The organism is Blastococcus capsensis (genome assembly GCF_030165005.1).
Lineage (GTDB): Bacteria > Actinomycetota > Actinomycetes > Mycobacteriales > Geodermatophilaceae > Blastococcus > Blastococcus capsensis.
Map to the genome: position 1 here is coordinate 1 of NZ_JASNNW010000016.1, position 107,029 is coordinate 107,029.

Sequence of the window (107,029 nt, forward strand, 5' to 3'; positions counted from 1 at the left end):
CCAGTCCGGTGCCTGGTGCTTGCCGCGGTGGTCGCCGGTGCAGAAGCCGGTCAGGTTCTCCGCGGCGGTCGGCCCGTCGGGGTAGGGCGTGTTGTGGTCCAGTTCACCGCTCCCGGGCACGCGGCGGCGGCAGCCGGGGAAGCGGCAGCGGTGGTCACGGGCGCGCAGGTACCGGTCGAGGTCGGCGGCGGGCCGGTAGCCGTCGGTGGGTGGCGGCGGGCCGAGGCCCGGGCGGTCGCTGAGGTCGTGGTCGCAGCGGGCCGGTCTCCGGCGGCAGGCCGGGCGGCCGCAGGTCGCGCGGCGGCGTAGTTCGCGGCTGTCGGTGAGCGCCAGCAGGGCGCCGGTGAGCTCGTCGACGACCGCGATGCGCGGCCGGTCGACCAGCGTGCCACCACCGGACAGGTCGAGCAGCGCGGCGAGCTCGGCGCGCTGGGCGACGGTCGCCGCGGCCAGCGCTGCCAGGTCCGATCGGGCCGCGTCGACCCGGCCGTCCGGGGTGTGTCGCCAGCTCTGCTCGTCCTTGCGGTCGGCCAGTCGCGCCCGGTCGACCGCCCCGGAGGCGCGGTCGATCGCCCGGTCCAGCTCCAGCTGGGCGAGGTTCGCTTCATCCACTGCCGCATGCGCGGCCGGCCACAGTTCGACCGGGGTCGGCGACCTGGAGGGATCGGACTCCGTGGCCGCCCACCTCTGGTCCTTCCGCGTGAGGACGTCTGTGTGCGCTGCTCCGGACTCGCGATCGTCGGCCGGCGGCTGGGCGGCCCACCGGGCTTCTTCCGCCCAGATCCGTTGCTGCACCTCCGGTGGCGGATCCTCTTCACCGGCCCATACGCCGGCCAGGGCGCGGGCCTCCAGCTCGGCCCACCACCGCTGGTCGGCTTCGCGCAGCCAGTCCGGCCACATCTGCTGTGCCGGGTCCTCGGGATCCCACCGGGTGAGCGGTCGCTCGGGGCTCCGGTCCCCGCCGACGGGGTCGGGAGGCGCCGGGCCGGCTGCGGGGGTCGGCAGCAGGCCCAGGGCGCGGGCGACGGCGCGGACCATCTCCGCCGGCACCGGCTCGCCGCCGATCTCCCCGGCCTGGCTGCCGCCGAGCACGGTGCGGACGCCGGCGACGACGGTCAGCTGCGCCTGCACCGGCGGCAGCCGGCTCTCGCCCGGGCGCAGCACCAGGTCCAGCAGCACGTCGGCCATCCGCTGACCCCGGGTGCGGCGGTCGGCGGGGTCGTCGAGGGCGTCGGCGTAGCGGCCCAGGACGTCGACCACCGCCTGGGCCTCGGGCTGGGTGAGCAGCGAGGTCAGCGCCGCCATGCCGGGGCGGCGGTCCGGCCGTGCCCACACCCCACGCTCCTTGAGCGCCGCCAGCAGCTCGTTCGCTTCCTCCCGAGGGTCGCGGCCCAGACCCATCCGGCGCAGCTTCGCACCGAGCTGTGCGGGGGTGGTGAGCTGCCGCTTGCCGGCCCGCGTAGCCACCCAGGCCAGCACGTCCCGCTCCAGCTCGGCCCGCTTCCGGTCATCGGGAACCGGCGCGACCCGCTCCAGCAGCGCCCACAGGTGCCCGGCGTGCAACAGCCCGGACTCCAGCGCGTCCAGCGTTCCCGGCAGCCGGTGCACCAGGGTGAGGGAGCGCTCCAGCAGCTGCCCGGCGGCCTCCTTGCTCGACCCCAGGGCGATCGACAGCTCCTGGGCCGCCCACTCCGACACATCGGCCAGCACCGCCGGCCGGGCCGCCCGCCGCGCCGCGCTCATCGCACCGCGTTCACCGGGCTGCCGGTCGGCCGACGCCGGCCGGACGCCGGCCGGGACGCCGCGAACTCCGCCACCGCCCGCGCCCGCGCCGCCGTCTGCCGGGCGATCTCCCGATCGGCGACCTGCACCGCACCCAACGGCCCCGACGCCCAGCCGGCCACCGGCGCGCCGGCGGTGACAACCGCGAGGCCGGGCTCCTGCTCCATGCGATCGACCATAGGTTCGACCACCGACAGAAACGGCCCGGACTGCCAGACGACGACGTCGCCGTGCTGCTCAGCGACGGCACGGGCGCCCCTCGCGACCCCGGCCACGGCGGCGCCTGAGCGCCCGGGGAGAGACAGGTGTCGCGATCTCTACGCTCCACCTGTGCTGGTGCATCCCTGGGACGCCGCCGTCGACGACCACGAGTGGCGCACATGGCTCGCTGACGGTCGAGATTTCGGTCAGCTGATCGTCGCGGGACCGGATGGCTGGCCGGTGGTCGTGCCAACCCACTTCCTCCTCGACGGAGACCACATCTGGCTGCACCTCGCCCGGCCCAACCCGGTCTGGCGAGCCGTCGAGGCCGAACCCCGGGTCACCTTGACGGTGCTGGACGATTACGCCTACGTCCCCACCACCTGGCGAGCCCCGGTGGGGGTTCCGCCCGCGGACGGGGTTCCGACCAGCTATTACGCGACGGTGCAGCTCCGCTGCACCGCCACGGTCATCGATGACGCCGCGGAGAAGGCGGAGGTCCTGCACCGGCAGCTCGCGGCGCTGCAGCCCGCTGGGGACCACGGGCCGGTCCGGATCGACGAGGGGCCCTACCACCGGATGTTGAGCGGGATCCGTGCTCTGCGGCTGGACGTCGGAAGCGTGACCGCGAAGTACAAGTACGACGACCACAAGCCGATCGAGCACCGGCAGAGGGTCGCTGCCCACTTGGAACAGCGCGGGCAGGCGCGTGACGCGGGCGCCCGGAGCCAGCTGCTCCGGCGGCTCGGCGGGGCAGCCGGGACCTGATCTCTCCTCCGGCGGGCGCCTCAGGCCGGCGGCAGGGCGTTCACCGTCGCCGCGATGCCGGTCAGGTGCGCCAGCCGCAGCAGCTCCGAGCGCCGGAAGGCGGGACCGCCCGACCGGCCGATCACCACGGCACGGGCGCTGCCGCCGTAGGGGGCGGCCATCATCTCGATGGCCATCTCCTGCCAGCGCTCGGGCAGCCACCCCTCCTCGCTGGGCAGCAGCCGCGGGGCGGTCAGCGGCAGCCACGGCAGGGCCAGCCCCTGGAACCCGGGCGCCGCATCGGACGCCGCGGCGACCTGCCACGTGGCCGCGGCCTCGTCGCACTCCAGCACCACGGCCCAGCCGCTGTGCAGGACCCGGGGCAGCTCCGTGGCCAGCAGCCTGGCCGCGCCGCCCGCCTCGTGGGCCAGTGCGTCGAGCAGCTCGAGCTCCCGGTGGGTGTCCAGCGGACCGGCGAAGGGGCGCAGCGACTCGACCTGGACGCCGGGCACGGCCTGGACCACCGTGATCAGGCTGTCGGGCAGCCGATCGCCGGAGAGGTCGACGACCACGTCGTCGACGGCGATGCCGTCGCCCCGCTCCAGCACGTCGACGGAGACGATGTCGATCCCGGCCGCGCCGAGCGCGGTGGCCACCGCGCCGAGGATGCCGGGACGGTCGGGCAGCACGAGCCGCAGGAGATAGGACACGGTTCCTCCGGGGAGTCCTCGCCGGTTCGGGCCGATCCCCGTCGATCGCGTTCGGGAAGAGCCTCTCACGCTGACCAGCGGCCGGAGGGCCCCACGTACAGTGTCCCGGTCACGTCCCGGGCCGAGAGCGGGCCGACGGGCACTGCCGAAGTGGAGTTCCACCGCAGCATGAGCACCCCCTCCCCGAAGGGCCACCTGACCCGCGACGAGGTGGCGCACCTGGCCCACCTGTCCCGGCTGGCGGTGAGCGAGGAGGAGCTTGACCTCTTCGCGGGCCAGCTCGCCGCCGTGCTCGACGCCGTCGCGGAGGTGGGCAAGGCCGACGTCGCGGACGTCGCCCCCACCACGCACGCGGTGCCGATGACCAACGTCATGCGGCCGGACGTCGCGCGCCCGAGCCTGCCCCGCGACGTCGTCCTCGCCGGCGCCCCCTTCGCGGAGGACGACCGCTTCCGCGTGCCGCGCATCCTCGGGGAGGAGGCGTGAGCGACATCACCACCACCAGCGCCGCCGACCTCAGCGCTGCGCTCCACGCCGGCGACCTCACCTCCGTGGAGGTCACCGGCGCCTACCTCGACCGCATCGCGGCCGAGGACGGCGAGCTCGGGGCCTACCTGCACGTCGACGCCGAGGCCGCGCTGACCGCCGCCGAGGCCGTCGACGCCGCCCGCGCCGCCGGCCGTGAGCTCGGCCCGCTGGCCGGCGTCCCGATGGCGCTCAAGGACGTCGTCGTCACCGAGGGCGTGCCCACCACGAGCGGATCGAAGATCCTGGAGGGCTGGCGTCCGCCGTACGACGCGACCCTGGCGGCGAAGCTCAAGGCCGCGGGCACCGTCCTGCTGGGCAAGACGAACATGGACGAGTTCGCGATGGGTTCGTCGACGGAGAACTCCGCCTACCGGATCACCCGCAACCCCTGGGACCACAGCCGGATCCCCGGCGGGTCCTCGGGTGGGTCGTCGGCCGCCGTCGCCGGGGGGCTCGCGCCGTGGTCGATCGGCACCGACACCGGTGGCTCCATCCGCCAGCCGGCCGCCGTCACCGGGCTGGTCGGGCACAAGCCCACCTACGGCTCGGTGTCCCGCTACGGCCTGATCGCGTTCTCCTCGAGCCTCGACCAGGCCGGGCCGATGACCCGCACGGTCCTCGACGCAGCGCTGCTGCACGAGGCGATCGCCGGGCACGACCCCTACGACTCCACCAGCATCGACAGCCCCGTCCCCGTGCTCGCCGAGGCCGCCCGCCGCGGTGCCCGGGGCGACCTGGCCGGCCTCAAGGTCGGCGTCGTCCGCGAACTCGGCGGGGAGGGGCACGCCGAGGGGTACGAACCCGGCGTGCTGGCCCGCTTCCAGGAAGCGGTGGCGCTGCTGGAGGGCATGGGCGCGGAGGTCCGGGAGGTCTCCTGCCCGGCCTTCGACCTGGCGCTGCCCGCCTACTACCTGATCGCGCCGAGCGAGGCCTCGTCCAACCTGGCCCGGTTCGACGGCGTGCGCTACGGCCTCCGGGTGGGCGACGACGGCAGCCGGGACCTCGACGAGGTCATGGCGCTCACCCGCGAGCAGGGCTTCGGCCCGGAGGTGAAGCGGCGGATCATCCTCGGCGCCTACGCGCTCTCCGCGGGCTACTACGACGCCTACTACGGCCAGGCGCAGAAGGTCCGGACGCTGATCACGCGGAACTTCGCCGCGGCCTACGCGGACGTCGACGTGCTGGTCAGCCCCACCATGCCCACGGTGGCGTTCCCGCTGGGGTCCCGGGTCGACGACCCGATCGCCATGTACGCCGCCGACCTGTGCACCCTGCCGGCGAGCCTGGCCGGGGTGCCGGCCATCTCGGTGCCCTGCGGGCTGTCGGAGGGGCTGCCGGTCGGTTTCCAGGCGATGGCGCCGGCGTTGGGCGACGACCGCTGCTACCGGGTGGCCGCCGCGCTGGAGGCCGCGCAGGACGCCGCCCGCGGCCACCGGTTGCTCGACGAGCTCGGCGGCCGTCCCCGCCCGAAGGAGAACACCCGCTCATGAGCACCGACACCCTGGTCGACCTCGACGAGGTCCTGACCCGCTACGAGCCGGTCATCGGGCTGGAGACCCACGTCGAGCTGGGCACCGAGTCCAAGATGTTCTGCGGCTGCTCGACCACGTTCGGCGCCGAGCCCAACACCCAGACCTGCCCGGTGTGCCTCGGCCTGCCGGGGTCGCTGCCGGCGGCGAACGCCGCGGCGATCGAGTCGACCATCCGGATCGGGTTGGCGCTGGGCTGCCGGATCGCCACGTGGTCGCGCTTCGCCCGCAAGAACTACTTCTACCCGGACATCCCCAAGGGCTTCCAGACCAGCCAGTACGACGAGCCCCTGTGCACCGCGGGGCACCTCGACGTCGAGGTCGACGGCGAGACCTACCGCGTGGAGATCGAGCGGGTGCACCTGGAGGAGGACACCGGCAAGAACCTGCACGTCGGTGGCTCCACCGGGCGCATCCACGGGGCCGACCACTCGCTCGTCGACTACAACCGGGCCGGCATCCCGCTGGTCGAGATCGTCACCTGCCCCATCCCCGGCACCGGCGCCAAGGCGCCCGAGGTCGCCCGCGCCTACGTCACGGAGCTGCGGGAGATCCTGCTCGCCCTCGGTGTCTCCGAGGTCCGCATGGAGCAGGGCAACCTGCGCTGCGACGTGAACACCTCGCTGGCGCCGGTCGGGAGCCTGGACTGGGGCACCCGCACCGAGACCAAGAACGTGAACTCGCTGCGCTCGGTGGAGCGGGCGGTGCGCTTCGAGATGCGTCGCCAGGCCGCCGTCCTGGACGCGGGCGAGCGCGTCGTGCAGGAGACCCGCCACTTCCACGAGGACACCGGCAGCACCTCGGCCGGGCGGAGCAAGGAGGAGGCCACCGACTACCGGTACTTCCCCGAGCCCGACCTGGTGCCGATCGCCCCGGACGAGGAGGGGGTGGAGAAGCTGCGGGCCGGCCTCCCCGAGCTGCCCGCCGCCCGCCGGGGCCGCCTCTCCCAGGAGTGGGGGATCTCGGCGACCGAGATGGCCTGGCTGGTCAACGCCGGCGCCGTCGAGCTGGTCAGCGACACGGTGGCCGCCGGGGCCTCCCCGACCGACGCGCGGAAGTGGTGGCTGGGCGAGCTGGCCCGCCGGGCCAACGACGCCGGGACCGACCTGGGGGAGCTGGCCGTCACCCCGGCGCAGGTCGCCGAGCTGATCGGCCTCGTCTCCGCGGGCACCATCAACGACCAGCTGGCCCGGCAGGCGCTCGACGGCGTCCTCGCCGGCGAGGGCGACCCCGCGGCCGTCGTGGAGTCCCGTGGCCTGGCGGTCATGGGCGAGTCCGACGAGCTGGTGGCCGCCGTCGAGGCCGCCATCGAGGGCAACCCCGACGTGGCCGAGAAGGTGCGTGGCGGCAAGGTGCAGGCCATCGGTGCGCTCGTCGGCGCGGTCATGAAGACCACCCGCGGCAAGGCCGACGCCGCCACCGTCAAGCGGATGCTGGAGGAGCGCCTGATCGACTCCTAGCCTGGGCGGCGTGGACCTGCCCGCGGTCGAGCTGCGGCCGCTCCGGCGTGCGGACTTCCCGCTGCTCTCGCGCTGGCTCGCCGAACCACTGGTGGTCCGCTGGTGGCATGACGACCCCGGCCCGGCGGCCGTGGAGGCGCAGTACGGCCCGTGCGTCGACGGCACCGACCCCACCGCCGTGTACCTCGGGGTGCACGAGGGGGAGGAGCCGTTCGGGCTGGTGCAGGTCTACCGGTTCGACGACGAGCCCGAGTCGCTCGCCGAGCTGAGTGCGGTGGGCCCGGTCCCCCCGGGCGCGCTGAGCATCGACTACCTGATCGGCGCCGCGGAAGCCCGTGGCCGCGGCCTGGGCGCCGCGCTCGTCTCGGCCGCCGTCGAGCGCGGCTTCACCCGACCACCCCGACGCGCTGGACGTCCTGGCGCCCGTGGCGCTGGGCAACGAGGCCTCCTGGCGGGCGCTGCGCCGGGCGGGCGCCACCTGGTACGCCGAGGGCGAGCTCACCCCGGACAACGAGGTGGACCCGCGGGACCACGTCGTCCACCGCTTCCGGCGGTGACACCGGGCCGGCTCAGAGCGGGGACTGCGGCTGACCGCCGGGGGGCCGGATGCGCAACACCTTGTCGTCGTCCTCGGCGGGGGTGCCGATGCCGTCCCTGTTCGACGTCGTCACCCAGAGCGCGCCCTGGGCGTCGAGGGCGACGCTGCGCAGCCGGCCGTAGCTGCCGCCCAGCACCTCGTCGGAGACGTCCTCCAGCGGCGCCCCGCTCTCGTCGAGGGTGAACACGTGCACCCGCCGGCCGTCGAGCGCGCCGAGGAACACGGTGCCGTTGGCGACGGCGCAGCCGCCCAGCCCGCCCTCCTCCGCGGGGACGTCGAGCAGCGGCGCGCCGTCGCCGCCCTCGGTGACCACGTCGAACTCGTCGGGGCCCTGGCCGGCCTCGTCGGTGGCGTAGATCCGTTCCTCGTCCTGGCACAGGGCGGTGACGTCGCGGTGGCCGCGGCTGAACACCGGGCTCCCCCCGACGGGCCGGCCGAAGACGTCGATCCGCAGCACCTTGCCCGCCAAGGACGCCGGATCGGCGGCCAGCGCGGGGTTCCCGGCGTGCCCGGTGCCCACGTAGAGATGACCGTCGGCCCCGGTGAGCAGACCCCCGCCGTTGCCCACCTCACCCCGCGGGATCCCGGTGAACACCGGGTTCGGCGTCCCGCCGATCGGGAAGCGCACCACCCGGTTGTCGGTGGCGGTGGAGATGTAGGCGAACAGCAGCCCGTCCTCGGCGAAGGTGGGGGAGAGGGTCAGCCCGAGCAGTCCGCCGTCGCCGGAGGTGTCGATGCCCGGCACCGTCATGAGCTCCGTGGCCGGGGACCGGTCGGGGAAGACCTGGAGCAGGCGGCCGGTGTCCCGCTCGCCGACGATCGCCGAGCCGTCGGGGAGCACCACGAGACCGGTGGGCACGCTGAGCCCCGAGGCGACGACGTTCGGATCGCCCTCCTGCTCGCCCGACCCCGGCTGGGCCGGGTCGACCGGCGCCGGGACGGTCGCCGGCGGCGGCCCGACCTCGGGCGGGGCGCCCTCCGGCAGCGGGCGGAAGGGGCCGGCCGGCTCGTACCCGGTGTCCGCGCAGGCGGTCAGCAGCAGCCCGGCGAGCAGGGCGGCGACCACCCGCGGCGCGCGCAGCGCCCTCGTCGGCCTCACCGGCCCAGCGTACGTGCGCCGGGCTAGTGCGCCCCTGCCTCGTTGTCGGCCTCGGCCTTCTTCCGGTGCACCGTCAGGTTCATGACCACCACGACGAGTGCGCCGACGGCCAGCCCGAGGATCGCGCTGGCCAGCGTGTTGACCAGCCAGCCGATGACGCCGCCGAACGCTCCGGTGGCGTCGTGCGCCGCTTCCTCCAGGTGGTGCACGAACTCGTAGATCGGATGGAAACCCAGCTCCTCGGCGCCGACCAGGATGATGTGGCCACCGACCCACAGCATCGCCGCGGTACCGACCACGGTGAGCACGGTGAGCAGCTTGGGCATCCCCTTCACCAGCCCGCGGCCGAACGCGGCCAGGCCCTTCCCGGAGCGCTGGGACAGGCTCAGCCCGACGTCGTCCATCTTCACGATGACGCCGACGACGCCGTACACCAGCACCGTGATGCCGATCGCGACGACGAGCAGGATGATCGCCCGCGACCAGAACCCCTCGCGCGCCACCTCGTTGAGGCTGATGACCATGATCTCGGCCGACAGGATGAAGTCGGTGCGCACGGCTCCCGAGACGATGGTCTTCTCGTCCGGGAGCGCGTCCTCCACCGACGCATGGGACTCGTGGTGCCCGCTGACCTTGTGCCAGATCTTCTCCGCGCCCTCGTAGCAGAGGTAGGCGCCGCCGAGCATGAGGATCGGGGTCAGCAGCCACGGCAGGAACTGGCTGAGGAGCAGGATCGCGGGCAGGATGATCAGCAGCTTGTTGCGCAGCGAGCCCAGGGCGATCTTCCGGATGATCGGCAGCTCGCGGTCGGCGTTCAGGCCGTGCACGTACTGCGGCGTGACGGCGGTGTCGTCGACGACGACGCCGGCAGCCTTCATGCTGGCCCGCCCGGCAGCGGCCCCGATGTCGTCGATCGAGGCGGCCGCCGCGCGCGCCAGCACCGCCACGTCGTCCAACAGGGCTACGAGTCCACCCGCCACGGGAAGTCCTTCCGGTCGGCCGGCACGGGTGTGCCGTTCCTGGAATCGTCGCCTGCCCGGCCGCGCTGCGCGCGGTCGGCCCGGGAACGGGGTCCTCCGGCCGCGGTCGGGTCACTCGCTAGCGTGGAACCGTGACCACCCTGGATCTTGCAGCGGACGAGACGCTGCACGTGCTGGTGTCCTCCCGCCGTCTGGTGGAGGCGGTCGAGGCGCTGTCGCCGCGGGTGCGGGCGCACCGCTGGAAGCCGGAGGACGGGCTCCCCCACGGGGAGGCCGCGCAGGCCCAGGTCTGGGTGCCCTCGACACGGACCGCGCCGGAGGGTCTGCTCGAGGCGCTGCCCCGGCTGCGGCTGGTCCAGTCGACCAACGCCGGCGTCGAGGGGTTGGCGGGGCGGCTCCCCGAGGGGGTCGTCCTCTGCAACGCCCGCGGCGCGCACACCCCCTCGACCGCCGAGTGGGTGCTGGCCGCCACGCTGGCCGCCCAGCGGGGGCTGCCCTTCTTCGTGCGTGAGCAGGACGCCGAGCGCTGGTCGTTCAGCACGCACCGGTCGCTGGTGGGTGCGCGAGTGCTGGTGGTCGGGGCCGGGGACATCGGCCGCGCCATCGGCCGGATGCTGGCCGGCTTCGACGTCGAACTGACCCACGTCGCCCGCACCGCCCGCGACGACGTGCGCGGTACCGACGAGCTGCCGGAGCTGCTCCCGCAGGCCGACGTGGTGATCCTGATCGTGCCGCTGACGCCGGAGACCGCGGGCATGGTCGACGCCCGGTTCCTCGCCGCCATGCCCGACGGGGCCCTCCTGGTCAACGCCGCCCGCGGGCCGGTGGTGGACACCGGAGCCCTGCTGGCCGAGCTGACCGCCGGGCGGCTGCGGGCGGCGCTGGACGTGACCGACCCCGAGCCGCTGCCCGAGGGGCACCCGCTGTGGCAGGCGCCCGGCCTGCTGCTCACCCCGCACGTCGCCGGAGCCGTGCCGCGGACGGAGGAGCGGGCGGCCGCGGCCGTCACCGCGCAGATCGGCCGGATCCTGGCCGGGGAGCCGCTGGCGGACGTCGTCCGCGACTACTGAGTTCCCGACGGCGTGCGCCGCGCCGGGATCTCCAGCCGGCCGCCCGAGGCCGCGGCCAGAGCGGGGAGATCCCGTGCCCGGATCACCGGCAGCCGCACCTCCGTCGCTGCGGTGGTCACGAGCCAGAGCTCCCCGCGCTCGCCGATCCGGATGCCGGCGAGCTCGGTCCAGCGCACCGTCCGGGAGCCGAGCACGGCCCGGACGGTGATGCCCTCGTCGCCGACGTCGGCCCCCCGGCGCAGCACCCAGACGGCCACGAGCACGGGCACCAGGAGCAGGAGCAGGAGCAGCGTCCACCAGGTCACCGCCGCGGTCGGCAGGATGCACAGGGCCAGGACGAGGACCGGGACGAGCGCGCTGCGGGGCATCCGGAACCGGACGGGAGAGCTCACGGCCGGCGATCCTCCCACCCGGCCTCGACAGCGGGCGCCGCCGCAGGCCTACCATCCCCGACCGTGACGATCGGCGAGGACCTCATCCCCGGCAACGAGCCCGCGAGCGGGACGCACAGCCCGCTCAAGCCCCGCAGCTACGAGGTGACCGACGGGCTGGCCAAGGCGCCGGCGCGGGCGATGCTCCGTGCGGTGGGCATGGGCGACGACGACTTCGCCAAGCCGCAGATCGGTGTCGCGTCGTCGTGGAACGAGATCACCCCGTGCAACCTGTCGCTGGACCGGCTGGCCAAGCGGGCCAAGGAGGGCGTGCACGCAGCAGGCGGCTTCCCGCTGGAGTTCGGCACGATCTCGGTCTCCGACGGCATCTCGATGGGCCACGAGGGGATGCGCGCCTCGCTGGTGTCCCGGGAGGTCATCGCCGACTCGGTGGAGACGGTGATGTTCGCCGAGCGGCTGGACGGCTCGGTGCTGCTGGCCGGGTGCGACAAGTCGCTGCCGGGCATGCTGATGGCCGCCGCCCGGCTCGACCTCGCCAGCGTGTTCCTGTACTCGGGGTCGACGATGCCGGGCAAGCTGGGCGACCGCGACCTCACGATCATCGACGTCTTCGAGGGCGTCGGTGCCTGCGCCCGGGGGCTGATCACCCAGGACGAGCTGGACGCGATCGAGCGCGCGGCCTGTCCCGGTCAGGGCTCCTGCGGTGGCATGTACACCGCCAACACGATGGCCAGCGTCGCCGAGGCCCTCGGCATGGCGCTGCCCGGCAGCGCCGCCCCACCGGCCCCCGACAGCCGGCGCGACGCGTACGCGGTCGCCTCCGGCGAAGCGGTGGTCAACCTGCTCCGCAAGGGCATCACCGCGCGCCAGATCATGACCCGGGAGGCGTTCGAGAACGCGATCACCGTGGTCATGGCGCTCGGCGGCTCGACCAACGCCGTGCTGCACCTGCTCGCCATCGCGCACGAGGCGCAGGTCGATCTCACGCTCGACGACTTCAACCGCATCGGCGACCGCACGCCGCACCTTGCCGATGTGAAGCCCTTCGGCCGGTTCGTCATGACCGACGTCGACCGGGTCGGTGGCGTGCCGGTCGTCCTGCGCGCGCTGCTCGACGCTGGGCTGCTGCACGGGGACACGCTCACCGTGACCGGGAAGACGATGGCCGAGAATCTGGCCGAGATCGCCCCGCCGGACCTCGACGGCACGATCGTGCACGCGATGAGCGACCCGATCCACGCGACCGGTGGGCTCAGCATCCTGCGCGGTTCGCTGGCTCCGGAGGGGGCGGTGGTGAAGTCCGCCGGCTTCGACGCCGACGTCTTCGAGGGCACCGCGCGGGTGTTCGACGGCGAGCAGGGCGCCATGGACGCCGTCACCGACGGCACGTTGCAGCCCGGTGACGTCGTCGTCATCCGTTACGAGGGCCCCCGGGGCGGGCCGGGCATGCGCGAGATGCTCGCGGTCACCGGGGCCATCAAGGGCGCCGGCCTGGGCAAGGACGTCCTGCTGCTGACCGACGGCCGCTTCTCCGGCGGGACCACCGGGCTGTGCATCGGCCACGTCGCCCCCGAGGCCACCGACGGCGGGCCGATCGCCTTCGTCCGCGACGGCGACCGGATCCGGCTGGACCTGACCACCCGCACCCTGGACCTGCTGGTCGACGCTGACGAGCTGGCCCGCCGGGCGGACGGCTGGGCCCCGCTGCCGCCGCGGTACACGACCGGGGTGCTCGGCAAGTACGCGAAGCTGGTCGGCTCGGCCGCGCAGGGCGCCATCTGCGGGTGACCCCACGGGGTGACGCCGGGCGCGCACAGCTGCGTCGCACCCGCCCGGCTGCCGACCAGACGGATGTGGACCTGGGCGGACGGCGGTGGGACGCCGGTGCACCGTTGAGGTTCCTCGACCTGCCGTTCGCGCCCCCACCCCGCTCGGTCGTCCCCGCCGCGCCGGTGAGCGCCGCCCCGGCGTCCGCACTGCGGGAGTCGCGGCTGTTCCTCGTCCTGCTCGCCGCGCTGTCCCTCTGCGGAGGCTCCGTCCGCGTGGTGCTCGGCACGCGGGTGGAGCTCGTGCTGCCCCTCCTGCTGGGATTCGCTGCCGCCGCCACCGCGGTCGTCGTCCACCGGCACTCCGCGTGGCTGGACCGGCGCTCGCGCCGGCCGTGGCGGCTGCTCGCCGTGGCCTGCGGGCTGCTGGCCACCGGTCAGCTGGTCAGCGTCCTCGACCCCGCCATCGGGCAGGCGCAGAGCGTGGCTGCGCACGTCCCGCAGGTGCTCGCCGTGCCGCTGGCCCTGGCGGCCTGCCTGCTGCTGTCGTCCCACGACGGCCGGCGCGCGGGTCCGCGGGAGCTGTTGGACGGCGCGATCGTCGTGGTCGCACTGGCCTTGCTGGCCGGTCTGGTGCTGTGCCAGGTGGTGGTCGGCAGCCGTGGTGCGGCCGGGTTCCTGCTCACCATGGGCTATCCCCTTGCGGGAGCGCTGTCGTGCGGCGTCGCCCTCGTGGTCGTCTCCCGGACGGCGGGGAGCCGCCGACGTCCGGCGGTGTGGGTGCTGGTGGCGATGGTCGGGGCGTCGGTCGCCGCGGTCGCCGGCGCGCTCGCCCCGGCGCTGGGGAACACGTCGTCCGACCTGCTGATCGGCGTCGCCTGGGCGGGAATGCTGGCGGCGGCGGTCCGCGCCGTGGACACCGATCCCGGGCACCTCCCCCCGCAGCCGGAGGCCGACACCGGGCTGCCGCTGTTCGGCCTCGTCGTCAGCCACGCCACGGCCTACGGCGTGGCGGGCATCGTGGTGGCGGTGCTGGGCGCCGGGCACACCTTCTGCACCTTCGAGCGGATCGCCATCGGGCTGCTCGTGCTCTGCACCTCGCTGCGCAGCCTGCTGTGGGTCCTCGACGGCGGCCGGCTGACCCGCCGGCTGCTGGAGACCGAGGCCTACTTCCGCGCGCTGGCCGCCAGCGCCGAGGACGTCACCGTCGTCCTCGACCGTGACGGGACGGTCCGCTGGGTCTCCGGCGCGACCCTGAGCCAGCTGGGCTGGACCGGCCAGGAGCTGACCGGCCGGCGGCTGGCCGACCTGGTCGACCCCGCCGATCGCCCGATCCTGGCGCGCGTGGTCGCCGACGTGGGCCGCGCCGCCGCGACGACCCGGCCCATCGTCCGGCTGCGCACCTCCGAGGGCGGCCAGCGGGACGTGAAGCTCTCCGGTGCCGCCCGGGCCGGTGTTCCGGGCACGGCCCTGCGGGACGGCCTCGTGCTGCACCTGCGCGACGTGACCGAACGGCGCACCGCCCAGCGCGAGCTGGAGCGGATGGCCTTCACCGACTACCTGACCGGGCTGCCCAACCGGGCCCGGTTCATGGCCGCTCTCGAGGAGGCCCGGGCGCGCGCCGCCGCCGGGCACCCGAGCTGCGTGCTGCTCCTCGACCTCGACGGTTTCAAGGCGGTCAACGACGGGGCCGGCCACGACGCCGGTGACCAGCTGCTCGTCCAGGTGGCCGACCAACTGCGCGCGGGAGCGCGCGAGCAGGACCTGGTGGCCCGCCTGGGCGGTGACGAGTTCGCCCTCCTGGTGCCCGGCGGGCCCGACGAGGCGACCGGTCTGGCCGAGCGGCTGGTCGTCGCGCTGGACCGCTCCTTCCGGGCGTCCACCCCGGGGCAGGACGGCACCGGGCCCATGTTCGTCGTCTCGGGCAGCATCGGGCTGGCCGAGCTCGACGGCTCCGGCGACGTTCCGGCCATCGTCCGCCAGGCGGACCTGGCGCTGCGGGCCGCGAAGGCCGCCGGAAAGCGCTGCGTGCGCTCCTCCGGAGAGGCGATCGACGACGCTGCCGGCCGGCGCACCCGGCTGGCGCGTGACCTGCCGGCGGCGATCGAGGAGGGGCAGCTGCGCGTGCTCTACCAGCCGGTCGTCGGTGTGCACGACCGGCGGGTGCTGGGTCTGGAGGCGCTCGTGCGCTGGGAGCACCCGCTGCTCGGCACGGTTCCGCCCGACGAGTTCATCCATCTCGCGGAGGAGGACGGCCTCATCGTCCCGCTGCAGCGCTGGGTGCTCGAGGTGGCCACCCGCCAGGCTGCGGTGCTGATGGCCGACGGCTGGGACGTGCAGATGGGCGTCAACGTGTCCGTGCGGCACCTGCTGGCCGGCTGCCTGGTGCCCGACGTCGCCGCGGCGCTGGCCGCCGCCCAGCTGCCGTCGGGGAAGCTGATCCTGGAGCTGACCGAGTCGGTGCTGCTGGACGCGGCCCAGGACCGGCTGGTCGCCGACCTGGAGACCCTGCGGGGGATGGGTGTCGTGCTCTCGCTCGACGACTTCGGCCGCGGCTGGTCCTCCCTGGCCTACCTGGCCCGGCTGCCCGTCCAGATCCTGAAGATGGACCGGGAGTTCGTGGCCGGGATCGAGACGGACCCTCGCGGGCGTGCCCTGGTGGCCGGCGTCGTGGAACTCGGCCGGACGCTCGGCATGGACGTCGTCGCCGAGGGTGTGGAGAACGAGGAGCAGGTCGCCGAACTGCGGGGCATGAACTGCCGCTACCTCCAGGGCTACCTCTTCGGGCGCCCGATGCCGTTCGCGGACCTGCGCGCGCTGCTGGACACGTTCGACGCGGCTGTCCTGGACGTGGAGGTGTCGGAAATGGACGCCGGTGTCCATCTGGTGGGACGCGACGGTTGACGGCGGCGGGTCGGGAGGCGCAGAGTATCCACGTGCCTCGCACCAGCATGCTCGCCGACGCCGGCACCCGCGGCGTCCTCGTAATCGCGTAGCGCGTCCGGTCACCGACCGACGCGCTGACCCTTCGTGCCCGTGGCACGAGGGGTTTTTTGTTGGCCGTGATCTGCCGCACAGCGAGCACGCCGCCCGTCGCACCAGCCCGTACCACGCCGCAAGGCACAGGAGATCCGCGCGATGACCAGCACCCAGCACGAGGCCCCGGGCTCCGAGGCCGCCACCCGCGAGGCTGCCGCGGCGCTGACCGGCGTCGAGACCACGGCCCGCTCCCTGGCCGACGCCGCCGCCGAGCCGGCCACCGGCATCACCGGCGCGCAGAGCCTCGTCCGCTCCCTCGAGGCAGCCGGCGTCGACGTGGTCTTCGGCATCCCGGGCGGCGCGATCCTGCCCGCGTACGACCCGCTGTTCGACTCCGCCGTGCGCCACGTGCTCGTCCGCCACGAGCAGGGCGCCGGCCACGCGGCCACCGGGTACGCCCAGGCCACCGGCCGGGTCGGCGTCTGCATCGCGACCTCCGGCCCGGGGGCCACGAACCTGGTGACCCCGCTGGCCGACGCCTACATGGACTCGGTGCCGATCGTCGCCATCACCGGCCAGGTCCCCAGCGCGGCCATCGGCACCGACGCCTTCCAGGAGGCGGACATCCGTGGCATCACGATGCCGGTCACCAAGCACAACTTCCTCGTGACCAGCGCGGCGGAGATCCCGCAGCGGATCGCCGAGGCGTTCCACCTGGCCTCCACCGGCCGCCCCGGGCCGGTCCTGGTCGACATCCCCAAGGACGTCCTGCAGGCCACCACCGACTTCGCCTGGCCGCCGCGCCTGGACCTGCCCGGGTACAAGCCGACCACGCGCCCGCACGGCAAGCAGGTGCGTGAGGCGGCCACCCTGATCGCCGGCGCCCGCCGGCCGGTGCTCTACGTCGGTGGAGGTGTGCTGAAGGCGCGCGCCACCGAGGAGCTGGCCGAGCTCGCCCGGCTGACCGGCGCCCCGGTCGTCACCACCCTCATGGCCCGCGGCGCGTTCCCCGACAGCGACCGCCAGCACCTCGGCATGCCGGGCATGCACGGCACCGTCGCGGCCGTGACCGCCCTGCAGAAGTCCGACGTCATCGTGGCCCTGGGGGCGCGCTTCGACGACCGCGTGACGGGGGAGCTGTCCAGCTTCGCGCCGGAGGCCCAGGTCGTGCACGCCGACATCGACCCGGCCGAGATCGGCAAGAACCGCAAGGCCGACGTGCCGATCGTGGGTGACGCCAAGGAGACGATCGCCCAGCTCACCGAGGCGTTGCGCGCCGAGCACGCGGCCGGCCGCGCGCCGGACCTCGCGGCCTGGTGGACGCAGCTGGACGACTGGCGGGAGCGCTACCCGCTCGGCTACGACTGGCCGGAGGACGGCGCGCTGTCGCCGCAGTACGTGATCGAGCGGCTGGGCGCGATCGCCGGCCCCGACGCGATCTACGCCTCCGGCGTCGGCCAGCACCAGATGTGGGCCGCCCAGTTCATCCGGTACGAGAAGCCGGGCACCTGGCTCAACAGCGGCGGCCTGGGCACCATGGGCTACGCCGTCCCGGCCGCCATGGGCGCCAAGTACGGCTGCCCCGACACGACGGTCTGGGCCATCGACGGCGACGGCTGCTTCCAGATGACCAACCAGGAGCTGGCCACCTGCGCCATCGAGGGGATCCCGGTCAAGGTCGCCGTCATCAACAACGGCAACCTCGGCATGGTCCGGCAGTGGCAGACCCTCTTCTACGAGGGGCGCTACTCCAACACCAAGCTGCAGGAGCGGGGGACCGGCGGCGGCGCGCGGCAGAAGCCGGTGCGCATCCCCGACTTCGTCACGCTGGCCGAGGCGCTCGGCTGCATCGGGCTCCGCTGCGAGAGCAGGGACGACGTCGACGCCGTCATCGAGAAGGCCATGGCGATCAACTACGCCCCGGTCGTGATCGACTTCGTCGTCGGCTCCGACGCCCAGGTGTGGCCGATGGTGGCCGCGGGCGCCAGCAACGACGCGATCCTGGCCGCGCGCGACGTGCGCCCGGTCTTCGGCGACGGACAGGTATAGCAGAAGGACCCCGTCCTCCTCACCCCTCGCAGGCTCGGGGTGAGCCTCGGGACGGGGCCACCCCCCACCCCTCGCTCCGCTCGGGGCGGGCCCCTGAAGGGGGGCCGTCACGGTGCCGGTCGATCTGAAAGGTCACCTTCCGCAATGTCACGCCACACGTTGTCGGTGCTGGTCGAGAACAAGTCCGGTGTGCTGGCCCGGGTCTCTGCGCTGTTCAGCCGGCGCGGGTTCAACATCGAGTCGCTGGCCGTCGGGCCGACCGAGAACCCCGACCTGTCCCGCATGACGATCGTCGTCGACGCGGAGAGCCAGCCGCTGGAGCAGATCACCAAGCAGCTGAACAAGCTCATCGAGATCATCAAGATCGTCGAGCTGGACGGCGACGCCGCCGTGCAGCGCGAGCTCCTGCTGGTCAAGGTGCGCGCCGCCGTGACCGAGCGAACCCAGGTGCTGCAGACCGCGGAGCTGTTCCGTGCCCGGGTCATCGACGTCAACACCGACACGGTGACGCTCGAGGCCACCGGGACGCCGGACAAGCTCCAGGCGCTGCTGGCGGTGCTCGCGCCGCTCGGCATCAAGGAGATGGCCCAGTCGGGCACCGTGGCCCTGGGCCGCGGCCCGCGGGCGATGTCGGGCGCCGGTACGTTGCGCCCGGTCGAGCGCACCGCCTGAACCTGGCCACCGGCCAAAATGGCCATTTTGGCCGCCAATCAACCTGAAGGAGTGCACCACCGCATGGCCGCCGAGATCTTCTACGACGACGACGCCGACCTCTCGATCATCCAGGGGCGCACCGTCGCCGTCCTGGGCTACGGCAGCCAGGGCCACGCCCACGCGCTGTCGCTGCGCGACTCGGGCGTCGACGTGCGCGTCGGCCTCCCCGAGGGCTCCAAGAGCCGCGCCAAGGCCGAGGCCCAGGGCCTCCGCGTCGTGACGCCGGCCGAGGCGTCCGCCGAGGCCGACCTGATCATGATCCTCGCACCGGACCACGTGCAGCGGACGCTCTACGCCGAGTCGGTGGAGCCGAACCTGCAGGACGGCGACGCGCTGTTCTTCGGCCACGGCTTCAACATCCGGTTCGGGTACATCAAGCCCCCGGCCGGCGTGGACGTGGCGATGGTCGCCCCCAAGGGCCCGGGTCACCTGGTGCGCCGGGAGTTCGAGAACGGCAAGGGCGTGCCCTGCCTCGTCGCCGTCGAGCAGGACGCCGGCGGCTCGGCGCTCCAGCTGGCGCTGTCCTACGCCGCGGCCATCGGCGGCACCCGAGCCGGGGTCATCAAGACCACGTTCGCCGAGGAGACCGAGACCGATCTGTTCGGTGAGCAGGCCGTGCTCTGCGGTGGCGCCAGCGCGCTGATCACCGCCGGGTTCGAGACGCTCACCGAGGCCGGCTACCAGCCCGAGGTGGCCTACTTCGAGTGCCTCCACGAGCTGAAGCTGATCGTCGACCTCATGTACGAGGGTGGCATCGCCAAGCAGCGCTGGTCGGTGTCGGACACCGCCGAGTACGGCGACTACACCTCCGGCCCGAAGGTCATCGACGCCCGCGTCAAGGAGTCGATGCAGGACGTGCTGGCGGCGATCAAGGACGGCTCCTGGGCCGCGGCGTTCATCGCCGATCAGGACGCCGGGGCGCCGGACTTCAAGGCCAAGCGGGCCGCCGCCGAGGCGCACCCGATCGAGGACACCGGGCGCAAGCTGCGCGGGCTGATGAGCTGGGTGTCGGCGTCGGACGACTACACCGGGACCGCTGCCCGGAATTGAGGCAGGACGCGAGACGACCCCCGCTGCGCGAGCAGCGGGGGTCGTCGTGCGTGTGGCCGTCGGTCAGACCGTCCGACCCCGCGAGGCGAAGTACTGGCGGGACTGGCCCGACCGCAGCAGCACCACGATGAGGACCGGCAGGACGAAGCCGAGCAGGCCGGTGAAGACGAAGCCCTGCTCTCGGATCAGCCCCCACACCAGGTAGAGCAGCTGGGTGACGATCGAGGCGTAGCTGCCCATGATCAGCAGCTTCGGGTCCTGTCCGCGCAGCACCTGGATGCCGCCGATCAGCAGCACGACGGCCGCCGCGAACGACAGCAGCGCCAGGATGCCCAGCAGCGCGTCGACCTCGAGCAGCGTGCCGAGGGCGAAGAGGCTGAGCAGGCCGCCGAGGGTGCCCAGCCCACCGATGACGACGCCGATGACCGCGGCGGCGGTCACCTGGGCCGGGCGCCGGCCGCTGGGAGCCTGGCCGTGGCCGGCGGGGGCGTTCGGATAGCCGCCGGGCGGGCTCCAGCCCTGAGCGGGCTGGCCGTAGCCCTGGCCGGGCTGGCCGTAGCCCTGGCCGGGCGGGGGACCCCAGCCGGGCTGGCCCTGCGGTTCACCGCCCTGCGGCTCGTCGGGACCGGAAACGGGACCGTGCGTGGGGCTGGACATGGCGGCGTCCTCCTGCGGCTGCGGCGGCCGCGCTGGCCACCTGATGGCGGGTCGTGGCTGATCGTCACACAGCGGCACGGCATCCGGGCAGCGCAGCGAGCGACCGTCGCTTGCCGGACCACCCGGATCAGTGACCGGTGCGGCGGTACCGGTGCGCGGTGAAGAACTGCGTGGCGGACTTCGTGCTGAGCAGCACGACGATCGCCGCGGAGGCCAGCAGGAACAGCAGGTTCCCCACGATGTCGGCGGCGCCGCTGCCGGCGAGGCTGCCGAGCATGCCGAGCACGGCGACCACGAGCGCCACGGAGCCGCCGACGAGCAGCAGCACCCGGCTGCGCCCGGTCAGCGCCCACACCGAGCCCCAGATCATCACGACCGTCCAGACCATGGCGAGCAGGCCGACGACCAGCAGGGCGCCGCCGACCGCGCCGGCCATCGAGCCGAACCCCGGGATCTCCTACTCGAGGTCGTCCCCGGCGGTGGTGGCGGCCGCGCCCACGATGATGAGGAAGAAGCTGATCAGGACGCCGAAGGCCCCGAAGACGAAGCCGAGCACCGCCGCGGTGATCACCCCGCCGGGCTTGGCGGGGGCCGCGGACGCGCCGTAGGGCTGCTCGAAGCCCGCCGGCCGGCCGTACTGCCGGCCGTACTGGTAGGGCTGCTGGCCGTAGGAGGCCGGCGTCGTGAACTGCTGCGGGTAGCCAGGATCGCCGTACTGCGGCTGACCGTGCTCCGGCTGGCCGTACCGGGCCTGGTCGTGCTGGGCCCGGTCGTGCTGGGGTTCGCTGCCGGGACCGGAGGGCTGGGACTCGGAACGACCGTGGTCGTCGGGCTGGCTCACTGTTCTCCTCCGTCGGCGCCGGACCATTCCGGCTCGCCGACGTCAGGATGTCGAGGCGCCCCCACGGGAGCAAGGACTCTGGCGTTCGGCCCGCGGCTCCGCCGCCTCCCTAGGCTGTCCACCCGTGACCGCGCCCGCGCCCGTCGTCCTGATCGCCGAAGAACTCGCGCCCAGCGTCCTGGAGGTGCTCGGGACCGACGTCGAGATCCGCCACGTCGACGGCGCCGACCGGTCGGCACTGCTGCCCGCGCTCGCCGAGGCAGCTGCCGTGATGATCCGCAGCGCGACGCAGATCGACGCCGAGGCGCTCGCGGCAGCCCCGGCCCTGGAGGTGGTCGCCCGCGCGGGGATCGGCTTGGACAACGTCGACGTGGCCGTCGCCACCGGGCGCGGCGTCATGGTGGTGAACGCACCCACCTCCAACATCGTCAGCGCCGCCGAGCACGCCGTGGCCCTGCTGCTGGCCGCCGCCCGGCGCATCCCGGCCGCCGACGCGTCGCTGCGCGAGGGGCAGTGGAAGCGGTCGGCGTTCACCGGCGTCGAGGTGACCGAGAAGACCGTCGGCGTGGTGGGCCTCGGGCGCATCGGCCAGCTGGTCGCCCAGCGGCTGGCGGCGTTCGGCGTCGAGCTGATCGCCTACGACCCGTACATCCAGCCGGGGCGGGCCGCCCAGCTGGGCGTGCGCATGGTGTCGCTCGAGGAGCTGCTCCGGGAGTCGGACTTCCTCACCGTCCACCTGCCCAGGACGCCGGAGACCCTCGGGCTCATCGGCGCCGCCGAGCTGGCCACCACCAAGCGGGGCGTGATCATCGTCAACGCCGCCCGGGGTGGGCTGGTCGACGAGGCGGCACTGGCCGACGCGCTGCGGTCGGGCCAGGTGGGCGCGGCCGGCATCGACGTCTACGCCACCGAGCCGTGCACCGACAGCCCGCTGTTCGGCCTGCCGAACACCGTCGTCACCCCGCACCTGGGCGCCTCGACGACGGAGGCCCAGGACAAGGCGGGCGCCGCGGTCGCGCGGTCGGTCCGGCTGGCTCTGCAGGGCGAGTTCGTGCCGGATGCGGTGAACGTGCAGGCCGGCGGCGTGGTCGCCGAGGACGTGCGCCCGGGGCTCCCGCTGGCCGAGAAGCTGGGCCGGGTGTTCACCTCCGTCGCCGGCGGCCTGGCGCAGTCGGTGACCGTGGACGTCCGCGGCAAGCTCGCCGAGTTCGACGTCTCGGTGCTGTCCCTGGCCGTGCTGAAGGGCGTCTTCTCCGACGTCGTCGAGGAGCAGGTCACCTACGTCAACGCCCCGCTGCTCGCCGAGAAACGCGGCCTGGAGATCGCCCTGACCAGCGACCCGGAGAGCCCGACCTACCGCAACTACGTCCGGATCTGCGGCGCCATGGCCGATGGCACCCAGGTGACCGTCTCCGGCACGCTGTTCGGCAAGAACCAGGCGCCGCGGCTGACCGAGGTCGCCGGGTTCGAGATCGACCTGGCCGCGTCGGGCCACCTGCTGTTCTTCGTCTACGCCGACCGGCCGGGGATCGTCGGTGCGGTCGGGGCGGCGCTGGGGGAGGCCGGGATCAACATCGCCGGCGCCCAGGTCAGCCGGGCCGACGAGGGGGGTGAGGCGCTCATGGCCGTCACCGTGGACAGCCCCGTCGGGGCCGAGCTGCTCGAGGAGATCGCCGGGCGCATCGGGGCGAAGGACGCCCGGGCCGCCGACCTCACCACCCTCTGACCTAGGGTCGCTTCCCATGCGCCTGGCAGTGATCCCTGGAGACGGCATCGGCCCGGAGGTCGTGGCGGAGGGACTGAAGGTCCTCCGCGCGGTCGCCCCCGACCTGGAGACGACCCAGTACGACCTCGGGGCGGCCCGGTGGCAGCGGACCGGTGAGCTGCTCCCGGACACCGTGCTCGACGAGCTGCGCCAGCACGACGCGATCCTGCTCGGCGCGATCGGCGACCCGAGCGTGCCGCCGGGCATCCTCGAGCGCGGCCTGCTGCTGCGGCTGCGGTTCGAGCTCGACCACCACGTCAACCTGCGGCCGGCGAAGCTGTTCGACGGTGTCCGCAGCCCGCTGGCCGCTCCCGGCCCGATCGACATGCTCTGCGTCCGGGAAGGCACCGAGGGCCCCTACGTGGGCAACGGCGGTGTGCTGCGCCGCGACACCCCGCACGAGGTCGCGACCGAGGTCAGCCTCAACACCGCGTTCGGGGTCGAGCGGGTGGTCCGGTACGCCTTCGAGCGGGCGGCCGCGCGCCCGCGCAAGCACCTGACCCTGATCCACAAGACCAACGTCCTCACCCACGCCGGCGGGCTGTGGTCCCGCACGGTCGAGGAGGTCTCGGTCGAGTTCCCCGAGATCACCGTCGCCTACCAGCACGTCGACGCCGCCTCGATGTTCTTCATCACCGACCCGGGCCGCTACGACGTCATCGTCACCGACAACCTCTTCGGCGACATCGTCACCGACATCGCCGCCGCGGTGACCGGGGGGATCGGGCTGGCCGCGAGCGGGAACCTCGACGCCTCGGGCAGCAACCCGAGCATGTTCGAGCCCGTCCACGGCTCCGCGCCCGACATCGCCGGCCAGGGCGTCGCCGACCCGACCGCGACCGTCCTGTCGGTCGGGCTGCTCCTGGACCACCTGGGTCGGGGGGAGCAGGCCCGCAAGGTCGACGCCGCCGTCGCGTTCGACCTGTCCACCCGCGACCCGCAGCAGCCGCTCCGTACCACCGACGTCGGCGACCGTCTCGCCGCGCTCGCCGGCGGCTGACCGACCCTCGAGGCCCGAGTTCCTCCGGGCCTTGGGGTCAGCAACACCTACCCGACCAGGATCAGCTCGACCGGGAACTGCGGGAGCTGACCGGTGGCCGGGGTGACGCCCGGTCCCGGCTGACCGGCACGGGCAGGCTTCAGCGAAGATGGGGCCGATCTGGGGAAGGGGCCGACGTGGCCAAGCATCGCGCGCCCGACGGGGCGTCCACGGACTTCGAGGCGGCGACGACCGCCCTGGAAGACCTCACCGGCATGTACACCATCGACGTCGCACACACCCGGATAGGCATCCGGGCCCGGCACGCCATGGTCACCACCGTTCGTGGGGCCTTCACTGATTTCACGGGCGAGGCGTCACTGCAGCCGGTGGACCCGTCGGCCAGCTCGGTCGCCATCCGCATCCGGACGGCCAGCATCGAGACGGGCAATGCCGACCGCGACGCCCACCTGCGCTCGGCCGACTTCCTCGACGTCGAGACCCATCCCGAGATGGTCTTCCGGTCCACCGCCGTCGAGCAGGTGGACGATGACGTCTTCGCCGTCACCGGCGACCTGACGATCAAGGACGTGACCCGGCCGGTCACGGTGGAGTTCACGCTGACGGGGTCGGCGCGGGACCCGTTCGGCAACATGCGGGTCGGCTTCGAGGGCGCGCTGGCGATCCAGCGCAGCGCCTGGGGGCTGACTTGGAACACCCCGCTGGACACCGGCGGCGTGCTGATCAGCGACCGCATCCAGGTGGAGTTCGACGTCTCGGCCATCCGCAACGGTCAGGTGTACCGACCAGAGACGTTGGTCGGGGACGTGTGACGACACGATCTGACTGATCCTGTTCGGGGAGGACCTCCGGACGTGGGGTGGAGCTGCTCAAGGCCGACCACTCGCACGATCCTGAGGTCGGCACCTCCCACGCTGACGCCGCTGACTCCACGCCGCTGACTTCGGTTCGGTCGCGCCGTCGTCGAGGACGGCTGGTCGACGCCGCACACCGGCTCGAGCTCCGCGTTGCGTAGTAGGCCCGACCTTCCGGTCGCCGGGTCCCTTCCCGGCATCGGCCCTCGGTCGGCAACCCGTCCACGGACCCGGCCATGCCGACGTCCGTGGACGCGGCTGTCCGTGGTCTACTCGACGGTGATGTCTGTCCGATGCACGACCATCATCGCCTAGCGCGCAGTCCCTCCCGACTGCGCGCCGACCTCCCGTACCCGGGGGGTCTTTTTCGTGTTCGGGCCCACCTTCCCGCGGAGATCCCATGACCAGCACCGGCTTCCACGTCTTCGACACGACGCTGCGCGACGGCGCGCAGCGGGAGGGGGTCAGCTACTCGGTCGCCGACAAGCTCGCGGTGGCCCGCCTGCTCGACGAGATCGGGGTCGGCTACATCGAGGGCGGATGGCCCGGCGCCCTGCCCAAGGACACCGAGTTCTTCGCCCGGGCGCGCACCGAGCTGCAGTTGAAGCACGCGCAGCTGGTCGCGTTCGGCTCGACCCGCAAGGCCGGGGTCGCGGTGGAGGACGACGTCCAGGTGCAGGCCCTGCTGGACGCGCAGACCCCGGTGGTGTGCCTGGTGGCCAAGTCCGACGTCCGGCACGTGCGGGAGGCGCTGCGCACCACGCTGGAGGAGAACCTGGCGATGGTGGCCGACACCGTCGCCTTCCTGGTCGGGCACGGCCGGCGGGTGTTCGTCGACTGCGAGCACTTCTTCGACGGCTACGCCGCCGACCCTGAGTACGGCGTGCAGGTGCTGGACGCGGCGTTCGCCGCGGGCGCGGAGGTCGGCGTCCTGTGCGACACCAACGGCGGCATGCTGCCGATGGGCGTCGGGCGGGTCGTCGCCGACGTGCGGGCGCGCACCAGCGGGAAGCTCGGCATCCACTGCCAGGACGACACCGGCTGCGCCGTCGCCAACACCCTCGCCGCGGTCGAGGCCGGGGTGACCCACGTGCAGGGCACGGCGAACGGCTACGGGGAGCGGGCGGGCAACGCCGACACCTTCGTGCTGGTCGCCAACCTGGTCACCAAGATGGGTATCCCCGCGGTGCCGGCCGAGTGCCTGCCGGAGCTGCAGCGGGTCAGCCACGCCATCGCGGAGCTGGCCAACATCGCCCCCGACGACCACCAGCCCTACGTGGGGGCCTCGGCGTTCGCGCACAAGGCGGGTCTGCACGCCAGCGCCATCAAGGTCAGCCCGGGGTTGTACAACCACCTCGAGCCCGCCGTCGTGGGCAACGACATGCGCATCCTGGTCACCGAGATGGCCGGCCGGGCGTCGGTCGAGCTCAAGGGCCGGGAGCTCGGTGTGGACCTCGCCGGCCAGGCCGACGCCGTCGGCCGGGTCGTCGACCAGGTGAAGGTCCTGGAGGCCGACGGCTGGTCCTTCGAGGCGGCCGATGCCTCCTTCGAGCTGCTGCTGCGGTCCCAGCTGCCCGAGGCCCCGCCGCCGCTGTTCGAGCTGGAGAGCTACCGGACGTCGGTGGAGCACTGGGGCAACGGCGTGGTGGTCAGCGAAGCCACGGTGAAGGTGCACGTCGACGGGCAGCGGATCATCAGCACCGGTGAGGGCAACGGCCCGGTCAACGCGCTGGACAACGCGCTACGGCAGGCGCTGGTGAGCCGCTACCCGCAACTGGCCGACGTCGCGCTGGCCGACTACAAGGTGCGCATCCTGGGCTGGAGGGGGGGCACGAGCGCCACCACCCGGGTGCTCATCGACACCACCGACGGGGTGGGGGAGTGGACCACCGTCGGGGTGCACGCCAACATCGTCGAGGCGTCGTGGCACGCCCTGGTGGACGCGCTCACCTACGCCGTCCTGCGCCGTCCTCAGCCGTAGCGGGCGACGACGTTCGAGCGGCTGAGCCCCGCTGCCGTCGCTGGATCTCGACGCCTACGCCGGGGAGTGTCCCGACGGCGGGCCGTTCGACTCCAGCCTGCGACGACCCGTAGCGGGGCGACGCATAGCGGAAAGCGGCGCACGACCGAGGGTCAGCGCGGCTGGATCTCCCCCATCGGGGCCCAGCCGGAGACGTCGGGCGCATCCACGTAGATGATCTGCGGCTGGGCCGCCACCAGCTCCGGCGCCCGGTCGACGAAACGCTTGAAGGCGTCGGTGGCCACGTGCGCCCCGCCGGCGGCGGCGTCCCGGAAGCCCTCGACGCAGACGAACGTGTCCGGCTCCTCGAGGCTCCGGGACCACTCGAAGAACAGCGAGCCCTCCTCGGCGTTCACCGCTCGGGCGTAGTCGGCGGCCAGCCCGGCCCATTCGTCGGCGCGGTCGGGGCGGACGGGGAACTTCACGACGATGAGGATCACGGTGACATTGTCGGCCTCCGGCCGACACCGCGGCCAATTGCCGTCCACTGCTTGGCGGAGCCTCCGACCCCCGGCCCCCGCGACCGATCCACCCGGTTACGGGTCGAGCCGGGTCCTCAGCAGGCAGAACTCGTTGCCCTCGGGATCGGCCAAGACGTGGAAGCTCTCGTCACCGGACTGACCGACGTCGGCCGGCGTCGCGCCCAGGTCGAGCAGCCGCTGCAGCTCGGCGTCCTGGTCCCGGTCGGTGGGGCTGAGATCGATGTGCAGCCGCACCTTGCCGGGGGTCGGGTCGGCGACCGGCTGGAAGACGAGCGTGGGCGCCGGCCCGCCGAAACCCGCCTCGGGCCCGATCTCGACCTCCCCGTTCTCCTCCCGGCCGAGCACCCGGTAGTCCAGCACCGCCGCCCAGAAGGCGGCCAGCGCCTCGGGGTTCCGGCTGTCGACGACGAGCTCGGAGAAGCGGCAGGCCATGGCCAGACGCTAGGCCGGGAGGCGCCCCGCCGCCCGGCGACTAGTGTCGGATCGTGCGCATCGTTCGTTTCGCCTCCCCGCAGGGCATGTCCTTCGGCGTCCTCGACGGAGACGGCCAGGTCGCCCAGATCGAGGGCCACCCCTTCGGCCAGATCTCCTTCACCGGTACGCGCTTCGCGCAGGCCGACGTCCGGCTGCTCTCGCCGATCCTGCCGAGCAAGGTCGTGTGCGTCGGCAAGAACTACGCCGAGCACATCAAGGAGATGAACACCGGGGACGCCCCGAAGCAGCCCCTGCTGTTCCTCAAGCCCTCCACGTCGGTCATCGGCCCCGGCGACGCCATCCGCATCCCGCCGGGCAGCACGAACGTGCACCACGAGGCAGAGCTCGCCGTCGTCATCGGTGCACGTGGCGCGCGCAACGTGACGCCGGAGCAGGCGCCGGGCAGCGTGTTCGGCTACACGATCGGCAACGACGTGACCGAGCGGGACATGCAGAAGAGCGACGGGCAGTGGACCCGGGCCAAGGGCTTCGACTCCTTCTGCCCGCTGGGTCCGTGGATCGAGACCGACCTGCCCGGCATCGGTCTGGACGTCGCCGATCTCGAGGTCACCTGCGACGTCGACGGTGAGCGCCGCCAGTCCGGCCGCACCAGCCAGCTGCTCTTCGACATCCCCACGCTCATCTCCTACATCTCCCAGGTGATGACCCTGCTGCCCGGTGACGTCGTGCTCACCGGTACGCCGTCGGGCGTGGGTCCGATCCGCCCGGGCCAGACGGTCACGGTCACGATCCAGGGGCTCGGCACGCTTCCCAACACGGTGACCGAGGCCGAGGCCGTCTCCACCGCCGGTGGCGCCCGGTGACGGTGCGCACCCGCTTCTGCCCGTCACCGACCGGGCTGGTCCACGTCGGACTGATCCGGACGGCCCTGTTCAACTGGGCCCACGCCCGCCACTCGGGCGGGACGTTCGTCTTCCGCATCGAGGACACCGACGCCGCGCGGGACTCCGAGGAGTCCTACCGGCACCTGCTCGACAGCCTGAGGTGGCTGGGCCTGGACTGGGACGAAGGCCCCGAGGTCGGCGGGCCGCACGGCCCCTACCGCCAGTCGGAGCGGCACGACGTCTACCGCGAGGTGGCGGCGAAGCTGCTCGAGTCCGGGCACGCCTACGAGTCGTTCTCGACCAACGAGGAGATCGACGTCCGCCGGCGGGCGGCCGGCCAGGACCCGAAGCTCGGCTACGACAACCACGACCGGAACCTGACCGACGCGCAGAAGGCGGCCTTCCGGGACGAGGGCCGCCAGCCGGTGCTGCGGTTGCGCATGCCGGACGAGGACCTCGTCTGGACCGACCTCGTGCGCGGGGAGGTGCGATTCGCCGCCGGCGCGGTGCCCGACTTCGTGCTGGTGCGCGGCACCGGTGCGCCGCTCTACCCGTTCGTCAACCCGGTGGACGACGCACTGATGGGCATCACCGACGTGCTGCGCGGCGAGGACCTGCTGCCGTCCACGCCCCGGCAGCTGGCCCTCTACGGCGCGCTGACCGACATCGGCGTCGCATCGGTCACCCCGCGCTTCGGGCACCTGCCGCTGGTGACCGGTGAGGGCACCAAGAAGCTGTCCAAGCGCGACCCGACCTCGAACCTGGACGTCTACCGGGATCGCGGCTTCCTGCCGGAAGGCCTGGTCAACTACCTGGCGCTGCTGGGCTGGTCGATCGCCGAGGACCGGGACATCTTCTCGACGGCGGAGCTGGTCGAGGCCTTCGACGTCACCCGCGTGAGCGCCAACCCGGCGCGCTTCGACCTCAAGAAGGCCGAGGCGATCAACGCCACGCACCTGCGTGCGCTGCCGGTGGAGGAGTTCACCGAGCGGGTGGCCCCGTACCTGGCCGGCGCGGGCCTCGTCGCCGAGCCGCCGACGGCGGAGCAGGCCGCCGTGCTGGCGGCGATCGCGCCGCTGGCGCAGGAGCGCATGGTGGTGCTGTCGGAGGCGGTGGGCCTGCTGGGCTTCCTGTTCGTCGACGAGGTCGAGATCGAGCCCGCAGCGGCCGAGAAGCAGCTGGCCGGCGAGGCCGCCGTCGAGGTGCTCGATGCGGCGACGGCCGCGCTGGGCGATCTCCCCGAGTGGACCACCCCCGCCATCGAGCAGGCGCTGAAGGAGGCGCTGGTCGAGGGCCTGGGCCGCAAGCCGCGGCAGGCCTTCGGGCCGGTGCGCGTCGCGGTGAGCGGCCGGACGGTGTCCCCGCCGCTGTACGAGTCGATGGAGCTGCTGGGCCGGGAACGCACGCTGGCGCGGCTGGCCGCGGCTCGCGCGGTCGCCACCGCGGGATGACCCCGCCGGGGCCGGGTGGCCGGCCGGTTGGAGCTCCCTACGCCGGCCCGCCGCCGACGCTGCGCCCGGAGCCGGGACGGTTCCCGCTCAGCCCGTGGCCCCAGGCAGGCGGCACCGCCCCGGCGCCGGTCGTCTGGCCCCCGCCTCCGGGTACGCCTCCGCACGACGAGCCCCGGCTCTACCTGCTCGCCATGCGCGCCCGGGACTGGGCGTGGTGGCGGCCGCTGGCGGGGCTCGGGCTGCTGGGCGTGGCCGCCGTGGTGATCGGCGCGCTGCTCGGCGTGGTGGGCATCCTCACCGGCGTCCGCCCCGCCTTCTCCCTGCTCGGCGCGACCGACCCGGTCGTCCTGCTGCTCACCAACGCCACCCTCGCCGTCGCGGTACCGGTGGTCTGGTTGGCGTGGGCGGTGGCGCACGGCATGCGGCCGGGGTGGTCGTCGTCGGTGCGCGCACGGCTGCGCCGGCGGCTGCTGCCCCGGCTGGTCCTGCTGGCGACGCTCGCTGCCGGGACCGTCCTAGGACTGTTGGTGCTCGTATCCGTTCCCGCCGGGGGCGGTGAGATCGAGGGACCGGTCCGGTCGTGGGGCTGGCTGCTCGTCGTCGTCCTGCTGACCACCCCGGTGCGGGCCGCGGCCGAGGAGTACCTGTTCCGCGGGTACCTCAGCCAGGCGGTCGCCGGCTGGGCCGCCAGCCGCACGGCGGGTGCGGTCGCGGCCGCAGTGGTCACCGCAGCCCTGTTCTCGCTGGTCCACCTGCCGCCGGATCTGCCCACGTTCCTCGCGCGCTTCGCCTTCGGCCTGGCCGCCTCGGTGGTCGTGGTGCTGACCGGCGGGCTGGAAGCGGCGATCGCGCTGCACGTCGTCACCGACGTGCTGGTGCTGCTGCTGGCCGGACTGCTGGGACCCGCGGTGGTGGCGGCGGCGCTGTCCGGCCCCGTACCGGCCGCGATCGGCCTGGCCGGCCTCGGGGGCTACGTAGCGCTGGTCGCGTGGTGGCGTCGGGGCGCGCAGCCGGAGACGCGTACCTCGGCGATGGATCTGCGGCCGCCCGCGCCGGAGCCCGCTCCGGCGCACTGACCCGCCGGACGGGGGTGGTGCAACCCGCTCCGTGAGCGTCGGGTAGAGTCTTCTCCGGCACCGCGAGGTGCCGCCCATGGGGTATGGGGTAATTGGCAGCCCGACGGTTTCTGGTTCCGTTAGTCTAGGTTCGAGTCCTGGTACCCCAGCGAGGAGCCTGGTTCCTCTTGCAGTACAGCGGTGATACAGCACGGCCCCGTCGTCTAGCGGCCCAGGACGCCGCCCTCTCACGGCGGTAGCGAGGGTTCGAATCCCTTCGGGGCTACGTGACCGAGAGTCCCCGGCCTTCCGGCCGGGGGCTCTCGCCGTTCCGGGACCCCCGTGACGAGCTGCTCCTCGGTCATGGCAAGATGTCCGTCGTCCGGCCCCGTCGTCTAGCGGCCCAGGACGCCGCCCTCTCACGGCGGTAGCGAGGGTTCGAATCCCTTCGGGGCTACGTGACCGAGAGCCCCCGGCCTCCCGGCCGGGGGCTCTCCCCGGTCCGGGCGGATCAGCGGGCGGCGCGGGAGATCGCCGCGGAGGCGTCGAGCACCGCGCCGATGACCTCGGCGCCGGGCCGGCGGCCCAGTCGCTCCACCGGTCCGGAGATCGAGACCGCGCCGAGCACCGCCCCGGTCGCGTCACGCGCCGGCGCGGACAGCGAGGCCACCCCGGGCTCGCGCTCGGCCACGCTGTGCGCCCAGCCGCGCCGGCGGACGTCGAGCAGCGTTCGGGCGGTGAAGCTGGCGTTGGGCAGTAGCCGGTTGACCTCGTCGACGGGCATGAAGGCCAGCAGGGCATGCGCGGCCGAGCCCGCGGTCATGGGCAGCCGCGCGCCCACCGGCACGGTGTCCCGCAGTCCGCTGGTGCGCTCGGCCGCGGCGACGCAGACGCGGGTGGCGCCGTCGCGCACGTAGAACTGGGCGCTCTCGCCGGTGGCGTCGCGCAGGGTGACCAGATGTCGTGCCGCGATCTCGCCGACGTCCGCGGTGCCGCGCCCGAGCTCGGCGAGCGCGGGACCGGGTGCCCAGCTGCCGCCGTCGGTGCGGCGCACCAGGCGGTGGCCCTCCAGCGCGACGGCCAGCCGGTGGGCCGTGGCCCGGGGCAGACCGGTGCGCGCGACGAGCTCCGCGAGTGTCGCCGGCTCCTGCGCGACGGCGTGCAGGATCGAGACCGCTTTGTCCAAGACCGCTACCGGGTTAGGCTGTCCCACACAGCAATACTTGCATCCCGCAGAGTGGGACAGCTACTCCGGGATCGACCAGTCACCCGAAGGGGACGAGACCGTGCCGAAGACCCTGGCCGAGAAGGTCTACGACGCCCATGTCGTGCGCCGCACCGACGGCGAGCCCGACCTGCTCTACATCGACCTGCACCTCGTGCACGAGGTCACCAGCCCGCAGGCCTTCGACGGCCTGCGGGCGGCCGGGCGCACGGTCCGCCGCCCCGAGCTCACGATGGCCACCGAGGACCACAACGTCCCGACGCTGGACATCCTGGCGCCCATCGCCGACCCGGTCAGCCGCGCGCAGGTCGAGGCCCTGCGGAAGAACGCCGCCGAGTTCGGCATCCGCCTCGCGCCGATGGGCGACCGCGACCAGGGCATCGTGCACGTCATCGGCCCGCAGCTGGGCCTGACCCAGCCGGGCATGACGATCGTCTGCGGCGACAGCCACACCTCCACCCACGGCGCCTTCGGAGCGCTGGCGTTCGGCATCGGCACCAGCGAGGTCGAGCACGTGCTGGCCACCCAGACGCTGCCGCAGTACCGCCCGAAGCAGATGTCGGTCACCGTGGACGGCGAGCTGGCCCCCGGCGTCTCGGCGAAGGACATCATCCTGGCCGTCATCGCGCAGATCGGCACCAACGGTGCCGCCGGCCATGTCATCGAGTACCGCGGCAGCGCCATCGAGGCGCTGTCGATGGAGGCCCGGATGACGATCTGCAACATGTCGATCGAGGCCGGCGCCAAGGCCGGTCTGATCGCTCCGGACCGGACCACCTCCGACTTCCTGCAGGGCCGCCCGCACGCCCCGCAGGACGCCGACTGGGACGCCGCGGTCGAGTACTGGTCGACGCTGCGCACCGACGACGGCGCGGTCTTCGACGCCGAGATCGTGCTGGACGCCTCGTCGCTGACGCCGTTCGTCACCTGGGGCACGAACCCGGGACAGGGCCTGCCGATCAGCGAGCGGGTGCCCGACCCGGCCCAGATCGCCGACGAGGGCGAGCGCCGTACCGCCGAGCAGGCGCTGGCCTACATGGGGCTGACCCCGGGCACCCCGCTGACCGATATCGAGGTCGACACCGTCTTCCTCGGCTCATGCACCAACGGCCGGATCGAGGACCTGCGGGTCGCCGCCGACCTGTTGCGCGGAAAGCACATCGACCCGAGCACGCGGATGCTCGTCGTCCCCGGCTCGGTCGGCGTCAAGAGCCAGGCCGAGGCCGAGGGGCTGGACAAGGTGTTCGTCGAGGCCGGGGCGGAGTGGCGCGGTGCCGGCTGCTCCATGTGCCTGGGCATGAACCCCGACCAGCTCAAGCCGGGGGAGCGGTCGGCCTCGACCAGCAACCGCAACTTCCAGGGCCGCCAGGGCAAGGGCGGGCGCACCCACCTGGTGTCGCCGTCGGTGGCGGCGGCCACCGCGCTCACCGGCCGCCTGACCGCCCCAGCCGACCTGATCGGAGCCTGAGCCATGGACGCCTTCACCACGCACACCGGTACCGCGGCACCGCTGCGCCGCAGCGCCGTCGACACCGACCAGATCATCCCCGCCGAGTACCTGAAGCGGATCACCCGCACCGGCTTCGAGGACGGCCTGTTCGTCGCCTGGCGCACGAACGAGCCGAACTTCGTCCTCAACCAGCCGGAGTACGCCGACGCCTCGATCCTGGTCGCCGGCCCCGACTTCGGCACCGGGTCCTCCCGGGAACACGCAGTCTGGGCGCTGCTCGACGGCGGCTTCCGGGTGGTCATCTCCTCGCGCTTCGCCGACATCTTCAAGAACAACTCGACCAAGTCCGGGCTGCTCACCGTGGTCATGACGCAGGCCGAGGTCGAAAAGCTGTGGGCCGCGATCGAGACCGATCCGACGATGCAGGTGACGGTCGACCTGCAGGCCAAGGAGGTCACCTACTCCCTGGGGGGCGGGCAGAGCGCGACCGTCCCGTTCGAGGCCGACGACTACACCCGGTGGCGGCTGCTCGAGGGCCTGGACGACGTGGGGCTGACCGAGCGGCACCTCGACGACATCGAGGCCTTCGAGGCCCGCCGTCGGGCCTGGCTGCCGACGGCGCTGCCGGTGAGGTGACCCCGGCGCCACCCCAGGCATAGGAAGCTATGCCTACGCTCTTGCCCCCCAGGACGTAGGCATAGCTTCCTATGCCCGACGGTGCGGGACGCCGGCGTCCGGCTCGAAGTCGCGGTAGTAGTCGGCCACCAGCGCACCGGGTCGGCCGCCGAGGGCCCACACGCTTCCCTTGGCGGCCGGCGGCGGCAGGCCCGGGACGTCGTGGCCGTGCACCCCGAGGGCCTGCAGCAGCGACGGGATGACGCCGCCTTGGCTGCAGACCACGGTGACGCCGGGGCCGGCCCGGGGCACGAACAGCCGCTCGAGGGCGGTGAGCGCAGCCTGCGGGTCCTCCGCGAATCGCTCCTCGCCGAGTTCGGGTCGGTCGTGCACGCCCAGGCCGATCCGCTCCGCAAGGGGCTCCACCGTCGAACGGCAGCGCAGCGGCGGTGCCGAGGTGACCGCCTCGGGGTTGAAGAGCGGCAGTGCCTCGGCCAGGCGCTGCGCCTGCCGCCGTCCCTTGCCGTCCAGCGGCCGCAGCGCGTCCGGGCCCTCGAACTCGTGCCTGTGGCCGGCGCGGCCGTGCCGCACCAGCAGCAGGGTCACCTCGCGCGGGACGTCGGTGCGCGCGGCGTCGGCGATCACCAGCCGGTCGTGCCCGTGCGTGACCAGCGCGGCGGTGTCGTCGGCCGGCAGCCAGCGCAGCTCGTCGACCTCGTCGTTGGGGACGAAGCGCCCGCCCACGTAGCGCATGAGCCAGTAGTCGACCCGCTTGGTCGCCCCGGCCACGGCGTAGCGGGTGGTCGGCCCGCGACGGCCTACGACCACCTCCAGCCCGGTCTCCTCGACCACCTCGCGGTGCGCCGCGCCGAGCGCGTGCTCGCCCGCGTCCAGCTTCCCCTTGGGCAGCGACCAGTCGTCGTAGCGGGCGCGATGGACCACCGCGACCTCGATGCCGCCGCCGTCGGCCGGGCGCCACACGACCCCGCCCGCGGCGGCGATCACCGGCGGCTCAGCCGGCGAGCTCATGGATCCGGCGCATCAGCTCGGCCTGGTAGTCCCGCCCCTCCAGCCGCTCCCACTGCCCGTCGCTGCGCAGCTCCCAGCTGCGCACCCCCGGGGCCATGGCGGGCGACAGGGACTCCTCCAACTGGGTCCGCGACGCCTCGTCGCAGACCCTCAGCAGCACCTCGACGCGGCGGTCGAGGTTGCGGTGCATGAGGTCGGCGCTGCCGATCCACCACTCCGGGTCGCCGTTGTTGTGGAACGAGATGACCCGCGAGTGCTCGAGGAACCGGCCGACGATCGAGCGCACCCGGATGGTCTCCGACAGCCCGGGGACGCCGGGCCGCAGCGCGCAGATCCCGCGGATGAACAGCTCCACCGGGACGCCGGCCCGCGACGCCTCGTAGAGCGCGTCGACGAGCCGCTCGTCGACCAGGGCGTTCACCTTGATCCGGATACCGGCCGGGCGCCCCGCCCGGGCGTGCCGCGCCTCCCGGCGGATCTTCTCGAGCAGTCCGTTGCGGATGCCGTGCGGGGCCACCATGAGGGTGCGGTAGTTGGTCTGGCGGGAGTAGCCGGTGAGCGTGTTGAACAGGTCGGTGAGGTCGGCGCCCACCCGTGGGTCGGCGGTGAGGATGCCGAGGTCCTCGTAGTGCCGCGCGGTCTTGGGGTTGTAGTTGCCCGTGCCGATGTGGCAGTACCGCCGGATCACGCCCTGCTCGCGCCGCACCACCAGTGCCGTCTTGCAGTGGGTCTTGAGCCCCACCAGGCCGTAGACGACGTGGCAGCCGGCCCGCTCCAGCGAGCGGGCCCAGGTGATGTTGGCCTCCTCGTCGAAGCGCGCCTTGATCTCCACCAGGACGACGACCTGCTTGCCCGCCTGCGCCGCCTCGATGAGCGCGTTGACGATGGGGGAGTCGCCGGAGGTCCGGTACAGCGTCTGCTTGATGGCCAGCACGTTCGGGTCTGCGGCGGCCTGCTCGATGAAGCGCTGCACGCTCGTGGCGAAGGAGTGGTACGGGTGGTGGAGCAGGACGTCGCCCTCGCGCAGCGTGGCGAAGACGCTCTTGGGGGTCTCACCCTCGCTCAACCGCGGGTGCGTCGCCGGCACGAAGGGCTCGTCCTTGAGCTCGGGGCGGTCGAGGTCGTAGAGCGCGAGCAGCGAGGCCAGGTCGAGCAGTCCCGGCACGTGGACCACGTCCGAGGGGGAGACCTCCAGCTCCGACATGAGGACCTCGAGGATGCGGGGGTCCATCGGCTCGCCCACCTCGAGGCGCACCGCCGGGCCGAAGCGGCGCCGGGCGAGCTCGCGCTCCAGCGCCTGCAGCAGGTCCTCGTCCCGGTCCTCCTCCACCTCCATGTCGGCGTTCCGGGTGACCCGGAAGAAGTGGTGGTCGAGCACCTCCAGCCCCGGGAAGAGCTGACCCAGGTGGGCGGCGATCAGGTCCTCGAGCGGCAGGAAGGTCGCTGTGTCATCCGGCGAGGCGACCGGCACGAACCGGGGCACGTTGTTGGGCACCTTGAGCCGCGCGAAGCGGGGGGCGCTGGTGTCCGGGTCGCGCACCGACACGGCGAGGTTCAGCGACAGCCCGCTGATGTAGGGAAAGGGGTGCGCCGGATCGACGGCCAGCGGCGTGAGCACCGGGAACACCTGGTCGCGGAAGTAGTCCCGCAGCCGCCGGGCGGCGTCGTCCTGCAGGTCCTCCCAGTGGACGATCCGGATGCCGGCCTCCTCCAGCCGCGGCAGCACGTCCTCGTTGAAGACGTCGGAGTGCCGCTCGACGAGCTCCTGGGTGCGCACGGTCACCCGCTCGAGCTGCTCCCGGATGGTGAGCCCGTCGGGGGAGCGGACGGTGAGGCCGGTGCTCTGCCGGCGCTTCAGTCCGGCGATGCGCACCATGAAGAACTCGTCGAGGTTGCTGGCGAAGATCGCGAGGAACTTGACCCGCTCCAGCAGGGGCAGCGAGTCGTCCTCGGCGAGCTCGAGCACCCGGGCGTTGAAGTCCAGCCAGGACAGTTCGCGGTTCAGGTATCGGTCGGCGGGCAGGTCGCTGGTCGGGGACGCGCTCTCGCTGGGCACCTGGTCATCGTGCCGCACCCAGGGTGACGGCGAGAGTCGGCGACCTCCGCACCAGCGAGGTGGTCCGGGGCCCGGCGCCCAGTTCCAGGGCCGCCCGCAGGTCGGCGGGGTCGTCGACGTCGCGCAGCAGCCCCGGCCAGGCGCCGGTCAACGGCACCGCCCCGTCGCCGCGGTGCTCCTGCGCCGAGCCGCGGCCGAACCGGGGGCGCAGCGCGGTGCCGACGGCGGTGAGCAGGGTGGTCCCGGTGCCCTGCCAGTCGGCGACGAAGCAACGACCTCTCCCGCCCGCCCGCGCCTCCGCGGCCGTGAGGGCCGCGGCGAGCTCGTCCGGCCGCAGGGCGGGCAGGTCCGAGGAGAGCGCCGCCACGGCCGCGCCTCCGGCCAGCCCGGCGCCGTGCTCGAGCGCCGGGTTCAGCCCCCGGTCGGGCCGGTCGGGAACGGTGCGCGCGCCCAGGCCCTGAACCAGGTCGGCAGCCGCGGGCTCGTCGGTGACGACGACGACCGACCCCACCCGTGGGCAGGCCAGCGCGGCCGCGACCGTGTCGCCGAGCAGCGCGAGCACCAGGGCACCGTGGTCCCCACCGGGCGCGCCGGTGAGCGGGCGCAGCCGGGTCTTGGCCACGGCGAGCCGCTTCGCCGGGACCACGACCGACCAGCTGGACACGGCGACAATGTGAGCACACCGGCGCCGGAGGCACCGCCGGCCGGGACCCGGTGCACCGGGAGCGGCGGCACGGGTCGATCATGGGCTGCTCACAGGAGAGGGGAGGCGGGGCGATGACCGAGCAGTCCGCAGGCGGTCGCGCGGCCGCGCGCCGGCCCGGCAGATGGGCCACCCGCGGGCCCATCTCCTCCGCGCTGTGGCTGTGCATCCTGGTGATCTACCCGGTGTCCGCGCTGCTGTTCCGGCTGCGGTACCGCCACGGCGGACGGATCCCGGTGCGCGGCCCGGTGCTCCTGGTGGTCAACCACCTCTCGGTGCTCGACCCCCTCGCCTGCGCCCGGCTGGTCTTCGACCACGGCCGCATCCCGCACTTCCTGGCCAAGGAGGCGGTCTTCCAGGGGCTCGCCGGGACGATCCTGCGGGCGGCGGGGCAGATCCCGGTGGCGCGGTACTCCAGCGCCGCACGGGGGTCCCTGGACGCCGCCAAGGAAGACCTGCGGGCCGGCGGCCTCGTGGTCATCTACCCCGAGGGCTCGGTCACCCGCGACTCCGACTGGTGGCCCATGCGGGCCCGGACCGGCGCCGCGCACCTCGCCCTGACCACGGACGCCGTCGTCCTCCCGGTGGCGCAGTGGGGGCCGCAGCGGGTGCACGACTACCACGCCAAGAAGCTGCACCTGCGGGTGCGCACGCCCACCGACTACCTCGTCGGGAAGCCGATCGACCTCTCCGCCCGCCGGGCAGAGGTACGGGGGGGCCGCCCGCTGGACGGGAAGCTGTTGCGGGAGGTGACGGACCTGATGATGTCGAGGGTGCGCGACCAGCTGGCTGAGCTGCGGGAAGAACCGGCGCCGGCGACGTTCCACCCGGGGCCCGGACGCGACCGTCCCGGCGGCGTGCCGGGGAGCGCGGCTTGACGCGGGCCGCGGTCCTCGGTGCCGGCTCCTGGGGGACGACGTTCGCCAAGGTGCTCGCCGACGCCGGCTGCGAGGTCGTGCTGCACGCGCGGCGGGCGGAGCTGGCCAAGGCGATCACCGAGGACGGCGAGAACCGCGACTACCTGCCCGGCGTCCGGCTGCCGGAGCGGCTGCGGGCGACCGCCGACCCGGGCGAGGCGCTGCTGGACGCCGGGGTCGTGGTGCTGGCGGTGCCGTCGCAGTCGCTGCGGGACAACCTGGCCTCCTGGCGTGACCTGCTGCCGCCGGACGCGACGCTGCTGTCGCTGATGAAGGGCATCGAGCTCGGCAGCACCAAGCGCATGAGCGAGGTCATCTGCGAGGTGACCGGAGCAGGCCCGGAGCGGGTGGCGGCGCTGAGCGGGCCGAACCTGGCGCGGGAGATCGCCGAGGAGCAGCCGGCCGCCACGGTCATCGCCTGCTCCGACGCCGACCGCGCGGCCGTGCTGCAGGCCGCCTGCCACACCCCCTACTTCCGGCCCTACACCAATCCCGACGTGGTCGGCTGCGAGCTCGGTGGCGCGGTGAAGAACGTCATCGCGCTGGCCTGCGGCATCGCCGAGGGGCTGGGATTCGGGGACAACACCCGGGCCTCGCTGATGACCCGGGGTCTGGCCGAGACCGCGCGCCTGGGCCTGGCGCTCGGCGCGGAGCTGACCACGTTCGCCGGCCTGGCCGGGCTCGGCGACCTCGTGGCCACGTGCAGCTCGCCGCTGTCCCGGAACCGCACCTTCGGGGAGAAGCTCGGCCGCGGGATGACGGTCTCGGAGGTGCAGGCGAGCACCCGGCAGACCGCCGAGGGCGTGAAGAGCTGCCGCTCGGTGCTCGACCTGGCCCGGGCGCACGGCATCGACGTGCCGATCACCGAGGCGGTCGTGCGGGTGTGCCACGAGGGGGAGGCCCCGGGCCGGATGGTGCGGGAGATCATGTCGCGGGAGGCGAAGCCGGAATGAGCGGACAGGGTCGCGAAGAGCTGGACGGTTACGGCGACGGGACGCGGGCCGTCCGGGTCGGTGAGGATCCGGCGGTGCCGGGGGCGCCGCTGCGGCCGTCACCGGTGTTCGCCGCACCCTTCCACCTCGGTGACCAGCCGCCGCGGGCCGGCGGGGCCGACGCCTACGCCCGGACGGAGCACCCGACGTTCCGGCACTTCGAGGACGCCGTCGGTGCGCTCGACGGCGGCCGGTGCCTGTCCTTCGCCACCGGGATGGCGGCGCTGACCGCCGCCGTCCTCGCCTGCGCGCGCAGCGGCGACCGCGTCGTGCTGCCGTCGGACGGCTACTACGCGACCCGCATGCTGGCCGCCGAGGAGCTGACCCGGTTCGGCATCGACGCGCAGTACGTGCCCACGCCGGAGATCGGGCGGCTCGCCGCCGAGGGCGGGCTGGCCGGGGCGTCCATGGTCCTGCTGGAGACGCCGAGCAACCCGCAGCTCGACGTCTGCGACATCGCCGCCGTCGCCGACGCGGCCCATGCGGCCGGTGCACTGGTCGCCGTCGACAACACCACGGCGACGCCGCTGGGACAGCGGCCGCTCGCCCTGGGTGCCGACCTCACGGTGGGCAGCGACACCAAGGCGCTGACCGGGCACAGCGACGTGCTGCTGGGGCACGTGACCGTGACCGACGACGAGCTGTACGCGCGGGTGAAGGGCTTCCGCGACCGCACCGGCAGCACTCCGGGCCCGTTCGAGGCGTGGCTGGGCCACCGGTCGATGAGCACGCTGGACCTGCGGCTGGCCCGGCAGGCGGCCAACGCGGCGGCCGTCGTGGAGGTGCTCGCCGCGCATCCCGCGGTTACGAACCTGCGCTGGCCGTGGCGCGCCGGTGACCCGTCGTTCGCGCTGGCCTCCCGGCAGATGCTGCGGCCCAACGGAGTCGTGTCGGCGGAGCTGGCCGACGAGGCGGCGGTCTCCCGGTTCCTCGGCGCCAGCCGGCTGTGGGCGGCGGCGACCAGCTTCGGCGGGGTGCACAGCACCGTCGACCGGCGGGCGCAGTGGGGTGGAGACGACGTGCCGGCCGGATTCGTCCGGTTCTCCTGCGGCATCGAGGACACCGCCGACCTGGTCGCCGACCTAGCCGGCGCGCTCGACGCTCTCGGCTGATCCGGGCCGGCGGCGGGCGCCGGTCACGGTGAGCCAGACGCTCACGCCGGCGTAGTAGACGAGGTACGCCAGGCTCAGGACGACGACCACGGGATGCGGGTCCGGGTACTGGACGAGCAGGACCGCGTAGGAGACCAGCCAGAGGGTGGCGAGTGCCAGGTTGAGGCTGCGCAGCGTCCGGGTGCGGGACGGGTAGACGTACTTGACCGGCACGAACACCAGCACGGTCAGGACGGCGAGCGTCACGGCGACGCCGGTGGTCCCCACGTCCAGGACGATCAGGTAGAAGGCGGCGACGTTCCAGTAGCTCGGGAACCCCAGGAAGTAGTGGTCCTCGGTCTTCGCGTCGGTCCGGCAGAACTGGTAGCAGGAGGCCAGCAGCGGCAGCGCCGCGAGCAGCCAGCCCACCGGTCCGCCGGGCAGCCGGTCGGTCGCCCAGAGCAGCACCACGGGCGCGAAGGTGTAGGTCAGGTAGTCGACGATGTCGTCCATCCGCGCGCCGTCGAACCACGGGATCGTCTCCTTGACCCGTGCCCAGCGGGCCAGCATGCCGTCGGTCCCGTCGATGACCAGCGTGGCCAGGACGAGCCACAGCGCGGTGACCACGTCGCCCTCCACCGCCGCGAGCACCATGAGCAGACCGAGCACCGATCCGCTGGCGGTGTAGAGGTGCACCGCGGCGCCGGCCAGCCGCAGCCGCCGGGAGAACCCGGGGGCCGCGGTGGTGGTGGCCGTCGTGCCGGCCGCGTTCTCGTGCACGCGACGAGGCTGCCACACCGCTCAGCGCCGGGTGGGGTGAGGCGTGTGCCGACGTCGCGGCGAGGCGGGCGGAGCGCCCTCGGTTAGGGTCGCGGCAATGAGCGGACAGGCGGGCAGGGTTCGTGTGGCGGTCGTCTTCGGGGGGCGCAGCGAGGAGCACGCGATCTCCTGCGTGTCGGCCGGCAGCGTCATGGCCGCGCTGGATCCCGAGCGGTACGAGGTCGTCCCGGTGGGCATCGCGCGGGACGGTCGCTGGCTGCTGCCCGACCCCGGCCAGCGGCTGACCATCAGCGACGGCACGCTGCCCGAGGTGCGCACGGGCACGGCGGTCGCACTGGTCGGCGACCCCGAGGCCCGGGGGCTGGCCGTGCTGGAGGCCGGCGCGGCCGTGGGGAAGGTGCTCACCGAGGTCGACGTCGTCTTCCCGGTCCTGCACGGGACGTTCGGCGAGGACGGCACCGTCCAGGGGCTGCTGGAGATGACCGGCCTGCCCTACGTGGGGTCGGGCGTGTTCGCCAGCGCCGCGTCGATGGACAAGGAGTTCACCAAGAAGCTCCTGGCCGCCGCCGGCCTGCCCCAGGGGCCGCACGTCGTCCTCCGGGACGCGCACGGGGCCGTCTGCGCCGATCCCGCCGTCCTCGACGACGCCGCGCGCGAACGGCTCGGCCTGCCGGTCTTCGTCAAGCCGGCCCGTGCCGGGTCCAGCATCGGCATCACGAAGGTCACCGACTGGGCGCAGTTCCCCGCCGCCGTCGCCGAGGCCGCCGCGGTCGATCCGAAAGTGATCGTCGAGGCGGCGATCCCCGGCCGGGAGATCGAGTGCGGCGTGCTGGCCGCACGAGGGTCGGGGCTCCCCGAGGCGAGCCTGCCGGCCGAGATCCGGCTGCGCCCCGGCGTCGACTGGTACAACTTCGCGGCCAAGTACCTCGACGACGCCGCCGAGTTCGACATCCCCGCCGACCTCTCGGCCGACCGGATCGCCGCCGTGCGAGATGCCGCCCGGCGGGCCTACCTGGCGCTGGACTGCCGGGGGCTGGCCCGGGTCGACTTCTTCCTGGGGACCGGTCCGGACGGTGCCGACCGGCTGGTGATCAACGAGGTGAACACCATGCCCGGGTTCACCCCGATCTCCATGTTCGCCCGCATGTGGGCGGCCACCGGCGTGGACTTCGCCGAGCTGGTCGACCGGCTGGTGGCGGGAGCGCTGGCCGACGGCGCACGGCCGGGCCGGTGACCGCGAGGCGGCCGGCCGCCCGCCGGGGTGCGCTCGCCGCCCCGTCCCGGCTCGCCGTCCTCGTCCCGGTGCTCCTCGCCGCCGCGTCGCTCGTGCCCGGCTGCGGCCGCACGGTCGACGGCGTGCCGACCGCCGCCGCGCCGTCGGACCGCCCGACCACCGCGGCCGAGCTCCAGCAGCTCCTGGTGGCCGCGGTGCCCTCGGGGCTGCCGCGGCTGCCTGACGACGAGGTGGAGCCGCCGGCGGGGGCCAAGCGGCTGGAGGACGTCGCCGGCTACGCCCCCGATCCGGCGCGTGAACGGGCTGTCCTCGCCAGCTACGGCTACCGGTTCGGCTGGGAACGCTTCTGGGGCCGGGAGTCCGGCCCGATGACCGGGCTCTTCGTCGACCAGTTCGAGCAGCGGTCCGGGGCGCGGGCCTACGCCGAGGACCTGGCCCGCAACGACGCCGAGCTCTACGGCGGCACGCTGAGCGAGGACCCGCCGGAGCTGCCCGGCAACTGCCGGTTGCTCACCGTGGACGCTCCCGTGCCGCACGCCGGGCTCACCGGTCCCGCCGCGTTCGCATGGTGCTGGCACGGCGTCTTCAGCGTGTCGGTGACGGCGGTGGCCGAGACGGCCGACGACGCCGTCCGCGAGGTCGGCGCCGTGCTGGACGCGCAGCTGGCGCTGCTGCCCCCGGCATGACGTCCGGTCGGGGACGGGGCGGCCGGGTGCAGCGCTCAGGGGGCGGGCCGTGGCTCCTGGTAGGGGAGCGCCTCGGCGAGCGGGATGGTGAGGGCGGTGACCGGGGCGCTGTCCACCTCGGCGGGCAGCCGCACCTCGACGTAGACCGGCCGGTCGACCGCCGTCCACACCGTGGTGTCGGGATCGCTGGTGTCCACGTGCCACTGCACGCCGTTGATCTGGATGGCCGAGGCCCCGACGGTCCAGCCGGCGGGGCGGTCGACGCCACAGGTGAGAACCACGGGCGGGTCGCCCCAGGCGTAGACGTACGGGGTGTCGGACTGCACCCGGCGGGAGGGCTCCCCGGCCAGCTCGAGCGGCAGGTTCGCCATGAGCGCCGGGCACGATGCCTCCGCCTCCGGGGTGACCGGCGGGGTGTCCAGCGGCAGCACCGGGAGGTCCTCGGGCCGGACGGGCGCGGCCCCGTCGATCTCGGCCGGACCGGCGGCCGAGCTCGGCCGGCCCCGGTCGCCGGCGACGTTGACGAGCACGACGAGCGCGATCACCACCGGGACGGTGATCGCCGTGATCAGGAGCGCGACCCGGCGCAGCGGGTCCGCCCGGCGTCCGCTCAGATGTTGACGACCGGGCACGTCAGGGTCCGGGTGATCCCGTCGACCGACTGCACGCGTGCGACGACCAGGCGACCCAGGTCGTCGACGGTCTCGGCCTCGGCGCGGACGATGACGTCGTACGGGCCGGTGACGTCCTCGGCCCTGGTGACGCCGCTGATCTCGCTGATCGTCGAGGCGACCTGGGCGGCCTTGCCGACCTCGGTCTGGATGAGGATGTAGGCGTGGACCACGGGAGATCCTTCCTCCGGCAACAGTGCCGAGACGTCGTCCCCGCCGGCTGGCGGATTCGTCGGCAACCTACCGCAGGAACTGGAGAGCACCGATGAGCCGACCCCGCCCGCTGGTCCCGCGCGGTGACCCGGCCGACTCCGTCCGGGTCGTCGGCGAGTTCGGCGTCATCGCCCGGGTGCTGGCCCGATCGGGGACGGCGGCAGCGGCCGAGGTGGGACCCGGGGACGACGCGGCCGTGCTGCGGGCGCCGGACCAGCGCGTCGTCGTCACGACCGACGTGCTGGTGGAGGGGCGGCACTTCCGGCGGGACTGGTCGTCGGCCGAGGACGTCGGCCACAAGGCGGCGGCGGCCAACCTGGCCGACATCGCGGCGATGGGCGCCACCACCACGGCACTGGTGGTGGGGCTGGCGTGCCCGGCGGACACCCCCACCAGCTGGCTGGAGGGGGTCGCCACCGGGATGGCCGACGAGTGCGCGCCGATGGGTGCCGCCGTGGTCGGTGGCGACACCGTGGCCGCCGCGGCGGACAGCGGCGGCGTCGTGCTCTCGGTGACCGCGCTCGGCGACCTGGGCGGGCGGGCGCCGGTGCTGCGCTCGGGGGCCCGGCCGGGCGACGTCGTCGCGCTCGCCGGCCGGCTCGGGTGGTCGGCGGCGGGGCTCGCGGTGCTGCGCCGCGGTTTCACCAGCCCGCTGGCCGTCGTGACCGCGCACCGCCGGCCGGCCCCGCCCTACGCGGCGGGCCCGGCGGCGGCCGACGCGGGCGCCACCGCGATGTGCGACGTGAGCGACGGGCTGGTCGCCGACGCGGGACATCTCGCCCGGGACAGCGGTGTGCTGATCGACCTGGACCGCGCCGCCCTGGAGCAGGCGTGCCTGGAGCCGGTCGGGCCGCTGCAGCAGGTGGGCTCGGCCCTCGGGGTCGACCCGATGGCGTGGGTGCTCAGCGGTGGCGAGGACCACGCGTTGCTCGCGACCTTCCCCCGGAAGGCGACCCTGCCGGAGGGGTGGGTCCCCGTCGGCATCGTGCGTCCGGGGAAGCGCGGGGCCGGTGTGCGGGTGAGCGGCGAGGCCGCGGAGGAGGCGCTGCGCGGCGTCGGGGCGGAGCGGGCGGGTCATGTCCACTTCGGCTGAGCGGCTGCTCCCGGACGGGGCGGTGGCCCGGTTCGGGGCCTTGCCCTACGACGACCCGGTGGCGCAGACCCTGGTCGAGGAGGTGCAGCAGGAGTACGTGGCGCGGTACGGCGGGCGCGACGGGGCGGTCGTCGACCCGGCGGAGTTCCGGCCGCCGGCCGGGGTCTTCCTCGTCGCCGAGCTGGACGGCGCTCCCGTGGGCTGCGGGGCATGGCGGGTGTACCCGCCCGGCGGGGTGGAGATCAAACGGGTCTACGTGGCGCCGGGGTTCCGCCGGCGCGGCCTCGCGCAGGCGATCATGGCCGAGCTCGAGTCCTCCGCCGCACGTGCCGGGCACCGGTCGGTGGTGCTCAACACCGGCCGGAGGCAGCCGGAGGCCGTCGCCCTCTACGCCGATCTGGGCTACGTTCCCGTTCCCGGCTACGGCTTGTACGCCTGCGCCCCGGATGCCGTGTTCCTCGGCAAGGACCTGGCACCCCCGACGCACGGCGAGGAGTCGACGTGGGCATCGTGACCATCTCCGCCCCCTACGGTGCTGCGGGGGCCGAGATCGCGCCGGCCGTCGCCGAGCAGTTGTGGCTGCCGTTCCACGACCGGGCGATCCCGGCGCAGGTGGCCGGCCGGCTGGGGGTGCCGGTGGCGGAGGCGGAGGCCAACGACGAGACCGTCGTCCGGGGGCTGTGGCGGCTCGTCGCCTCGCTCGGCACCATGCCCGACCCCGTGGGCGGGGTGGTGCCGGGCGCGCCGCTGCCGGACGCCCGGGCCTACCGGGAGCAGACCGAGCGCGTGCTCGCCGAGATCGCCGCGGGGGACGGCGGTGTCGTGCTCGGGCGGGCCGCGGCGATGGTCCTGCGCGGCCGGACCGATGCGCTCCACGTGCGGCTCGACGGCGCCCGGGAGCGGCGGCTGTCGGCTGCGGTGGCGCGCTCGGGCCGACCGCGCGAGGAGGTGGCGCGGGAGATGACGGTGACCGACCGGGGGCGGGAGGCTTACGTGCGGCACTTCTACCGGTGCGATCCCGCCGCTGCCGGCCACTACCACCTGGTGGTCGACAGCACCGAGCTCCCGCTCGAGACGGTCGTGCAGCTGGTGGTGGCGGCGGCGCGGGGACGCGGGATCGGTCGGTGATCCGTCCGCGCCCGGCGGAGGACCGCCGTGTGGGGCGCGCGTCCCGACGACGCGGTGTACGTGCACGGTCTCGTGGTCGACGGCGCCCACGATGGGCAGGGGATCGGTGCGAGCCTCCTGGCCTGGCCGGCGCCCAGCGGCCGGCCGGGCGTACCTGCGGTTGGACTGCGTCGAGGCGAACCCCCGGCTGCGCCGGTACTACCGCGAGCAGGGCTTCGCCGAGGTGGGGCGGCGGGAGTTCGACGGGGCGTGGGACCCGGTGGTGCTGCTGCAGCGGCACGCGGTGGCCGGCCGAGCATTCGCGCCGGCCACCGGGCAGGAACTCCGCCAACACGAAGAACCCCGGAGGTCGATGACCTCCGGGGTCCTTCGGTAGTCCAGGTGAGGGCCGAGCCCTCGGTTCAGCCGCGGGCGACCTTGCCGGCGCGGATGCACGAGGTGCACGCGTTGATCCGGCGACGGTTACCGGGGGCGATCAGCGCCCGCACGGACTGGATGTTCGGGTTCCAACGGCGCGGCGTGCGGCGGTGCGAGTGCGACACCGACATACCGAAACCGGGGCCCTTGCCACACACATCGCACACGGCAGCCACGGTGGATCACTCCCAGAAGAATCGTTCACAGACGGCGGGGCAAGGCAGCACCCGCATCAAGACCGTCATGGAGTCTAACCGTTCCTCGGGCGGGACGTCGCGGTGCCCTTCGGACGCGCCCCTGCCGGACCTCGTTCCGACTCGCGACGGCGGGACGTGTCGGTCCGGGTGGGTAGCCTCCCACCCGTGCTGCAGGCGCTGGACGACGCCGCGGTCGGTCAGTGGTGCCGGGCCGCGGTCGAGGCGCTGTCCGGCGCACGGAGCAGGATCGACGAACTGAACGTCTTCCCCGTGCCGGACGGCGACACCGGCACCAACCTCCTGCACACCGCCGAGGGCGCCCGTGCGGCGCTCGACTCCGCCGCTGCCGGCGAGTCCGTGTGGTCCGTCCTGGCTAGGGGCGCGGTGCTGGCCGCCCGCGGTAACTCCGGCACGATCCTCGCCCAACTCCTGCGCGGGCTCGCCGACCAGCTGGCCGACCAGCCGCCCGCGGACGGGCCGGTCCTCGCCGCGGCGCTGCGCAAGGCAGCTGAGAGCGCCTACACCGCGGTCGCCGACCCGGAGGAGGGCACCTTCCTCACCGTCGCCCGGGCCGGCGGCGAGTCGGCCGTGGCGGCCGTCGACGCGGGCCGCACGGCGCTGGCCGACGTCGTCGTCGCGGCCGCCGACGGCGCCCGCGCCGCTCTCGACCGGACGCCCGGCCAGCTTCCGGTCCTGCGCGAGGCGGGGGTCGTCGACGCCGGGGGCGCCGGGCTGTGCCTGGTGCTCGACGCCCTGGTCCGCACCGTCACCGGCATCGAGCCCGTCCGGCCCGCGCTGGCCCTGCCCGACCGGCACCGGCGCGGCTCCGGGCACGCACCCCACCAGCCGCCGCCCGGTCCGGGCAGCGAGGTCCAGTACCTGCTCGCCGACGCCGACGAGGTGGCGGTCGCGCGTCTCCAGCAGCGCCTGGCCGGGCTGGGCGACAGCCTCGTCGTCGTCGGCGTCGACACCCCGACCGGCCGGGAGTGGAACGTCCACGTCCACGTGTCCGACGTCGGAGCGGCCATCGAGGCCGGCATCGAGGCGGGCCGGCCGCACCGCATCTCGGTCACCCCGCTCGCGCCGGTTCCCCCGCCGGCACCGGTCCCCGGGTTGCGTGCGGTCGTCGCCGCCGTCCACAGCGACGGTCTGGCCGCCCTCTTCCGGGCCGAAGGCGTCCGCGTCGTCGTCTGCGATCCCGACGGCATCACCGAGGACGACATGCACGACGAGATCGTCGCCGCCGGCGCCCTGGAGGTCGTCGTGCTGCCCAACGACGCCGGCCTCCTCGCCGTCGCCTCCCGGGCGGCCACGCGGGCACGGGATGCCGGTCGCGAGGTCGGCGTCGTGCCCACCCGTTCGCCGGTGCAGGGGCTGGCCGCCGTGGCGGTCGCCGATCCCGGCCAGCGGTTCGGGGACGACGTCATCGCCATGGCCGAGGCCGCCGCGGCCACCCGCTGGGCCGAGGTCACCGTGGCCGACCAGGAGGCGCTCACCTCCGCGGGCCGGTGCCACCCCGGCGACGTGCTCGGATCGGTGGAAGGCGACGTCGTCGTCATCGGCCCTGATCTGGCGTCCGTGGCCTGCGACCTGCTCGACCGCCTGCTGTCGGCCGGCGGTGAGATGGCCACCCTCGTCGTCGGCCCGGACGAGGAGCTCGGCGACGCGGTCTGCGGGCACCTCTCCCGAGCGCACCCGACGATCGAGGTCGTCCGGTACGGCGGCGGTCCGAGCTCGCTGCCGGTGCAGATCGGGGTGGAGTGACCGTGGCCGTCACCCTGGAGACGCCGCTGGCCCGGGTCCTCGGGCCGAAGACGGCCACCGGGATGGCCGAGACCCTCGGCCTGCACACCGTGCGGCACCTGCTCCGGCACTACCCGCGCCGCTACGCCCGCCGCGGCGAGATGGCCCGGCTGGACGATCTCCAGCCCGGTGACCGGGTGACGGTGCTGGCCCAGGTGAAGACCGTGAGCACCCGGCCCATGCGCCAGCGGCGCGGGACGATCACCGAGGTGACCGTCGGCGACGGCGCCAGCACGATGAAGCTGGTCTTCTTCAGCCACAAGCACGCCCGGCTCGCCCCCGGTGTCTGGGGCATGTTCGCCGGGACCGTCGGCACCTACCAGGGAAAGCTGCAGTTCACCCACCCGGACATGCAGCTGCTCAGCGGCGACGATGACGACGACGACTGGGCCCGCGAGCTGGTGCCGATCTACCCGGCCAGCAAGGACGTCTCCAGTTGGGTTCTCCAGAAGTCGGTGAAGCTGCTGCTCGGCGGCGCCGGCAACCTCGCCGACCTGGTCGCCGACCCGCTGCCCGAGGAGGTCCGCGCCCGCCACGGGCTGCTCCCGCTCGCCGCCGCGCTCCTCGACATCCACCGGCCGACCACGACGGGAGACGTCGGGCGCGCCGAGCACCGGCTGAAGTGGGGCGAGGCGCTCACCCTCCAGCTCACCCTCGCCGCCCGCCGCCGGGCCGCCGCGCTGGAGCCGGGCACCGCGCGGCCGCGGAAGGGCGGCGGGCTCCTCGACGCAGTCGACGCCGCGCTGCCGTTCGCCCTCACCGACGGCCAGCGCGCGGTGGGGGAGGAGCTGGCCGCGGAGCTCGACCGCGACCAGCCGATGCACCGGCTTCTGCAGGGCGAGGTGGGCTCCGGCAAGACGGTGGTGGCGCTGCGCGCCATGGCGCAGGTCGTCGACGCCGGTGGCCAGGCCGCGCTGCTCGCCCCCACCGAGGTGCTCGCCGCCCAGCACGCCCGCGGCATCCGGCAGCTGCTCGGCCCGCTGGGCCGGGCCGGGGAGCTCGACGGCGACCCCGCCGGTACCCGTGTCACGCTGCTCACCGGCTCGCTGAAGACGGCGGCCCGCCGCACGGCGAGGGCCGAGGTGGCCGAGGGCCGGGCCGGCATCGTCGTCGGCACGCACGCGTTGCTGCAGGAAGGCGTGGAGTTCGCCGACCTCGGGCTCGTCGTCGTCGACGAGCAGCACCGGTTCGGCGTCGAGCAGCGCGATGCGCTGCGCGCCAAGGGCAGCCGGCCGCCGCACGTGCTCGTCATGACAGCCACCCCGATCCCGCGCACCGTGGCCATGACCGTCTACGGCGACCTGGAGGTCTCCACCCTGCGCCAGCTGCCGAGCGGCCGCGGCGGCGTCTCCAGCTCCGTGGTCCCGGTGGTCGAGAAGCCCGGCTGGATCGACCGGGCCTGGGAACGCCTCCGCGAAGAGGTCGCCGCCGGCCGCCAGGCCTACGTGGTCTGCCCGCGCATCGGCGACGTCCCCGGCTCCGACGACGAGCCCGAGGACGCCGGCGGGGCCCCGGCCGACGAGCAGGGCCGCAGCGACCGGCGGCCGCCGCTGGCGGTCCTGGACGTCGCCGAGGCGCTGCGCGCCGGACCGCTGGCCGGGCTGCGGCTGGACGTCCTGCACGGCCGGATGACCCCCGACGAGAAGGACGCCGTCATGCGGGCCTTCGCAGCGGGGGAGACCGACGTGCTGGTCGCCACCACCGTCGTGGAGGTCGGTGTCGACGTCCCCAACGCTACCGTGATGGTTGTCATGGACGCCGATCGGTTCGGCGTCAGCCAGCTGCACCAGCTGCGCGGCCGCGTGGCGCGCGGCAAGCACGCCGGGCTCTGCCTGCTGGTCACCGAGGTCCCCTCGTCCTCGCCCACCGGCCAGCGGCTGGCTGCCGTGGCCGCCACCTCCGACGGGTTCGAGCTCGCCCGCCTGGACCTGGAGACCCGGAGGGAGGGTGACGTCCTCGGTGCGGCGCAGTCCGGCCGGCGGTCGGCCATCAAGCTGCTGTCCCTCCTCGAGGACGAGGAGCTCATCGCGCAGGCCCGCGCCGAGGCGCAGGCGCTGCTCGAGTCCGAGCGCGGCCTGGCCGACCACCCCGGGCTCGCCGCCGAGGTCGCCGCACTGGCCACCGACGAGCGGGCCGAGTGGCTGGAGAAGGCATGAGCGAGGGCCCTTTCTCGAGGCTCGCTCCTCGCGAGCGACGGTCGAAAGGCCCCGTCCGGAGGCTCGCTGCGAGCGTGCGAGCGGCGAGAGGGACGGGGTCCTTCTGGGGGTCGGTGGCGTGACGAGGCTGATCGCGGGCGTAGCGGGAGGCCGACGGCTCCAGGTCCCGCCGGCAGGAGTCCGGCCGACCGGCGACAAGGCCCGCGGTGCCCTGTTCAACTCACTCGGCTCCCTCCTGGACCTCGAGGGCGCGGCGGTGCTCGACCTCTACGCCGGGTCGGGGGCGCTGGGCCTGGAGGCACTGTCCCGCGGGGCCACCGAGGTCGTATTCGTGGAATCCGGGCCCAGGGTGCTGCCGGTGCTGCGGGCCAACCTCGCCGCCGTCGGGCTGCCCGGCGGCCGGGTGATCGCCGGCTCGGTGCCCGCGGTGGTGACCGGGTCGGCTCCGCGGGAGTTCGACGTCGTGCTCGCCGACCCGCCGTACGCGGTCCCGGTCGACGAGGTGCACGACGTGCTGCGGGCGCTGGTCGCGGGCGAGTGGCTGGCCCCCGGAGGCGTCGTCGTGGTCGAGCGGTCCAGCCGCGAAAGGGGCTGGGAATGGCCGACACCCCTGGAAGGTCTGCGCGAACGGCGCTACGGCGAGGCAGTGCTCCGGTACGGTCGGCGTCCGTGAGGCGTGCCGTCTGCCCAGGTTCCTTCGACCCGGTCACCAACGGGCACGTCGACGTCATCGGCCGGGCCGCAGGCCTCTACGACGAGCTGGTCGTGGCCGTGCTGGTCAACCCGGGCAAGGCCGGGTTCTTCCCGGTCGAGGAACGCATGGAGCTCCTCCGGGAGGCCGTCGCCGACCTGCCCAACGTCACCGTCGACAGCTTCCAGGGGTTGCTCGTCGAGTACTGCCGCAGCCACGACATCCCGGTGATCGTCAAGGGGCTGCGGGCGGTCAGCGACTTCGAGTACGAGCTCCAGATGGCCCAGATGAACCGCGAGCTGGCCGGCATCGAGACCCTGTTCGTGCCCACCGCACCGCAGGTAGGTCACCTGTCCTCCAGCCTGGTCAAGCAGATCGCGACCTTCGGCGGCGACGTCTCCCGGCTGGTGCCCGAGGTCGTCCACGACCGGCTGGTCGAGCACGCCCGGCGGGATGCGCAGTGACCCGCCCGCCGCGTGGTTCCAGCACCGAGGTCGTCTACCGGCTGTACGAGACCGTGGACGAGCTGACGACCGTCATCGAGAACGCCCGCAGCGTGCCGATGTCGAGTTCCTGCATGGTGCCCAGGGACGTCGTGCTCGACCTGCTCGACGACCTGCGGGAGTCGCTGCCCGAGGACGTGCAGGCGGCCGGCGCGATCGTCGAGCAGCGCACCGAGATCCTGCAGCAGGCCCAGGCCGAGGCCGAGCGGCTGACCGGCCGCACCCGCGCCGAGAGCGAGCAGCTGCTCGTCCAGGCCCGCCGGCAGCGCGACGAGATCCTCGGCACCGCCCGCCGCCAGCGGGACGAGCTGCTCACCCAGGCCCAGGGCGAGGCCGAGCAGATCCTGGCCGACGCCGAGGCCGAGGCCGAGGCGCTGGTCGCCGAGGGGCGTCAGCACCGGGCCGCGCTGATCGCCGAGGGGCAGGCCGAGCACGAGCGGCTGATCACCGAGACCGAGGTCTACCGCACCGCCGTCGACCGTGCCGACGAGCTGGGCGCGCAGTCCCACGCCGACGCGAACCGGATGCGGGCCGAGGTCGACGAGTACGTCGACAGCCGGCTGGCCGAGTTCGGGGCGACCCTGGAGCGCATGCTCCGCTCGGTGGACAAGGCCCGCACCACCCTCCGGGAGTAGAAGGACCCCGTCCTCCCCACCCTTCGCAAGCTCAGGGCGGGGCCCTGTACGGGGGCCGTTCCAGTGCCTCACCTGACTCGCGGCGGGCCTCCGGACGAGGCCGCGGCGGCCGTCCGGTCCCTCACCCCCGGTCGGTGGCGGGGATCGGGTAGTCTCGATCCCTGGTCCGACCGCCGGCGGCTCTCCGCCCGTACGGCCACCCTCCCCGCTCCCGACCGCGAGTACTGACATGCCTGCCGCTCAGCCGTTCCGCCCCGGCGCCCCGTCTTCAAGGCCAATGGCCTCCGAGGACCGGCGTCCTTCCGCCAACCCCTGGAAGTACGACCTCCGGGAGCTGGGCCGCCGAGCGGGCACCATGCAGGAGCTCGACCGCACGGCTCCGGCGCCCGCCGGCTGGGGGCTGGAGCTGATCCGTGTCCCCGAGAAGGCCGACGTCCACCTGCGGCTGCGGCTGGAGTCGGTCATGGAGGGCGTGCTGGTCACCGGAGACCTCGACGTCCCCGTCGTCGGCTCCTGTGCCCGCTGCCTCGAGCCGATCGAGGACACGCTGAGCCTGGACGTCCAGGAGCTCTACGCCTACGCGGGCAGCACCACGGAGGCGACCAGCGAGGAGGACGAGGTCCGCCGCGTGGAGGGCGACTTCCTCGATCTCCAGCCGCTGGCCCGCGACACCATCGTCCTGAACCTCCCGCTGTCGCCGGTCTGCTCCCCGGACTGCGGCGGCCTGTGCGTCGACTGCGGTCAGCGGATCGACGACCTCCCGGAAGACCACACCCACGAGGTGACCGACCCCCGGTGGGCCGCCCTCGCGGACCGATTCGCTTCCTCGCCGGGCACTCCCGGCGAATCCACCACCCCAGAGGAGAACTGATCGTGGCCGTTCCGAAGCGGAAGATGTCGCGCGCCAACACCCGCATGCGCCGGTCGCAGTGGAAGGCCACCGCGCCGACCCTGTCGCCGTGCCCGAACCGCGCCTGCGGCGAGCTCAAGCCCCCGCACCAGGCGTGCCCGACGTGCGGCCAGTACGACGGCCGCCAGGTCCTGTCGGTCTGACCTCCGCACCCGCACCGCCATGGGGACGACGGCCGCCGCGACGCACCGTGCCGAGGGTGCGGCGGGCGGTCGCGCCCCGGGCGGGGTGCCGCACCCCGGTGGTGAGGCACACGCTGGCCGGGCCGCCGCGTGGCTCGACGATGCGCTCGGCGTCCGGCTGCCCGACGACCTGCTGGGCCTGATGCTGACCCACCGGTCGTTCGCGTACGAGAACGGTGGCCTGCCGACCAACGAGCGCCTGGAGTTCCTGGGCGACTCGGTGCTCGGCCTCGTCGTCACCGATGAGCTGTACCGCAGCCAGCCGGACCTCCCCGAGGGCCAGCTGGCCAAGCTCCGTGCGTCGGTGGTCAACATGACCTCGCTGGCGCGGGTCGCCCGCCGGCTCGGCGACGGGGGCCTGGGCCCCCACCTGCTGCTGGGGCGCGGTGAGGAGACGACCGGCGGCCGGGAGAAGGACTCGATCCTCGCCGACGCCTTCGAGGCGCTGGTCGGCGCGATCCACCTCGGCTGCGGGCTGGACACCGCCTCCGCGGTCGTGCACCGGCTGTTCGACCCGCTGCTGGTCGAGGCGGCCACCCGCGGCGCCGGCCTGGACTGGAAGACCAGCCTGCAGGAGCTCGGCGCGGCGCAGGGACTGGGTGCGCCCACCTACCAGGTGGACGACGAGGGGCCCGACCACGCCAAGACCTTCGCCGCCGCCGTGCTGCTGGCCGGCGTCGTCCGGGGGACCGGCAGTGGGCGGACGAAGAAGGCCGCCGAGCAGGAGGCCGCCGAGATCGCCTGGCGCGCCCTGTCCGAGGAGTAGACCCGTGCCCGAGCTGCCCGAGGTCGAGGTGGTGCGCCGGGGACTGGAGCAGTGGGTCGCCGGTCGCACGGTCGCCACCGTGGAGGTGTACCACCCACGGGCGGTCCGGCGGCACCTCGAGGGGGCCGACCACTTCGTGCAGGCCGTGACCGGGCGCACCCTGGCCGCCGCCCACCGGCGCGGCAAGTACCTGTGGCTGCCCCTGGCCGAACCGGACGGCACCCCGTCGGGGCGGGCGCTGGTCGCGCACCTGGGCATGAGCGGGCAGCTGCTGGTGGAGAAGCCGTCGGCCCCCGACGAGACCCACCTGCGGGCCCGGTTCACCTTCGCCGACGGCGGCCGCGAGCTGCGCTTCGTCGACCAGCGCACCTTCGGCGGGCTGGCAGTGGAGGAGTTGCCTCGGGGTGGTGGGGCGGGCGGAGCTGTTGCCGAGGAGATCCCGCCGCGGCTCACGCACATCGCCATCGACCCACTGGACCGTGCCTTCGACGTCGGCTCGTTCTCGGCCGCGCTGCGCCGCCGGCGCACCGAGGTCAAGCGGGCCCTGCTCGACCAGACGTTGATCGGCGGGGTGGGCAACATCTACGCCGACGAGTCGCTCTGGCGGGCCCGGCTGCACGGCGCCCGCCCCACCGACAAGCTCACCGGCGCCCAGGTCGCCGACCTGCTGGAGGGCATCCGCGACGTGCTCGGCGAGAGCCTCGCCCAGGGCGGCACCTCCTTCGACTCCCTCTACGTCGACGTCAACGGGCAGAGCGGCTACTTCTCCCGGCACCTGGCCGTCTACGGGCAGGCCGACCGGCCCTGCCCGCGCTGCGGGACGGCGATCCGCCGCGAGTCGTTCATGAACCGCAGCAGCTACAGCTGCCCGGCGTGCCAGCCACGCCCGCGGACCCGGCGGACGTCGTCGGCGCCGCGGCCCCGCCGGGAGGCCTGACCGCGTCGCCGCGACGTGACGAACGCGACATCACCCGCGCGTCGGGGGCTGGTCCCGTCGCGTTGACCGGCGTCTCGAGGGCTGTCACCCTGGACTCACCCCAAACCGCGCCGACCGTTCATCGGGGCGCCGGTCAACCCCTCTCGTAGTCGAAAGGCCGTCATCGCCATGGCCAAGGCACTGTTCGGTTCGGTCGTCACCCCCGTGGAGCTCCGAGTGGCCGAGGAGAACGCGGTCCTGCGGGCCAAGGTACGTCGGCTGGAGCAGGAGCTCGCCGAGCTGCGCGTCCAGCGCGACGCCGCGATCGCCCGCGAGCTGCTCTCCATGGCCGGCGACGCCGCCGAGCCCGCGCTCGCCTAGAGGCTCCGTCCGGAAGCTCGCCCTGAGCCTGCGAAGGGTGAGCGGGACGGGGTCCTTCGACTTCCCTCACCACTTCCGCACCAGCGGCCTCGCGGCCACCCTGACCGGGGCCGATCGCGGCTAGAGTCTCCTTCCCGTGCACCTGTCGAGCCTCACGCTGAAGGGCTTCAAGTCCTTCGCGTCCGCCACCACGCTGCGGCTCGAACCCGGGATCACCGCGGTCGTCGGCCCGAACGGGTCGGGCAAGTCCAATGTCGTCGATGCCATCTCGTGGGTTCTCGGCGAGCAGGGCGCGAAGAGCCTGCGCGGCGGCAAGATGGAGGACGTCATCTTCGCCGGCACCGCCGGCCGTCCGGCGCTGGGCCGCGCCGAGGTGACCCTCACGATCGACAACTCCGACGGCGCCCTGCCGATCGCGTACACCGAGGTGTCGATCACCCGCCGCATGTACCGCTCCGGGGAGAGCGAGTACGAGATCAACGGCGACAAGGTGCGGTTGCTCGACGTCCAGGAGCTGCTCAGCGACTCCGGCATCGGCCGCGAGATGCACGTCATCGTCGGTCAGGGGCAGCTCGACGCCGTCCTGTCCGGCCGCCCCGAGGACCGGCGGGCGTTCATCGAGGAGGCCGCCGGCGTCCTCAAGCACCGCAAGCGCAAGGAGAAGGCCCTCCGCAAGCTCGACGGGATGCAGGCCAACCTCGACCGGCTGGCCGACCTCACCGCCGAACTGCGGCGCCAGCTCAAGCCGCTGGGCCGCCAGGCCGAGGTGGCCCGTCGGGCCGCCGGCGTGCAGGCCGACCTGCGCGATGCCCGGCTCCGGCTGCTCGCCGACGACCTCGTGCAACTGCGGGATGCGCTCGACCGGGAGGTCGCCGACGAGACCGCCGCGCGGGAACGACGGGCCGTCGTCGAGCGGGAGCTGAGCGAGGTGTCCCGCCGGGAGAGCGCGCTGGAGAGCCGGCTGGCTCATACCGCCCCGCAGCTGCAGGTCGCCTCCGACACCTGGTACCGGCTGTCCGCGCTCGGCGAGCGGTTCCGGAGCGTGGCCCAGCTGGCCGCCGAGCGGCACCGGCACCTGTCCGCGGCCGCCCCGGCCGCCGCGGCCGGGCGGGACCCCGAGCAGCTGGAGGCCGAGGCCGACAAGGTCGCCGCGACCGAGGCCGAGCTCGCCGCCGGTCTGGCGGCCGAGCGGGAACGGCTGGCCCGGGTGGTGGCCGACCGCACCGACCTGGAGCGGGCCCTGGCCGAGGCGGAGAAGGCATGGGTCGCGGCCGCCCGGGCACTGGCCGACCGTAGGGAGGGCCTGGCCCGCCTGTCCGGTGAGGTGGCGGCGGCCCGCTCACGGGTCGGCGCCGGCCAAGCGGAGATCGACCGGCTCGCCGTCGCCGCCGCCGAGGCCGCGGACCGGGCGGAGGTGGCCGCTGAGCGGCTGGCCGACCGCCGCGGTCAGCTAGCCGAGCACGAGGACGCCGACGTCGGCCTCGTCGCTGTCCACCAGGACGCCGTCGCCGCCCACACCGCCGCCGCCCGCCGGGTCGCCGAGCTCGCCGAGGCCGAGCGCGCGGCCGAGCGCGACCGTGCCTCCTGGCAGGCCCGGCGGGACGCCCTCGCCCTGGGGCTGGCGCCGGCCGACGGCGCGGCCGCGGTCCTCGGCGCGGGGCTGCCTGGGGTGGTCGGCCCGCTGACCGAGCAGCTGACCGTCGCCGCGGGCGACGAGGTGGCGGTCGCCGCCGCGCTCGGTGGCATGGCCGACGCCGTCGTCGTCTCCGGGGTGACCGAGGCGGCCGAGGCGCTGGCCCATCTGACCGGCACCGGCGGCGGCCGCGCCGGGCTGCTGGTCACCGGCGGCCTCCCCCCGGTCCCGCGGGAAGGCTGGCCGGAGCTGCCGGAGGGGACCCGCTGGGCGCTGGACGCGGTGCAGGCGCACGAGCCCCTGCGGCCGGCGCTGGCCCGCGCCCTGGACCGGGTGGCCCTCGTACCCGATCTCGACGCCGCGGTCGCGCTGGTGCGGGTCCACCCCCGGGTCCGCGCCGTCACCGCCTCCGGCGATCTGCTCGGGGCCGACTGGGCCCTCGGCGGGCAGACCGACGCGCCGTCGAACCTGGAGGTGCGGGCCCGCGTCGACGAGGCGGCGGCCGAGCTGGATGCCGCCACCGCGCACGCCACCGAGCTCGCCGAGCAGCTGGCGCAGGCGCGGCGCACCGCTCAGGACCGCTCCGCCGACGTCGACACGGCACTCGCCGCCCGGCAGGCCGCCGACCGCAGCCGCTCCGCCGAGGCCACGGCGCTGGCCGAGCTCGGCGCGGCCGCCCGCTCCGCGGCGGCCGAGGCCGAGCGGCACGCCGCCGCCCGGGTCCGCGCCGAGGAGTCGCTGGAGCGGGCGACCACCGCCCTGACGACTCTCGAGGGCCGGCTCGCCGAGGCCCAGGCCGCGCCCCTGGAGGAGGAGCCGCCCACCGAGGACCGCGACCGGCTGCGCGCCGAGGTGGCCGCGGCCCGGCAGGCGGAGACCGAGGCGCGGCTGGGCGTGCGCACCGCCGAGGAGCGGGCCCGGGCGCTGCAGGGCCGGGCCGAATCGCTGCGCCGCCAGGCCCGGCAGGAGCGCGCCGCCCGCGAGCGGGCCGCCGCGGCCCGGGTCGCCCGTCAGCGGGGCGCGGCAGTGGCGGCCGCGGTGCGCGCCGACGCCGAGGCCGCCCTGGCGGCGCTGGCCTCCTCGCTGGCCCGGGCCGCTGCCGAGCGGGATGCGCTCGCATCCTCCCGGAGCTCGTCGGAGGCCGAGCTGCTGGAGGTGCGCGGCCGGGTGCGTGCGGCCACCGCCGAGCTGGACCGGCTCACCGACGAGGTGCACCGCGACGAGGTGGCGCGCACCGAGCAGCGGTACCGCATCGAGACGCTGGAGACCCGGGCCGCCGAGGAGTTCGGGGTCGACCTGCCCACGCTGGTCGCCGAGTACGGGCCGCGGGCGCCGGTGCCGCCGGCACCCCAGCAGGTCGCCGAGGTCGAGGCCGCCGGGCAGCCCGCGCCGGAGCCGCAGCCCTACGACCGGGCGGCGCAGGAACGGCGGGTCGCCCGCGCCGAGCGCGACCTCGCGACCCTGGGCAAGGTGAACCCGCTGGCGCTGGAGGAGTTCGCCGCCCTGGAGGAGCGGCACACATTCCTCGCCACCCAGCTGGAGGACCTCAGAAACACCCGGCGGGACCTGCTCACCGTCGTCCGCGAGGTCGACGGCCGGATCCACGACGTCTTCGCGGCCGCCTTCGCCGACGTGGCCCGTGAGTTCGAGCAGGTCTTCGCCACCCTGTTCCCCGGCGGCTCGGGGGCGCTGGTGCTCACCGAACCCGACAGCATGCTCACCACCGGCGTCGAGGTCGAGGCGCGGCCGCCGGGCAAGAAGGTCAAGCGCCTCTCGCTGCTCTCCGGCGGCGAACGCTCGCTGACCGCCGTCGCCCTGCTCGTGGCCATCTTCCGGGCGCGCCCCTCGCCGTTCTACGTCCTCGACGAGGTGGAGGCGGCGCTGGACGACGTCAACCTGGGCCGGCTGCTCGTGCTGGTCGAGCAGCTGCGGTCGACCTCGCAGTTGATCGTCATCACCCACCAGAAGCGGACGATGGAGATCGCCGACGCCCTCTACGGCGTCAGCATGCGCGGCGACGGCATCACCGGCGTCATCAGCCAGCGGCTCCGGGAGGCCGAGCCCGCCTAGCCCCTGGCCGACCTGGACCTCGCCTTGCTCAGACGCCGCTGCGGATCTCCAGGTCGACGACGACCGGCAGGTGGTCCGACGCCCCCTCGGCGTCGAGCACGTAGGCCCCGGCGACGGTGACCCCGGGGGAGACCCACACCTGGTCGATCCGGCGGTGCGGGGAGCGGGCCGGATGGGTCATCCCGGCGTCGGACTGCCAGAACTTCCAGCCGGCCTGGTCCTCGCGGGCCCGGGCCAGCTGCCAGGCGTCGGTGAACCGCTGCCGCAGCGCGTCCAGCTCGGGGGCGTCAGGCTCGGTGTTGAAGTCGCCGACCAGGACGCCGGTGTCCATCGATTCGGTGTGCAGCCCGGCGAGCATGGACACCTGGGCCGCCCGCTCCTGCGCCGAGCGGGTGGTCAGGTGCGTCGCGGTGATCCACAGCGCCCCGCCGTCGAGCTCCACCATGGTGCGCAGCGCGCTCCGCGGCTCGCCGGTGCCGGGCAGCCGGTGGACGTCGCTGACCAGGATCGGCAGCCGCGAGAGCAGCGCGTTGCCGTACTGGCGCCGCGGGGCATCTGCCGCCTTCCCGCCCGCCCGCTGCTCGTCGATCGCCGGCCCCCACGCCAGCTGCATGTCCAGCGCCCGGGAAAGCAGCAGCGCCTGGTCGACGTCCTCGCTCCGCTCGCCGTAGTGGCGGTCGACCTCCTGCAGGCAGATGACGTCGGCGTCGGCCGCGGCCAGCAGCCTGGCCAGCCGGGGTAGGTCGTGCCGCTCGTCGTTCCCCACCCCGTGGTGGATGTTGGAGGTGAGCAACCGCACCGGGATCGGCGGCTGGTCGGGGCCCGGGGCCGGCTTCGTCACCGTGCCACCCTGTCAGGCCTCGGACAGGGGCATGTCGACGACCTCGGACAGCGCCGTCGACCCCAGTTCGCTCACCGACAGCACGAACCGCGCCTCCCGGCCGTCGAGCACCAGCTCGCCGATCTGGTTGCCGAAGTACGGGCCGGCCTGCTTCTGCCACTCCAGCCCGGCCGCGTCGGCGCCCACCAGGCGGGCCAGCCGTTCGGTGAACCGCCGCGCCCGCCCGCTCCACCCGATCCGGAAGGCGACCTTGATCGGGTGCGGGGCCTGGTTGTGCAGCGGGGAGACGGTCAGCTGGTGCACCCGAGAGGCCAGGCCGGCCGGTTCGACCACCTCGGCGACGTAGGCGTGGTGGACGTCGCCGGAGATGACCAGCGTCGTCGCCGGGGGCTCCCCGTGCTCGCCACGGGCCACGCCGGTGACCGCGCGGCCGAGCCGCTCGAAGGAGTGCCCGAACGCGGCCCAGTGCTCGAGGTCCGACGCCTGCCGCAGCGCCTCGGCCGCCTTGCCCCGCCACCGGCCGTGGTGACGCCGGTTCAGCGTCGCGTTCCACCGCTCCAGCGAGTCGACGGCGTGCGGCAGCAACCACGGCAGCGACGTGCCGAGGATCAGGTGCTCGACGCCCTCCTCGGCGGCGCGGCGCATCGCGGCCTCGACCCAGGCGAACTCGGCGTCGTCGAGCATCCGGCGGCCGGTCTCCTCCAGCACGCGGCCGGCCCGGCTGTCGATCATGACCAGCCGGGCATCACCCCAGTGCCGGACGTAGCTCCACCGCGTGCTGGCCGGGTCCGCGTCGGCCTGCACCGCCATCTCGTGGAGCAGCGGCCCGGCGTCCACGGCAGCGTCCGGGAAGGCGTCGGCGAGGTCCTGGACCGCCCGCCAGGTCTTGTTCTCGGCCAGCTCCTGCGGGCTGAGGTTGCCCAGGTGCTGGTAGACCCAGTAGCTGACCAGGCCACCGGTGATCCGGCCGGACCACCAGTCCTGGCGGGAGATCTTCGCCCGCCAGGCCGCCGAGGTGTTCCAGTCGTCGATCATCTCATGGTCGTCGAAGATCATCGAGGACGGGATGGTGGACAGCAGCCACCGCACCTGCGGGTCCTGCCAGGACTCCACGTAGAGCTGGGTGTACTCCTCGAAGTCCGCGACCTGGCCGTTCGGGGAGTTCAGCTGCTGGGCTGCGTCCCGCCGGCGGCGCAGCCAGCCGTGGGTCTTCTTCGTCAGCTCGTCGGCGTACACCTGGTCGCCGAGCAGCACGAGCGCGTCCGGCCACCGGTCCTCGGGCTCGGCGGCGAGCCGCTGGGCGTACAGGTCGAGGGCGTCCGGCGGGATCCGCTCGGAGTCGTCCACCGTGTGCGGGCTGGCGTACCGGCAGGACCCGAAGGCCAGCCGGAAGGGGCCCGGGCGGCCCGGGGTGCGGATGCGGCTGGACGGGAACTCCGATTCCGCCGGTGGCCAGACCTGCTCGCCGTCGAGCCGTACCTCGTACGGCGTGGTGCTCCCGGGTTCGAGGCCCTCGACGAGGACGAGGGCGTAGTGGTGACCGCCGACGCGGAACGTCCGGGTGCGGCGGCCCAGCACCTCGACCTGGCAGGCGCGGTCGGTCTCCACCCACACGGTCGCCGACACCGGGTCGACGTGCCGCAGGAGCGGCCCGAGCACGAGGGCGGGGGCGCTGGCGGCGGCGTGCAGCATGGGGACAGCCTGGCCTACGACGCCGGGCGGAGGGAGCCGGTGTCCCCGACGACTCTCCCGACGGGGGCTGGGAGACTCGAGGTCATGGAATTCGTGCTGATCGCCATCGCGATCCTGCTCGTCGGACTGATTCTCGGGGTGGGCCTCCTCGTCGGCCGTGGCCGGCGGACGACGCGGCTGGACGACGACGCCCTCGGCGGCACGACACTCACCCGGCCGCGGCCACCCGCGCCGCCGGTCGACCAGCCACGACCGACCGGCGCCACGGCCTCCGGGCTGGGGCTCCCGCCGACCGACCAGCCCGACGCGGTGGTGGCCGACGAACCACCGGCCGTCGAGCTGCCCCCGGCCCGGCCGGAGCCCGGCCTGGTCTTCGACACCCCGCTGCCATCGGCCGGCCGGCTGGTGCGGCTGCGTACGCGTCTGGCCCGCTCGCAGTCCTCCCTCGGCCGCGGCCTGCTGACCGTCCTGGCTCGCGAGCAGCTCACCGAGGACGACTGGGAGGAGATCGAGGAGACCCTGCTGGCCGCCGACGTCGGGGTCGCCGCCACCACCCGGATCGTCGAGCGGCTGCGCACCCAGTCGATGGTGCTGGCCACCGCCTCCGGCGCCGACCTGCGCGAGCTCCTCGTGCGCGAGCTGACGGCCGCGCTGGGCCCGGACCTGGACCGGTCGTTGGGCACCGACCGGCGCGAGGGGCGCCCGGGCGTGGTCCTCGTCGTCGGCGTGAACGGGGCGGGAAAGACGACCACCGTCGGCAAGCTCGCCCGGGTGCTGGTGGGTGACGGCAAGAGCGTGGTCCTCGGCGCCGCCGACACCTTCCGCGCCGCGGCCGCCGATCAGCTGGAGACCTGGGGCGAGCGGGTCGGCGTGCTCACCGTCCGGGGTCGCGAGGGCGGCGACCCCGCCGCCGTCGCGTTCGAGGCGGTGCGCACCGGCATGGAGGCCGAGGTCGACACGGTCGTCGTCGACACGGCCGGGCGGTTGCACACCAAGTCCGGGCTCATGGACGAGCTCGGCAAGGTCAAGCGGGTCGTGGAGAAGCAGGCGCCGGTCACCGAGGTGCTGCTGGTCCTCGATGCGACGACGGGGCAGAACGGCGTCGTGCAGGCACGGGTGTTCACCGAGGCCGTGCACGTCACCGGCGTCGTCCTGACCAAGCTCGACGGCACCGCCAAGGGCGGCATCGTGGTCCGGGTCCAGCAGGAGCTGGGCATCCCGGTGAAACTGATCGGCCTGGGCGAGGGCCCGGACGACCTCGCGCCGTTCGAGCCACGCGCGTTCGCCGAGGGGCTCGTCGGGGACACCGATTGAGGCTCCGTTCGGAGGCTCGGCCCGAGCGTGCGAGGGCAGAGAGGAACGGGGTCCTTCTTCAGGTGCGGGTGGGGTCGAAACCGTAGGGCAGCTCCAGCCGGTGCGCGGCCAGGAGCCCGGCGTCGGACAGCACGTCCGGCGTCGGGCCGTCGGCCACCACGACGCCCCCGTCCAGGATCACCGACCGGGAGCACAGCTGGGCGGCGTAGGGCAGGTCGTGGGTGACCATCAGCAGGGTGACCGGCAGCCCGGCCAGGACCTCGGCCAGCTCCCGCCGACCGGCCGGGTCGAGGTTGGACGACGGCTCGTCCAGCACCACGATCTCCGGTTGCATCGCCAGCACCGTGGCGACGGCGACCCGGCGCCGCTGGCCGAAGGACAGGTGGTGCGGCGGGCGGTCCGCGGCGTCGGCCATGCGCACCTGCTGCAGCGCCGCGGCGACCCTGGCGCTCACCTCGGCCTCGGGCAGCCCCAGGTTGCGGGGGCCGAAGGCCACGTCCTCGCCGACGGTCGGCATGAACAGCTGGTCGTCGGGATCCTGGAACACCACACCGACCCGGCGGCGGATCTCCTGCAGCGAGCGCTTCCCGACCGGCAGCCCGGCCACGGTCACCCGCCCGCGGCCGGCCCGCAGGATGCCGTTGAGGTGCAGCACCAGGGTGGTCTTGCCCGCGCCGTTGGGGCCCAGCAGGGCCACCCGCTCGCCGCGCTCGATCCGCAGGTCGACGCCGAACAGCGCCTGGTGCCCGTCGGGATAGGCGTAGGCGAGGTCCTCGACCAGGAGGGACGGAGGGGCGGCGGTCACCCCGACAGCATCCCGGCCAGCAGCACCGCGGCCGCGGCCAGGGGCAGGGTGAGCGCCACGGCCCACGCGCGGGGATCGACCACGGCGGCCGGTCCGGTGGGCAGGCGGCCGGTGTACCCGCGGCTGAGCATCGCCAGGTGCACCCGCTCGCCGCGCTCGTAGGACCGGATGAACAGCGCGCCCGCGGTCGCCGCCATCACGCGCAGGCCCCGCAGCCCGCCGCTCCGGAAGCCCCGGGACTCCCGGGCCACCCGCATCCGCTGCAGCTCACCGCCGACCACGTCGGCGTAGCGGATCATGAACATGAGGATCTGCACGAGCGCCTGCGGCAGCCGCAGCCGCTCCAGCCCCCGCAGCAGTGCGCGCGGCTCCGTCGTCGCCGACAGGACGGTCGCGGCCAGGATCGACAAGGTCGCCTTGGCCAGCAGGCCACCGCCGGCCGCCAGGCCGGTCTGCGACACCGACAGCCCCAGCACCTCGACCTGCGGCCCGCGGGCCACGAACGGCAGCAGGACGGCGAAGGCCACGAACGGCACCTCCACGACCAGGCTCCGCGCCAGCCGGCCGGGGCCGACCCCGGCCACGGCGGCGGCGGTGAGCACGGCCAGCAGGTAGCCGCCGTACGCCACCGGCGCCCACGGCGCATGCACCGGTGTCGAGACGACGACCACCGCGAAGGCCAGCACCGACACCAGCTTCAGGTGCGGTTCCAACCGGTGGACGGCGCTGCTGCCGGGGACGTAGCGGGCGACCAACGTCCCGCCGTGACCGGCGCCCACGTCAGCCCTGGTCGGCGGTGGTGCCGCGACGGCGCAGCACCAGGGTCAGCCCGCCGGCCAGCGCCAGGGTGACCACCACGCCCACCACACCCGCGACCCCGCCGGAGACGCGGCCTTCCTCCCCGTCGACCTGGTAGTCGGCCAGCGGGGACCCGGCGGTCGCGCTGTCCTGCGCGCTGCCGGCGAAGCCGGTGTGCTCGGCGGCCCACTCCAGCCCGTCGGGGGAGGAGCTGGCGTACCAGCTGCCCACGCCGGCGACCAGCAGGGCGAGCAGCAGCCCGGCGATCCAGAGGGTGCGTCCGCGGCGGGTCACCGGAGGGCTCCCGCCGGCTCGGTCGGCCGGCGCTGCAGCTCGACACCTCGGCGCAACCCGGCCGCCCCGTGCACGAGGTCGGGCCGGACGGCGAGGACGGCGCCGACGACGGCGACGGTGATCGCCGCCTCGCCGATCGCGATGAGCGCGTGCACCCCCGCCATGGCCGCGACGACCGTGCCGAGCGGGACGTCGACGGTGCCGCCGACCTCGAACAGCCCGACGAAGGTCAGCGCCGCGGCCGGCACGGAGGCGAACGCGGCGATCCCGGTGGCGGTGAGCACGCCGGCCCGGGTGCGGGGCAGCACCGCCACCAACCCGCGGAAGAGGCCGTAGCCCACGACGACGGCCAGCAGCGCCATGAGGAAGACGTTGGTGCCCAGTGCGGTGAGGCCACCGTCGGCGAAGAGCACGGCCTGCACCAGGAGGACGACGGTCATGCACAGCACCGCCGTCCAGGGGCCGACGAGCACGGCGGTCAGCACGGCCCCGATCAGGTGGCCGCTGACCGGCAGGCCGGGGAGCGGGAAGTTCATCATCTGGCCGGCGAAGACGAAGGCCGCGGTGAGCCCCGCCAGAGGCGCCGTGCGGTCGTCGAGCTCGGTGCGGGCCTTGCGGAGGGCCAGCGCGACCGTGCCGGCGGCGAGCGCGCCGGTCGCCACGGAGGTCGGGACGTCGAGGAAGCCATCGGGAACGTGCACGTCGTCGACCTTATTGCACACTGTTTGCAATAGCGATTCGCGGCCGGGCGGTCCCGGCAACATCCCCGTAACGAGTGACCGGGCGCGCGGGCAGAGTTCACCGCCGCGAAACGCGGCAGCGGCGCCGCCGGAAACACCGCCCCGGCACGGTGAGCCTCACTCGAAGACGGGCCGCCTGGGCCCCGAACACTGGAGGAGGTTGCCGTGGTCAACACCGGCGACACCGCCTGGATCCTCATCAGCGCCGCGCTCGTGATGCTGATGACCCCCGGCCTGGCGCTCTTCTACGGCGGGATGGTCCGCGCGAAGAGCGTGCTGAACATGATGATGATGAGCTTCGGGGCGCTGGCACTGATCAGCGTGCTGTGGGTCCTCTACGGCTACTCGATGGCGTTCGGGGACGACGTGGGCCTCGGTCTGCTGGGCGACCCGTCGCAGTTCTTCGGCCTCGCCGGGCTGATGGAGGACGTCACGACCGGGGACGGCGGACTGCCCGCCATGGCGTTCGTCGGCTTCCAGGCCGTCTTCGCGATCATCACCGTCGCGCTCATCTCCGGCGCCATCGCCGACCGGGCCAGGTTCGGCGCGTGGATGGTGTTCGCCGGCATCTGGGCGACGGTCGTCTACTTCCCGGTCGCCCACTGGGTGTTCGACTTCAGCCTCGACGAGCACGTCGGCGGCTGGATCGCCAACGACCTCGCGGCCATCGACTTCGCCGGCGGCACCGCGGTGCACATCAACGCCGGTGCGGCGGGCCTGGCGCTGGCCCTCGTCCTCGGCGAGCGGCGCGGGTTCGGCCGGGAGGCGATGCGCCCGCACAACCTGCCGCTGGTGATGATCGGCGCCGGCCTGCTGTGGTTCGGCTGGTTCGGCTTCAACGCCGGCTCAGCGCTCGCCGCCGACAACACCGCCGCCGTCGCCTGGGTGAACACCCTGGTCGCGACCGGTGCGGCCACCCTAGGCTGGCTGCTGGTGGAGCGGATCCGGGACGGGCACTCGACGTCGCTGGGGGGCGCCTCGGGCGTCGTCGCCGGTCTGGTCGCCATCACACCCGCCTGCTCGGCGGTCTCGCCGGTCGGCGCGATCCTCATCGGCGCGATCGCCGGTGGCCTCTGCGCCCTCGCCGTGGGCCTGAAGTACAAGCTGGGCTACGACGACTCGCTCGACGTCGTCGGTGTGCACCTGGTCGGCGGCCTGTGGGGCACGATCGCCATCGGCTTCCTCGCCGACCCGGACGCCCCGGCGGGGGTGGAGAGCCTGTTCTTCGGCGGCAGCGTCGACCAGCTGTGGCGGCAGGTCGTCGGGGCGGTCGCTGTCCTCGTGTTCTCCTTCGTCCTTACGCTGATCATCGGCACCGTCCTCCAGAAGACGATGGGCTTCCGGATCTCCGAGGAGGACGAGGTCACCGGCATCGACACCGCCGTGCACGCCGAGTCCGGGTACGACCTGGCCGCGCTCGGCAGCAGCAGTTCCACCGCCGCACCGGCCGGCCAGGCACGTGCCACGGCTCAGGAACTGGCCCGCACCACCGAGAGGACGCTGGCATGAAGCTGGTCACCGCGATCGTCAAGCCGTACAAGCTCGACGACGTCAAGAACGCCCTCGAGCTGATCGGCATCGCCGGGCTCACCGTCAGCGAGGTCCAGGGCTTCGGCCGCCAGCGCGGGCACACCGAGGTGTACCGCGGCGCCGAGTACCAGGTGGACTTCGTGCCCAAGATCCGCATCGAGGTGGTCGTCAGCGAGGTGGACGCCGCCCGGGTCGTGGACGCCGTCGTCGAGGCCGCCTCCACCGGCCAGATCGGCGACGGCAAGGTCTGGGTCACCACGATCGACGAGATCGTCCGGGTGCGCACCGGGGAGCGTGGCGAGGACGCCGTCTGACGCGGACGGCCGACCACGTCGAGGGGGAGTCGTGCTGGACGCCGAGGCGTTGCCGGGGCTGAGCCGGGCCGCGCGGGTCGAGGCCCTGGACGGGTGGCTGGCCGGGCTGCTCGACGACGCCGTCGCCGGGACGCTCCTGCCGCCGCTCTCCGGGAGGAGCTCCCGGGCCCGCCGGGGCACCGACGGGCTCGCGCTGGTGGCCGTCGGCAGCCTCGGCCGCCGGGAGCTGCCGCCGTACGGGGACCTCGATCTGGTGCTCGTGCACGAGGGCCGCCCGGAGATCGCGGCGATCGCCGACGCGCTCTGGTACCCGGTCTGGGACGCCGGCCTGCGCCTGGACCACTCGGTGCGCTCGGTCCCCGAGGCGGTCACCGTCGCGTCGACCGACCCGCGGGCCGGGCTGGGCCTGCTGGACGCCCGGTTGATCGCCGGGGACGCGGACCTGGCCACCCGGCTGCGGACGGCCACCCTCGCCAGCTGGCGGCAGTCCGCCTCGCGGTTGCTGCCGCAGCTGCGGGACCTGCGCCGGGAGCGGGGCCGGCGGCTGGGAGAGCTCGCCTTCCTGCTCGAGCCCGACCTCAAGGAGGCCTACGGCGGGCTGCGCGAAGGGCAGGTGCTGCGGGCGGCCGCCGCCGCCCAGCTGGCCGACGAGCCCACCGCCGAGGCCGAGCAGGCCTACGCCTTCCTGCTCGACGTGCGCGACGAGCTGCGCCGCCGCTCCGGCCGGTCCTCCGACCTCCTGGTGCGCCAGGAGCAGCGCGGGGTCGCCGCGGCGCTCGGTCTGGCCGACGAGGACCAGCTGCTCCGGGAGGTCAGCCTCGCCGGACGGCGGCTGGCCTTCGTCGCCGACGGGACCTGGCGCCGGGTGGAGGCCGCCCTGGTCCGCCGGCCGCGCGGCCGGTACCGCCGGGTGCGACGTGAGCCGCTGGCCGAGGGCGTCGTCCGACAGGGCGACGAGGTGGTGCTCGCCCGGGACGCCTGCCCGGCCGGCGACCCCGGGCTGGTACTCCGGGCCGCCGCGGCCGCCGCCCGTGCCGGCCTGCTGCTCTCCCCGTACACCCTCAACGTGCTCGCGGTGCACAGTCCGCCGATGCCCGAGCCGTGGCCTCCGGAGGCCCGCTGGTCGTTCCTCCGGGTGCTGGCGAGCGGTCGCCCGGCCGTCCCCGTCCTGGAGCAGCTGGACCAGCAGGGCCTGCTGTCCCGGCTGCTGCCCGAGTGGGACCGCGTCCGGTCGCTGCCGCAGCGGCACCCGTGGCACCGCTACACCGTCGACCGCCACCTGATCGAGGCCGCCGCCGCGGCGTCCGAGCTCACCCGCGACGTCGACCGGCCCGACCTCCTGCTGGTGGCCGCGCTGCTGCACGACATCGGCAAGGGGTGGCCCGGCGACCACAGCGTGGTGGGGGAGCCGGTCGCCGCGGCGATCGGCGCACGGATGGGGTTCGCCGAGCCCGACGTCGCGGTCCTGGCCACACTGGTGCGCCACCACCTGCTGCTCCCGGCGACGGCGACCCGGCGGGACATCGACGACCCCGCGACGATCGAGCGGGTGGCGGCCACCATCGGGTCCGACGCCTCGGTGCTCCAGCTGCTGCACGCCCTGGCCCGGGCGGACGGCGCCGCGACCAGCACCTCGGCGTGGTCGCCGTGGAAGGCGCACCTGGTGGCCGCGCTGGTGGCCCGCGTGCAGGCCGAGATCGGCGGGACCCAGCTGGTCGATCCCGAGCCGGTGCTGCACCCCGCCCAGGCCCAGGTCAGCGCGCCGGCGCCCGACATCCCGGGGGTGACGCGCGCGGTGACGGTCGGGATCGAGGAGGTGGCCGACGGTCAGCAGGTGACGATCGGCGCCCCCGACCGGCCGGGGCTGCTGAGCACCTGCGCCGGGGTGCTCGCGCTGAACCAGCTGGACGTGCGGGCAGCGAAGCTGACCGTCGTCGACGGCTACGGCACCAGCGTCTTCGCCGTCCGGCCGCGCTTCGGCCGGGCGCCGGTGCCGGAGATCCTGGCCGACGGCGTGCGCGCCGCCCTGGAGGGGACGCTGTCGCTGTCCGACCGGTTGCGGCAGCGGGAGGTCGACTACCGCGAGGAGACGCGCGGCGCCCCGCCGCGGATCTCCTGGCACAACCACGAGGTGAGCGGCCGGGCCACCGGCATCGTGGAGGTGCGCGCCGGTGACCGCGCCGGGCTGCTCTACCGGCTGACCGCCGCGATCGCCGGCGAGGGCCTGGACGTGACCAGCGCGCGGATCGAGACCCTGGGCGGCGACGCGGTCGACTGCTTCTACGTGGCGAACCCGTCGGGCTCCCCGGTCGATCCCCGGCAGCGCGAGCGCGTGGACGCCGCCCTCGTGGCGGCGACCCGCGGCGGCGTGGTGCCCCCCGCCCCGGACACGCCGGGCTGATCTCCGCGGTTCTGTCAGAGGTGCGTGCGACCGTCGGCAGGAGCTGGGGGACGGACCGGTCCCCTCTGCCGAGAGGAGTCGATCGTGGACAGCCGCCAGTGGCCCTGCCCCTCCTGCGGGGACGACCGCGAATTCGTGCAGCCGCCGTGCACCGACGGGCACACCGAGGACGGCGGCGAATGCCCCGAGTGGGCCTGCGCCGACTGCGGCAGCGCCGTCGTCACCGGCGACGCGGCCGTGGTGCCGGTTCCGGCCCGGCTCGCCCCCGCGGCCTGAACGGCGGCGCGGTTCCCTCGATACCCTGGCTGTCAGGTGGCGCGGCGAGCCCGCGCCCGTGACTGCTGAGGACGTGCTGTGTTCGAGACCCTCTCCGACCGCCTCGACAAGGTCTTCACCGGCCTGCGGGGCAAGGGTCGGCTCTCCGACGCCGACATCGATGCCACCGCGCGCGAGATCCGCATCGCGCTGCTGGAGGCCGACGTCGCCCTGCCTGCGGTGCGGGCGTTCATCACCGCGGTCAAGGAGCGCGCCCGCGGCGCGGAGGTCTCCCAGGCGCTGAACCCGGCGCAGCAGGTCATCAAGATCGTCAACGAGGAGCTCATCCAGATCCTCGGTGGCGAGACCCGCCGCATCCGGCTGGCCAAGCAGTCGCCGACGGTGATCATGCTCGCCGGCCTGCAGGGTGCCGGAAAGACCACGCTGGCCGGCAAGCTCGGCCGCTGGCTGCAGTCCCAGGGCCACGCGCCCCTGCTCGTGGCCGCCGACCTGCAGCGCCCGAACGCGGTGAACCAGTTGTCCATCGTGGCCGGGCAGGCCGGCGTCGACGTCTTCGCCCCCGAGCCGGGCAACGGCGTCGGTGACCCGGTGCGGGTCGCCCGCGACTCGATCGACCACGCCCGCCGCACGATGCACGACGTCGTCGTCGTCGACACCGCCGGCCGGCTGGGCATCGACGCCGAGCTGATGCAGCAGGCCGCCGACATCCGCGACGCCGTGCAGCCCGACGAGACGCTCTTCGTCGTCGACGCGATGATCGGTCAGGACGCCGTGACCACGGCGCAGGCGTTCCAGGAGGGCGTCGGCTTCAGCGGCGTCGTCCTCACCAAGCTCGACGGCGACGCCCGCGGTGGTGCCGCGCTCTCGGTCCGGTACGTGACCGGGCAGCCGATCATGTTCGCCTCCACCGGCGAGAAGCTCACCGACTTCGACGTCTTCCACCCGGAACGGATGGCCTCGCGCATCCTCGGGATGGGCGACGTGCTCACCCTCATCGAGCAGGCCGAACAGGCCTTCGACGCCGACCAGGCCGAGAAGATGGCCGGCAAGCTCACCTCCCGCGAGGGATTCACCCTCGAGGACTTCCTCGAGCAGATGATCGCCATCAGGAAGATGGGACCGATCGCGAACCTGCTCGGCATGCTCCCGGGCGCGGGCCAGATGAAGGAGCAGCTCAAGCAGATCGACGACCGCGACCTCGACCGCACCGCGGCGATCATCCGATCGATGACCCCGCAGGAGCGGGTCGACACGAAGGTCATCAACGCGTCGCGGCGGGTGCGCATCGCCAACGGTTCCGGTGTGACGGTCACCGAGGTCAACGCGCTGCTGGAACGGTTCGCCCAGGCGCAGAAGATGATGGGCCAGATGGCCGGCAGCATGGGTCTGCCCGGCATGGGGCCGATGTCCAAGAAGCAGCGCGGCCGCCAGCAGCAGGCGCAGGCGGCTCGCGGCAAGGGCAAGAAGGGCAAGGGCGGCAAGGGCAAGGGCGGCCCGGCCCGGCGCCCCGTGGGTGCGCCCGGCCTGCCGCCCGGTGCCGGCTTCCCGGGTGGGGGGAACCCCTTCGGCGGCGGCGGGATGCCCGGTCTGCCCCCCGGCCAGGGGATGCCCGACCTCACGAAGCTGAACTTCGACCAGTTCAAGGACGAGCGCGGCCGGTGAGCACGTTGCCGTCATCGGTGGGGCGGGCGGGGGCAGCACTGCACCTGTCCGGGGTCGTCCTGCCCGCGGGCGAGCACCGCGACGTCTGGGTGCGCGAGGGCCGGTTCACCTTCGAGCCGGTGCCGGGGGCGGAGACGGTCAGCCGCGGCGGCTGGCTGCTGCCCGGGCTGGTCGACGCGCACTGCCACGTGGGCATCGCCCGCGGCGGTGGGCACGTCGAGGACCTCGCCCATGCGCGCACCCAGGCGCTGGCCGAGCGGGACGCCGGGGTGCTGGCGCTGCGCGACTGCGGGTCCCCGGTGGACACCCGTGCCCTGGACGACGACCCTGAGCTGCCCACGATCATCCGGGCCGGCCGGCACATCGCCCGCACCCGCCGGTACATCCCCGGCCTTGCCGTCGAGATCGAGCCCGAGGACCTGGTGGAGCAGACCCGGCTCCAGGCCCGTCGCGGCGACGGCTGGGTGAAGCTGGTGGGTGACTGGATCGACCGGTCGGTCGGCGACCTGGCGCCCGAGTGGCCGGCCGACGCCCTGGTGGCGGCGATCGCGGCCGCTCACGAGGAGGGGGCGCGGGTCACCGCGCACACCTTCGGCACCGACGCGCTGCCCGGGCTGATCGCGGCCGGGATCGACTGCATCGAGCACGGCACCGGGCTCACCGAGGAGCTGATCGGCGAGATGGCCCGCCGCGGCACCGCCGTCGTCCCGACGCTGGTCAACGTGGAGAACTTCCCGGGCTTCGCGGATGCGGGGGAGAAGAAGTTCCCCACCTACGCCAGCACGATGCGGCGGCTGTACGCGAACTCCGGTGCCGTGGTGCGGGCTGCCTACGAGGCGGGCGTGCCGGTGTTCGCCGGCACCGACGCCGGCGGCGGCATCGACCACGGGGTGATCGCCGACGAGATCAGGGCGCTGTGCGAGGCCGGGATCCCCGCCGAGGCGGCGCTGGCCGCAGGCTCCTGGCAGGCGCGGGAGTGGCTCGGGTTGCGGGGGATCGAGGAGGGCGCGCAGGCGGACGTCGTCGTCTACGACTCGGATCCGCGGGCGGACCTCGACTCGTTGCAGCGACCGCAACGAACGGTTCTGCGCGGCCGCGTGGTGGGCTAGGCCGGAGAGTCCACCTCCTCGGCCCCTGTCCTCCGCCACGGCCCGGGACGGCGGGTGGAGCCACGGTGTCATTACCGGTGGTGTGCGGACGGCGGGCGCGCTCAGCCGGTGGTCGGTTCGGCAGCAAGGTGAGATCTGCTGTGCGTAAGTCTTGTCGGTGGTCCCAGGCATGCTCCGGCTGTGACTCCTTCCCGCCCTCGGTTGCCGACTCGGGTGGTTGCGCCGCCGTCGGGTGTGAGTGTGGGCAGTCGGCTGAGGCTGACCGGCTGGGAGCAGCAGTTGCTGGCTGCGGTCGGCGCGCATCTGTCGCGGGCGCGGGCTACGGACCTGGCCTCGGCGCAGCGGCGGGATCGGGCCAACGACCGGCAGAAGGAGCTGTCGGCGCGGTTCGGCATCCACTCCCGGTACGCGGGCAGCATCTGTGTGGACAACGACGCCGCCGTTCGCGCCGCGAAAGAGCAGCTGTGGGCCCACCAACGGCAGCTGCAGGCGGCGGTCGGGCGCCTGGAGCGGCGCACGGAGCTGCCGAGCAAGGCAGCGGCCTGCGGCTGCTCGAAGCGCCGCTGTGAGCGGTGCGGGAGCGGGTACGCGACGGAGAACGAGAGGGTGATGAAGCGCCGCCGGCTGGACGTGCTGCGCGGCGAGCTCGCCGGTGTGCAGCGTCGTCGTGCGGAGGGCCGCTACGGCGTCTGCCTGGGTGGGGTTCAGCTGGCGACTACGCGGCACCACTTCCACGACGCCGGTTTGAACGAGCAGCAGTGGCGCCGGGCCTGGGAGGAGCGGCGGGCGTGGTTCGGATGCGTCGGCAACGCCGGCGTTCTGGGCGGCAATCCGTGCCTGAGTCTGCGGCAGGACGATCAGGACCGGCCCGGGGAGTGGTTCCTGACCGTGTCGGTGCCCGAGCCGGTGCAGGCGAGGTTCGGCTGCGGCAGCCGGGTCCGGCTCACGCACCCTGTGCCACTGCACCACCGTCGCGAGGAGCTGGAGGAACGGTTGCACGCCCGCCGCGCCGTCCGGCTCGGCGTCGACTTCACCACCGCCCGGCGCGGCCGCGAGAAGGTCATGCTGCGCATCGCGTGGGTCCGGCAAGCGCAGCCGGCGCTGACGCTGCAGCAGGCCCGGCTCGGCGGTCTGGTCGGTGTCGACCTCAACGCCGACCATCTCGCTGCCGCCCGCCTCGACCAGGACGGCAACCCGATCGGACGGCCGATCCGCATCCCGCTGCAGCTCGACGGCCTACCGACGACCACGCGGGACGCGCGGTTGCGAGAGGCGATCACCGCCCTTCTCGACTTCGCCGCAACGACCGGGGCGCGGGCGGTCGCGGTCGAGGAGCTCGGGTTCACCGACGACACCACTCGGGAGAAGCACGGCCGAAATCGGCGCTTCCGTCGGCTGCTGTCGGGCTTTCCCACGCTGGCGTTCCGTACCCGGCTGGCCGCGATGGCCGCAACCGCCGAGCTCGCCGTCGTCACCGTCGACCCGCGCTACACCAGCAAGGTCGGCGGGCGGGACTGGCAACGTGTACTCACCGGCGGCCCCACAGCCACACCCGCCCTCCAGACGAGCGTGACCCGGCACGAAGGTGCCGCGGTCGCGATCGGCCGGCGCGCCCTCGCGCACGGCCTCACGGCCGGACCTCGCGGTCCGGAGCGCCGATCCGCACCCCACCAGCGCCGCCGCCCGGGCACCCGTCCGGCCGGCCGCGGGGATGGAAGCACCAGCAGCCACGCTGCTCCGGTGCGGGCACCCGGCACACCCACGAGGCCGATCCCGCGCGACCGCGCCGGCGCACGAGCTGCCCGTCGCACCCCGGCAGCCGTCTCGGCGCCCGCCCCACCGGTTCCCGGTGGGCGCGGACCCGGTGAGACGGTCAGCCGGGCGGGCAGAACGCCGCGCATAGGTTCCGCGGCGCCACCAGCCTCACCGGGCTGACGGCACAACGCCAGCAGGGCGTGACGGCTGCGCGACTTACGCACATCCATCACACCCTGCTGCCGAACCTAGCCGGTGGTGAGCGTGGCGAAGACGATGACGTTGTCCTGGTAGTCCCCGGTGCCTTCGTCGAAGGCACCTCCGCAGGTGACCAGCCGCAGACCGGCGTGCTCGATGTCGCCGTAGACCTCCTCGGTGGGGAAGTCCTCCTTGGCGTGCCTCTCGACGCGGTCGATGCGGAAGGTCGCCACGGTCCCGTCGGCGCGGTCGATGACCACGGTGTCCCCGGCGCGGAGCTCCCGCAGCCCGTAGAAGGCCCCGCGTTCGCCCTCCCAGTCGACGTGCCCGGCGAGGACGGACGGTCCCAGCTGGCCCGGGGTGGGGCCGCCCTCGTACCAGCCCACCGGGTAGGCGCCGGCGGGGACCTCCAGGGCGCCGTCCCGTTCCAGCCCGAGCCGGATGACCGTGGAGGTGACGTCCAGGGCGGGGATCCGCACCCGTACCGGCTCGCTGGCGGACAGCTGCCAGGACGTGGCGGCGGGGGTGGCCACCTCGGCGGGGAGTGTGGAAGCGCCCGGCGTCGCGGCGACGGCCACGGGCGTGTCCAGCCGGGCGGGACTGCCGGTGTCCTGGGGGAGGAGGACGACGGCACCGACGCTCGCGGCGGCGAGCGCCATCGACGTCCCCGCCCAGACGCGAGAGGCGCGGGGACGGACCGGACGGGACGGGCGACCTCGCGCCAGCTCGTACCGGGTGACCCGGGGTGGCCGGGCGAGCAGGGCCTGGAGTCCGGCATCGGCATCGGCATCCGGCGTCCGGACCGGGGGTGGAGGCGGGGGATAGGAGCCCCCGATGCGCACCGCACCGCCTGCCCCGGTCATCGGACCGGGGCAGGCGGTGGGTGCGCGGTCGGGCATGGTCCTGGGGATCAGGCCGTGGTGCGGGAGCTGCGCCGAGCGGCGAACGCCGCGCCGGCGGCGGCGGTGAGGCCCACGCCCCCGAGGACGTAGGGAAGGGTGCTGCTCTCGTCGGTGGAGGAGCTGCCGTCACCGGCTGCGACCCCGCCGACCGGCGTGGCGTTCAGCACGCCGCACAGGGCCGGGTCGGTCGCCTCGCCCGGCAGCGACGGGTCCAGGTCGGACACGCCGCGGTTCCCGGCGCTGTAGGTGCCGTCGCCGTCGTAGTCCACACCGTGGATGACGACGACGGCCTTGCCGCCGAGGATCGCCTGGGCGACCTCTTCGCTGACCTGGACGTCGCCGCGGGAGTACTCGAAGTTGTCACCGACGGCGAACCGGTCCACGGCCAGGCCGGAGGCGGGGGAGGTGTCCCCGCTGGTGGTCAGCGACACGACGATCTCGCCGTAGGCCGGAGCACCCTCGGTGGTGGTGAAGTGCTGGTGGGGGTCGGTCTCACCCGACAGCGCCGCGGCGTTGTTGTCCGACGCCGTGGGGCACTCGTTGCGGGCCGTCTCACCGAAGTGGATGTGCGCCGCATGCGGCGCCCCCGCGAGCAGCCCCTGGGCCGCCAGGGTGAACGACAGGGTCGTCCCGGAGATCTGCACCGACCCCGTGCCGCTCGCGTTCACGGGGTTGACGGGAACGGGCGCCAGGGTGGCGCGGGCGGAACCCTCGGCTGCAGCGGCGGGACCCGCCGCCATCAGCAGGGCGAGGCCGGCCACCGGCAGGGTCATGGCTGCGCGCGTGATGCGGTTCAAGGTGCACCTCTTCATCAATTCCCCGCGGAGCCGCCGAACTGGGCGCCGTCGAGGCCGGGCTTGTCCATCCCTGGTATCGGCAGCCTCGTCCCGGATGGAGGGGTGGGAGGCAACAAAATCGCGCGATAGGTGACGGCAGTGACGGGTGAGGCCGATGTGCGGGTGTGGTGATCGCGCCGGCGGTCCTGATGACCGTCCACCGCGAGTCGGGGCTGCCTCTGTCGAATTTCCGTCTCGGCGCAGGGGAGTACGTCATCGGCTGACAGTTGGCGGCCCACGCCGGCTGGCCGGCGGCCACCCGCGCGCGTCAGTAGATGCAGCAGGTGTCGGCGCCGGTGCGGGGTTCCTCCCCGGCTGGGTCTCCTCGAGGGCGTGCCCCGCTGCCCGCGGGGTGCCGCTCGTGAGCTGCGCTGGTTGACTCCTCGCATGGTCTCGCCACTCCCGGAGCCCGATCCGCTGATCGATCCGAACGAGCCCGCGCCCGACGACCCGGGTGAGCTGCTGCCCGACACCCCCGAGACGCTGCCGCCGGCGCCGATCGAACCGTCGCCCGACGACCCCGGTGGGGACCCGGGCGGGGTGCCCGAACCCGCCTGACCGGTCGCCGGCGGCAGGAGCGGCGCCGCCCCCCGAATCCCGTGGACGTCGGCCTGTGGTCGCCTGGGAGACTCTTTCCGTGCTGTTGCGGATGTCATCCCTGTTCCTGCGGACCCTTCGGGACGACCCGGCCGACGCCGAGGTCCCGAGCCACCGCCTGCTCGTGCGCGCCGGCTACATCCGGCGGGCGGCTCCCGGCGGGTTCAGCTGGCTGCCGCTGGGCTTCCGCGTCTTCCGCAACGTCGAGCGCATCGTCCGCGAGGAGATGGACCGGATGGGCGCGCAGGAGGTGCACTTCCCCTCGCTGCTGCCCAAGGAGCCCTACGAAGCGAGCGGCCGCTGGACCGAGTACGGCGACAACCTGTTCCGGCTCAAGGACCGCCGCGGCGTCGACCACCTGCTCGGGCCCACGCACGAGGAGATGTTCACGCTCCTGGTGAAGGACCTGTACTCGTCGTACAAGGACCTGCCGCTGTCGCTGTACCAGATCCAGACCAAGTTCCGGGACGAGGCGCGGCCCCGGGCCGGGCTGCTGCGCGGCCGCGAGTTCACGATGAAGGACAGCTACTCCTTCGACGTCGACGACGCCGGCCTCGACAGGTCCTACGCCGCGCACCGCGACGCCTACATCCGGATCTTCGACCGGCTCGGCCTGGAGTACGCCATCGTCTCGGCGATGTCCGGCGCCATGGGTGGCTCCAGGAGCGAGGAGTTCCTGCACCCGACGGCGATCGGCGAGGACACCTTCGTCCGCTCGCCCGGCGGCTACGCGGCCAACGTCGAGGCGGTCCGCACCGTCGTCCCCGACGAGATCCCGCTCGAGGGCCTGCCTGAGGCGCACGTCGAGGACACTCCCGACACCCCGACCATCGACACGCTGGTCGCCGTCGCGCAGGAGATGTTCCCCGACGCCGGCTACACCGCCGCCTCGACGTTGAAGAACGTCGTCGTCGGGCTCGTGCACCCCGACGGCACCCGCGAGCCGCTGGTCATCGGCATCCCCGGCAACCGGGAGGTCGACGCCAAGCGCCTCGAGGCCCAGCTCGCCCCGGCCGAGGTCGAGCCGTTCACCGACTTCGCCGGCAACCCCGCGCTGGTGAAGGGCTACATCGGCCCGCAGGTGCTGGGCGCGGGCAGCGAGTCGAAGATCCGCTACCTCGTCGACCCCCGCGTGGTCGCCGGCACCCGGTGGATCACCGGCGCCAACGAGGCGGGCAAGCACGTCTTCGACCTCGTCGCCGGCCGCGACTTCACCTGGGACGGCGTCATCGAGGCCGCCGAGGTGCTGCCCGGCGACCCCGCGCCCGACGGCTCCGGCCCGCTGGAGCTCGCCCGCGGCGTCGAGATGGGCCACATCTTCCAACTGGGCCGCAAGTACGCCGAGGCGCTCGACCTCGAGGTGCTCGACGAGAACGGCAAGCTCGTCACCGTCACCATGGGCTCCTACGGCATCGGCGTCTCCCGCGCGGTGGCCGCCATCGCCGAGTCCACCCACGACGAGCTCGGCCTGGCCTGGCCTCGCGAGGTCGCCCCGGCCGACGTGCACGTCGTCGCCACCGGCAAGGACACCGCGATCTTCGAGGCCGCCGAGGCGCTGGCCGGCGAGCTGGTCGCCGCCGGGCTCACCGTGCTCTACGACGACCGCCCCAAGGTCTCCCCGGGCGTGAAGTTCAAGGACGCCGAACTGCTCGGCATGCCGACGATCGTCACCGTCGGCCGCGGCCTGGCCGAGGGCGTCCTGGAGCTGCGCGACCGGAAGACCGGCGAGCGCGAGGCGATCCCGGTCGACGACGCCGCCACGCGGGTCGTCGCTGCCGTCCGCCGTTGACCGCCCCGCCCCCACGAAGCCGCCATGGAGGGCGGAGGCGGGCGGATCCCTCATCGCCGAGGTGACACCTCATCGCGTTCTCGCCATGACGAGTGCCACCGACAGGCCGTAGCTGGAAACCTCCTCGCAGTCCTCCGCCTGCGCGGCCGCGCGATGTCTGCTCGCTTTGCGCCGTCGCACGGTCGGCAGTGGTTGTCGGCAGAGATCCGATCACCGGATGCCACGCGACAGCAGGGGTCTCCGGGTGCACCATGGAGGCTCTACTCTCCGTCTTCTCTCGCCCGGACGACCCCGAGGAGCCGCGTGACCATCGCCCTCCGGCGCATCGCGCTCCTGCTGGGCGCAGGGGCACTTGCGGTGATCCTGCTGCTCGCCGGTGCCGTGCTCGGCGCACCAGGTGACGCGGTCGACCGCGAAGAGGCCGTCGAGCAATCCGCACCGGCGGCCGAGGCCGGCAGCCTCGAGGCGCTGCAGGCACGGCTCGAGCGGGTCCCCGGCGACTACCCGGGATGGGCCGCCCTGGGTCTGCTCTACGTGGATCGGGCGCGCGTCACCGCTGACCCCAGTTGGTACGCCAAAGCGCAAGCGGCGCTGGAGCGCTCGCTCGAGATCCAGCCCGAAGAGAACGCTGTGGCGCTGACCGGGCTGGCCACCCTGCAGGCCGCGCAGCACGACTTCGAGCATGCCGCCGACACGGCCCGCGCGGCTCTGGCGATCAACAGCTACGACGCGACGTCGTACGGCGTCCTGACCGACGCGCTGACCGAGCTCGGCCGCTACGACGAGGCCGCCGATGCGCTGCAGAAGATGGCCGACGTCAACCCCGGCTTCCCCACGCTCGCCCGCATCTCCTATGCCCGAGAGCTGCGCGGCGACATCGACGGGGCTCGTCAAGCCATGCAGAGAGCGCTCGACGTCGCGGGAAGCGACGAGGACGCCGGCTTCGCCCTGCACCACCTCGGGGAGCTGGCGTGGCACTACGGCGGCGACGTGCAGGCCGCGTCCGAGCTCTACGAGCGCGGCCTCGCCCGCGACCCGGACTCGCTCGCGCTGCAGGCGTCAGCGGCGCGCGCGACTGCGGCGGCCGGACGAACCGACGAGGCCCTGTCGGGCTACGCCGAGGTGACCGGGCGCGTCCCCGTCCAGCAGTACCTCGTCGAGGAGGGGGAGCTGCTCGCCTCCCTGGGGCGGACGGATCAGGCGCAGGACCGGTTCGACGTCGTGCGGATCGCTACGACGCTGCTGGAGGAGAGCGGCTCGGCCGTGGACCTCGAGACCGCGCTGTTCGAGGCCGACCACGGCTCGCCCGAACAGGCGCTCGTGGCGGCCCAGGCCGCGTACGCGCGAGCACCCAGCGTGTTCGCTGCCGATGCGCTCGCATGGAGCCTGCACGTCAACGGGAGGGACGCGGAGGCACTCCAGTACGCCGACGAGGCCCTGTCGCTCGGCGGACGACCGGCGCTCTTTCTCTTCCACCGCGGCATGATCGCCGCCTCGCTCGGTCGTACGGCCGAGGCGGTGCGCGATCTGACGTCGGCGCTCGAGGTCAACCCCCACTTCTCGGTCCGACACGCCGAGACGGCAGGTACGACGCTGGACCGCCTCGCCGGCTAGCTGACACGGGAGCTCCGCGACCGCAGCTGTTCGACGCGGTGCCCGCCGGGCAGGTGAACCAGCCGCAGTAGCCGGTGCACCGGTCAACCAGGGTGCCGATCGCCGAGCGGCTCCTCCGGTCCACGACGAGGTCGCCTCCAGTCGCCGATCCGGCTGCGTTCCCGGACCACGGCCGAGCGGACCTCCCATACTCACATCCAGGATCCGGTCGGTGCTTCCGGCCCCGCCATGCCACCGCAGATCCCCGTCCACCAGGAGTTCTGGGCCAGACCGTGGAGCCGCCCGTCGTTGGAGGATCGATCTTTTTCGGCCGTCGCAGTCAGACACCTGGCCCAACCCGATGCCTGACCAGGGGCTATCACATCTGGTCAACGCCCGCTCACGACCGGCAGCAGCCGATGAATGCCGCGGGTCGGCCGCACATGTGGTCAGGGTCACTTTTGACAGCTACGTTTCGAGAGCTTGCTCCCGTCACGTGCCACCGATGCAGCCCGGCGGCCCTGCGGGACGGCCGCCACCAGAGCACGGCCACGAGAGGCGCGCGCTCACAACAGGGGAGTCTGACTTGAGCAGATCAGTGCATCAGCGGAGGGCACTCACAGCCGTGGCCGCTGTCGGCGTGGTCGTAGGCGGGGCCTCGCTCGCGCCGGGGGTCGTCGGCGCGTCGAGTCACCGAGAGGCGCCGGCCATCTCCGACGACCGCCGGCTCGACAACACCGACGTCTACGCGTTCGTCAGTCCTGACGACCCCGACAGCGTCACGCTCATCGCCGACTGGAACCCCTTCTCCGAGCCCGACGGCGGCCCGAACTTCTACCGCTTCCAAGAGGGGTCCAACTACGACATCAACATCGACAACAACGGCGACGCGGTCGCGGACCTGACCTACCGCTGGGTGTTCAACACCGTCGTCCGCAATCCCGACACGTTCCTCTACAACACCGGCCCCGTAACGACGCTGCCGGACGAGGACCTCAACATCTTCCAGACCTACGACCTCACCCTCATCCGGCAGAACGGCCCGAAAGAGTTGCTCATCGACGACGCGCCGGTGGCGCCGTCCTTCGTCGGCCCGGCCTCGATGCCGGAGGGCTACGAGCCGCTCCGCGAGGCCGCGACCGTGCCCCTGAAGACCGGTGCGGGCTACAGCTACGCAGGGCAGGCCGACGACCCGTTCTTCCTCGACCTGCGGATCTTCGATCTGCTCTACGGCGCCGATGTCGTCGACGACGAAAGCCCCGTTCTGGACGGCGCTGACTTCGTCGAGGACGGCAACGACACGCTGGCCGGCTACAACGTGCAGACGATCGCTCTCCAGGTGCCCGCCTCGACCCTGGCCCTCAACGGTGCGGTGGACAAGAACCCCGTCATCGGCGTGTGGAGCGACACCGAGCGCCCGATTGTCCAGGTGTTCAGTCGCACGGACGGCGGCGGCGGCGAGCGGGCCTTCGGTCCGCAGGTGCAGGTCTCGCGCCTCGGCAACCCGCTGGTGAACGAGGTCGTCATCCCGCTCAAGGACAAGGACAAGTTCAACGCGTCGACCCCGCAGCAGGACGAGGAGTTCCTGCAGTACGTGCAGGACCCGATCGTGCCCGAGCTCTTCGAGCTCATCTACGGGGTCCCCGCGCTCGACGCGCCGCGGACCGACCTCGTCGAGGTGTTCCTCACCGGCATCTGCGCCGTCGAGGGCTGCCCCGACACGGTCGCCGACGTCAACCTCAACTCGCAGCTGCTCAACGCCGACGTCAACCCGGCGACCTTCCAGCCGTCGGAGATGCTGCGTCTCAACATGTCCATCCCGCCCGCGGCCGAGCCGAACCGGCTGGGCGTGCTCGAGAACGACCTGGCCGGGTTCCCCAACGGCCGGCGGCTCATCGACGACGTCGTGGACATCGAGCTGCAGGTGCTCGAGGGTGAGCTCGTCGGGCGCCCGAACGCCCTGGGCGACGCGGTGCCGGACAACGACGTGCCGTTCACCGACAAGTTCCCCTACGTCGGCCTGCCGCACTTCGACGCCGTGAACCTGCAGGAGGACCTGGACGACGGCGAGGACCAGGACTGATCCACGCCTGATCCACGTCTCATCCGCAGCCGACGGCCGGTGCCCTGCGCACCGGCCGTCGGCCGGTCCCTCCCCGGAGCTCCGATGACAGCCCCGACGCCGCTGCGCGCCGACGCCGCACGACCGGCCATCCCGCGCCGGATGCTCGTACTGCCCTTCGTCATGCTCGCCGTCGTGGGCTGCAGTGGCGGCCGTGACCTGCCCGACGCGGACGAGTTCGCCGCCGGCCCGTGCCGGGACGCCGCGCCCGCCGTCCTCGCGCTCGACGAACAGGTGCGGCTGGCGCTGGAGGAGGACGCCGACCTCGCCGCCGTCCGTGAGTCCCTCCGCGACGAGCAGGCCACCCTGCAGGAGGTACTCGGTGGGGCAGACGGTAGGGCCGATGTGGCCCCCGAACTTGAGGAGGTCGTCACGCGCGTCGGCTTCGCCCGGGTCGCTCTCGACACCGGCACCCTCGACGGGGCGGTTGCCAGCGACGTGACCTCGGCCGTCGACCGCCTCGTCGCGGTCTGCGTCGCCGAGGACACGTAGCACGGGCGCCCGCCACCCATTGAGCCCTTGCCAGCAACTCTCCGGCATTCACGGTGATCATGGCGACACAACCTCGATTCCTCAGGACGCGATGGCCTTTGCGCTGCTCAGCGCCGGCCGGGACGCAGAGGCGCTGCCGCACGCCCAGCAAGCTGCCCAGTCCCTCGGCGCTGATCGTTCTGCTCGCCTCGGTCAGCCTCGGCCGGACGGTCTTCGGCGTCGTCCTGGTACTTGCCTACGGGCTTGGCATGGCAGTCACGCTCACCGCCGTGGGACTGCTGATGGTCTGGCTGCGGGGACGCCTGGAGCGGCGCCTGGCCGGCCCGCGTCCCTCGCGGTGGCTCAACGCCCGGGGCGTGGTGCTCGGCGCCAGCTGAGACGGCGGCCGGTCGACTCCCGGCGCCATCTGGCACAATGAACGGTCGAACACGGCGGCGGCGGCCCTCTCACCGTTGACGCCCGTGTCCCTGGCTCCGCCCCGGCGTACCCCCACACGCCGCTCCGGCGAGCAACCGAAACGCGTTCGAGGAGAACACCACCCACCGTGGCAACCAAGATCAAGCTCATGCGCCTCGGCAAGATGCGCGCGCCGTACTACCGCATCGTCGTCGCGGACGCCCGCACCAAGCGGGACGGCCGCTCCATCGAGACGATCGGCAAGTACCACCCGAAGGAGGACCCCTCCTTCATCGAGGTGAACAGCGAGCGCGCCCAGTACTGGCTGGGTGTCGGCGCGCAGCCGACCGAGGCCGTCGCCGCCATCTTCCGGGTGACCGGCGACTGGCAGCAGTTCAAGGGTGAGCCGGCTCCGGCTCCCATGAAGGTCGCCGAGCCCAAGCCGGACAAGAAGGCCATCTACGAGGCCGCCGTCCGCGCGGGCATGGACGAGCCGGCTGCCGGCGCGACCACCCCGAAGAAGAAGGCCGCCCCCAAGGCCGACGCCGCCGAGGCCCCCGCCGCCAAGGCCGACGCAGCCGAAGCGCCCGCAGCCGAGGCGCCCGCCGCCGAGGCGCCCGCCGCCGAGGCGCCCGCCGCCGAGGCCCCTGTGGCCGAGGCTGCTCCGGCCGAGACGCCGGCCGAGTAAGACGTGCTCGAAGAAGCGCTCGAGCACCTGGTCAAGGGCATCGTCGACAACCCCGACGACGTCACCGTCGACCTGCTCACCAATCGCCGTGGCAAGACCCTCGAGATCCGGGTGCACCCCGACGACCTCGGCAAGGTCATCGGCCGCGGCGGGCGCACCGCCAAGGCGCTGCGCCAGGTCATGACCGGGGTCGGCGGGCGGGGCCTGCGGGTCGACGTCGTCGACACCGACGGGCGCTGAGCACGAGCTCTTTGAGCACCCCGGACGAACTCACCGACACCGTGGTGGTCGGCCGCATCGGCCGGCCCCACGGTGTCCGTGGTCTGGCCACCGTCGAGGTCCGCACCGACGACCCCGACCTCCGCTTCGCCCCGGGCACGGTGCTGCTCACCGACCCGCCCGAGCGCGGTCCGCTGACCGTCGTCGACCAGCGGTGGCACAGCGGCACGCTGCTGCTGCAGCTCGCCGGGCCGACCGGCGAGGTCTACGACGTCCGCGAGGCCGTGGACGAGCTGCGCAACACCCTCCTGGTGGTCCCGATCGCCGACCTGCCGGAGATCGAGGAGCCCGATTCCTACTACGACCACCAGCTGGTCGGCCTGACCGCCCGGCTGGCCGACGACTCGGTGCTCGGCCAGGTCACCGCCGTCCGGCACGAGGCCCAGGACCTGCTGGTGGTGCGCCGCAGCGAGGGCGGTGAGGTGCTGATCCCGTTCGTCTCGGCGATCGTGCCCACCGTCGCCGTCGCCGGCGGCTTCCTGGTGGTGGACCCGCCCGAGGGGCTGCTCGACCTGTGAGCGGCTCTGTGATCGGCCGGCTCCGCCGGGCGGGAGCGAACCGGCGGGTCGAGAAGTGACCTTCCGGATCGACGTCGTCACGATCTTCCCGGAGTACCTCGCGCCGCTGCGCCAGTCGCTGATCGGCAAGGCCATCGAGCGCGGCCTGGTGAGCGTCGGCGTCCACGACCTGCGGGAGTGGACCGACGACGTGCACCGCACCGTTGACGACGCCCCCTACGGCGGCGGTCCCGGCATGGTGATGAAGCCCGAGCCGTGGGGGAGGGCGCTGGACGCCGTCCGCCCGCCGGGCACCCGGCTCGTCGTCCCGACCCCCGCCGGCCGGCCGTTCACCCAGCGGATGGCCGCGGAGTGGGCGACCGAGCCGGGGCTGGTCTTCGCCTGCGGCCGGTACGAGGGCATCGACCAGCGGGTCGCCGACGGGGCCGCCGACTCCGGGCCGGTCTCGGAGGTCTCCATCGGCGACTACGTGCTCGCCGGCGGGGAGTCCGCCGTCCTGGTCATGACCGAGGCCGTCACCCGGCTGATCCCCGGCGTGGTGGGTAACCGGGAGTCCGTCGAGTTCGACTCGCACGCCGACGGCCTGCTCGAAGGTCCCTCCTACACCCGCCCGGCCGGCTGGCGCGGCCACGAGGTGCCCGGCGTCCTGCTCTCCGGCGATCACGCGGCGATCTCCCGCTGGCGGCGCGCGGAGTCGCTGCGGCGCACCGCGGCCCGCCGTCCCGACCTGCTCGCGGCGCTCCCGGAGGACGCGCTCACCGACGCCGAGCGGGCGGCGCTGGCCGGTGACTGACCGGCCGGTCCTGCGCACGACGGCGCGGGTCGTCGTCCTCGACCCGGCCGGCCGGGTGCTGCTGCTCGGCGCCCGCCTCCCGGACCCGTCGCTGCCGCCCGGCGAGGTGCTGTTCTGGTACACCCCCGGCGGGGGAGTGGAGGACGGCGAGACGCTGCACGCCGCCGCCGTGCGGGAGCTCGCCGAGGAGACCGGGCTGGACGCCGACCCGTCCGCGCTCGAGGGGCCGGTCTGGCTGCGCCGGCACGTCGGCCCGTTCGGCGACCAGTGCTACGACACCCGCGAGACCTACTTCGTGCTGCGCGACGTCGTCCACGAGGTGGTGCCCGGTGCGCTCACCGAGCTGGAGCTGCTCGCCGACGAGCCGCACCGCTGGTGGACGACCGAGGAGCTGGCCGCCGGTACCGTCGGGTTCGTGCCGCAGGAGCTGCCGGCGCTGCTGGGGCAGCTGGCCACCGGCCCGTGGACGGGGCCGCCGCGCGTCGTCGGCTGAAGGTGTGGCACAGTAGAGAGCTGCTGCTGACCGACGGCCCCGCCGCCGGGAGCTCCTGACCGGAGCCGCAGCTCCCCGGAACGGACGGCCGGGGCGTTCCGCTGTCCGGACCGAGATCGACCCCGCTGCTGAGTACCCGGCTGATCAGTACACAGCCAGAACATGAGGACTGCCGAGATGAACACGCTGGACGCACTCGACGCCGACTCGCTGCGCGACGACATCCCCTCGTTCCGCCCGGGTGACACCGTCAAGGTGCACGTCCGCGTCATCGAGGGCAACCGCTCGCGCATCCAGGTCTTCCAGGGCGTGGTCATCCGCCGTCAGGGCGGTGGCATCCGCGAGACCTTCACCGTGCGCAAGGTCAGCTTCGGCGTCGGCGTCGAGCGCACCTTCCCGGTGCACACCCCGGTCGTCGAGAAGATCGAGGTGCTGACCCGCGGTGACGTGCGTCGCGCCAAGCTGTACTACCTCCGCGAGCTGCGCGGCAAGGCCGCCAAGATCAAGGAGAAGCGCGAGCCCGTCGCGCGCTGACCTCCCGCGAGGACACGCCTGACAGCCGGTCCGACCGGTTGGATCTCGGCGGGTCCCCCGCGCCGTACGCTGATACCGATGAGCAGCGACCGGCCCGGGGGGCCCGCCGACGTCGTTCCGGGTGAATCCGGCGAACCCGACGAGACCTCCACGGCCGGCGCGGCGTCCGGGAGGGCGGGTAGACGGCGCCGGAATGACGACGACGCCAAGAAGGGCTCGCTGCTACGCGAGCTGCCCGTCCTGCTGCTGATCGCCTTCGTCCTGGCCCTGGTGGTCAAGACGTTCTTCGTGCAGGCCTTCTTCATCCCGTCGGGCTCCATGGAGCAGACGCTGCACGGCTGCGCCGGCTGCACCGGCGACCGGGTGCTGGTCAACAAGGTGCCGTACTGGTTCGGGGAGCCCGAGGCCGGCGACATCGTCGTCTTCCGGGGACCGGAGACCTGGACGCCGGAGATCTCGATCGACGAGCCGGACAACTGGTTCACCGGGGGGCTGCTGTGGCTGGGCCGGGCGATCGGCGTCGCCCCGCCGCGAGAGGACGACTTCGTCAAGCGGGTGATCGCCACCGAGGGGCAGACGGTGCAGTGCTGCGACGCCGAGGGCCGGGTCACCGTGGACGGCGAACCGCTCGAGGAGCCCTACGTCTTCGAGAACGACCCGATCGAGCGGCGGGCGTTCGGGCCGGTGACCGTGCCCGAGGGGCGGCTGTGGGTCATGGGTGACCACCGTTCCGCGTCGGCGGACTCCCGCTCGCACGTAGGGGACCAGTATGCGGGGACGATCGGGGTGGACGACGTCATCGGCAAGGCCGCGCTCGTCGTCTGGCCGCTCGACCGGTTCGGCCTGCTCGACTCGCCCGACATCCAGGGCACCGAGGCGGCCGCGGCGGTCCCCGTGGGGCCGACCGGGGGCGGAGCATCGCAGGTCGGCGCCGTCGCCGTCCTGCCGTATGCGGCGGGCCTGGCGGTGCCGTGCCGGTCACCGCCTGGCACCGACGGCGGCGTGCACGGAGGGTCGATCTCGACCGGTAATGGTCACGCCGTTACTGGCGTGACTTTCCGTGCGCCGAATGGCGGTGCGCTCTACCAGTAGAAAAAAAGTGCTGGGAAAACATTCAAGTAACCGTTTCACCCTTCCGTTGGAGACATTGCACCTTCCCGGAAGTCGAAACGGAGTCTGTTGTGTCTGCACCTGTGGCGAGCACCGCCCGCGGGGTCACCCGCGTGCTCCTCCTCGCCGACGCGCCCGTCCTGCGCCGGGGGCTGGTCAGCATGATCAACGAGACCGCCGGCATGCAGTCGGTGGGCACCCCCGGCGAGATCCGGCGAGCACTCACGCTGGTCGAGACCGCCCGCCCCGACGCGGTGGTGGTCGAGCTGGGCGCCGGCCGGGCAGCGACCCTGGGCGCCTGCCGTGATCTGCGCCGCCGATTCCCCCGGGTCACGATCATCGCCCTGGCCACGACCGAGGACCCGGCCGTGGTCAACGAGGCCCTCGCTGCCGGCATCCGCGGCTACCTGATGATGAACACCTCGCCGACCCTGCTCGGCTGGGCCATCCTGGCCGCCCGCGCCGGCCGCACCGTCGTCGATCCGCAGATCCGCCGGGTCGAGCCGTCGGCAGTGCCCGCCGCCAAGCCGTTCGCCCCCGAGGTGCCGCTGACCCGCCGCGAGCAGGACGTGCTCGACGAGCTGCTGCAGGGCCAGTCCAACCGCCAGATCGGCCGCAACCTGTTCATCAGCGAGGACACCGTGAAGTCCCACGTCAAGGCCATCCTGCGCAAGCTGGGTGCCCGGGACCGTGCGCACGCGGTGTCGCTGGTGCTCTCCAACCGGACGCCGGGCTGCACCTGCGGCGCCCACGCCCTCCGGGCCGTCGCCCCCGAGGCGACGGTCGACATCTGACCGGTCCTCCACCGGACGCGGGGGGGGGGGGGGCGCCCCCCCCCCCCCCCGGGGGGCCCCCCCCCCCCCGGGGGGGGGGGGGGGGGCGGGGGGGTTCCCGGGTCGTCGTACTGTCGTGCCGCGATGGCTGTCCGTCCCACCCACACCCGATCCGCCCCGGTGGTCCGTGCCCGCCGCACGCTGGCCGACGACCGGCCCGAGGCGCTCTGGGACATGGAGCGCACGCTGCGCCGCCGCGGCTTCCAGACGATCGCCGGGGCCGACGAGGCGGGCCGCGGCGCCTGCGCCGGCCCGCTGGTCGCCGCGGCCTGCATCCTGCCCGCCGGCCAGCGCGGGCGCGTGCCGGGGCTCGCGGATTCCAAGCTGCTCACCGCCGCCGCCCGGGAACGGGTGTACGCCGAGATCGTCGAGCGGGCGCTCTCGTGGTCGGTCGTCGTCCTTCCGGTCGCCGATCTCGACGCCCGCGGCATGCACGTCACCAACATCGAGGCGCTGCGTCGCGCCGTCAGCATGCTCGACCCCGGACCGGACTACGTGCTCACCGACGGCTTCCCCGTGCCCGGGCTCGCCCGGCCGGGTCTGGCCGTGTGGAAGGGCGACCGGGTCGCGGCCTGCGTGGCCGCCGCCTCCGTGCTGGCCAAGGTGACCCGCGACCGCATCATGGTCGACCTGCACGAGCGCTGGCCCGAGTACGACTTCGCCGGCCACAAGGGCTACATCACCGACGTCCACACCGCCGCGCTGGAGCGTCACGGTCCGTGTCCGGAGCACCGGATGCGCTACGTCAACGTGGTCCGGGCCCGCGACGTGCACGCCGCCCGGACGGCCCGACTGACCGGTTCGGGCGCGATGGTCGATGATGTGTCCATGCGCCCTTCGCCGAACGCCGCCCCCGAAGAGCTTCGAGGGTCGCCGCAGGCGTCCGGTTCCCCTGTCGGGGTGGGCCGCAGGCCTCCGGTTCCCCTGCGGAGCAGCGATGCGGAGCAGTGTCGATGAGCACCGAAGATCTCGAGAAGTACGAGACCGAGATGGAGCTGCAGCTCTATCGCGAGTACCGGGACATCGTCCGGCAGTTCACCTACGTGGTGGAGACCGAGCGGCGGTTCTACCTGGCCAACTCCGTCGACCTGCAGGTGCGGGAGGCCGGGGGAGAGGTCTTCTTCGAGCTGAAGCTCTCCGACGCCTGGGTGTGGGACATGTACCGCCCCGCCCGCTTCGTGCGGAACGTGCGGGTGCTGACGTTCAAGGACGTCAACGTCGAGGAGCTCGACAAGCCCGACCTCGAGCTGCCCGACGGCCCCCGCCTGCCGTAGCCGGCGCGGTCGTCCACAGGCATCGCTCGCGTCCACAGACCGGGCCGGGGCCTTGGGTGCGGAGCGCTTGCCCGGCACGGTCGGGGAGTGCCTCCCACCTCCGAACTCGGCGCCCACGGTGAACGCATCGCCGTCGCCTACCTGACCGACAACGGACTCCGCGTCCTCGACCGCAACTGGCGATGCCGCGAGGGGGAGCTCGACGTCGTCGCTCGCGACGGCGACGCCCTCGTCTTCTGCGAGGTGAAGACCCGCCGCGGAACCGGCTACGGCCGGCCCGTGGAGGCGGTCACGCCCGCCAAGTGCAGGCGGATCCGGGTGCTCGCGCAGCGCTGGCTCGCGGCGCACGAGGAGCACGCACCGGAAGTGCGCTTCGACGTCGTCGGCGTGCTGGTCCGTCCCGGGCGCCCGGCCGTGGTCACCCACCTCCGGGCGGCGTTCTCGTGACGCTCGCCCGTACCTGGTCGGTCGGGCTCGCCGGGGTCCAGGGCGCGATGGTGGAGGTGGAGGTCGACATCGCGGCCGGCCTGCCCGGGGTCGTGCTCGTCGGCCTCCCGGACGCGGTGGTGCGGCAGTCGGTGGACCGGGTGCGGGCGGCCGTCGTGAACGCCGGTGGGGAGTTCCCCGCCCGGCGGATCACCATCGGGCTCTCGCCCGCGTCCATGCCCAAGCAGGGCAGCGGATTCGACCTCGCGCTGGCCGCCGCGGTCCTCGCCGCGGCGGGCACGGTGCGCCGCCGTGCGGTCGACCGGCTCGTGCTGCTCGGCGAGCTGGGCCTCGACGGGTCGGTGCGGGCCATCCGCGGCGTCCTCCCGGCGGTCCTCGCCGCTGCCCGGGCCGGCCACCGCCAGGTCGTCGTCCCGCTGGCCAATGCGGCCGAGGCCGCGCTGGTCGAGCGGGTGGAGGTGCTCGCCGTGGAAAGCCTGGCGCAGCTGGTCGAGCACCTGCGCGGGGCCACGGTCCTGCAGCCGTACGAGCGCGGGCCGCTGCCCGAGCCTCCTCCGGTGCCCGACCTCGCCGACGTCGTCGGTCAGGTCGCCGGGCGGCGGGCGGTCGAGGTCGCCGCCGCCGGTGGGCATCACCTCTTCCTCACCGGCCCGCCCGGTGCCGGGAAGACGATGCTGGCCGAGCGGCTGCCGGGCCTGCTGCCGCCGCTGGACGAGCAGGCGGCGCTGGAGGTCACCGCCATCCACTCGATCGCCGGCACGCTGCCGCCCGACGCGCCCCTGGTCACCCGGCCGACGTTCGAGGCCCCGCACCACTCGGCGACCATGGCGGCGCTGATCGGCGGTGGCTCCGGCCAGATCCGGCCGGGTGCGCTGTGCCGGGCGCACCGTGGCGTCCTGTTCATCGACGAGGCGCCGGAGTTCCCCCGCGCCGTCCTGGACACCCTCCGGCAGCCGCTGGAACGCGGCCAGGTGACCATCCAGCGGGCCGCGGGGTCGGCGACCTTCCCCTGCAGGGCGCAGCTGGTGCTGGCGGCCAACCCGTGCCCGTGCGCCAGTGCTGCCGGCGACACCGCCTGCACGTGCAGCCCGCTGGAACGCCGGCGCTACCAGTCGCGGCTGTCCGGGCCGCTGCTCGATCGCGTCGACCTGCGGGTGGACCTGCCGCCGGTCACCCGCGCAGCCTGGCTCGACGGGGTGGACACGCCGGAGCCCACCGCGGTCGTCGCCGAACGGGTGGCCCGGGCGCGGGCGGTGGCGGGGCAGCGGCTGGTCGGGACCGGACTGGCGCTCAACAGCCAGGTGCCCGGACGCATGCTGCGCGAGCGCTTCGCCGTCCCGCGCTCCTCGCTGCGGCTGGCCGAGCGAGCCCTGGAGCGCGGCGCGCTCTCGGTGCGCGGGTTCGACCGGGTGGTGCGGGTCGCCTGGACACTGGCCGACCTCGCCGGCCGCACGGTGCCGGGTACGAACGAGATCGCCGAAGCGCTGGGCATGCGGCTCCGGCGGAGCGTGGCATGAGCCTCGACGAGGACCTCGAGGAGGCGCGCGGGGCCGCTCCCGCCCCCGGCGGGGTGCACCCCGGGGTCCGCCGGGCGCGGGCGTGGCTCAGCCGCGCGGTGGAGCCGGGCACCATCGACCTCTTCCGGTACGTCGACGACGTCGGGCCGGTCGAGGCGGTGCGCCGGCTGCGGGCCGGGACGGCGCCGGACCGGATCCGCTCCCTCGTGGGCGCCCGGGCGCAGCAGGACGCCAGCCTGGCCGACCTGCACCGCGCCGAACGGTGCGGGGCCCGGTTCGTCGTGCCGGAGGACGACGAGTGGCCGGCGTACCCGTTGCACGCGTTGACCGTGGCCCTCGCCGGAGAGCCGGTGGAGCCGCGACACCAAGCCGATCGCACCCGCGCTCCCGTGCCGCCGCTGGGGCTGTGGCTGCGCGGTCCGGGACGCCTGGACGTGCTGGCCGACCGGTCGGTCGCCGTGGTGGGTTCCCGGGCGTCGACCGCCTACGGCGAGCACGTCGCCGCAGAGCTGGGCCACCAGCTGGGGGAGCGCGGCTGGACCGTGGTGTCGGGAGGGGCCTTCGGCATCGACGGCGCCGCCCATCGTGGCGCGCTCGCCGCCGAGGCACCGACGATCGCTGTTCTGGCCTGCGGGGTGGACCGGGTCTACCCGGCGGCGCACGGCGCACTGTTCGCCCGGATCGCGGAGACGGGGCTGCTCGTGAGCGAGTGGCCGCCGGGCTGCGCGCCGCTGCGGCACCGGTTCCTCGTCCGCAACCGGTTGATCGCCGCCCTCACCCGCGGCACGGTGGTCGTGGAGGCCGCAGCCCGCTCGGGCGCCCAGGCGACCGCCAACCGCGCCCGGGACCTCGGCCGGGCGCTGATGGTGGTCCCCGGGCCGATCACCAGCGCCCTGTCGGTCGGCTGCCACGAGCTGCTCAGGGACGAAGCGGCCGGTGCCGTGCTGGTCACCTCCGCCGCGCACGTCATCGAGGCCGTCGGCGGCATCGGCACGGATCTCGCGCCGCCCGTCGAGCGGCCGACCTCGCCGCGCGACGAGCTCTCCGACGTCGCGGCGCGGGTGCTGGACGCCTGCCCGGTCCGCATCGGGGCCAGCCCGGAACGGCTCGCGAACATCGCCGGCTGCACGGTCCTCGACGTCCTCCGGGTGCTGCCGTCGCTGGAGCTCGCCGACCTCGTGCAGTGGACCGGCACCGGCTGGCGGCTGGCGCCACCGCCGAAGACTCCCGGCGCGGCGGCTTGACCGGCGGCTGGCGCCGACGGACGGTGCCCCCGTGGCCACTCCCCGCACCGCAGAGGTCCGCGCCGGGTTGCCCCCGGCGCTGGCCGAGGCGCTGGCCGGCTACGAGGAGCACCTGAGCGCGCAGCGCGATCTCTCCGCGAACACGCTCCGGGGCTATGTCGGCGACGTCGCCCGGCTGCTGGACCACCTGGCCCGGCGCAGCGGCACCCAGCCGCACGACCTCGACCTGGCCGCGCTGCGGAGCTGGCTCGCTTCGGGCCGCACCCGCGGGCACAGCCGGTCCACCACCGCCCGGCACGCCTCGGCCGCCCGGTCGTTCACCGCCTGGCTGCGCCGTGCCGGCCTCACTCCCGAGGACGTCGGGCAGCGACTGGTCAGCCCCAGGGCCCACCGCACGCTGCCCGACGTGCTGGCCCCCGACCAGGCTCGTGCACTGGTCGAGACGGCCGCCGGGTCGGAGGAGCCGGTGCAGCTGCGCGACGCCGTCGTCCTGGAGCTGCTGTACGCCAGCGGCATCCGGGTCAGCGAGCTCGTCGGTCTCGACGTCGACGACGTCGACCGGGGACGCCGGCTGCTGCGGGTCCTGGGCAAGGGCCGCAAGGAGCGCAGCGTGCCCTACGGGTTGCCGGCCGAACGGGCGGTGGACGCCTGGCTGACCCGGGGCCGGCCGGCTCTCGCGACGCCGGACTCCGGCCCGGCGCTCCTCCTGGGCCTGCGGGGACGCCGGCTCGACGCCCGGGAGGCCCGCCGCACGGTGCACGCCGCCACCGCCGGCGTCCCGGGGGCTCCGGACATCGGCCCGCACGGACTCCGGCACTCCGCGGCCACGCACGTGCTGGAGGGCGGCGCGGACCTGCGGTCCGTCCAGGAGTTGCTCGGCCACGCTAGCCTCGCGACGACGCAGATCTACACGCACGTGACGGTCGAACGGCTCCGTGCGGTCCATGCCCAGGCGCATCCTCGTGCCTGAGGCCGGGGCCGGCCCGCGGAGCGGGCGGCGGCACTCATGACCACGCGGGACCACGGACCGGACCCCGCAGCACGACCGAGGAGCGCGACCGTGTCTGAGGCAACCATCCGCCGGATCGGCGAACCCGGTGAGGACGCCGAGGCCCTGCTGTACGAGCTGTGGGCCCGGTACGTCGAAGGCCGGGACGCGGCCCTCCGGGACCGGCTGATCCTGCACTACGCGCCGCTGGTGAAGTACGTCGCCGGCCGGGTCGGCAGCGGTCTGCCCGCACACGTGGAGCAGTCCGACCTCATCTCGTACGGGACCTTCGGGCTCATCGACGCGATCACCCGGTACGAGCCCACCCGCGAGGTGAAGTTCGAGAGCTACGCGATGGCCCGCATCCGCGGCGCGATCATCGACGAGCTGCGCAACACCGACTGGATCCCGCGGTCGGTGCGGGTCAAGGCCCGCGCGTTCGAGCGCACGGTCGCCGAGCTGGAGAGCAAGCTGCACCGGACGCCGACCGATGAAGAGGTCGCCGACGCCATGGACATGGACGTCGAGGACATCCGGAAGTTCCTCGGGCAGCTGTCCCTGGTGAACGTCGTGGCGCTGGACGAGCTGCTCACCGACGACGACGGCGGTTCCCCGCGCCTCGGCGACACCCTCCGGGATCCCACCGCACTCGACCCGCAGGCGATGGCCGAGCACGGTGAGGCCCGCCAGCTGCTGGCCCGCGCCGTCGAGCAGCTGCCCGAACGGGAGAAGGTCGTCGTCTCCCTGTACTACTTCGAGGGCCTCACGCTGGCCGACATCGGCCGGGTGCTCGGAGTGACCGAGAGCCGGATCTGCCAGCTGCACACCAAGGCGGTGCTGCACCTGCGCACCAAGCTGGCCGACATCGCCTGAGCCGGGTGCTCGTTCGACCGCGGGGGAGGGGTGGGGGCTGCTGCACGGCCGTCCCTCCGCTGCGTCCGGGGGTCCGGGGACGGCCGCCGGCAGTCGCCGTGACGTGCAATGCCTGGCCCAGCGGGACCGCGCACACGCCGCGCCGGTGGTCACCACGGCCATGACTGCCTCGGTCGCAGGAGGCCTGTTCCGAGCGGGGACGGCCGGCAGAGCCTGCGACGGGTCGATCGGGAGCCTGGTCGCTGTTACGGTCCGAGCAAGAGGGTGCCGGGCACCGCGCAGGGGTGGATCCGTGGTGGTCGCCCGCGGCCGACGAAGCGTGGGGGAGGTGCGGGTGGCCTTCCCTTTCGTCCGCCGCTCGACGACCGGCGTCATGGACTGCCGATGAGCTCGGCCGGTAGGGGCCGGACGGCCTGGCCGTCCGGCGCCCCGAGTGGGGCGCAGTGGCCGTGAGCGCATTCCTCACCGGGGTGGGGCTCACCCCGTTCGGTCGGCTGCCGGGAAGGGACTCGCAGGACTGGCAGTGCGCTGCCGCGCAGATCGCGCTGGACGATGCCGGTCTCGATCCGCTCCGAATCGGCGCGGTGATCGCCGGCTATTCGACCGTGTCCGGCCACCTCATGCCTGCGAACGTGGTCGCCGAGCGGTTGGGAGTGCGACCGGAGGTCGCCTTCGGCATGAGCGTCGGTGGCGCGACCGGGTTGGCGATGGTGGCGCAAGCCGCCTCGTTGGTGGCGTCCGCGACGGCCGAGCACGTGCTGGTGGTCGCGGGGGAGAACCGGGCCAGCGGACAGTCGAGCACGACGTCGACCAAGATCCTCGCCCAGGTCGGGCACGCCCACTACGAGGTGCCGCTCGGTGGGACGGTGCCGGCGTACTACGCACTCCTGGCCTCGCGATATCTCTGGAGCCACGGTCTGGACGACGCTGCGCTCGCACCGTTGCCGGTGCAGATGCGCGAGCACGCCGTGGCAACCGTCGGCGCACACTTCCGCCAGCCGATCACGGTCGCCGACGTCCTCTCCTCGCGACCGGTGGCCGAGCCGCTGCGGCTGCTGGACTGCTGCCCGGTCTCCGACGGGGGCGCGGCCTTCGTGGTCTCGCGCGCGCCCACGTCGGAACGGTCGCTGTCGATCGTGGGCGTCGGTCAGGGGCACCGGCACCAGCACCTGAGCGCGCTGGATCCGGAGGACACGGGCGCCGCACGGGCAGCCGGCGCGGCGCTGCGCCAGGCCGGCCTGGATCTCGCCGAGGTGGACGTCTTCGGCATCTACGACAGCTTCTCGATCACCGTGGCGATGATCATGGAGGAGCTGGGGCTCGCGCCGCCCGGCCGCGCCGGGGCCTACGCGCGGGCGGGTGCCTTCCAGGCCGACGGGCGTCACCCCCTGAACACCCACGGTGGCCTGCTCTCGTACGGGCACTCGGGGGTAGCCGGAGGGATGGCCCACCTCGCCGAGGTGGCCGGACAGTTGCGCGGCGAGCGTGGTGCTGCGCAGGTGTCCGACTGCGAGGTCGGGTACGTGCATGCCGACGGCGGGGTGCTCTCCGCCCACGTCGGCGTCGTCCTCCGGAAGGGAAGCCAGCCGTGAGCCGGCACCACGACGACTGGACGCACGGAGAGCCGCGGCTGGTGCTCGGGGTCTGCGACGACTGCGAGAACCGCTGGTACCTGCCGCGTGACCACTGCCCGCGGTGCGGATCGGGACGGAGCTCCTCGCGGCAGTCGTCCGGCGACGGACTGTGCGTGGCGGTGACCCGCTCGCACGTGACCGGCGAGGTGGGCGGCGCACCGCTGTCGCTGGCCCTCGTCCAGCTCGACGAGGGCCCGGTGGTGATGGGCCGGGTGCGCGACGAACTGGTACCCGGGGACCGCGCCCGCGTGGAATTCGTGCCGGACGGCACGGGGACGGCCCTGGTCCCGAGTTTCTCGAGAAGGGCGCTGACATGACAGCTGTGCTGGACTTCTTCCAACATCCCGCATCGGTCGCCGTCGTCGGGGCCTCCGACGACCCGGAGAAGATCGGCGGGCGCCCGCTCCGCTACATGCGGGAGTTCGGATACCGGGGCCGGGTGATGCCGGTCAACCCCCGCCGTCGCGAGGTGCAGGGCATGGCGACGGTGCCGTCTCTGGCCGACCTGCCGCAGGCGCCCGACGTCGTCCTGGTGGCGGTACCCGGCACCGCCGCCGTGGGGGCCGTCGCAACGGCGGCCGACCTCGGGACGAAGGGTTGCGTGGTGATGTCCTCCGGGTTCGGTGAGACCGGGACAGCTGAAGGCATCGCCATGCAGGCGGAGATGCTGGCAGCCGCCCGGCGGACCGGCATGCGCCTCATCGGCCCCAACTCCCAGGGGCTGGCGACCTTCTCCTCCGGCGCCGTCCTCGGGTTCTCCACGCTGTTCACCGAGGATCCGCCGGCTGACGGGCCGGTGGGCATCGTCAGCCAGAGCGGAGCGATGGCCTCGGTCCCCTACGGGATCCTGCGGCGCCGCGGCATCGGGGTCCGGTACGCCCACGGGACCGGCAACGACGCCGACGTGAGTGCGTCCGAGCTCGCCGCTTCGGTGGTCGAGGACCCCGAGCTGAAGCTGCTGCTGCTCTACCTCGAGAAGATCGAGAACCCGGAGTGGTTGGTCGAGCTGGGGGAGCGGTCCCGGCGCAACGGCGTTCCCGTCGTGGCCTTGGTGGGTGGTCGCAGCCAGCACGGTAGCCGGGCCGCGGCGTCGCACACCGGGGCGCTGGCCAGCGAGCGACGGGTCCTGGATGCGCTCCTGGAGCGGGCCGGCATCTGGTCGGTGCGGACGGTCCACGAGCTGGTCGCCTCCACCGAGCTCTACCTCCAGGACTGGCAGCCGCGCGGAAGCGGCCTCGCGGTGGTCAGCAACTCCGGTGCGATGTGCGTCCTCGCGGCCGACGCCGCAGAGGACGCCGGCGTGCCGTTGGCCGAGCTGGCGCCTGCCACCCGCACCCGGCTGGCCGAGGAGCTGCCGGCCTTCGCCGCCACCGCCAACCCGATCGACGTCACCGCGGCGCTGCTCACCGACAGCAGCATCTTCGGCCGGGTCCTGCCCCTCCTCGGGGCCGACCCCGCCGTCGATGCATGCCTGCTCGCGATCCCGGTGGCAGGCCGTGGCTATGACGTGGAGCAGTTCGCCCGGGACGCCGCCGACTTCGTCGCCTCCGGGACGCCCTTGGTGCTGGCCATCCCGCAGCCCTCGGTGGCCGCTCCGTTCGTCCGGGCGGGACTGGTCGTCTTCGAGGAGGAGTCGATGGCGGTCGGCGCGCTGGCGCAGTACCTGGCGCACCGGCGGCGGATACAGCGCGCCGAGACGCTCCGCCGCCCGGCCCTCGCCGGTCGGAGCGGTCCCGGCGGAGGGCAGCTCAACGAGTCGGAGAGCCTGGCTGCTCTCGCAGCGGTGGGGGTCCCCGTGGTCCCGCACGAGTTCGTGCCGGAGGCGGAGCAGGTGGCGGAGGCGTTCGGTCGCGTGGCCGCCGGGCGGGCCGTGGTCAAGGGCTGCAGCCGGGACGTCAGTCACAAGGCGGAGCTCGGACTGGTGCGGCTGGGATGCACCTCTCCGGAGGAGGCCGAGGAGTCAGCCCGAGCGATCGCTGATGCGGCGGCACGCCATGGTGTGTCACTGGACGGCTTCGTCGTGGCGCCGATGGTCGACGGGGTGCACGAGGTCTTGATCGGCGCGCACGTCGATCCGGTCTTCGGGCCGGTCATGGTGATCGGGGCGGGGGGCGTGCACGTGGAGGCCGTGCCCGACACCCGGGTTCTGCTGGCGCCGTGCACGGCCGAAGAGGTACGGGAGGCCATCGGTGAGCTACGGATGGCGCCGCTCTTGGCCGGGGTGCGTGGCGCACCGGCGGCCGACGTCGACGCCTGGGTCACGGCGGTGGTCGCGGCCTCCGAGACGATGGCCGACGCAGACCGGCGGATTCGCGGCTTCGACGCCAACCCGGTGATGCTGCTGCCGGCCGGACGAGGCGCCCGTGCGGTGGACGCGGTGGTGTTGTTGCGCTGATGTCGTGACCGGCACGTCGTCCACGCGGTCAGCCGGGACGTCTCCGGCGGGTCGACGCGATCGCCTTCCACGGTCAGACGTTTTCGAGGCCGCCGTACGTGGGGGGCGTGACGTGCCACGAGGCCCCGGCAGGTAGTGGCCCCTCACTCGTGGCGGCCGTCCGGACGGTGTCGAGGAAACCCTGGACCGTCGGGCTGAGCGGACGTCTGCGGTGTCGCACGATGCAGATGGAGCGCTGCACCTCGGGTTCGAGCAGGATGTGTCGCAGCCCCGCGAACTCGATCATCGGCAGCACGAAACCGGGGACCACCGTCACGCCGAGTCCCGCAGCGGTCAGACCGGCCACCGCACCCACCGTGCGGGCCTCCAGCACAGGTCCGAGGCCGATCCCGGCTTCGAGGATCGCGCGGTCGACGACCAGTCGCACACTGGTGGTGGCCGGGTCGAACGCGATGAACGCTTCGCCGGCCAGGTCCGACCACGTCACCCGCTCCGAGCGCGCGAAGCGATGATCGACGGGCGCGGCGCAGAAGAAGCTGTCGGTCGCCACCGGCTGGACGACGAGATCGGGGTGCGGCGAGGGAGAACCGGTGACGGCGATGTCGACCGAGCCTGCGAGGACGTGGTGCAGGATCTCCGTGCTGAGCATGTCGAGGACCCGTACGGTCACGTCGGGGCGTGTGCTGCGGTAGGACGAGAGCAGGCCGGGCAGCAGCGTCGCAGCCAGTGCCGGCAGGGCGGCGATGGTGAGCGTGCCGCGACTGCCGTCGAGGTACCCCGTGACGTGGCGCAGCCCGGAGTCGAACTCCTCCAGCATGTGCCGGGCGACCTCGACGACCTCGCGCCCCTCCACCGTCAGCTCGACACTGCGCGTGGTGCGCACGAACAGCCGGATCTGGAGCCGGCGTTCGGCGTCGGCGACGGTGCGGCTCAACGACGACTGGACCACGTGCAGGTGCGCAGCAGCCGCGGTGAAGCTTCCTGCGTCGGCCACCCCGACGACGGCCCGTAGGTGGCTCAAGCCCAGATTGATGCTCACACCGCATCAAGGTATGCGATACGTATGTTGGACAGGTCACGTTCTTCCGGCCAGTGTGATGTCGCACACGGAAGGAGGTGTTCCATGCCTCTGTCGGGCCCACACCGCGTGTCCGAGGTCGCCGGGTCTCGGGCGCACAAGAGCCACCGGCTCGCGTCGTCGGCCGGTGGTGGAGCAGTCAAGTCGTCGCACCAGGCGCGGTGTCGGCCCACTCGCGCCGAGGCCGGTCCAGAACTCACGACAGTTCGAGGTGAGCGCCGGTGCCGGCCGGTGATGGCCGCGAACCGGGTCGGTTCGTGGCCCGACGACCCCGGTGTGTCCGGTGGCCCGGTGATCCAGGACCGCCCCGAGTTCTCGACCGACCCGATCCTCAGATTCTCGTCAGGAGATGTGCATGAAGAACCGACGCCTGCTCCCAGTGGTTGCCGTGCTGTCGATGCTCCTACCGTTGAGTGCGTGCGGTGGTGAAGCCGAGACCGGTGGCGGTGGTGGTGGCGATGCCGCCGCGTACCCGTCCGAGCCGATCACCCTGGTGATCCCCTATGCCGCCGGGGGCCCGACCGACCAGGTGGCGCGCTCCCTCGCGCCCTTCTTCGAGGAGGAACTCGGGCAGTCGGTCGTGCCCGAGAACCGGCCGGGCGGCAGCGGCGCCCTCGGCATGGCCCGCATGATCCAGGCCGGGCCGGACGGGCACACGCTCCAGATCCTGGCCTCCAGCGCAGCTGCGGTGACACCGCTCGTGGAGGACGTCGACTACGACGAGTCCGACTACGTGACGATCGGGGCGATCTCCCAGTACCCCTACGTGCTGGCGGTGCGGGCGGACTCCGAGTACGCCTCCGCAGAGGATTTCTTCGAGGCGGCAGAAGCCGATCCGGGCAGTCTCTCCGTGGCGGTTCCCGGGGCGTCGTCGCAAGGTGCTGTCGAGCTGCAACGCCTGGCGGAGGAGTACGACGTGGTCACCACGCCGGTCCCCTTCGACGGGAACGCGGGGAGCATCGCCGCATTGCTCGGCGGCAACGTCGACGCCACTTTCGTGGTGGCATCCGACGACATCCTGACCCAGATGGAGGCGGGCGAGTTCCGTCCCATCGCCGTCGGGTCGGCAGAACGTGCCAGCTACCTGCCGGATACGCCCACGTTGCAGGAGCTCGGGTACGAGGACCTGACCATGGGCACGTCGTACTACGGCCTGGCCGCCCCTGCGGGCACGCCGGATGAGGTGGTGGCTCGACTGGAGGACACGCTCGAGGCGGCACTGGAGGACCCGGAGGTCGTCGAGCGGATCGGTGAGAAGTACGTGCCGGAGGAGTTCATCTCCGGCGAGGAGCTGGGCGAGCTGTTCGCGGAGCAGCGGGCGGCGTACGAGCCCGTTCTCTCCGGGACGTCGGATTGAGCACGGTGGACAGCGGCCGGGAGCGGGATGAGCCGGTGCGTGACCCCTCCGGAGTCGGGCAGTCGGCTGGTGGAACGGCCGGTGCGCTCGCCGGTGTCCGGGTCCTGGACTTCACGTGGAGCGTGCTCGGGCCCACCGTCACCCGCACGCTGACCTCCTTCGGTGCCGAGGTCATCAAGGTGGAGTGGCCCAAGCGGGCTGATCCGATGCGGACCACGATGTACAGCGCCGGAGAGGAGAGGAAGGGCCTGGACAACGGCCCGTTCTTCCACAACCTCAATACCGGGAAGCGGAGTCTGACTCTCGACGTCCGGTCGCCATGCGGCATGGAGATCATCCGGCGGCTCGTCGGGGTGTCGGACGTCGTCATCGAGTCGTTCTCGTCGCAGGTCTTCCGTCGCTGGGGCCTGGACTATCCCCAGCTGCGGGAGATCAATCCGCGGATCGTGTACGTCAGTGCCTCTGGATTCGGCCACTCGGGGCCCTACGAGGGTTACGACACGTGGGGCCCGACGGCGCAGGCCTTCAACGGTCTGACCTCGATCTCGGGCCTACCGGGCCACGCGCCCGCAGGCTGGGGATGGTCCTACATGGACGTGGCCGGCGGAGCGATGGCCACGGTCGCGACGCTGGCAGCGATCCACCACCAGGTGGCAACGGGGGAGGGTCAGTACGTCGACGTGTCCCAGGTCGAGTCCGGTCTCTCCCTGACCGGCCCCAGCGTGCTCGACCAGAACGCCACGAGGGAGCGCCGTGGGGGGGACACCTCTCCACCCGGGAACCGCGCGGCTACTGGTGGAGCCAGTCCTGCGTACGGATACCGGGGTGAGTGGGGCGCCCCGTACGGCGCCTATCCCACTCGTGGAGGGGGCCACAACGACTACTGCGTGATCTCGGTCCTCGCAGACGAGGAGTGGGTGGCGCTGCGCGAGCAGATGGGCCGGCCGACCTGGGCTCTGGATCCGTCGCTGGACACCGCGGACGGGCGGGTCGCACAGCAGGACGGCATGGACGGCCGGATCGCCGCATGGACCGAGACGTACGACAAGCAGGAGCTGATGAGGAAGCTGCAGGCAGCCGGAGTCCGCTGCGGTGCCGTGCAGTCGGCGCAGGACCGCACCGAGAACGATGCCCAACTGGTCCACCGGGGCATGTTCCCGACTCTCGAGCACCCGGTACTGGGCGAGCACAGGTTCGAGGCCACGCCGATCCGCATGTCCGAGACCGACCGGGTGACCCCTCCCTCGTGGCCGCTGCTCGGGCAGGACAACCAGTACGTGCTGGGCGATCTGCTCGGGATGAGCGAGGAGGAGATCCGGCAGCTCGACCGCGACGGTCTCACGTGGCCCGCGGACCTGCCCCGCGACGTCACGGTCTCGAGGTCCCTGTGGTGACCGCTTCGGCACCCCTGGCGGGCGTAAGAGTGGTGGAACTCGGCGACGACGGCGGCCTGGTCGAGTTCGGGGGCAAGCTCCTGGCCGATCTGGGCGCAGATGTCGTCAAGGTGGAGCCCCCGGGTGGGGTGGCGTCGCGTCGGATCCCGCCGTTCCACGGAGGCGTGGCAGACCCCGATCGTTCCCTGCAGTTCTGGTTCTACAACGGGTCCAAGCGCTCCGTCGTGCTCGATCCTGCCGACGCCTCGGCCCCCGGGGACCTGCGCCGGCTCCTGCACGATGCCGGCGTGGTCCTGGACGGCTCCAGCACACCGGTGCTCGACCGGCTCGGTATCACTGCATCGAGCCTCGAGCGCGACTTCCCCGGACTCGTCTACTGCCGGGTGTCGCCGTTCGGGGACACGGGCCCATTGGCCGGACACCAGTCCAGCGACCTCGTGCAACTGGCTCTCGGAGGCGTCATGGCGGCCTGCGGGTACGACGACGTCCCGGGTGCCCCGCCGATCGCCCCGTCGGGCGGGCAGAGTGCACATCTGACCGGCATGGCCATCGCCACGGGCGTCATCGCCGCCCTCGTGCACCGGCAGCGGACCGGTCGGGGCCAGATGGTGGACATCGCCGCGCACGACGTGGTGTCGGTGTCGACCGAGATGTCCTTCGCCTACTGGGAGTACCAGCAGGTCAACCCGAGGCGGCAGACCGGTCGGCATGCCCGGCCCTATGACTCGCCGCCCTGGAACCATCGCTGTCTCGACGGGAAGTACTTCTGCACCCTGCCGCTCTACCTGACGAACGAGCGGTACGCGGCGATGGTGAAGTGGTTCGAGGACGAGGGAATGGCGGAAGATCTCGCCGACCCGGTCTACGCCTCCGACGAGGGGCGGGCATCCCGGATGAGCCACGTCGTAGCGGTGATCTCCCGGTTCTGCGCCGCCCGCGACTCCTCCTATCTCTTCACGGAGGCCCAGAAGCGCCGACTCCCGTGGGCGCCGGTCAACTCCCCGCACGATCTGCTCGACGATCCCCATCTCCGGGACAGGGGTGCCTACTGCGTCGTCGAGCACGAGGATGTGGGCGCTTCCCTCACCTATCCCGGCGCTCCGTACAAGCTGAGCGCCACTCCGTGGCGACCCCCGACCGCAGCGCCGCGCCTGGGCGAGCACACTGCGCAGCTCCTGCCCGCACCGCAGAGCCAGGGGGAGCGGAAGTGATGGACGCCGCTGCCGCTCACTGGTGGCAGGCCATCAGCGAACGGCGGTTCCTCGTCCAGCGCTGCGCAGGCTGCACCGCCGTCCAGCACCCACCTGGACCGTGGTGCCGCCACTGCGGTGGCACGGCGACGATGGAATGGGTGTCGCACCCGGGGACCGGCCGCATCGTCTCCTTCACAGAAGTCTTCCGCACGACGTACGCGGCGTTCGAGTCCGAGCTCCCGTACTGGATCGTGATGGTCGAGCTCGCGCCGGGGGCCGTCCTGGTGTCGAACCTCGTCCGGGCGGACGGTTCCGTCGGTGACCGCGAACCGCGCATAGGCGATGCCGTGCAGCTGACCTATCGGGAGCGGGGCGGGGCGACTGTGCCGGTCTTCGAGTGGGCCGAACAGGCGGTTGTCCGATGAGCACGCGGGACGCGGCGATCATCGGCATCGCGGACAGCGAGGTCGGTCGGCTCCCGGGTGTGACGACGCTCGACCTGACGGCTCGAGTGGCATCCGCGGCGGTCGCGGATGCCGGGCTCGATCTCGGTGACGTCGACGGCCTCATCACGACGGTTCCGCTCGTGGGTGCCTTCCCCCGGCATGCGGTCGCCGTCGCCGAGTACCTGGGCATCCCGGAGCAGTTGCGCCACTGCGCGAGCGTGTCCCTGGGAGGCGCGTCGGCGCTCGCCGGTCTGCTGGACGCGGTACGGCTGGTCCGTACAGGAACGTGTCGTTCGGTCATGGTCCTGGCCGCGGACACGCCGCGTTCCGGCCAGGACCGGTCCGCCTCCGTCTCCGCCTTCTCCGGCATGAGACATCCGGCATGGGAGCAGCCCTTCGGCATGCTGAACGTGTCGGCGTACGCATTGCTCGCGCAGGCGTACCTGCACCGCTTCGGCCTGGAGGTGGAAGCGCTCGCCAGCATGCCCGTCGCGATGCGGGAGCACGCTGCCGGCAATCCCCGGGCTTCCTACCGGGAACCGTTGTCCACGTCGGACGTCGCCGCCTCCCGGTTGGTCTCCAGTCCGCTGCACCTCCTCGAGTGCAGCCCGATCTCCGACGGCGCCGGAGCGGTGATCGTCGGACAGCCAGGTTCCGGGTCCTCCACGGGAAAGCACATCGGATTGCTCGGAGGCTCCCAGGGCTACGTCTACGACCACGTGGCCTACGCGGGGGATCTCTCGAGAACTGGCTGCAGCCTGTCGTCCAGGCGCGCCCTCGACGCGGCAGCCGTCGGCGTCGACGACGTCGACGTCGCACTCCTCTACGACAGCTACTCCATAACCCTGGCCCTCGAACTGGAGGAGATCGGGATCTGTCCGCCGGGAGGGGCCCCCGAATTCGTCGCCTCGGGGGGCATCTCGCTGGGCGGGCGCATGCCGACGAACACGCACGGTGGACTGCTCTCCCACGCTCACTGCGGCGGTGCCGCGGGGATCCACCACATCACGGAGTCCGTCCGGCAGTTGTCGGGGCAGGCAGCCAATCAGGTGACCGGCGCCACGGTCGCGCTGCTGCACGCGGAGGGGGGAATCCTCTCCGCGAACTGCACCGCAGTGCTGGCCAGGTAGCAGCACGGCAGGCGGGATGCGACGGCTGCCGGGGGGGGGGGGGGGGGGGGGCGCCCCCCCCCCCCCCCCCCCGGCCGCCCCCCCCCCCCCCCCCCCCCCCCCCCCCCCCCCGGG

The 107,029-nt window shown here is 73.5% G+C and carries 105 protein-coding genes, 3 tRNA genes and 2 pseudogenes; 82 read left to right on the top strand and 28 right to left on the bottom strand.

What is annotated here, in order from left to right:
- On the bottom strand, positions 1-1,743 hold a 1,743-nt coding region (locus tag QOZ86_RS14305), incomplete at its 3' end, for an HNH endonuclease signature motif containing protein (protein ID WP_284492650.1).
- A complete protein-coding gene (locus QOZ86_RS14310; protein WP_284492651.1) occupies positions 1,740-1,949 on the bottom strand; it encodes a hypothetical protein in 210 nt (69 codons plus the stop codon). The genes QOZ86_RS14305 and QOZ86_RS14310, both read right to left, overlap by 4 nt.
- 163 nt (positions 1,950-2,112) lie before the next feature.
- Between QOZ86_RS14310 and QOZ86_RS14315 the strand changes: the two genes are divergently transcribed.
- Positions 2,113-2,751 (top strand): FMN-binding negative transcriptional regulator, encoded by a 639-nt coding sequence (locus QOZ86_RS14315; RefSeq protein ID WP_284492652.1) that lies wholly within the window; start codon positions 2,113-2,115, stop codon positions 2,749-2,751.
- A gap of 20 nt (positions 2,752-2,771) precedes the next feature.
- Here the strand turns inward: QOZ86_RS14315 and QOZ86_RS14320 are convergent, their stop codons facing one another.
- Positions 2,772-3,440: an ACT domain-containing protein gene (locus tag QOZ86_RS14320; RefSeq protein ID WP_284492653.1), complete on the bottom strand. Its 669-nt coding sequence runs from the start codon at positions 3,438-3,440 to the stop codon at positions 2,772-2,774.
- A gap of 168 nt (positions 3,441-3,608) precedes the next feature.
- On the opposite strand from QOZ86_RS14320, the gene gatC reads away from it, so the two are divergent.
- The 5 genes and pseudogenes from gatC to QOZ86_RS14340 all read left to right on the top strand — a co-directional run bounded on the left by gatC (position 3,609) and on the right by QOZ86_RS14340 (position 7,514).
- Positions 3,609-3,926, top strand: a complete 318-nt coding sequence (gatC, locus tag QOZ86_RS14325) for an Asp-tRNA(Asn)/Glu-tRNA(Gln) amidotransferase subunit GatC (RefSeq protein ID WP_284492654.1) — start codon at positions 3,609-3,611, stop codon at positions 3,924-3,926.
- A complete protein-coding gene (gene gatA, locus QOZ86_RS14330) occupies positions 3,923-5,458 on the top strand; it encodes an Asp-tRNA(Asn)/Glu-tRNA(Gln) amidotransferase subunit GatA (protein ID WP_284492655.1) in 1,536 nt (511 codons plus the stop codon). Before gatC ends, gatA begins: the two co-directional genes overlap by 4 nt.
- Positions 5,455-6,957: an Asp-tRNA(Asn)/Glu-tRNA(Gln) amidotransferase subunit GatB gene (gene gatB, locus QOZ86_RS14335; protein ID WP_284492656.1), complete on the top strand. Its 1,503-nt coding sequence runs from the start codon at positions 5,455-5,457 to the stop codon at positions 6,955-6,957. The genes gatA and gatB overlap by 4 nt, the downstream gene beginning before the upstream one ends.
- A 10-nt stretch (positions 6,958-6,967) precedes the next feature.
- Positions 6,968-7,294 (top strand): annotated as a pseudogene (locus QOZ86_RS21240) (GNAT family N-acetyltransferase); the annotation flags it as partial.
- A complete protein-coding gene (locus tag QOZ86_RS14340; protein ID WP_284492657.1) occupies positions 7,293-7,514 on the top strand; it encodes a hypothetical protein in 222 nt (73 codons plus the stop codon). The pseudogene QOZ86_RS21240 and the gene QOZ86_RS14340, both read left to right, overlap by 2 nt.
- 12 nt (positions 7,515-7,526) lie before the next feature.
- Here the strand turns inward: QOZ86_RS14340 and QOZ86_RS14345 are convergent, their stop codons facing one another.
- Together QOZ86_RS14345 and QOZ86_RS14350 are read right to left on the bottom strand one after the other, a co-directional pair.
- Positions 7,527-8,654, bottom strand: coding sequence for a PQQ-dependent sugar dehydrogenase (locus QOZ86_RS14345; protein WP_284492658.1), 1,128 nt, complete (start codon positions 8,652-8,654; stop codon positions 7,527-7,529).
- A gap of 23 nt (positions 8,655-8,677) precedes the next feature.
- Positions 8,678-9,634 carry a DUF808 domain-containing protein gene (locus QOZ86_RS14350; protein WP_284492659.1) on the bottom strand — a complete coding sequence of 319 codons (957 nt, stop codon included), beginning with the start codon at positions 9,632-9,634 and terminating at the stop codon, positions 8,678-8,680.
- A 131-nt stretch (positions 9,635-9,765) separates the two neighbouring features.
- Between QOZ86_RS14350 and QOZ86_RS14355 the strand changes: the two genes are divergently transcribed.
- Positions 9,766-10,704: a 2-hydroxyacid dehydrogenase gene (locus QOZ86_RS14355; RefSeq protein WP_284492660.1), complete on the top strand. Its 939-nt coding sequence runs from the start codon at positions 9,766-9,768 to the stop codon at positions 10,702-10,704.
- On the opposite strand, the gene QOZ86_RS14360 is transcribed toward QOZ86_RS14355, so the two are convergent.
- A complete protein-coding gene (locus QOZ86_RS14360) occupies positions 10,698-11,096 on the bottom strand; it encodes a PH domain-containing protein (RefSeq protein WP_284492661.1) in 399 nt (132 codons plus the stop codon). The genes QOZ86_RS14355 and QOZ86_RS14360 overlap by 7 nt on opposite strands.
- Before the next feature lie 63 nt (positions 11,097-11,159).
- Between QOZ86_RS14360 and ilvD the strand changes: the two genes are divergently transcribed.
- The 5 genes from ilvD to ilvC all read left to right on the top strand — a co-directional run bounded on the left by ilvD (position 11,160) and on the right by ilvC (position 19,654).
- Positions 11,160-12,884, top strand: coding sequence for a dihydroxy-acid dehydratase (gene ilvD / locus QOZ86_RS14365; protein WP_284492662.1), 1,725 nt, complete (start codon positions 11,160-11,162; stop codon positions 12,882-12,884).
- A complete protein-coding gene (locus QOZ86_RS14370; RefSeq protein ID WP_284492663.1) occupies positions 12,881-15,766 on the top strand; it encodes a putative bifunctional diguanylate cyclase/phosphodiesterase in 2,886 nt (961 codons plus the stop codon). The genes ilvD and QOZ86_RS14370 overlap by 4 nt, the downstream gene beginning before the upstream one ends.
- 234 nt (positions 15,767-16,000) lie before the next feature.
- Complete coding sequence (locus QOZ86_RS14375) at positions 16,001-17,890, top strand: acetolactate synthase large subunit (protein ID WP_284492664.1); 1,890 nt, start codon at positions 16,001-16,003, stop codon at positions 17,888-17,890.
- Between the two features lie 144 nt (positions 17,891-18,034).
- Positions 18,035-18,562 carry an acetolactate synthase small subunit gene (gene ilvN, locus QOZ86_RS14380; RefSeq protein WP_284492665.1) on the top strand — a complete coding sequence of 176 codons (528 nt, stop codon included), beginning with the start codon at positions 18,035-18,037 and terminating at the stop codon, positions 18,560-18,562.
- Positions 18,563-18,580: 18 nt separating this feature from the next.
- Positions 18,581-19,654: a ketol-acid reductoisomerase gene (gene ilvC / locus QOZ86_RS14385; RefSeq protein ID WP_284492666.1), complete on the top strand. Its 1,074-nt coding sequence runs from the start codon at positions 18,581-18,583 to the stop codon at positions 19,652-19,654.
- 63 nt (positions 19,655-19,717) lie between these two features.
- On the opposite strand, the gene QOZ86_RS14390 is transcribed toward ilvC, so the two are convergent.
- From QOZ86_RS14390 to QOZ86_RS14400, 3 genes are all read right to left on the bottom strand, one after another.
- Complete coding sequence (locus QOZ86_RS14390; protein ID WP_284492667.1) at positions 19,718-20,311, bottom strand: hypothetical protein; 594 nt, start codon at positions 20,309-20,311, stop codon at positions 19,718-19,720.
- Positions 20,312-20,438: 127 nt separating this feature from the next.
- Positions 20,439-20,747 (bottom strand): hypothetical protein, encoded by a 309-nt coding sequence (locus QOZ86_RS14395; RefSeq protein WP_284492668.1) that lies wholly within the window; start codon positions 20,745-20,747, stop codon positions 20,439-20,441.
- Positions 20,748-20,768: 21 nt separating this feature from the next.
- A complete protein-coding gene (locus tag QOZ86_RS14400) occupies positions 20,769-21,152 on the bottom strand; it encodes a hypothetical protein (protein ID WP_284492669.1) in 384 nt (127 codons plus the stop codon).
- A gap of 124 nt (positions 21,153-21,276) precedes the next feature.
- On the opposite strand from QOZ86_RS14400, the gene serA reads away from it, so the two are divergent.
- From serA to cimA, 4 genes are all read left to right on the top strand, one after another.
- Positions 21,277-22,878: a phosphoglycerate dehydrogenase gene (gene serA / locus QOZ86_RS14405; protein ID WP_284492670.1), complete on the top strand. Its 1,602-nt coding sequence runs from the start codon at positions 21,277-21,279 to the stop codon at positions 22,876-22,878.
- Between the two features lie 16 nt (positions 22,879-22,894).
- Positions 22,895-23,917 carry a 3-isopropylmalate dehydrogenase gene (locus QOZ86_RS14410; RefSeq protein WP_284492671.1) on the top strand — a complete coding sequence of 341 codons (1,023 nt, stop codon included), beginning with the start codon at positions 22,895-22,897 and terminating at the stop codon, positions 23,915-23,917.
- Between the two features lie 176 nt (positions 23,918-24,093).
- Entirely contained in the window at positions 24,094-24,729 is a 636-nt protein-coding gene (locus QOZ86_RS14415) for a YceI family protein (protein ID WP_284492672.1), read from the top strand.
- Positions 24,730-25,171: 442 nt separating this feature from the next.
- A complete protein-coding gene (gene cimA / locus QOZ86_RS14420) occupies positions 25,172-26,752 on the top strand; it encodes a citramalate synthase (protein WP_284492673.1) in 1,581 nt (526 codons plus the stop codon).
- 152 nt (positions 26,753-26,904) lie between these two features.
- Here cimA and QOZ86_RS14425 read toward each other — a convergent pair whose 3' ends face one another.
- Positions 26,905-27,231 (bottom strand): putative quinol monooxygenase, encoded by a 327-nt coding sequence (locus QOZ86_RS14425; RefSeq protein WP_284492674.1) that lies wholly within the window; start codon positions 27,229-27,231, stop codon positions 26,905-26,907.
- Positions 27,232-27,327: 96 nt separating this feature from the next.
- Positions 27,328-27,705: a VOC family protein gene (locus tag QOZ86_RS14430; RefSeq protein WP_284492675.1), complete on the bottom strand. Its 378-nt coding sequence runs from the start codon at positions 27,703-27,705 to the stop codon at positions 27,328-27,330.
- A 53-nt stretch (positions 27,706-27,758) separates the two neighbouring features.
- Here QOZ86_RS14430 and QOZ86_RS14435 point away from each other — a divergent pair, with 53 nt between their 5' ends.
- The 6 genes from QOZ86_RS14435 to QOZ86_RS14460 all read left to right on the top strand — a co-directional run bounded on the left by QOZ86_RS14435 (position 27,759) and on the right by QOZ86_RS14460 (position 31,555).
- A complete protein-coding gene (locus QOZ86_RS14435; RefSeq protein WP_284492676.1) occupies positions 27,759-28,571 on the top strand; it encodes a fumarylacetoacetate hydrolase family protein in 813 nt (270 codons plus the stop codon).
- On the top strand, positions 28,568-30,043 hold the full coding sequence (gene gltX / locus QOZ86_RS14440; RefSeq protein WP_284492677.1) for a glutamate--tRNA ligase: 1,476 nt from the start codon (positions 28,568-28,570) through the stop codon (positions 30,041-30,043). Before QOZ86_RS14435 ends, gltX begins: the two co-directional genes overlap by 4 nt.
- Positions 30,040-31,119, top strand: coding sequence for a CPBP family intramembrane glutamic endopeptidase (locus tag QOZ86_RS14445; protein ID WP_284492678.1), 1,080 nt, complete (start codon positions 30,040-30,042; stop codon positions 31,117-31,119). The genes gltX and QOZ86_RS14445 overlap by 4 nt, the downstream gene beginning before the upstream one ends.
- Positions 31,120-31,196: 77 nt before the next feature.
- Positions 31,197-31,268, top strand: a tRNA-Gln gene (locus tag QOZ86_RS14450).
- 43 nt (positions 31,269-31,311) lie between these two features.
- A tRNA-Glu gene (locus QOZ86_RS14455) sits at positions 31,312-31,384 on the top strand.
- A 98-nt stretch (positions 31,385-31,482) separates the two neighbouring features.
- Positions 31,483-31,555: transfer RNA gene (locus tag QOZ86_RS14460), tRNA-Glu, on the top strand.
- A 54-nt stretch (positions 31,556-31,609) separates the two neighbouring features.
- Here the strand turns inward: QOZ86_RS14460 and QOZ86_RS14465 are convergent.
- Positions 31,610-32,284 carry an IclR family transcriptional regulator gene (locus tag QOZ86_RS14465; protein ID WP_284492679.1) on the bottom strand — a complete coding sequence of 225 codons (675 nt, stop codon included), beginning with the start codon at positions 32,282-32,284 and terminating at the stop codon, positions 31,610-31,612.
- 37 nt (positions 32,285-32,321) lie between these two features.
- On the opposite strand from QOZ86_RS14465, the gene leuC reads away from it, so the two are divergent.
- Both leuC and leuD read left to right on the top strand, forming a co-directional pair.
- Positions 32,322-33,791 (top strand): 3-isopropylmalate dehydratase large subunit, encoded by a 1,470-nt coding sequence (gene leuC / locus QOZ86_RS14470; RefSeq protein ID WP_284492680.1) that lies wholly within the window; start codon positions 32,322-32,324, stop codon positions 33,789-33,791.
- Between the two features lie 3 nt (positions 33,792-33,794).
- Complete coding sequence (gene leuD / locus QOZ86_RS14475; RefSeq protein WP_284492681.1) at positions 33,795-34,409, top strand: 3-isopropylmalate dehydratase small subunit; 615 nt, start codon at positions 33,795-33,797, stop codon at positions 34,407-34,409.
- Positions 34,410-34,478: 69 nt separating this feature from the next.
- Here leuD and QOZ86_RS14480 read toward each other — a convergent pair whose 3' ends face one another.
- Genes QOZ86_RS14480 through cofC form a run of 3 tightly spaced genes read right to left on the bottom strand, consistent with a single transcriptional unit; the run spans position 34,479 to position 38,137 of the window.
- Positions 34,479-35,417 carry an NUDIX hydrolase gene (locus QOZ86_RS14480; RefSeq protein WP_284492682.1) on the bottom strand — a complete coding sequence of 313 codons (939 nt, stop codon included), beginning with the start codon at positions 35,415-35,417 and terminating at the stop codon, positions 34,479-34,481.
- A complete protein-coding gene (locus tag QOZ86_RS14485; RefSeq protein WP_284492683.1) occupies positions 35,401-37,473 on the bottom strand; it encodes an RNA degradosome polyphosphate kinase in 2,073 nt (690 codons plus the stop codon). The genes QOZ86_RS14480 and QOZ86_RS14485 overlap by 17 nt, the downstream gene beginning before the upstream one ends.
- A gap of 4 nt (positions 37,474-37,477) precedes the next feature.
- Entirely contained in the window at positions 37,478-38,137 is a 660-nt protein-coding gene (gene cofC, locus QOZ86_RS14490) for a 2-phospho-L-lactate guanylyltransferase (RefSeq protein WP_284492684.1), read from the bottom strand.
- A 113-nt stretch (positions 38,138-38,250) separates the two neighbouring features.
- Between cofC and QOZ86_RS14495 the strand changes: the two genes are divergently transcribed.
- From QOZ86_RS14495 to QOZ86_RS14505, 3 genes are read left to right on the top strand one after another with little or no spacing between them, the layout of a single operon-like run.
- Positions 38,251-39,054 (top strand): lysophospholipid acyltransferase family protein, encoded by an 804-nt coding sequence (locus QOZ86_RS14495; protein WP_284492685.1) that lies wholly within the window; start codon positions 38,251-38,253, stop codon positions 39,052-39,054.
- Entirely contained in the window at positions 39,051-40,046 is a 996-nt protein-coding gene (locus tag QOZ86_RS14500) for an NAD(P)H-dependent glycerol-3-phosphate dehydrogenase (protein WP_284492686.1), read from the top strand. The genes QOZ86_RS14495 and QOZ86_RS14500 overlap by 4 nt, the downstream gene beginning before the upstream one ends.
- Complete coding sequence (locus QOZ86_RS14505; RefSeq protein ID WP_284492687.1) at positions 40,043-41,197, top strand: cystathionine gamma-lyase; 1,155 nt, start codon at positions 40,043-40,045, stop codon at positions 41,195-41,197. Before QOZ86_RS14500 ends, QOZ86_RS14505 begins: the two co-directional genes overlap by 4 nt.
- Here the strand turns inward: QOZ86_RS14505 and QOZ86_RS14510 are convergent.
- Positions 41,168-41,956: a CDP-alcohol phosphatidyltransferase family protein gene (locus tag QOZ86_RS14510; RefSeq protein ID WP_284492688.1), complete on the bottom strand. Its 789-nt coding sequence runs from the start codon at positions 41,954-41,956 to the stop codon at positions 41,168-41,170. The genes QOZ86_RS14505 and QOZ86_RS14510 overlap by 30 nt on opposite strands.
- A 97-nt stretch (positions 41,957-42,053) precedes the next feature.
- On the opposite strand from QOZ86_RS14510, the gene QOZ86_RS14515 reads away from it, so the two are divergent.
- Both QOZ86_RS14515 and QOZ86_RS14520 read left to right on the top strand, forming a co-directional pair.
- Positions 42,054-43,190: a D-alanine--D-alanine ligase family protein gene (locus QOZ86_RS14515; protein ID WP_284492689.1), complete on the top strand. Its 1,137-nt coding sequence runs from the start codon at positions 42,054-42,056 to the stop codon at positions 43,188-43,190.
- Positions 43,187-43,876: a hypothetical protein gene (locus QOZ86_RS14520; protein WP_284492690.1), complete on the top strand. Its 690-nt coding sequence runs from the start codon at positions 43,187-43,189 to the stop codon at positions 43,874-43,876. Before QOZ86_RS14515 ends, QOZ86_RS14520 begins: the two co-directional genes overlap by 4 nt.
- A gap of 35 nt (positions 43,877-43,911) precedes the next feature.
- Here QOZ86_RS14520 and QOZ86_RS14525 read toward each other — a convergent pair whose 3' ends face one another.
- Together QOZ86_RS14525 and QOZ86_RS14530 are read right to left on the bottom strand one after the other, a co-directional pair.
- On the bottom strand, positions 43,912-44,508 hold the full coding sequence (locus tag QOZ86_RS14525) for a DUF3515 domain-containing protein (RefSeq protein ID WP_284492691.1): 597 nt from the start codon (positions 44,506-44,508) through the stop codon (positions 43,912-43,914).
- Positions 44,487-44,720, bottom strand: coding sequence for an Lrp/AsnC ligand binding domain-containing protein (locus QOZ86_RS14530; protein WP_091765104.1), 234 nt, complete (start codon positions 44,718-44,720; stop codon positions 44,487-44,489). Before QOZ86_RS14530 ends, QOZ86_RS14525 begins: the two co-directional genes overlap by 22 nt.
- A gap of 92 nt (positions 44,721-44,812) precedes the next feature.
- On the opposite strand from QOZ86_RS14530, the gene QOZ86_RS14535 reads away from it, so the two are divergent.
- The 4 genes from QOZ86_RS14535 (at position 44,813) to QOZ86_RS14550 (ending at position 47,357) form a co-directional block, all read left to right on the top strand.
- Positions 44,813-45,853 (top strand): thiamine-phosphate kinase, encoded by a 1,041-nt coding sequence (locus QOZ86_RS14535; protein WP_284492692.1) that lies wholly within the window; start codon positions 44,813-44,815, stop codon positions 45,851-45,853.
- Positions 45,837-46,367: a GNAT family N-acetyltransferase gene (locus tag QOZ86_RS14540; RefSeq protein WP_284492693.1), complete on the top strand. Its 531-nt coding sequence runs from the start codon at positions 45,837-45,839 to the stop codon at positions 46,365-46,367. Before QOZ86_RS14535 ends, QOZ86_RS14540 begins: the two co-directional genes overlap by 17 nt.
- A complete protein-coding gene (locus tag QOZ86_RS14545) occupies positions 46,355-46,981 on the top strand; it encodes a cytidylate kinase-like family protein (protein ID WP_284492694.1) in 627 nt (208 codons plus the stop codon). The genes QOZ86_RS14540 and QOZ86_RS14545 overlap by 13 nt, the downstream gene beginning before the upstream one ends.
- Positions 46,982-47,087: 106 nt before the next feature.
- Complete coding sequence (locus tag QOZ86_RS14550; RefSeq protein ID WP_284492695.1) at positions 47,088-47,357, top strand: hypothetical protein; 270 nt, start codon at positions 47,088-47,090, stop codon at positions 47,355-47,357.
- A gap of 25 nt (positions 47,358-47,382) precedes the next feature.
- Here the strand turns inward: QOZ86_RS14550 and rpmB are convergent, their stop codons facing one another.
- A complete protein-coding gene (gene rpmB / locus QOZ86_RS14555) occupies positions 47,383-47,574 on the bottom strand; it encodes a 50S ribosomal protein L28 (RefSeq protein ID WP_284492696.1) in 192 nt (63 codons plus the stop codon).
- A 186-nt stretch (positions 47,575-47,760) separates the two neighbouring features.
- Here rpmB and QOZ86_RS14560 point away from each other — a divergent pair, with 186 nt between their 5' ends.
- The 11 genes from QOZ86_RS14560 to smc all read left to right on the top strand — a co-directional run bounded on the left by QOZ86_RS14560 (position 47,761) and on the right by smc (position 60,241).
- Positions 47,761-49,359 carry a DAK2 domain-containing protein gene (locus QOZ86_RS14560; RefSeq protein ID WP_284492697.1) on the top strand — a complete coding sequence of 533 codons (1,599 nt, stop codon included), beginning with the start codon at positions 47,761-47,763 and terminating at the stop codon, positions 49,357-49,359.
- Between the two features lie 2 nt (positions 49,360-49,361).
- Positions 49,362-51,554 (top strand): ATP-dependent DNA helicase RecG, encoded by a 2,193-nt coding sequence (recG, locus tag QOZ86_RS14565; protein WP_284492698.1) that lies wholly within the window; start codon positions 49,362-49,364, stop codon positions 51,552-51,554.
- A gap of 118 nt (positions 51,555-51,672) precedes the next feature.
- A complete protein-coding gene (gene rsmD, locus QOZ86_RS14570) occupies positions 51,673-52,227 on the top strand; it encodes a 16S rRNA (guanine(966)-N(2))-methyltransferase RsmD (protein WP_284492699.1) in 555 nt (184 codons plus the stop codon).
- Positions 52,224-52,709 carry a pantetheine-phosphate adenylyltransferase gene (coaD, locus tag QOZ86_RS14575; protein ID WP_284492700.1) on the top strand — a complete coding sequence of 162 codons (486 nt, stop codon included), beginning with the start codon at positions 52,224-52,226 and terminating at the stop codon, positions 52,707-52,709. The genes rsmD and coaD overlap by 4 nt, the downstream gene beginning before the upstream one ends.
- Positions 52,706-53,383, top strand: a complete 678-nt coding sequence (locus QOZ86_RS14580; protein ID WP_284492701.1) for an ATP synthase subunit B family protein — start codon at positions 52,706-52,708, stop codon at positions 53,381-53,383. The genes coaD and QOZ86_RS14580 overlap by 4 nt, the downstream gene beginning before the upstream one ends.
- 277 nt (positions 53,384-53,660) lie before the next feature.
- Positions 53,661-54,254: a YceD family protein gene (locus tag QOZ86_RS14585; RefSeq protein ID WP_284492702.1), complete on the top strand. Its 594-nt coding sequence runs from the start codon at positions 53,661-53,663 to the stop codon at positions 54,252-54,254.
- Between the two features lie 2 nt (positions 54,255-54,256).
- Positions 54,257-54,436, top strand: coding sequence for a 50S ribosomal protein L32 (rpmF, locus tag QOZ86_RS14590; RefSeq protein ID WP_014377519.1), 180 nt, complete (start codon positions 54,257-54,259; stop codon positions 54,434-54,436).
- A gap of 19 nt (positions 54,437-54,455) precedes the next feature.
- Positions 54,456-55,241, top strand: coding sequence for a ribonuclease III (rnc, locus tag QOZ86_RS14595; protein WP_284492703.1), 786 nt, complete (start codon positions 54,456-54,458; stop codon positions 55,239-55,241).
- A 4-nt stretch (positions 55,242-55,245) separates the two neighbouring features.
- Positions 55,246-56,178: a bifunctional DNA-formamidopyrimidine glycosylase/DNA-(apurinic or apyrimidinic site) lyase gene (mutM, locus tag QOZ86_RS14600; protein ID WP_284492704.1), complete on the top strand. Its 933-nt coding sequence runs from the start codon at positions 55,246-55,248 to the stop codon at positions 56,176-56,178.
- A gap of 168 nt (positions 56,179-56,346) precedes the next feature.
- On the top strand, positions 56,347-56,538 hold the full coding sequence (locus QOZ86_RS14605; RefSeq protein WP_284492705.1) for a hypothetical protein: 192 nt from the start codon (positions 56,347-56,349) through the stop codon (positions 56,536-56,538).
- A gap of 136 nt (positions 56,539-56,674) precedes the next feature.
- Positions 56,675-60,241 carry a chromosome segregation protein SMC gene (gene smc / locus QOZ86_RS14610; protein ID WP_284492706.1) on the top strand — a complete coding sequence of 1,189 codons (3,567 nt, stop codon included), beginning with the start codon at positions 56,675-56,677 and terminating at the stop codon, positions 60,239-60,241.
- 28 nt (positions 60,242-60,269) lie between these two features.
- Here the strand turns inward: smc and QOZ86_RS14615 are convergent, their stop codons facing one another.
- Together QOZ86_RS14615 and QOZ86_RS14620 are read right to left on the bottom strand one after the other, a co-directional pair.
- Positions 60,270-61,082: an endonuclease/exonuclease/phosphatase family protein gene (locus tag QOZ86_RS14615; protein ID WP_284492707.1), complete on the bottom strand. Its 813-nt coding sequence runs from the start codon at positions 61,080-61,082 to the stop codon at positions 60,270-60,272.
- A 12-nt stretch (positions 61,083-61,094) separates the two neighbouring features.
- Entirely contained in the window at positions 61,095-62,774 is a 1,680-nt protein-coding gene (locus QOZ86_RS14620; protein ID WP_284492708.1) for an alkaline phosphatase D family protein, read from the bottom strand.
- Positions 62,775-62,858: 84 nt separating this feature from the next.
- Here QOZ86_RS14620 and ftsY point away from each other — a divergent pair, with 84 nt between their 5' ends.
- On the top strand, positions 62,859-64,088 hold the full coding sequence (ftsY, locus tag QOZ86_RS14625) for a signal recognition particle-docking protein FtsY (RefSeq protein ID WP_284492709.1): 1,230 nt from the start codon (positions 62,859-62,861) through the stop codon (positions 64,086-64,088).
- 58 nt (positions 64,089-64,146) lie between these two features.
- Here the strand turns inward: ftsY and QOZ86_RS14630 are convergent, their stop codons facing one another.
- The 4 genes from QOZ86_RS14630 to QOZ86_RS14645 are packed head-to-tail and all read right to left on the bottom strand — an operon-like array spanning position 64,147 to position 66,686.
- Positions 64,147-64,893: an energy-coupling factor ABC transporter ATP-binding protein gene (locus QOZ86_RS14630; protein ID WP_284492710.1), complete on the bottom strand. Its 747-nt coding sequence runs from the start codon at positions 64,891-64,893 to the stop codon at positions 64,147-64,149.
- Entirely contained in the window at positions 64,890-65,672 is a 783-nt protein-coding gene (gene cbiQ / locus QOZ86_RS14635; RefSeq protein WP_284492711.1) for a cobalt ECF transporter T component CbiQ, read from the bottom strand. Before cbiQ ends, QOZ86_RS14630 begins: the two co-directional genes overlap by 4 nt.
- A 1-nt stretch (position 65,673) precedes the next feature.
- The gene (locus tag QOZ86_RS14640) at positions 65,674-65,985 is read right to left on the bottom strand and encodes a PDGLE domain-containing protein (protein ID WP_284492712.1); all 312 of its coding nucleotides are present in this window, start codon (positions 65,983-65,985) and stop codon (positions 65,674-65,676) included.
- A complete protein-coding gene (locus QOZ86_RS14645; RefSeq protein WP_284492713.1) occupies positions 65,982-66,686 on the bottom strand; it encodes an energy-coupling factor ABC transporter permease in 705 nt (234 codons plus the stop codon). The genes QOZ86_RS14640 and QOZ86_RS14645 overlap by 4 nt, the downstream gene beginning before the upstream one ends.
- Positions 66,687-66,890: 204 nt before the next feature.
- On the opposite strand from QOZ86_RS14645, the gene QOZ86_RS14650 reads away from it, so the two are divergent.
- The 7 genes from QOZ86_RS14650 to QOZ86_RS14680 all read left to right on the top strand — a co-directional run bounded on the left by QOZ86_RS14650 (position 66,891) and on the right by QOZ86_RS14680 (position 75,952).
- Entirely contained in the window at positions 66,891-68,234 is a 1,344-nt protein-coding gene (locus tag QOZ86_RS14650; protein ID WP_284492714.1) for an ammonium transporter, read from the top strand.
- On the top strand, positions 68,231-68,569 hold the full coding sequence (locus tag QOZ86_RS14655) for a P-II family nitrogen regulator (protein WP_284492715.1): 339 nt from the start codon (positions 68,231-68,233) through the stop codon (positions 68,567-68,569). The genes QOZ86_RS14650 and QOZ86_RS14655 overlap by 4 nt, the downstream gene beginning before the upstream one ends.
- Before the next feature lie 31 nt (positions 68,570-68,600).
- The gene (locus QOZ86_RS14660) at positions 68,601-70,970 is read left to right on the top strand and encodes a [protein-PII] uridylyltransferase (RefSeq protein ID WP_284492716.1); all 2,370 of its coding nucleotides are present in this window, start codon (positions 68,601-68,603) and stop codon (positions 70,968-70,970) included.
- An 84-nt stretch (positions 70,971-71,054) separates the two neighbouring features.
- Positions 71,055-71,246, top strand: a complete 192-nt coding sequence (locus QOZ86_RS14665) for a hypothetical protein (RefSeq protein WP_284492717.1) — start codon at positions 71,055-71,057, stop codon at positions 71,244-71,246.
- Positions 71,247-71,324: 78 nt separating this feature from the next.
- Positions 71,325-72,908, top strand: a complete 1,584-nt coding sequence (gene ffh / locus QOZ86_RS14670) for a signal recognition particle protein (protein ID WP_284492718.1) — start codon at positions 71,325-71,327, stop codon at positions 72,906-72,908.
- The gene (locus QOZ86_RS14675) at positions 72,905-74,017 is read left to right on the top strand and encodes an amidohydrolase family protein (RefSeq protein ID WP_284492719.1); all 1,113 of its coding nucleotides are present in this window, start codon (positions 72,905-72,907) and stop codon (positions 74,015-74,017) included. The genes ffh and QOZ86_RS14675 overlap by 4 nt, the downstream gene beginning before the upstream one ends.
- Positions 74,018-74,257: 240 nt before the next feature.
- On the top strand, positions 74,258-75,952 hold the full coding sequence (locus tag QOZ86_RS14680) for a hypothetical protein (RefSeq protein ID WP_284492720.1): 1,695 nt from the start codon (positions 74,258-74,260) through the stop codon (positions 75,950-75,952).
- Positions 75,953-76,020: 68 nt separating this feature from the next.
- Here QOZ86_RS14680 and QOZ86_RS14685 read toward each other — a convergent pair whose 3' ends face one another.
- Both QOZ86_RS14685 and QOZ86_RS14690 read right to left on the bottom strand, forming a co-directional pair.
- Positions 76,021-76,833 (bottom strand): class F sortase, encoded by an 813-nt coding sequence (locus QOZ86_RS14685; protein ID WP_284492721.1) that lies wholly within the window; start codon positions 76,831-76,833, stop codon positions 76,021-76,023.
- Between the two features lie 47 nt (positions 76,834-76,880).
- The gene (locus QOZ86_RS14690; RefSeq protein WP_284492722.1) at positions 76,881-77,669 is read right to left on the bottom strand and encodes a GVDTG sorting domain-containing protein; all 789 of its coding nucleotides are present in this window, start codon (positions 77,667-77,669) and stop codon (positions 76,881-76,883) included.
- Positions 77,670-78,095: 426 nt separating this feature from the next.
- Here QOZ86_RS14690 and QOZ86_RS14695 point away from each other — a divergent pair, with 426 nt between their 5' ends.
- The 24 genes from QOZ86_RS14695 (at position 78,096) to QOZ86_RS14810 (ending at position 100,317) form a co-directional block, all read left to right on the top strand.
- Positions 78,096-78,266 carry a hypothetical protein gene (locus QOZ86_RS14695; RefSeq protein WP_284492723.1) on the top strand — a complete coding sequence of 57 codons (171 nt, stop codon included), beginning with the start codon at positions 78,096-78,098 and terminating at the stop codon, positions 78,264-78,266.
- Between the two features lie 79 nt (positions 78,267-78,345).
- Positions 78,346-80,094, top strand: coding sequence for a proline--tRNA ligase (locus QOZ86_RS14700; protein ID WP_284492724.1), 1,749 nt, complete (start codon positions 78,346-78,348; stop codon positions 80,092-80,094).
- Between the two features lie 303 nt (positions 80,095-80,397).
- Positions 80,398-81,708: a tetratricopeptide repeat protein gene (locus QOZ86_RS14705; protein WP_284492725.1), complete on the top strand. Its 1,311-nt coding sequence runs from the start codon at positions 80,398-80,400 to the stop codon at positions 81,706-81,708.
- Between the two features lie 604 nt (positions 81,709-82,312).
- Complete coding sequence (locus QOZ86_RS14710) at positions 82,313-83,770, top strand: DUF4331 domain-containing protein (protein ID WP_284492726.1); 1,458 nt, start codon at positions 82,313-82,315, stop codon at positions 83,768-83,770.
- An 84-nt stretch (positions 83,771-83,854) separates the two neighbouring features.
- Positions 83,855-84,301 carry a hypothetical protein gene (locus QOZ86_RS14715; protein ID WP_284492727.1) on the top strand — a complete coding sequence of 149 codons (447 nt, stop codon included), beginning with the start codon at positions 83,855-83,857 and terminating at the stop codon, positions 84,299-84,301.
- A 98-nt stretch (positions 84,302-84,399) separates the two neighbouring features.
- The gene (locus QOZ86_RS14720) at positions 84,400-84,678 is read left to right on the top strand and encodes a hypothetical protein (RefSeq protein WP_284492728.1); all 279 of its coding nucleotides are present in this window, start codon (positions 84,400-84,402) and stop codon (positions 84,676-84,678) included.
- Positions 84,679-84,845: 167 nt separating this feature from the next.
- Positions 84,846-85,385, top strand: a complete 540-nt coding sequence (gene rpsP, locus QOZ86_RS14725; protein ID WP_284492729.1) for a 30S ribosomal protein S16 — start codon at positions 84,846-84,848, stop codon at positions 85,383-85,385.
- 3 nt (positions 85,386-85,388) lie between these two features.
- Positions 85,389-85,625, top strand: a complete 237-nt coding sequence (locus QOZ86_RS14730; RefSeq protein WP_113799223.1) for an RNA-binding protein — start codon at positions 85,389-85,391, stop codon at positions 85,623-85,625.
- A gap of 11 nt (positions 85,626-85,636) precedes the next feature.
- Positions 85,637-86,182, top strand: a complete 546-nt coding sequence (rimM, locus tag QOZ86_RS14735) for a ribosome maturation factor RimM (RefSeq protein WP_284492730.1) — start codon at positions 85,637-85,639, stop codon at positions 86,180-86,182.
- A 55-nt stretch (positions 86,183-86,237) separates the two neighbouring features.
- On the top strand, positions 86,238-86,975 hold the full coding sequence (gene trmD / locus QOZ86_RS14740) for a tRNA (guanosine(37)-N1)-methyltransferase TrmD (RefSeq protein ID WP_284492731.1): 738 nt from the start codon (positions 86,238-86,240) through the stop codon (positions 86,973-86,975).
- Entirely contained in the window at positions 86,968-87,468 is a 501-nt protein-coding gene (locus tag QOZ86_RS14745) for an NUDIX hydrolase (protein WP_284492732.1), read from the top strand. The genes trmD and QOZ86_RS14745 overlap by 8 nt, the downstream gene beginning before the upstream one ends.
- Before the next feature lie 162 nt (positions 87,469-87,630).
- On the top strand, positions 87,631-88,002 hold the full coding sequence (rplS, locus tag QOZ86_RS14750; RefSeq protein ID WP_431521225.1) for a 50S ribosomal protein L19: 372 nt from the start codon (positions 87,631-87,633) through the stop codon (positions 88,000-88,002).
- A 78-nt stretch (positions 88,003-88,080) separates the two neighbouring features.
- A complete protein-coding gene (gene lepB, locus QOZ86_RS14755) occupies positions 88,081-89,094 on the top strand; it encodes a signal peptidase I (RefSeq protein ID WP_284492733.1) in 1,014 nt (337 codons plus the stop codon).
- 89 nt (positions 89,095-89,183) lie between these two features.
- Positions 89,184-89,906 (top strand): LuxR C-terminal-related transcriptional regulator, encoded by a 723-nt coding sequence (locus QOZ86_RS14760; RefSeq protein WP_284492734.1) that lies wholly within the window; start codon positions 89,184-89,186, stop codon positions 89,904-89,906.
- Between the two features lie 123 nt (positions 89,907-90,029).
- On the top strand, positions 90,030-90,902 hold the full coding sequence (locus tag QOZ86_RS14765) for a ribonuclease HII (protein ID WP_284492735.1): 873 nt from the start codon (positions 90,030-90,032) through the stop codon (positions 90,900-90,902).
- Positions 90,899-91,219, top strand: coding sequence for a DUF2469 domain-containing protein (locus QOZ86_RS14770; protein WP_029432918.1), 321 nt, complete (start codon positions 90,899-90,901; stop codon positions 91,217-91,219). Before QOZ86_RS14765 ends, QOZ86_RS14770 begins: the two co-directional genes overlap by 4 nt.
- An 87-nt stretch (positions 91,220-91,306) precedes the next feature.
- A complete protein-coding gene (locus QOZ86_RS14775; RefSeq protein ID WP_284492736.1) occupies positions 91,307-91,666 on the top strand; it encodes a YraN family protein in 360 nt (119 codons plus the stop codon).
- Positions 91,663-93,183 (top strand): YifB family Mg chelatase-like AAA ATPase, encoded by a 1,521-nt coding sequence (locus QOZ86_RS14780; protein WP_284492737.1) that lies wholly within the window; start codon positions 91,663-91,665, stop codon positions 93,181-93,183. Before QOZ86_RS14775 ends, QOZ86_RS14780 begins: the two co-directional genes overlap by 4 nt.
- Positions 93,180-94,427, top strand: a complete 1,248-nt coding sequence (dprA, locus tag QOZ86_RS14785) for a DNA-processing protein DprA (RefSeq protein ID WP_284492738.1) — start codon at positions 93,180-93,182, stop codon at positions 94,425-94,427. The genes QOZ86_RS14780 and dprA overlap by 4 nt, the downstream gene beginning before the upstream one ends.
- A 31-nt stretch (positions 94,428-94,458) precedes the next feature.
- Entirely contained in the window at positions 94,459-95,397 is a 939-nt protein-coding gene (locus QOZ86_RS14790) for a tyrosine recombinase XerC (protein WP_284492739.1), read from the top strand.
- Between the two features lie 90 nt (positions 95,398-95,487).
- On the top strand, positions 95,488-96,288 hold the full coding sequence (whiG, locus tag QOZ86_RS14795) for an RNA polymerase sigma factor WhiG (protein WP_284492740.1): 801 nt from the start codon (positions 95,488-95,490) through the stop codon (positions 96,286-96,288).
- Between the two features lie 449 nt (positions 96,289-96,737).
- Positions 96,738-97,880, top strand: a complete 1,143-nt coding sequence (locus QOZ86_RS14800) for a thiolase family protein (protein ID WP_284492741.1) — start codon at positions 96,738-96,740, stop codon at positions 97,878-97,880.
- Positions 97,877-98,239: a Zn-ribbon domain-containing OB-fold protein gene (locus QOZ86_RS14805; protein WP_284492742.1), complete on the top strand. Its 363-nt coding sequence runs from the start codon at positions 97,877-97,879 to the stop codon at positions 98,237-98,239. The genes QOZ86_RS14800 and QOZ86_RS14805 overlap by 4 nt, the downstream gene beginning before the upstream one ends.
- Positions 98,236-100,317, top strand: coding sequence for an acetate--CoA ligase family protein (locus QOZ86_RS14810; protein ID WP_284492743.1), 2,082 nt, complete (start codon positions 98,236-98,238; stop codon positions 100,315-100,317). The genes QOZ86_RS14805 and QOZ86_RS14810 overlap by 4 nt, the downstream gene beginning before the upstream one ends.
- Before the next feature lie 73 nt (positions 100,318-100,390).
- Here the strand turns inward: QOZ86_RS14810 and QOZ86_RS14815 are convergent, their stop codons facing one another.
- Positions 100,391-101,356, bottom strand: a complete 966-nt coding sequence (locus QOZ86_RS14815) for a LysR family transcriptional regulator (protein WP_284492744.1) — start codon at positions 101,354-101,356, stop codon at positions 100,391-100,393.
- A 394-nt stretch (positions 101,357-101,750) separates the two neighbouring features.
- Here QOZ86_RS14815 and QOZ86_RS14820 point away from each other — a divergent pair, with 394 nt between their 5' ends.
- The 6 genes and pseudogenes from QOZ86_RS14820 (at position 101,751) to QOZ86_RS14840 (ending at position 106,915) form a co-directional block, all read left to right on the top strand.
- The gene (locus QOZ86_RS14820; RefSeq protein ID WP_284492745.1) at positions 101,751-102,752 is read left to right on the top strand and encodes a tripartite tricarboxylate transporter substrate binding protein; all 1,002 of its coding nucleotides are present in this window, start codon (positions 101,751-101,753) and stop codon (positions 102,750-102,752) included.
- 35 nt (positions 102,753-102,787) lie between these two features.
- Positions 102,788-104,146, top strand: a complete 1,359-nt coding sequence (locus tag QOZ86_RS14825; RefSeq protein WP_284492746.1) for a CaiB/BaiF CoA transferase family protein — start codon at positions 102,788-102,790, stop codon at positions 104,144-104,146.
- Entirely contained in the window at positions 104,143-105,357 is a 1,215-nt protein-coding gene (locus QOZ86_RS14830) for a CaiB/BaiF CoA transferase family protein (protein ID WP_284492747.1), read from the top strand. The genes QOZ86_RS14825 and QOZ86_RS14830 overlap by 4 nt, the downstream gene beginning before the upstream one ends.
- Positions 105,357-105,473: pseudogene (locus QOZ86_RS21245) on the top strand (zinc ribbon domain-containing protein); the annotation flags it as partial. The gene QOZ86_RS14830 and the pseudogene QOZ86_RS21245, both read left to right, overlap by 1 nt.
- A 24-nt stretch (positions 105,474-105,497) precedes the next feature.
- Positions 105,498-105,764: a Zn-ribbon domain-containing OB-fold protein gene (locus QOZ86_RS14835; protein ID WP_284492748.1), complete on the top strand. Its 267-nt coding sequence runs from the start codon at positions 105,498-105,500 to the stop codon at positions 105,762-105,764.
- Positions 105,761-106,915: a thiolase C-terminal domain-containing protein gene (locus QOZ86_RS14840; RefSeq protein ID WP_284492749.1), complete on the top strand. Its 1,155-nt coding sequence runs from the start codon at positions 105,761-105,763 to the stop codon at positions 106,913-106,915. Before QOZ86_RS14835 ends, QOZ86_RS14840 begins: the two co-directional genes overlap by 4 nt.
- Positions 106,916-107,029 lie beyond the last annotated feature (114 nt).

What these genes read in the sequence shown, in the direction of transcription:
- QOZ86_RS14655 (WP_284492715.1), top strand. Translation starts at nt 68,231, where the DNA reads ATGAAGCTGGTCACCGCGATCGTCAAGCCGTACAAGCTCGACGACGTC.
- lepB (WP_284492733.1), top strand. Translation starts at nt 88,081, where the DNA reads ATGAGCAGCGACCGGCCCGGGGGGCCCGCCGACGTCGTTCCGGGTGAA.
- QOZ86_RS14820 (WP_284492745.1), top strand. Translation starts at nt 101,751, where the DNA reads ATGAAGAACCGACGCCTGCTCCCAGTGGTTGCCGTGCTGTCGATGCTC.
- QOZ86_RS14765 (WP_284492735.1), top strand. Translation starts at nt 90,030, where the DNA reads ATGGCTGTCCGTCCCACCCACACCCGATCCGCCCCGGTGGTCCGTGCC.
- QOZ86_RS14810 (WP_284492743.1), top strand. Translation starts at nt 98,236, where the DNA reads ATGACAGCTGTGCTGGACTTCTTCCAACATCCCGCATCGGTCGCCGTC.
- QOZ86_RS14395 (WP_284492668.1), bottom strand. Translation starts at nt 20,747, where the DNA reads ATGGCCGGCGCGGTCGGCGGCGCCCTGCTGGTCGTCGGCCTGCTCGCC.
- ilvC (WP_284492666.1), top strand. Translation starts at nt 18,581, where the DNA reads ATGGCCATTTTGGCCGCCAATCAACCTGAAGGAGTGCACCACCGCATG.
- ilvN (WP_284492665.1), top strand. Translation starts at nt 18,035, where the DNA reads ATGTCACGCCACACGTTGTCGGTGCTGGTCGAGAACAAGTCCGGTGTG.
- QOZ86_RS14410 (WP_284492671.1), top strand. Translation starts at nt 22,895, where the DNA reads ATGCGCCTGGCAGTGATCCCTGGAGACGGCATCGGCCCGGAGGTCGTG.
- QOZ86_RS14715 (WP_284492727.1), top strand. Translation starts at nt 83,855, where the DNA reads ATGACAGCCCCGACGCCGCTGCGCGCCGACGCCGCACGACCGGCCATC.
- QOZ86_RS14390 (WP_284492667.1), bottom strand. Translation starts at nt 20,311, where the DNA reads ATGTCCAGCCCCACGCACGGTCCCGTTTCCGGTCCCGACGAGCCGCAG.
- QOZ86_RS14430 (WP_284492675.1), bottom strand. Translation starts at nt 27,705, where the DNA reads ATGGCCTGCCGCTTCTCCGAGCTCGTCGTCGACAGCCGGAACCCCGAG.
- QOZ86_RS14505 (WP_284492687.1), top strand. Translation starts at nt 40,043, where the DNA reads ATGAGCGGACAGGGTCGCGAAGAGCTGGACGGTTACGGCGACGGGACG.
- ftsY (WP_284492709.1), top strand. Translation starts at nt 62,859, where the DNA reads ATGGAATTCGTGCTGATCGCCATCGCGATCCTGCTCGTCGGACTGATT.
- QOZ86_RS14495 (WP_284492685.1), top strand. Translation starts at nt 38,251, where the DNA reads ATGACCGAGCAGTCCGCAGGCGGTCGCGCGGCCGCGCGCCGGCCCGGC.
- cimA (WP_284492673.1), top strand. Translation starts at nt 25,172, where the DNA reads ATGACCAGCACCGGCTTCCACGTCTTCGACACGACGCTGCGCGACGGC.
- gatB (WP_284492656.1), top strand. Translation starts at nt 5,455, where the DNA reads ATGAGCACCGACACCCTGGTCGACCTCGACGAGGTCCTGACCCGCTAC.
- QOZ86_RS14695 (WP_284492723.1), top strand. Translation starts at nt 78,096, where the DNA reads ATGGTCTCGCCACTCCCGGAGCCCGATCCGCTGATCGATCCGAACGAG.
- QOZ86_RS14480 (WP_284492682.1), bottom strand. Translation starts at nt 35,417, where the DNA reads ATGAGCTCGCCGGCTGAGCCGCCGGTGATCGCCGCCGCGGGCGGGGTC.
- QOZ86_RS14445 (WP_284492678.1), top strand. Translation starts at nt 30,040, where the DNA reads ATGACCCCGCCGGGGCCGGGTGGCCGGCCGGTTGGAGCTCCCTACGCC.
- QOZ86_RS14620 (WP_284492708.1), bottom strand. Translation starts at nt 62,774, where the DNA reads ATGCTGCACGCCGCCGCCAGCGCCCCCGCCCTCGTGCTCGGGCCGCTC.
- QOZ86_RS14605 (WP_284492705.1), top strand. Translation starts at nt 56,347, where the DNA reads ATGGCCAAGGCACTGTTCGGTTCGGTCGTCACCCCCGTGGAGCTCCGA.
- QOZ86_RS14375 (WP_284492664.1), top strand. Translation starts at nt 16,001, where the DNA reads ATGACCAGCACCCAGCACGAGGCCCCGGGCTCCGAGGCCGCCACCCGC.
- gatC (WP_284492654.1), top strand. Translation starts at nt 3,609, where the DNA reads ATGAGCACCCCCTCCCCGAAGGGCCACCTGACCCGCGACGAGGTGGCG.
- leuD (WP_284492681.1), top strand. Translation starts at nt 33,795, where the DNA reads ATGGACGCCTTCACCACGCACACCGGTACCGCGGCACCGCTGCGCCGC.
- QOZ86_RS14515 (WP_284492689.1), top strand. Translation starts at nt 42,054, where the DNA reads ATGAGCGGACAGGCGGGCAGGGTTCGTGTGGCGGTCGTCTTCGGGGGG.
- QOZ86_RS14685 (WP_284492721.1), bottom strand. Translation starts at nt 76,833, where the DNA reads ATGACCGGGGCAGGCGGTGCGGTGCGCATCGGGGGCTCCTATCCCCCG.
- QOZ86_RS14585 (WP_284492702.1), top strand. Translation starts at nt 53,661, where the DNA reads ATGGCCTCCGAGGACCGGCGTCCTTCCGCCAACCCCTGGAAGTACGAC.
- rnc (WP_284492703.1), top strand. Translation starts at nt 54,456, where the DNA reads ATGGGGACGACGGCCGCCGCGACGCACCGTGCCGAGGGTGCGGCGGGC.
- QOZ86_RS14535 (WP_284492692.1), top strand. Translation starts at nt 44,813, where the DNA reads ATGAGCCGACCCCGCCCGCTGGTCCCGCGCGGTGACCCGGCCGACTCC.
- QOZ86_RS14310 (WP_284492651.1), bottom strand. Translation starts at nt 1,949, where the DNA reads ATGGAGCAGGAGCCCGGCCTCGCGGTTGTCACCGCCGGCGCGCCGGTG.
- dprA (WP_284492738.1), top strand. Translation starts at nt 93,180, where the DNA reads ATGAGCCTCGACGAGGACCTCGAGGAGGCGCGCGGGGCCGCTCCCGCC.
- QOZ86_RS14770 (WP_029432918.1), top strand. Translation starts at nt 90,899, where the DNA reads ATGAGCACCGAAGATCTCGAGAAGTACGAGACCGAGATGGAGCTGCAG.
- QOZ86_RS14840 (WP_284492749.1), top strand. Translation starts at nt 105,761, where the DNA reads ATGAGCACGCGGGACGCGGCGATCATCGGCATCGCGGACAGCGAGGTC.
- rplS (WP_431521225.1), top strand. Translation starts at nt 87,631, where the DNA reads ATGAGGACTGCCGAGATGAACACGCTGGACGCACTCGACGCCGACTCG.
- QOZ86_RS14540 (WP_284492693.1), top strand. Translation starts at nt 45,837, where the DNA reads ATGTCCACTTCGGCTGAGCGGCTGCTCCCGGACGGGGCGGTGGCCCGG.